The sequence below is a fragment of the Phaeobacter sp. BS52 genome (assembly GCF_045040595.1).
In the GTDB taxonomy this organism is placed as follows: domain Bacteria; phylum Pseudomonadota; class Alphaproteobacteria; order Rhodobacterales; family Rhodobacteraceae; genus Phaeobacter; species Phaeobacter piscinae.
The window spans coordinates 2,501-117,843 of the sequence record NZ_CP090662.1; the positions used below are offsets into that span (position 1 = coordinate 2,501).

A 115,343-nucleotide genomic window follows, 5' to 3' on the forward strand; every position below is an offset into this window, starting at 1 on the left:
GTGCTGAGGACCGCTTCGGTGGTCTGATGCGAGCCTTTGCATCCGCCCTTTTCCTCGGGCGCGCGAAGGTCTGCCGGATTGAAACCACAGTGTTGTCCAAGTCAAGTACACTAACCCGGTTCATATTCCGCAAGGTTTATGAACCAATGTTCACTTCTTAGGAAGTGAGCGGGAAAGTATGCTTTTGGTTCAGAATAAGGCCACAGTTTCTTACCAGCTTCTGTGGCGTGACAGTTCACTGTCTTTTTCTGGACCAGATCAAGCGCGAGAAGGGCGTTTGGTGGATGCCTTGGCAGTAAGAGGCGATGAAGGACGTGATACTCTGCGATAAGTCATGGGGAGCTGAGAATAGGCTTTGATCCATGAATTTCCGAATGGGGGAACCCACCTGACAGTTTGTTATTGTTAGCTTTGCTATCAATAATGAGCTTAATCAGGTACTTAAGACCTGAATACATAGGGTTTTAAGAGCAAACCCGGGGAACTGAAACATCTAAGTACCCGGAGGAAAGGACATCAATATGATACTCCCCTAGTAGCGGCGAGCGAACGGGGACCAGCCGAGCCTTGAGTGTGAATAGAATGTGTTGGGAAGCACAGCCAGAGTGGGTGATAGCCCCGTATATGAAGCATGATAGGACGTATTAAGTAGGGCGGGACACGTGAAATCCTGTCTGAAGATCGGAGGACCACCTTCGAAGGCTAAGTACTCCTTACTGACCGATAGCGAACCAGTACCGTGAGGGAAAGGTGAAAAGCACCCCGACGAGGGGAGTGAAACAGTACCTGAAACCGAACGCCTACAATCAGTTGGAGGCCCCTTGAGGGCTGACAGCGTACCTTTTGTATAATGGGTCATCGACTTGGTCTCACGAGCAAGCTTAAGCCGTTAGGTGTAGGCGCAGCGAAAGCGAGTCTTAATAGGGCGCATGAGTTCGTGGGATCAGACCCGAAACCGAGTGATCTAGGCATGGCCAGGTTGAAGGTGCAGTAACATGCACTGGAGGACCGAACCCACATCTGTTGAAAAAGATCGGGATGAGCTGTGCCTAGGGGTGAAAGGCCAATCAAACTCGGAGATAGCTGGTTCTCTGCGAAATCTATTTAGGTAGAGCGTCATCCGAATACCCCGGGGGGTAGAGCACTGGATGGGTAATGGGGCCCCACAGGCTTACTGATCCTAACCAAACTCCGAATACCCGGGAGTACTAGATGGCAGACACACTGCGGATGCTAACGTCCGTAGTGGAGAGGGAAACAACCCTGACCTACAGCTAAGGCCCCTAATTCATGGCTAAGTGGGAAAGCAGGTGGGATGTCCAAAACAACCAGGAGGTTGGCTTAGAAGCAGCCATCCTTTAAAGATAGCGTAACAGCTCACTGGTCTAATTAAGACGTCCTGCGGCGAAGATGTAACGGGGCTCAAGCCATGAGCCGAAGCTTAGGATGCACATAGTGCATGGTAGCAGAGCGTAGTGTGACATAGCTTCATGTCTCCTTAGTGTCCTCGGACACATCGGAGACACGAAGCTTTCGATGAAGCGGGCGCGTGAGCGATCCCGTGGAGAGATCACTAGCGAGAATGATGACATGAGTAGCGACAAAGAGTGTGAGAGACACTCTCGCCGAAAGTCCAAGGGTTCCTGCTTAAAGCTAATCTGAGCAGGGTAAGCTAGCCCCTAAGGCGAGGCCGAAAGGCGTAGCCGATGGGAACTAGGTTAATATTCCTAGGCCAGGAGGATGTGACGGATTGTGAAGGTAGTTCATCCTTATCGGATTGAATGGGCTGCTGATCAGTCCCTGGAAATAGCCCTCCATGAGACCGTACCCTAAACCGACACAGGTGGACTGGTAGAGAATACCAAGGCGCTTGAGAGAACGATGTTGAAGGAACTCGGCAAAATACCTCCGTAAGTTCGCGAGAAGGAGGCCCGGTTCCAAGGCAACTTGGAGCTGGGGGCACAAACCAGGGGGTGGCGACTGTTTATTAAAAACACAGGGCTCTGCGAAGTCGCAAGACGACGTATAGGGTCTGACGCCTGCCCGGTGCCTGAAGGTTAAAAGGAGGGGTGAGAGCTCCGAATTGAAGCCCAGGTAAACGGCGGCCGTAACTATAACGGTCCTAAGGTAGCGAAATTCCTTGTCGGGTAAGTTCCGACCTGCACGAATGGCGTAACGACTTCCCCGCTGTCTCCAACATCGACTCAGCGAAATTGAATTGCCTGTCAAGATGCAGGCTTCCCGCGGTTAGACGGAAAGACCCCGTGCACCTTTACTACAGCTTCGCACTGGCATCAGGATTGTGATGTGCAGGATAGGTGGTAGGCATCGAAACCGGAACGCTAGTTCCGGTGGAGCCTCCCTTGAGATACCACCCTTCGCACTCTTGATGTCTAACCGCGGTCCGTTATCCGGATCCGGGCCCTGCGTGGCGGGTAGTTTGACTGGGGCGGTCGCCTCCTAAAGCGTAACGGAGGCGCGCGAAGGTTGGCTCAGAGCGGTCGGAAATCGCTCGTTGAGTGCAATGGCAGAAGCCAGCCTGACTGCGAGACTGACAAGTCGAGCAGAGACGAAAGTCGGCCATAGTGATCCGGTGGTCCCAAGTGGGAGGGCCATCGCTCAACGGATAAAAGGTACGCCGGGGATAACAGGCTGATACTGCCCAAGAGTCCATATCGACGGCAGTGTTTGGCACCTCGATGTCGGCTCATCTCATCCTGGGGCTGGAGCAGGTCCCAAGGGTACGGCTGTTCGCCGTTTAAAGAGGTACGTGAGCTGGGTTTAGAACGTCGTGAGACAGTTCGGTCCCTATCTGCCGTGGGTGTAGGATACTTGAGAGGAGTTGCCCCTAGTACGAGAGGACCGGGGTGAACGATCCACTGGTGGACCTGTTGTTGCGCCAGCAGCAGTGCAGGGTAGCTATGATCGGACAGGATAACCGCTGAAGGCATCTAAGCGGGAAGCCCCCCTCAAAACAAGGTATCCCTGAGGGCCGAGGTAGACCACCTCGTCAATAGGCCGGAGATGTAAGTGCAGCAATGCATTCAGTTGACCGGTACTAATCGCCCGATAGGCTTGATCTGTTCCAGTAACAGTCAGTGACACAAGAACCAAAAGCAAAACACAAAACTTGGACTTCATGTCGATTGTATCTCCGCGACGTCTCAAAACCCAAACGTCGCGAATATGGATTTTCCTCGGTTTGGTGGTCATAGCGCAAGTGAAACACCCGGTCCCATCCCGAACCCGGAAGTTAAGCACTGTTGCGCCGATGGTACTGCGTCTTAAGGCGTGGGAGAGTAGGTCACCGCCAAACCTAGAAAAATCCATAAACACAAACGATACCAATAAAATATACCTTCAGACACAAACATCTGAAGACACAGACGCTCAGTCACAACACGCGTGATCAAGCAGCGGCAGCCTCAGGCAACAAAACGCAATGAGGAAAAACTATACTGTCGCGGGATGGAGCAGCCCGGTAGCTCGTCAGGCTCATAACCTGAAGGTCGTAGGTTCAAATCCTACTCCCGCAACCAATATTACCAAAACATAACACATACTTACAGCCGCCTCCGGGCGGCTTCCTGCGTTTGGGACAAGCCCGCTGAAAGCACTACGGATGTAAACAGAGCCAAGAGAGGCCCTATGCTGCACCAAATCCAACCCGCAGCGCGTCCAGCAAACCGCCTGCATCTGCTTCACTCATGACGAGCGGCGGGGACAGAATCACGTTTGCACCCGAAACCCGGATCAATGCACCGGCTTCATAGCAGGCCTCCTGAACGGCCAGAGCCCGGCGCCCGTCAAGCGGCGCCCGTGTCTGGCGGCATGGAGGTGTCGGGGGCCGCACGTCTGAAAGCGCTGGAGGATGAGAACGCCAAGCTGAAGCGGCTGCTGGCAGATAGATGCTCGATCGAGCCATTGGAACGCCATTGGTCTGAGAAACAATGGCGAGGGTGGTTCTGAAAGACCTGCTGGGAAAAAGCTGACGGCACCGAAGGAGCGGCGAGAGGCAGCGCTCAATGCGGTGCGGGATCATGGCATCTCGCAGCGCAGGGCCTGCCGGCTTGCCCACTGCCTGGCACTGGTTTGCCTGCAAACCATGAGAGGGGGTGTCGATCCCAAGACGGTCCGGCGCGAACGCCCGCCTGACCATCCTGAGATCCGCCAGGAGATGAAAGAGATCGCAGGCAAACGGCCGCCGGTTCGGCTACCCGCTGCCCGGCAGGCGATGCGAGCATCGCCGAGAGGGGAGGATCGGCGTGCTGCTTGAGCGCAAAGGCATGATCATGAACCACAAGAAACTGTACTGCCTCTACCGGGAAGAAGGCCTTGCGGTGAACCGGCGGCGGGGCCGCAAGCGCGCCCGAGGCTCACGCACGCCGGTGCCCGAAGCCACACGGCCGAACCAGCGCCCTCCTCTCGGCAGATTGCTCCGCAATCGCCTGCCGGGCAGCGGGATCCCTGGACTTTCTGGCGGACAGCTTCGGCGCCTCACAGAAGTTCCGCATTCTGGCCGTGAACGATGACTACTGCCGGGAAAACCTGTGCCTGGCTGCGGACACCAGCATTTCAGGCGAGCGCGTTGCCCGGGAGATGGACGCACTGGTCCGGATCTACGGAAAACCCGCTTGCATTGTCAGCGATCGAGCCGTTGGAACGCCATTGGTTCGAGAGACAATGGCGAGGGGGACGGAATTCACCAGCCGGGCAATCCTGAAATGGACCGACAGGACCGGCGTGGATTGGCATTATATCGACCCAGGAAAACCGCAGCAGAATGCCTTCATCGTGTCATTCAACGGCAGTCTGCGGGACGAACTCCTCAATGAAGAGCTGTTCGACACCCTGGACGATGCCCGCCGCAAACTGGCGCTGTGGCGCTACGATTATAACAACCCTCTCGGGATATTGCTCCGCTATGCCCTGCCGGGCAGTGGTCAGGCCGCACTCTTCGCTGGGGAACAGAACGCCGAAGCAAGTGCGGCAGGCGCTTGAGCAATTTGAAAGCATTGAAGAAGTCGGCGCGCAGTTTGGAAATGTCTTCGCAGGCACGGACGATTTCGGCCTCTGTGTCCGGGTGGACGGTCAGTGTGCCTGTGTTGGCGGCATTGCCCAAGCGCCGCCAGCGCAGCATGATCTTTGGACGGTTCTATCGACCGACGGCGATTTATTATTAAGATCACCCCCGAAAAGGACGGTACGGATATATGCGCCCAGGGGAACGCCGTTCGCAGCTACTTCCAGCCGCGAGCGCTCCTCAAAGGTTAGATGCAATGAGAAAGTCTTGGTCTTGCCACTAATGTTCGCAGTCATAACGTATCCTTTCGGACTCGGTATGACGGCGAAAACAACTCACCCTCCTGATTGATATTAATTTCAATCAGTTGGATGAGTATCGCCATGCCGAGATATCTTGTGCGAAGAGCAGTAGATACAGTTGTTCGCGTACTGCGAAATCAACGAAGAGCATATGCGCAAAGCCTTGGTTTTGTCTCAGGTCGAATTGAAAGATGATGTCAAAGAGATCTGCGACTTTGCCATATACCAAAAAATTAACGCGCGAAGAGGCGATTTTCGATACACTCTGAAGAACATCTTCACCACACTGGAACTGATTTACCTCAAGGATAGGGACGTTGAAAAAACGCCCAGCAAGAAAGACAAGATCTATAGGCGGATGGCAAAACATCTAGGAACCGTTGCGCCAGACGTACTCAAGGAATTAATCGAAGGTTTGTATAATCAACGAACAACGGCAAACCACACCGGTGATCTCAACGTAAGTTTTTCGGATAAAATCGTCGTTGATGGCGATGAGGTAGCCGTTGGTCGTCTAGTTGAACATCTTGAACTTCTCTGCACCGATGTGATTGAAAAGTTGATTTCAGATAATGACCTTACAACTTTAAACCAAATCATAGACGCAGACATAACCAATGACCCGAACCGACCGAAGAAGAAGTCGAAGCGCCTGTAGCTCGTATGGCGCCTAACGGCCTGTTAGGCAAGGTCGTGATTAGGTTGTCCGTCTCAGAATGGTTTGGTTTTAGTGAGCGGCAGTTTGGGCCGTTAGTCAAACTTTGTAATGGTCACTATCTGAGCAAAGGTGCCGCTAGCTGTGCGTCATCATGGGTTTAGATGATTGCGGAGAGGGCAGGTAGGATATGGCGATTACCTGCTCCAGAAACCAAATCCGGGCATGATTACAATAGTATAGCACCCAAGGGGTGCCTCTCGTGTTTGCACCCGCAACCTGACTGATATCTGCTGCACCGAACGCATCCAGTGTTATGACGGGGTGAGGGGGTCGATCCGGTTCCAAAGCTCGTCGGCGACGACCCCTATCACCTGGTCTCTGCGCCTCATTTTGAAGAGCGTGGTCCGACGGAGCGGGAAGCCCTCAAGATTGAGAGATCGCAAGACCCCGGAGCGCCGCTCATGGTGTGTCATGTGGTCGGGTAAGCCGCCCCAGCCAAGGCCTGCCAGGATCACCTTTTTCTTGGCGGCGAGATCGGACACGGTCCATTTCAGCCCGCCTGCCAGCAGGTCGCGACTTTGTTCATGCGCGGCACCACCGGAGTCGGCAGTGACCACCTGCACGTGGCCCTGCATCTCGCTGGCTGCCAGGGCGCGGCATGTGGCGGGCAGGTCTAGATCTGGGCTGGCCACCGGTCGGATCGTGACCTCGCCAACTGGTGTGGCCTCGACAGTGTCGAGGGGCACCCCGTCCAGAGACGCAACCGCGATATCAGCCTTGCCCTCCAGCAACCGTGCGATCGGGCCACCCATCATCTCCATCCGCAGCCGCAAATGGGTCGTAGGGTAACGCCGCCCGGTGTCAGCAAGGGTCGGCAGAAGAAGATCCAGATCCATCGTGGCGCTCACGGCGATGGTCAGCTCCGGCTCTTCGCGGGCGCGCAGCCGGGCCGCGGTGGTGCGCAGCCCTTGCATCTGACGCAGCACTCTGGAGGCCTCGCGGTAAAATACTTCCCCTGCCGGGGTGAGCACCGGGCGGTAAGCTTCGCGGCTGAACAACTCCAGCTCCAGTTGGTCTTCCAATTGGCGGATTGCGTGGCTGATGGCGGATTGTGATTTATGCAGACGCTCAGCGGCGCCGCGGAAGGTGCCGGTTGAGACGATTGCGTCGAGAGTGATGAGCTGGTCGTGTTTCATGGGTTTACAGACGATCTATTTTTTTAATCGTTATGATGAAAACACAATATTATCAATCAATCATCTCAGGCGGTAGCCAGGGGGCATCACACCACAGGAGACTGTCATGAAACTCTACTACAAACCCGGTGCCTGCTCGCTGGCCAGCCATATCGCCCTGCAGGAGGCTGGCCGCCCCTTTGATATTGAGGCTGTCGATACTGCTGCAGGTCGGACCGAAGGCGGTGCGGACTACCGTGCCATCAATCCCAAAGGATACGTTCCGGCCTTGCGTCTGGAAGACGACAGCATCCTCACCGAAGGGCCCGCTATCTTGCAGTATATCGCAGACAGCCACCCGGAGGCAGGTCTGGCACCGGTGCCGGGAACCTTGGCCCGTACCCGGATGCAGGAGCAGCTGAACTGGATCGGGACTGAGCTGCACAAGGCATTTGGTCCGCTGTTTCGTGAGGGCAGCACCGAGGCTGATAAGGCCAAAGCACGCATTGATGTCGCGGGCAAATTCGATCTGGTTGAGGAGCAGCTGGAAGATGGCCGCGCGTGGCTGGTTGCGGATCAGTTTTCGGTTGCGGACGCCTATTTGTTCGTGGTCGCGAACTGGGCGAATTTCACCGGCATCGACCTGGCTGAGCTGGCCCCGGCTGGCTGCCTTTGTAGACCGCAGTGCCGCGTACCCCTCCGCTCAGGCCGCGATGCGCGCAGAGGGGCTGATCCAATGACGCCTACGGATCGCAAACAGGTCCGCGCGCTGATGGAGGCCTATTTCGAGGGGCTTCATCAAGCCGACAGCGCCATGCTGCGTGATGTCTTCCACCCGCAGTTGGCCTATGTTTGCGCCACCCAAGGCGATGAGCTGTATCTGGACCTTGAGACTTACATGACCCGCGTGGATGGTCGTGAGCCGCCTGCCCGGCGCGGCGAGCCACGCGAGGAGGAGGTTCTGGAGGTTGCTTTTGTCAACGACCGGATGGCCCAGGTTAACGCCCGTATGACCATGATGGGACGTGATTTCTATGACCTTCTGACCCTTGTCCGCTACGGTGCCGAATGGCGTATCGTTACAAAAGTGTTCTCCTATGTGCCGAAAAAGGGGCTGAGCGATGCCTTATGTGAATATCAAAGTGACCCGCGAAGGTGGCCCCGACGGCACCGGCCCGAGCGCTGAGCAGAAGGCGCAGTTGATCCGCGGCGTCACTGATCTTTTGCAGAAGGTTCTGGGCAAATCCCCGGCGACCACATTTGTGGTAATCAATGAGATCCCGCTGGAGGATTGGGGCATCGGCGGCCTACCGGTGCAGGAGTATCGTATACAGGCACAATGAGGACGTCGCTGACAGAGACGTTGGGGCCGCTGGCGACCTGACGACGCTCAGCGACCCCGGTTCGGGCGATGGCGGGCGCAGGCGGCAAGAACTGCGCCTGTGCCCGCCTTTGCTTGTGTCAGCAGCTGGTATGGTCGAGGACCAGTTTGCCGGTATGTCCGGGGGCCTCCAGTCTGCGGTGCGCCTCTGATATTTGGTCAAGTGGCAAGATCTCTTCGATGTCCGGGAGCAGATCTCCCTGTGCCAGCCAATCGGCCAACGGGGCCAGAACGTCTCGATTGGCGGGGTTCTGAACCGTCACCGGGGTGATCCCGCGAGCGGGGGTAAAGACCCCTCCCGGCTTCCACCATTCTGGAACGACGGTCACATAGGCGCCGCCATCCTTGACAGCGGCGAATGCTTTTTGCGCGTGCTCGCGACCGCGCACATCAATAGCACCATCGACATCCCGCGCGTCTGGGGCCGCCAGTTCGAACCCCAGCATGGGGGCAATTTTCGCAGCCATTGCGCCAACTGCCCCTTTGGGGTTGTTGATCAGAACACGGGCGCCCGGTGCCAGGTCCAGCGCCTGAAGCGCGGCCAGGGCCGTGCTGCCGATCAGCGGCACCGCAGCGGCGGTGGTGAAGGAAACCGCATCCGCGATTTTCACAACCTGGCTGGCTGGCAGCGCGGCAAACTGCGCGTGGGTGCCGACCAGTGATCCCGGCTGCGGTGATATCGCCATCACCCGGTCGCCGGGCGCAAAACCGTCGGTTTCAGGACCAAGCGCCTCGACGGTGCCTGCCGCATCCCAGCCCAGGATCATTGGGAAATTTGCCGCCTCATCAGGCAGGATATTGCCCGCGCGGACACCGACATCCACCGGATTCACACTGGACGCTTGGATGCGGATCAACAGCTCCCCCGGCTTGGGCTCCTGGCGCGGCAGCTCTGCCATCCGGAAGTGATCAGGTCCGCCATAGGTTTCGATAATTGCAGCTTTCATCCGTGCCTCCAATATTTTGTAATGATCGTTAAATAACCTGTGGCTTGCCGGGTCAAGCATATTTCTGTAGTGATTGATAAATAAAATGGAGACGACCTTGGGACGACAGCGATCCTTTGACACTGATGACGCAATTGAACAGGCGATGCTGCTGTTTTGGGAGCGAGGCTACGAGGCGGCCTCCATGGCCGATCTCAGTGCTGCGATGGGGGTGAACCCTCCCAGCATCTATGCGGCCTTCGGCAACAAGCAGGCGCTATTCGAACGATGCGCCGCCCATTACGCGCAGAGCGTTGCCGCCTACGCCCCCCGCGCCCTTGGGGAGGCAGCAACCGCCGAGACGGCCCTGCGCCGTTTTGTTTCTGACGCCATTGAGGCTTTCTGTACACAAGACAGACCGAAGGGCTGTCTGCTCGTCAGTGCTGCAACCAACTGCGGCAAGGGGAGCGCGGGCGCTCAGGATTTGCTGACAGGATATCGGCAGGCCAGCGAGACGATGATTGCAGACCGCATTCGGCGCGGTATGGAAGCAGGGGACATGCCAGCATCCACCAAACCTGATCTGCTGGCGAAATACGTGGCGGTCCTGATCCAAGGACTGGCCGCGCAGGCCCGCGACGGCGCGTCAGCGGATGACTTGCATGAGGTGGCCGAACTCGCGCTCAGCCAGCTACCTGTGTCATCCTAGCATCCGGCCTGCGGCGCGTGTCCGCCTTGGACGGCGACCACAGGCCCGCGATCCCGGTCACAGTCCCGAAATATCAGCGTAGACATTGTATGTGGCGATCTTGTCGTCGCGAAGGCCAAGGCGCGTCGCGAAGGGCACCTTATGCTCGCTTTGGTCCTTGCGGGTATAGTGAACTTCCCCTTCGCAGAAGATCGCATCACCGCTTGTCCATATGCCGGTAATCGTGTGACCCATCGCCCGGATCGTGGTGAAGAAGGACGCGTTGGCGTCCTCAACCGCTTTGCGTCCTTTTATGGCGTCGAAATTGCCCAAGCGGAAGCTCACGTCATCGGTCAAAAAGCTGAGCGACTGCTTGCGCATTCAGCGCGTCGACTGCCGCGTATAGATCGCCGATCAAGGCTGTATGGGCAGCGGGCATATGAGTTGTGATTTGCATTGGTGGTTCTCCTATTGTGAGATTGAGAGGAGGGCGGGACACGCGCAGCATGCGGCTTCGATCCAAAACTGGAACATCTGGCAGCGGCAGAAACTGTCCGCTCGTATCGACAGGCTTGCCGTGAAAAATTCCATGGATGAGCATTCTGGACATTGTGGCCACCGGCAAGCTGAGGAATAGGACTGATCTAATTGACTTTTCTTCCTGCGATAATTCGCTATCAGGGAAACTTCAGGGTGAGAAAAAGTTGTCAATGGAAAGAGCAGCATGATTGAGATTGGCGCCATTCCGGTCTTTGTGGCGGTCGCGGAAACTGGCGGGTTTGCGGCTGCGGCCCGGCAACTGGGGATCACAAAATCCGCTGTCAGCAAGCGGATCGGGAACCTGGAAACGCATTTGGGCATGCAGCTGTTTCATCGTTCGACACGCAGCATATCTCTGACGGAAGCTGGCGAAATTTACCTGTCCCATGCGGTGCAGGCGCTTGGGGCCGCGAAGGAAGCGGAAGATGCGGTTACTGCCATGCTGGGGCAACCCATTGGTCGGCTTAGGGTCAACGCGCCGATGTCTTTCGGATGCCTGCATGTCGCGCCATTGATCAAGGATTTTCTGGAGCGCCATCCCGGGATCACACTGGATCTGACCATGGATGACAGGGTCACGGATCTGGTTGAAGCGGGGTTTGATATGGCAATTAGGGCGGGGACCTTGCCGGACTCCGCTCTGATTGCCCGCAGGCTGGCGCCGATTCACAGTGTCCTCGCCGCGGCACCGGAGTACCTGGCACAGACTGGGATGCCAAAGCACCCCGAAGACCTGCTTCAGCATAGCTGCCTGCACTACAGCTATTCGCGTGATCCGCGGGAGTGGGTGCTCTGCGGTGCAGAAGGGGAGGTACGTGTGCATCCAAAAGGCAGGATGTGTGTCAACAACAGCGAAGCCCTTTGCACCGCCTTGATTGACGGTCTGGGGATCGGGCGCCTGCCGACCTTTGTGGCGGGTGCCCATCTGGCAGAAGGGCGCCTGATGCGGGTACTTCCGACCTATTCGCTGCCTGCGCAATCCTTGTACGCAGTGTTCCCTGAGCGGCGTCATATGCCCGCAAAAGTTCGAGCTTTTGCTGACTACCTGGCCGACCGAATTGGTCGTGAAACGCCTTTCTGGGATGTTGAGGCGGGACTGGCTCGATGATGGGAAACATCAGTACCGGAAGGGATCATGATCCCGTCTAGATCTCGCAGCGCTGATCTGGTCGCGATCTTGCCTCCATGCAGAACGTCCTTGCCAGATTGCGCATTGGATCGAAGCAACAATCTGTCAGAGACTGCGACCAGTCACGTAAGACATGATATTGTGGTCGCGCGTTTCTAAGATTGGGCAGCTGTGCCTTCCCTTGCGTTGGCTATCGGGAGCCGTTTTGTGCGCAGACGTGCCTATGGGTCCGACCAAAGGGTAATCTATTATACTGTCGGTTTCGCGCTGAATAGGCGGGTGGTTTCGCGTCAGAATTTCCCAGCTCTTTGGTACATAATCGCGGGTTTGGCTTTAGGTGATAATCAGTCTCGCAAAGCCGAGGCAAGGGCCGCTGCGAGGTCGCTGGGGTGGACCGGTTTATGCAGCAGCGGGGCTGTAACGGGGCCCATCTCGTCGGGGGTGAAGGCGGTGTAGCCTGAGGTGTAGATTACAGGCATGGTCGGGTGGATTTGGCGGACACGGTTGGCCAATTCAAAGCCGCCGATGGAGCCTGGCATCACCACATCGGTCAGCAGCAGGTCAATGTGGGTGCTGTCCTGCACCAGCTCCAGCGCCTGTTGCGCCGAGCCGACCGGCAGCACGCGATACCCGAGCGTCACAAGCATGTCCTGGGTCATCCGGCGAAGATCTGGCTCATCTTCCGCCAGCAGAATGGTCTCACCGGCGCCTGTCTCAAGCGGCGCGTCAGCGGCGGCAGCTTTGGGCAGGCTCAGATCGGAGCCGCGCGGCAGCGTCAACTGCACTGTAGTGCCGCGGCCTGGTCTGGAATAGACCCGCAAATCGCCGCTTGAATGGCGGGCAAACCCATAGACCATCGACAGCCCCAGCCCGGTGCCTGAATTGCCGTCTTTGGTGGTAAAGAAAGGATCGGTACAGCGGGCCAGTGTGGCGTCGTTCATGCCGGGGCCATCATCGGTGACGGAGAGTTCGACATAGGGGTGGCTTGCGGCGGCATCAGACGCGTCCAACTTTTGATCGATCTGGCCAGGTTTTGCACCGGGGTGGCCTTGCGGGGTGGGGACCGGCCGGGCCTTCAGGGTAATGCAGGTGCCCTCACCGCTGCTCATAATGGCATCGCGACTGTTCAGAACCAGGTTCATCAGCGCGGTTTCCAGCTGCGCAGGATCGCAGTAAACCAACAAACCGGGGTCTGTTTCTTGTGCTTGTATCTCAATCCGCGTCTCGAGCACCGGGCGGATCAGGTCGAGGAACTCTGTCAGAACCTCCTCAACCGGTTTGGTCATCGCAAAACCCGGCTGGCGTTTGGCAAAAGCCAGTAGCCGCGTGGTCAGCTGGCGCCCTCGATTGATGGTTGTTGTTGCAATGCCAAGGAACCGGGACCGGTCATCGGGAGTGGCGGCGGTTCCCGCCAGATCCACCGCATAGAGCAACGACGCCAGCAGATTGTTGATGTCATGGGCAATACCGCCCGTCAGCTCACCCAGCGCATCCAGCCTGTTCTTGCGGTCGACAACCTGCCGGTTGCGCTCCTCGCCGGTGACATCATCCAGCACCAGCACCAAGGCAACACCATGTTGTTCATTGTCCGGAACTGCGCTTCGGACCCGGACGTAGCGATGGTCGTCGCTGCTGGCGCTGCGCCGCAGCAGATGGGTTTCTCCTGACAGCACATGGCCTGACCGGGCGCGTTGTAGCGGATCGGCGCTGGCGATCAGCGGGCTGAGGGTTGCTGTGTCGAGAAAGCTGATCGCCTGAGGCCAGAGAAATGGCGTTTCAGCGGATGTACCCCCAAGCATGTGGCGGGCACGATGGTTGATCCGGATGATCTGGCCCGCACGGTCAAAGGCGACAATTCCGCTGGTGGCTGCGTTCAGCACCACTTCCAGTTCATCGCGGATTTCGGCGATTTCTGCAGCGCGCCGGGCCTTGTCTGCGGCGATGCGGCGGCGGGTGCGCAGCTGGTTCATGCCGAGCACACCCAGCAGCGTCAGCACCCCGCCACCGATGGCATAGCCGAGCAGGCTCAGCCGCGCCGCATTCCAGAATATTGGTGGTTCGAAATACGTGCGGCGCAGCTCGGCGTATTCAGCGGAAACCAGATATTGCGGCAGCGCTAGATCCAGCTTGTCGCGCACTTCACCCAGACCAAATCGCAGGGCCGGTGCGCGTTCATACGTCAGCAACGCAGGCAGCACCTCGGTCAGAGCATCCCGCATCTGGAGGTTTTCGGCAGTCACCAGCAGTTTGTCCGGGTGATCGACCACCGCATCAACCTCTCCGGTTTGCAGCGCTGTCAGCAGGGCGGGCACTGTGCCCATCTGGATGACCTGCCAGTCCAGTGCAGCCCCCATCGCCTGCGCGGTGGCATTGTCAGCCCGCACCCCGACGCGGCGCTGCGTCAGATCCTCGGGGTGGGTGATGCGACCTGCCAGATCCAGCTGAGTGAAGACGGATTGATCCGCTGCCAGGATCGGATGCGCGAAATCCATCTGCGCCTGCCGGGCCTCGGTGACCTGCGCTGCGGGGAGAATGTCGTAAGTGTCCGATTGTGGACCACGTAACCAGGCCTCTTCGCTGATGGTCTGAAATTCCAGTTGCAGCCCGGTGCGCCGTGCAAGGCTGCGCAACACGTCAACCGCGAACCCCGACACCCGGCCGTCAGCAGTGATCACCTGATAGGGGGGAGAAGGGTATACACCCACCCGCAGCACGTCCGGTGCGGGCAGGGGAATATCCAGAAAGTGCTTTAGCAGCAGCGCGTCAAGGCGTTGGTCCTGCCTCATCCGGTCAAGCGCGCGTGTGATGTCCGGCATCAGATCGGCGCGGCTTTGATGCAGGGCGACGACACGGTCAAATCTGCGCAAAGGCGGATTAAGAAACCGGACCCGACCATCTACCCTGGCTGATTTCGTGATGTGGAAGGCCACAGGTTCCGGGATCAGAATCGCATCGACAGCCCCGGAAAGCAGCGCCATGACAGCCGCCTCGGGCGTGGTGAAATGCACGGTCGTATTGCGAGCGAGAAATGCTTTTTGCTCAGAACCGACTGCCGGTGGCACGATCCCCACGCGCATGCCGCTCAGCGTTGCGGTGGAGAGATCCTGCACCGCGTCACTTCGCACCATGGGGCGCAGGGATTCGCTGGAAATCGGCGCGGAGAACAGATTGCTGTCACGCAGCGCAGGCAGTTGGGCGATGCTCGGCAATCAGATCGGTACGGCCCTCGACCTGTGCCTGCACGAAATCGCGGCTCGACGTCACCGGCACCAATGTGATGCTGGTGCCCAGCTCGGTTGCGAGATGCTGCGCCAACTCCACCAGAAATCCGGTTTCCTCGCCCTCGCTGTCGCGCTGTGCAAAGGGGGGAACCGAGAGGAAACCGATCCGCAACGGGGCCGGGCGTTCCTGCGTCCAGCCCGGCAGGGCGAGGCCTCCCAGCACAAGGAGCAAGAACAGGAACCGAATTGGTTTCGCCATGTAGAAGGCTCCGTAACGTGCTGGCTCAGGGTGGGATCGCGGATCGTTGCCATGTTATAGGTGAGCGACCGGGAATGTCAGGCAAAACCGACCTCAGCTGCTGTTCAGTAACCGTTCTGGTCGCTCAGCAATTGATCACGCCCCGAACGCCGGGTAAAAGGTTTGCGGGAAAAATAGCAGCGCGTCCATGTCTGGTTAAGGGCAGTATCGCAATGCTGCGGAGGAGCGACGGATATGGCCAACATACTGGTTCTGGAGGATGATGAGATCTTTGCCAGCCTGTTGCAGGTCTCTCTGGAGCAGGCCGGTCATTTCCCCATCATCTGCGAGGACGCGACGGAGACGATTGCCCAGTACAAGGAATATGACTTTGACTTGGTCATCACCGATCTGATCGTAAAGAAAAACAACCGCGCCATACCGGATGGTGGTGTGATGGTTATTTCCTTCCTGCAAGGGCTTGCCCGCGACGGGCATAAAATTCCGCCGATTATTGCGATGTCCGGGGCCACGCAGCGCCGGGGGCTGGAGCAGCTGCTAGTCACGTCCAAGGATCTTGGCGCGACGGCGACGCTAACGAAACCATTTGAACCGGCAGAGCTGCTGATCCTTATCAATCAGCTGTTGGAGCGCCCGACCTGATCAATTTCCAGCGGCTGTTTTAGGGGGTAATCTGGATGCTGGGGGGATAAGAAAAGGCGCAGCCCGGATGCGGGATGCACCTCATTTTTTGGTAGATGATCGGGTATTAGCGCCGTTGCATGTCGCGCGGCATCTCCGACAGGATCTCGGCACCGGTTTCGCGCAGGATCACAATCTCTTCCAGCCGCACGCCAAACCGGTCTTTGAGGTAGATCCCCGGTTCGATCGAGAACACATTGCCTGCGCGCAGCTCAACATCAGAGGTGGCGGTGATATAAGGCGGTTCATGTACATCAATACCCAGCCCGTGGCCGGTGCGGTGCAGGAACTGCGGACCATATCCGGCGGCAGCAATTGTCTCACGTGCGGCACGGTCGACCTCGCTGGCGCGCACGCCGGGTTTCGCGGCTTGGACTGCGGCTTTTACTGCGGCTTCGACCACCTCAAACACCTGCTCATATTCGGCCTCCGGCGTGCCGAACCAGCCGCAGCGGGTCATGTCCGAGGGGTAGCCGTTCAACCGGCACCCGGTGTCGATCAACACCGCCATGTTGCGGGTCAGCTTGGTGTCGCCGGTGTGGTGATGCGGGAAGGCGCCATTGGCACCAAAACCGACGATGGTGAATTCCGCGCTGGCGCCGTGGGCCTTGTAATGGGCATGCAGGATCGCTTGCACATCCAGCTCGCTCATACCCTCTTCAAGGCGGGAAAACGCCTCGGTCACGGCGGCATCATTCAACAGATGTGCAGCCTTCAGCGCATCATATTCAGCGGTATCCTTCATCGCCCGCAACAGGCCTACGGTATCATCGGTAAAGCGCCGCTTTGGCGCGTCCATCGCGTCCAGAACCCGCAGCGCAAAATCAGCGCGCATGGTTTCATCCAGCACCACCGACAGGCCAGCAGCCGTGGCGCCGCAGTCATTGAGCAGCGCGGTAAGCGCGGCATCCGGCCCGTCATCATCCGACCAGCAGCAAAATGGCAGATCGGTGGATGTGCGCGCCGCATCGGCGTTCAACCCCGGCATCAGAAAGCCCGCGTGGCTCTGGCTGACCATCAGCAGCACGGGCCGCTCGTCGCCATGGGGGTTCACACCTGACAGCCACATCATATGGCTGGAGGGGCCAAGCACCACCAGATCGGTGGCGGTCTCAGTCATGCGGTGGCGCAGCCGGGTCAGCCGGTCTGCATAGGGGGGCGTGGTCATGGTCATATGTCCTGTAGCGCGGGCGGCCCCACCGGTGGCGGGAGATCGGTCCGGAAGATGAAAAGAAGGGCTTAGCTCATGTCAGCGCTAAGCCCCAGATGCCCGCCCCCGGATAAGGGGAGCAGGCGAAAGCGCCTAGTGGCGCCGGGGGATCAGTTCTTTTCCACCAGACGGTAGAAGACAAAATCGGAGGTCGCGCCATTCACATAGCCAGAGACATCCGCATCCATTGCCACCTGATAGGCGGCCTGGAACATGATCACGATGGGAGAGGTTTTCTGCACCTCGGCCTGCAATTCACGGTACATCTCCAGCCGTTTTTCAGGATCCGCCTCGGTGAGGGCAGCCTTGGTCTTGGCGTTCATCGCGTCCGGTACAGCCCAGGCATTGCGCCATGTGGTGGTGGCCGCATAGTTGTCGTCCGAGTTGTCGGAGTTATAGGCGAAAGCCTTGGCATTGGAATGCGGGTCCATGAAATCCGGGCCCCAATAGAGCAGCATCGCCTCATGGCTGCGCTCACGGTATTTGGTGATCACCTGGCTGCCGGTGCCGGGCAGGATTTCAAAGTTGATCCCCGCATCGGCAAAGCTGGCCTGCAAGGACTGCGCCATATCGGTGAAGGGGGCCGCATTGATCACATCCAGTGACACGGTGATCGGGGTCTCGATCCCGGCCTCGCTGAGGATGGATTTTGCGCGTTCCGGGTCATAGCGGAATGGTGTGTCGTCGTAGGAACCGGGGAAGCCTTTGGGCCAGAACGCCTGATGGATCTCCATCTGGCCGTTGATGATGGTGTCGGTCATGCCCTTGTAATCCACCAGATAGCGGGCAGCCTCCCAGACAGCGGGGTCGGTCAGGCTGTCGGTTTTCTGGTTGAAGGACAGGAAATGCACCGCCGCCTGCGGGTAGGTCTCCACCTTGATGGCGTCGCTGTCAAAGCCACGGATCTGATCGGGTGTCAGGTTGCGGGCCATGTCGATATCGCCGGATTCGAGCAGCAGCTCCTGCGTGGCGGCTTCGGCCACGTGGCGGATGATGACGCTTTCCATCTTGGGTGCGCCCTTGAAATAATCCGCATTGGCGGCCAACCGGACCATCTGCGCCGGACGATAGCCCTGCAGCTTGAACGGGCCGGAGTCGAGCGGCGTTTTCATTCAGCCAGCCATTGCCCATGTCGCCGTCCACGGCATTGGCCATCACCACCTCTTTATCCACCACCGAAGCGGGGCGGGCCGCCAGCACGTTCATCACAAAGGCGGGGGAAAACTCCCCTTCGTATTTGATAGTGACGTTGTTGCCATCGGTGGTGATCATCTGATCGACATTCTCGGCGGTCCAGCCCAGTTGCGCCAGGATGAAGGCCGGGGTCAGGTTCAATTTGATCACCCGCGCCAGTGAGAACACCACATCCTCACCGCGCACCGGGTTGCCGGAGTGGAACACCGCATCGTCGCGCAGAGCGAAGCGGATGGTCTTGGCCTCCGCGTCGACGTCCCAGGCGCTGGCAAGGCCCGGTGCCAGAACGGTGGGATCCTCGGCGTCATATTGCACCAGCCGGTCGTAGAGGTTGGTCACCAGCTCACCAGAGGTGAACTCATAGGCCTGAGCGGGGTCAATGGCGACGATATCGTCAATATTCTGCGCCACGATCAGCGCATTGGCGGGCGTGTCAGCGATAGCGCCGCTCGCCAGAGGCAGCGCGATCACGCTGGCCAGCAAGGCGGATTTCACGAGGTTCATGTCAGTCTCCCTGTTTGGTTCATTGGTATCCATCGGCCACGACCGCCCCCGCAGGACCGGCCTGCCGCAGCTGCCCGGTCAGGGCAGGTTGGGGGTGTTGGTGCTGTGCAAAACGCTGAGTGTGCCGGTCCACAACAACCGCGCTCAGCTGGTCGGTGGGATTGCTCCAGGAATGGGAGGTCAGGCCGCTGTAGTGCAGGCTGTCCCCAACCCGCAGACGGAACACCTGCCCATCCAGCGATTGATCAATCTCCCCCTCCAGCACATAGAGCATCTCTTCGCCCTCGTGGCTGACCTCCTCAGAGACATATCCGGGCGGCACATGCAGGATATAACTGGACAGCTCCGCGCCCGGAAACTGTGCGCCAAGCGCCTCATAGGTAATGGAGGAGCCCGCCAGCGAGAATTGCGTCCGCGTCATCGCCCGCGTCACCGCGTCCGAGGGTTTCGGCGTGGCGATGAAATACTCCAGCCCCACCTCCAGCGCTGACGCGATCTGTGCCAGCGTGCCCAGCGTTGGGGTGGCATTGTCGCGCTCCACCTGGCTCAGATAGCCCACTGAGACGCCGGACACATCACAAAGCGCCTGAAGCGTCAGCCCCATCTGCTTGCGCCGCTTGCGGATCAACGCGCCCAGCATCGGGCCTGCGCTGCTGCGGGTCTTCGCCGTTTTCTGGGGGGCGGTGGTCTGGGGCATCGGCGGCTCTCATTCTGGATGGCTTTTAATCAGCTTAGGAAAAAAATTATTGTGAAGCAAAAAAATTTTGCTTTTGCGGAAAAAAATATTTATGCCCGTAGGCAAGGTGCCGGTGTGTCTGCGGTCGTGAACCGTCGGCTTCGGCTATGTGAAAGGGCAGGGTATCTTGACCAGCACAGGAACAACGAGACGCGCAGTTCTGCGCTGGGGACGAGGGCTTGCGGGCTTTGCCATCGTGTCGACGCTGACCTTTCTCGGCCTTCTGGCAATCACGTTTTTTATTGGCCGTGTGGTGCCGATTGACCCGGTTCTGTCAGTGGTCGGAGATCGCGCCACGCAGGACCAATACGAGGCGGCGCGGGTTGCCATGGGATTGGATCGTCCGCTGGTGGTGCAGTTTTTCGCCTATGTGGCGGACGTCTTTCAGGGCGATTTGGGGCGTTCCGTTTCCACCAACCGGCCCGTCGTGTCCGATCTTGCGCGGGTGTTTCCCGCCACGCTGGAAATGGCCACGCTCGGCATCATCATTGGTGTGCTGATGGGGGTTCCCATGGGTGTCTGGGCTGCCGCGCGGCAGGGCACCTGGGTCGATCAGATCATCCGGGTCTTTGCGCTTCTGGGCTATTCGGTGCCCGCGTTTTGGCTGGGGCTGGTTGGTCTGGCGGTGTTCTACGCGGGTCTGGGCTGGGTCGCCGGGCCGGGGCGGGTCGACATCTTTTATGATGGGTTGATTGATCCGGTCACAGGCCTGTTGCTGGTCGACAGCCTGCTGGTTGGCGACACAGAGGTGTTCTGGAACGCGCTTTCGCATCTGGTGTTGCCTGCGGCCATCCTCGGCTTTTTCAGCCTCGCTTATATCGCCCGGATGACCCGCAGTTTCATGCTGGACCAGCTGAGCCAGGAATTCATCACCACTGCCCGCGTCAAAGGCGTGCCGGAATGGAAGGTGATCTGGGTGCATGGATTCAAACCAATTCGGGTGCCGTTGATCACGGTGATTGGCCTTTCCTATGCGGCGCTGCTGGAAGGTTCGGTGATGATTGAAACGGTGTTCAGCTGGCCCGGCATCGGCAATTACCTCACTGTGGCGCTGCTCAATGCGGATATGAATGCCGTCCTTGGCTCAACACTGGTGATCGGCGCGGTCTTCATCTTCATCAACAAGATCTCGGATGTGCTGTACCGGGTTCTCGACCCAAGGAGCCTGTGATGCTGAGCCGCGACTGGTTGCTGGACGACTCGCCCGCCACACGGACCCAGGCCACCGCAGGGCGCGCCTATCGCATGATCCTTGCGCTGATGCGCAACCCGCTGGCGGTGCTGGGGGCTGTGATCATCACCGTCCTTATCCTTGCAGCGGCTTTTGCGCCCTGGATCGCGCCGCAAAGCCCGGTGGGGCAGGACCTGACCTCCCGTCTGTTGCCGCCCTCCTGGGCCAATTGGATGGGCACGGATGAGCTGGGGCGCGATATCTTTTCCCGCGTGGTGTACGGCGCGCGCATCACGCTGATGATTGTCGCTCTGGTGGCGGTGATTTCGGCGCCGCTGGGGCTGATCATCGGGGCGGTTTCGGGCTACTTCGGGGGCTGGACCGACCGGATCCTGATGGGGATCACCGATGTGTTCCTGTCAATGCCCAAGCTTATTCTGGCGCTGGCCTTCGTTGCGGCGCTGGGGCCGGGGATCGAAAACGCGATCATTGCCATCGCCATCACCGCGTGGCCCGCCTATGCCCGCATTGCACGGGCCGAAACGCTGACCTTCCGAAACGCAGAATTCATTGCGGCCACCCGCCTACTGGGGGCCTCGCACAGCCGCGTTATCCTGCAGCATGTGCTGCCACTGTGTACGTCTTCGATGATTGTGCGGGTGACGCTGGACATGGCGGGAATCATTCTGACAGCGGCAGGGCTTGGCTTTCTGGGCCTCGGCGCGCAGCCGCCGCTGCCGGAATGGGGCGCGATGATTTCGCGCGGGCGGGTGTTTATTCTGGACCAGTGGTGGGTCGCGACCATGCCCGGTATCGCGATCATCGTGGTCAGCCTCGGCTTTTGTTTCCTTGGCGATGGCTTGCGTGATGTGCTGGACCCGAAACAGGGGGGCAAATCATGAGCGATGCGCGCGCGCCACTGCTGGAGCTGGAAAACCTCCGTGTCAGTTTTCCAACCCCCAAGGGCCGGGTTGAGGTGGTCAAGGGGTTAAGCCTGACCCTTGGCCGCGAACGCCTTGGTATCGTGGGCGAGAGTGGTTCCGGCAAATCCATGACCGGTCGCGCCATCCTGCGGCTGATCCGCAATCCGGGTCGGATGACGGCGGATCGGCTGACGCTGGAGGGGCAGGACCTGCAAACCCTGAGCGAGCGCCAGATGCGCGGCGTGCGCGGCGCACGGATTTCGATGATCATGCAGGACCCGAAATTCTCACTTAATCCGGTGATGACCATCGGTGCACAAATCGCTGAGGCGCTGGATGTTCACGAGCGGCTGAACCGCCGTGACACCCGCGCCCGCGTGCTGGAGATGCTGGAGGCGGTGCGCATCAATGACCCGGAGGCCGTCGCCCAGATGTATCCGCATCAGGTGTCCGGTGGCATGGGGCAGCGGGTGATGATCGCAATGATGCTGATCCCGCGCCCGGATCTGTTGATCGCGGATGAACCCACCTCGGCACTGGATGTGTCGGTGCAGGCGCAGGTGCTGGATCTGATTGATGATCTGGTGCGCGACAAGGGGATGGGCCTCATCCTGATCAGCCATGACCTCGATCTGGTGGCGCGCTATTGTGACCGGATCATGGTGATGAATGCCGGCCGCGTGGTGGAGAGCTGCGCCGCCGCGGACCTGCATAAGGCCAGCCACCCCTACACCCAAGGGCTGCTGGCGGCGGTGCCCCGGATGAAAGAGACCCGCGACACGCTGCCGGTGCTCGACCGACAAGGCTGGAGTGGCACATGACCGCGATCTCTCTGCGAAACCTCGATATTTCTTATGGCGACACCAAGGTGGTGCGGGACGTCAGTTTCGACGTCGCCGAAGGGGAAAGCTTTGCCCTGGTGGGGGAAAGCGGTTCCGGAAAATCCACCGTGCTGAAGGCCATCGCGGGGCTCGCCCCTGATTGGACAGGGGACATTTCGGTGCTGGGCCAGCCACGCAGCCACGGCATTGACCGCGCGTTTTCGCGAACCTGCCAGATGGTGTTTCAGGATCCCTATGGCTCATTGCACCCGCGCAAACCGGTCGACTGGGTGCTGCGGGAGCCCTTGCGGGTGCATGGGATCGGGGCGCGCGACGCCCGCGTCGCAGAGATGCTGGCGGCAGTTGGCCTCGATCAGCGGTTCCGGTTCCGCTATCCGCATCAGCTGTCTGGGGGGCAGCGTCAGCGGGTCGCCATCGCGCGCGCCCTGATGCTGGATCCCAAGGTGATGCTGCTGGATGAGCCGACCTCGGCGCTGGATGTCTCGGTACAGGCGGAAATCCTGAACCTGCTGAAGACGCTGCGCCGCGATCAGGGGCTGACCTATCTGATGGTCACGCACAACTTGCCGGTCGTCAGCTTCATGTGTGAGCGAATGGCTGTGATGAACAAGGGGCGTATTGTTGAGATCGCCCCGGCAGAGGCGCTGCATGACGGTGCCTTCAGCGATGCCTATACGCAGCAACTTTATGCCGCCAGCGGTGGCGCGGAGCCGTGCGCGTGACACCAACCCGAGAGAAGGGATCGACCCGAATGCCCGACGACAGACTGCCGGAAGATATTGCAGAGGCGCTGCGCCAGTTCACCGACACGCTCGCTGCTGCCACCGGCGCCGAGGCGGCCTATGACGCCCTCTGCGCGCTGACCAAGGCCACGGTTGGGGCCAAGCTGTTCACGGTGATGACGGTGGATATGGCAACCATGCTGGCCTGCCGCACCTATACCGATGATCCCGAGAACTATCCGACCTCCGGCACCAAGCCAATTGAGCTGAACGACTGGTTCGAGATCGTCCATGGCCAGCACCGCTGTTTTGTTGCCAATACGCTGGAAGAGATCGATCAGGTCTTCCCAGATGCGGAGCTGATCGGGGCACTGGGCTGTGGATCGGTGATCAACCTGCCGGTGCTGATCGGGGGCGAACTTGCCGCGACCATCAATATTCTGCATGAGCCGGGGTATTACACAGAAGCACGGGTGGAAGCGGCAAAGGCCCTGTTGACCCTGCCTGCAATGGCGACGCTGGCCTTGGCCCGGCAGCTGTAATCTCTCCCCCGCGCAGCAAACGAAAAAAGAGGCCGCGCGCCGACGGCCCCTCTATGGTCTGTTGTCCCATACGCGCGGTGTGCAGGAAGCGGATTCCCGGTCGGCGGGTCAGTCTTCCAGACTGTCTTCGCGTTTCTCGTCGATCAATCCGCGTTCCTCGTCCTTGCGCTGTTGGAAGCGGCTACCGTAGCCCTCAAGATCCTCGTCAGAAATCACCTCTTTGGCGCGGGTGAAGACCTCGTTTTCTTCCTCATCCATGTGATGCTCGTACTCATGCTTCAGCTGTTCGAATTTGCTCATCCAGAGGTCGGAGGACATCTTCATCACATTCAGCTCCTCCATCAGATCATCAAGCTGCTGATGCTCATGTACGGAATGGCGGGCCGCGTCCTGACCCCAGGTTTGGCTGATCAGTTTGGAATAGAACGTCTCTTCTTCAGCGGCCGCGTGGCTTTTGACGTCTTCGTAAAACCGTTTCCACAGGGCTCCACGCGCCTCGACCTTGCTGTCTTGAATGGAGGTCAGCAGTTTGCGGTGGGTGTCGTGGTCGTCCTTAATCGCATCGTAAATTGTCGGCATTGGAAGCTCCAGTCTGGCGGGATCAGTTGAACGGCGCGGCGGCCTTGCCGGGGCAAGGTCCGGCGGCTCTCTGATGAACAAACGCCGCAATCGGGCAGAGTGTTCCTGATGCGGTCAATCGCGCCGCAGGATTGCGCAGGTTCCGGGTCGCGCGCGCTGCAGGGTTTGCCCTATTTGGGGTCGGCAGGCTGGCAGAGGACCCACAAAGATGACACTGGATATGGTATTGGCGCTGTTGTTGTTTTTGTTCCCGCTCGCCTATAGCCCCGGACCGGGCAATCTGTTTTTTGCGGCCAATGGTGCGCGGTTTGGCTTTCGCGCGACCTTGCCTGCGACAACGGGTTACCATATCGCCACGGCTGCGGTGACGCTGCTGATTGGATCCGGCGCATTGGCGGCTCAGGCGGTGGCGCAGGAGGCGTTCACCTGGCTGAAGATGGCAGGCGCGGGGTATGTGCTGTGGATCGCATGGGGTCTTTGGCGCGCCGGTGGGCTGCAGGCGGAGCTTCAGGCCCGTCCGGCCCGCTTTCGAGATGGTGTCGTCCTGCTGCTGCTCAATCCCAAAGCCTATGTGATTATCACAGTGATGTTCAGCCAGTTTCTCACACCTCCGGGGGCGGTGAGCCTTGGTAGGGACGCGCTGGCGCCGGTGCTGGCCATCACGCTGATTTTCACTCTCAACAATCTGGTGGCATTCTCGATCTGGACCTGGATCGGCGACGGGCTGGCGCGACAGTTTTCCCGCGATCTGCGCGCACGGCAACTCAACCGGGGATTTGCGCTTTTGCTGGCCGGTGTTGCTTTGTGGATGTTGCTGCTGTGAGGTGGCGGCGCCGTCAGCCGTCCCGGTAGGGTCGCATAGGGAGACCGCGCCGGTCGGGGCACATGGCGCAATCCGGAACATTTTCAGAGCGGTGACGTTGAGCCAGAGAGCGACAACGGAGCCAAACATGGGTGAAAGCGAGTTGAAAGGCGGGGTGGGCTGTGCCGCTGGTGGCGCATCGGACGTGATCGCAGCCCCCCTGCCGCAGGAGCCGCAGGCGCGCGGATCTGCAGCGGCCCGCAAGGTGGGCGTCGAGATTGAGTTCGGCGGCCTGTCCGTTACGCACGCTCAAAAAATCGTGCAGCGTGAGCTTGGCGGCGAGATCCGAGCGCAGGATCGCGCGGACGGGCCAAACCCTCATGTCAAAGCTACGGCGCTGGGCAATGTAGAGGTCTATCTCGACAGCCGTTATCGCAGCAAACCGGGCCTCGGCAAAATGCTGGTCGCCATGGCGGAACCGTTGATCCCGGTCGAAATTGTCACCCCGCCGCTGAAACAGTCGCAGCTGTCGCAGCTGGATCAGCTGTGCGTCAGATTGGCAGAGGCCGGGGCCACGGGTACGCAGGACGGTGTGCTGAACGGCTTTGGCGTGCATCTCAACGTGGAAGTCGCCGATATGACGGCTGCGCATATCGGGCCGGTGCTGACGTCCTTTGCGCTGCTGGAGCCGCTGTTACGCCGAATGCCGGGGATCGACCTGTCGCGCCGTGTGCAGCCGTTCATCGCGCCCTATCCCAAGGCCTTGGTAGACGCGCTATGTGCGTCCCCTCCGCAGACCATGGACGACCTTCTCCGCCTCTATCTTGAACAAGCCGCCGATCGCAATCACGCGCTGGATTTGCTGCCGCTGCTTGCGGATTATGCCCCGGATCGCGTGCGTGCAGCCTTAGGAGAGGGAGACAAAACCGCCGCGCGGCCTGCCTACCATTACAGATTGCCTGATTGCCGTCTGGGGGATCCCGACTGGTCGATCACCCGTGAGTGGAACCGCTGGGCCGAGGTAGAACAGATCGCCCGCGATGGGCGGCTGAAAGCTCTGATTGAGGGCTGGCAGGCGCGACCGCGCAGCGAACAGTTGATGAGCCGGGAATGGGCCAAACACGCGGCAGATATCCTCGGCGTTGCCGACCGGGAGGGCATCGCATGAAACCGAGGATTGCCGTAACAGTCTCGCGCCGCAGCGGATGGCGGATTTTTCCGCTGATGGCTCTCAATATCTGGCTGTCAGGTGGCCGTGCGGTCCGCTGGCAAAGCAACCGTGAGGCGGATCTCTCCACGGTAGATGCCGTGGTCATTGGCGGAGGTGATGACATTGCGCCAACACTGTATGATGGTCAGATCATGCCTGAGGTCCGGCTGGATCCTGACCGCGACGCGCTGGAGGCAGCCATCGTGCGCGAGGCGACGCGCCAGGATGTACCCCTCTTGGGGATCTGTCGCGGCGCGCAGATGTTGAACGTGGCGCGTGGCGGGCGACTCTATCAGGACGCCTACGCCTTCTATGGTCAGCAGAATTACAAAACGGTTCTGCCTCGCAAAGAGGTCACCATTGCCAACAACAGCGTGTTGCGCCGGGTGTTGGGCGTGCCCAGGCTCAAAGTCAACGCATTGCACAGCCAGTCCGTCAGCGACCTGGGGCAGGGGCTGCGGGTCACCGGGCGCGATCAGTCCGGCATGGTGCAGGCGGTTGAGGATCCGGGGCGGCGTTTTGCGATTGGTGTGCAGTGGCACCCTGAGCATCTGTTCTACCGCGCGGCACATCTCAATTTGTTTCGCGCCTTGGTTGCTGCCGCCAGATCCAAACGGGATACACCCGAAGATCAGATGCGCTGCGCGGGCTGATGTCTGACACGGGCTTAACAACCTAGTCACAAAAGAAAACGCCCGGATCGCTCCGGGCGTTTTTTATGGTTTAGGGGCAGTATATCGCCCGGTCACGCAGCCGCGTGATCAGCCGATGATGCCGTTCAGCGTGGCGCTGGGGCGCATGACAGCGGCGGTTTTCACCGGATCGGTGTGGAAATAACCGCCCAGATCCGCAGCCTGACCTTGCACCTCTGCCAGTTCGGCAAGGATCGCCTCTTCCTTGGCGGCCAGTTCCGCGGCGATGGGCGCGAAATGCGCGGCCAGCTCGGCGTCATCCCCCTGTGCGGCCAGCGCCTCGGCCCAGTAACGGGCGAACCAGTAGTGGCTGGCGCGGTTGTCCGGCTCACCCACCTTGCGCGAGGGCGAGCGGTTGTGGTCCAGAATGCCCTGTGTCGCAGCCTCGGCGGCGGCACCCAGCACGCCCGCCTTGGCGTTGCCCTTGCTGTCGGCGAGGAAGTTCAGCGATTCACCCAAGGCGCAGAACTCACCCATGGAGTCCCAGCGCAGGTGGTTTTCTTCCACCAGCTGCTGCACGTGCTTGGGCGCAGAGCCACCAGCCCCGGTTTCAAACAACCCGCCACCGTTCATCAGTTTCACAATCGACAGCATCTTGGCCGAGGTGCCCAGTTCCAGGATCGGGAACAGGTCGGTCAGATAGTCGCGCAGCACATTGCCGGTGATGGCGATGCTGTCCTTGCCTGCGGTGATGGTCTTCAGCGACTGGGCGGTCGCCTCACGCGGGGCCATGATCTGGAACAGGTCGGATTTGCCAGCCGCATCCAGTGCGGGCTTCACATATTTGATCAGCTCAGCGTCATGGGCGCGGTTTTCGTCCAGCCAGAAGATCGCCTCGGAACCGGTCAGACGCTGACGGTCCATCGCCAGTTCGATCCAGTTCTCGATCGGGGCTTTCTTCACGGTGCAGGAGCGCCAGATATCGCCTTCCTCAACCTCGTGTGAATGCAGCGTCTCGCCGTTGGCCAGCACGATGCGGATGGTGCCATCGGCAGGTGCTTCAAAGGTGGTCGGGTGGGAGCCGTATTCCTCGGCCTTCTGCGCCATCAGGCCAACATTGGCGACGGAGCCTGCGGTGGTCACATCCAGCGCGCCATTGGCTTTGAAGAAGTTGATGCTCTCGTCGTAGACGGTGGAATAGCAGCGGTCGGGGATGACGCAGTTGGTGTCGCCCTTGTTGCCCGCTTCGTCCCAGCCCTTGCCGCTCGGCGCGGATCACCGCTGGCATGGAGGCGTCGATGATCACATCGGACGGCACATGCAGGTTGGTGATGCCCTTGTCACTGTCGACCATATACATGGACGGACGGTCCAATGCGGCGATCTCAGCCTTGATGGCATCCGCATTGGGCAGGCCATCAATGGTCGCCAGAACCGCGCCAAGGCCGGAATTGGCAGAGCCGCCTGCCGCTTCGATTTCAGCGCCGTATTTGTCCCAGACCGGACCCAGCCATGCCTTCACCGCGTGGCCGAAGATGATCGGGTCAGAGACCTTCATCATGGTGGCTTTCATGTGCAGCGAGAACATGGTGCCGTCGGCTTTGGTGTCTTCAATCGCGCCCTTCAGGAAGGAAGACAGCGCCTTGGCCGACATGAATGTGGCATCAGCAACGGTGCCTTCTTCCAGCGGCCAGCTGTCCTTCAGCACGGTGACCGCACCGTCCTTGCCGACGAATTCGATCTTCGCGGTACCCGCCTGTGCGGCAGAGATGGTGGCGGAGACTTCGTTGGCATAGAAATCATTGCCCGGCATCGACGACACTTTGGTCTTGCTGTCTGCGGACCATTTGCCCATCGAATGCGGGTTGTTCTGGGCGAAGTTTTTCACCGCTTTGGCGGCGCGACGGTCAGAGTTGCCTTCGCGCAGCACCGGGTTCACAGCCGACCCCTTGATGGTGTCATAGCGCGCGCGGATCTCTTTTTCCGCATCGGTTGCCGGATCTGCCGGGTAGTCGGGAATGCCAAACCCCTGCGCCTGCAATTCGGCAATCGCGGCGGTCAGCTGCGGTACAGAGGCCGAGATATTCGGCAGCTTGATGACATTGGCGTCAGGCGTTTTCACCAGTTGGCCCAGTTCGGCCAGATCATTGCTCTGGCGCTGGGTGTCGCTCAGCGCTTCGGGGAAGGTCGCAAGGATACGGCCTGCCAGCGAAATGTCCTTGGTCCCGACGGAGACGCCTGCCGCCGCGGCAAAGCTGCGGATGATCGGCAGCAGCGAGGCGCTGGCCAGCTCGGGGGCTTCGTCTACGATGGTATACAAAATGTCGGGGGTCGAATTTTCTGCCATATTCCACAACCTTTTTTCAGCGATATCGGAAACTTGGGTGAGCGGTTGGCGCTGCACCGGATGGACGGGGTGCTGCGGTCCAGCTTGGACGCGGGGGCGGTCATTCTGTGTCAGATCTGCTCTGACAGACCGGCGGCCCGCAAGGACAACAGCCATTCATATGGCCCCCCGTGTAAATCAGCTGGCGCGCGGGCGCAATTGCCAGCAGCGCCTTTGTAGGGTGCAGATTGCCGCGCTTTTGAGATTATTGGGGTGTTTTGCCGCCTATAGTGGCAGTTTTTCCGGTTTTAGAGCCGCAGCGGGGCCCGCCTGCTGCGACTCGAAAACGGGGACTCTGCTCAGCTGCGCCAGCGCAGCAGGCGGCGTTCGATCAGGCCGATCAGGCTGCTGACCACCACGCCGAGCACCGACAGGATCGCAACCCCGGCAAACAACCGTTCCAGATCATAGAGCGATCCGGCCTCCAGAATATACGCGCCGATGCCATGTTCCGCGCCCAGCATTTCAGCGGCCACCAGCAGGATAATGGCAATCGCCAGGCTGATGCGCAGTCCGGACAGGATACCCGGCATCGCACCCGGCAGCACGATCTTGCGCACAATCGACAGCCACGACAGGTTAAAACTCTGCCCCATGCGGATCAGCGACCGGTCCACATTGTCCACAGCGCCATAGGTTGCCACCACGGTGGGGGTGAACGTGCCAAAGGCGATCAGCGCATATTTTGACCCCTCATCAATGCCGAACCAGATCACAAACAGCGGCAGCAGTGCGATTTTCGGGATCGGGAACAGCGCAGCCACCAGTGGCACCAGCCCTGCGCGGACATAGGAAAACAGCCCGATCATCAACCCGACCCCAATGCCGACACTGGCCCCAAGGGCGGCGCCAACCACCAGCCGCGACAGCGAGACACTGACATGGGTCCATAGCAGGCCGGAGGCATAAAGCTCCCCCAATGTGGCCAGCACGTCACTTGGGCGCGGCAGGGTCAGCTTGGAGATCCAGCCCTGACGGGTGCCCAGTTCCGCCAGCACCAGCAACAGGACAAAGACGAGAGCGCCCACCCAGCGGGCGCCGCGCGGCGCAAAGCCGCCGCCGCGAAACTGCACTGGGCGCACCGGCGCATGCTGGTGGTGCGGTTCCGTGCTGGAGACAGGCGGGAGTGTGGCCATCCGGGTGTCAGACATTCATCAGCTCCGCATCTGCCGCCCGCGCCTCGTCACGCATCAGCTGCCACAGGTATTTCTGTTTCTGTTCAAGATCCGCATCGCCAAACGCGCGTTCGGCCAACGGTGTGTCCAGATGCACGATCTCGCGGATCTGGCCGGGGCGGCGGGACAGCACCACGATAGCATGGCCCAGCCGCACCGCTTCGGCCAGGTTATGGGTGACATAGACCGCAGTGAATGGCGTGCGTGTCCACAGCGCCACCAGATCATCCATCAGCAATTCACGGGTTTGACTGTCCAGTGCCGACAGCGGCTCATCCATCAGCATCACTGCCGGGTTCACCGCCAGCGCCCGCGCAATCGCCACCCGCTGCTTCATACCACCCGACAGCTGCTTGGGCAGCGCCCCGGCAAATTCGCTTAGCTTGGTGCGCGCCAGAACATCGTCGATGATCCGCGCCGCTGCCGTGCCGCGAATGCCGTGATCCTCCAGCACCAGACTGATATTGCCCCTGACCGTGCGCCAGGGCAGCAGGGCAAAGTCCTGAAAGACATATGTCAGCGGATTGAGACAGCCCTCCGGCGGTTGCCCCACCTGCAACACCTCGCCCGCCGCGGGCCGCTCCAGCCCGCCGATAAACCGCAAGAGGGTGGATTTGCCACAGCCCGAGGGGCCGACGATGCAGACAATTTTGCCACTGGGAATATCCAGCGTGATGTCGCTGAGCACTGCGACATTGTCATAGGCATGACCCACCGCTGACAGGCGAATATCCATGATGTTGCTCCGCAAGAGGATGCGCCGGGGCAGGGGCCCCGGCCGCAGGATTAGCCGATACTGTCGACGTAGCTGGGGTCGATGATTGTCTCCAGCGAGATATCGGCATCCACCAGCTTCTCCGCCTGGAACCAGGCCAGCTGATCCGCCAGCGATTTGGTGTTCATCGCGGCGCCTTCGTTCAGGCGCATGGTGCCGTTGATGATCGACTTGGCGGCTTTGTCGCGGGGGCGGTCGGCATAGACATATTTGTGGATCAGATCGACCATCTGATCGACGCCCGCATCACCGCTGGCCCGGTCGATCATGGTGGCGTTGTAGTCGGCCACCCCGCGGCTGTAGGCGCTCAGGAAATCGCGGGTCATCTGCTGTTCCCCGCTTGCGGCGTTCTGGGCCGAAGTAAACACCGTCGTCACCTGATAGTCGGGCAGATAGTCCGCCACATCGCCAATGATATGCACCGCACCCGATCCCGCCAGGGGTTTCGCAATATGCGGCACGATGGACCAGGCATCAATCTGGCCGGATTTCAGCGCGCCGATGATGGCCCCGACTTTTTGCAGCGGCTTGAAGGACAGCGACACGCCGTCCTTCTCCGCCATACGCGACCCCATGTAATGGAAGGATGATCCGGCCGTGGTCATGCCGAAGCTCTTGCCCTCCAGCGCCGCCGGGCTGGTGATGCCCGCCTGATAGGCCGCATCGGAGACCAGGATTTTCTGTCCGTCAATGCCCGGCTCTTCCGACAGGGCGCCGCCGATCACCTTGATCGCGCCGCGATTGGCAAGGGAGATCAGACCACCCGACATCGCTGTGATCGCATAGTCCACATCGCCAGAGGCAATTGCCACCGACATCGGTGAGGCCGCCTGGAAAAACCGCAGTTCCACATCCAGCCCGGCATCGGCGAAATAGCCACGTTCCTGCGCGATAAAGCTCGCCGAATGGCTGGTGAAGCGCAATGCCCCCAGTACGATTTTCCGCTTGCTCGCCAGCGCCGGTGTGGCCAGCCCCGCAACGGCGCCCGCACTGCCAAGGGCCGCAAGCGTGCGGCGGCGTGTCCAATGGGTCATGTCTTAATCCTCCCTCTTCGTGATTGTCGTTCCGGACCAATCCGGCCCGTAGCGTCCGCGGTTCCTTCGTGGCAGCGTCAGACGCCCCTCGTCCCTGTCATCATGTCACCCGTCACATAGGTCTCCAGCGCCGTCACGGCGGCCTCTGTATTGCGCGCCAGAACCGCCTCCACCAGCGCCTGTTGTTGCTCTGCGCGGGTGGCGAAATCCAACCGTCCCTCCCGCAGAAGCGCCAGACGGAACCGGCGCGACTGATCATAGAATTTCAGCTGTATATCCGACAGCCGGGGCGAGTGCGCGGCCTCCACCAGCACTGCGGCAAAGCTCCGGCAGGCCATATCCCAGTCCAGCGCCAGCGCATCATTGGCCTCGTTCAGCAGCGCTTCTTCGGTGCGGCGCAGCGCATGGTGGGCGGCCAGAACCCGGCCCTCCCATTGTACATCGCTGCGCGTCAGCCCCAACCGCAGGCCCAGCCGCTCCACCTCCAGCCGCATGAACAGAATATCCCGCAGATCATCCTCGGTGGCGGAGGTCACGCGAAAGCCGCGCTGGGCGGCTGCCTCCACCAGCCCCTCGGCGCTGAGCATCCGCAGAGTTTCGCGCATGGAGTGGTTGGAGCCGCCGTAACTCTGACGCAGCGCCTCAATCTTCAGCTTCTGATCCGGTCGCAGCACACCAAAGGAAATGTCCCGCCGCAGCGCTGCGGCCAGCACAGCAACAACCGTGTCTTCCTCCGACTGTGCGCGTCGACCAAACATGCTTTGATCCCTATTTTGCAAAATATCCAACATTTTTGCCGCGCCAGTCCCCCTCTGTCAATGGGGGCGCCCGCCCCTTTGCGCGCGCGCCTGCGACGCTTGCGCCGGGTCGGCGTTGACGCCCCGGCGCGGCTCTGTCACTCCTGCAATCCACCCAACTCAATCGACCGCTTCGAAGGATCTTGCCCCGCATGACCAGCCTGCGCCTGCTGCACACCTCTGATCTGCATCTGGGCAAGCGGTTTGGCCAGTTCGATGAGGAAACCCGCGCCGCGCTGCAACAGGCTCGGCAGGGCATCCTGTCCCGGCTGGCCGGGATCGCGACGGCAGAAGGCGCGGGCCATGTGCTGATCGCGGGGGATCTGTTTGATACCGAAACCCCGTCGGCGCGGGTGATCCGGCAGGCGCTGGCGGCAATGGCGGCAGCGGATCCGGTGCAATGGTGGATCATCCCCGGCAACCACGACAGCGGCGCGGCAGAGCCGCTTTGGGCGGAAATGGCGCGCCACGCGCCGCAGAACGTGCATCTGCTGATGCAGCCCACGCCGGTTGAGATCGCGCCCGGGGCCACGCTGCTGCCCGCGCCCTGCGAGCGCCGTTTCGCCGGACAGGATCGCACCATCTGGATGGACAGCGCCGAGACGCCGGAGGGACATCTGCGGATCGGTCTGGCCCATGGGGCCGTGCTGGATTTCGACCGTGATCAGAACGGGGCCGAGACAATTGCCACCAACCGCGCCAGTAGCGCTCGGCTGGATTATCTGGCGCTGGGGGATTGGCACGGTGATTTCACCCTGAATGGCCACAGCCGCTACCCCGGCACGCCGGAACGGGATCGGTTCAAACATCCGGGGCGCGGCAGCTGCTTGCTGGTGGACCTGCCGGGACCGGGCCAGCCGCCACAGCTGCGCCCGGTTGAGGTGGGACAATACCACTGGCAGGATCTCGCGCTTGAGTTGGCGCCGGGGCAGGATATCGGCACCCTCATCAGAGAGGCGTTGCCGGATGATCCGCAGGACTGGCCCAATTGTCTGATCCGCATTCGCGCGCGCGGCTGGGTCACCGCAGATCAACACATGCAGCTGTCGGGTTTTGTGGCAGAGCAGGCTCCGGCGTTTTGCCACCTCAGCCTCGACGGGGATGATTTGCGCATTGAACACCGGGCCGAGGATCTGGACCAGATTGCCACCACCGGCGCGCTGCGCGCTGCGGCTGAGCTCCTGATGGCTGAGAGTCAGAACAGCGCCCTCGGCGAGGAGGCCCGCGATGTGGCCGCCGCCGCGCTGAACCGGCTCTATGCCGCTGTGCGGGAGGGCGCGGAATGAAGCTCACCTCCATTCGTCTGACCAATGTGCGCCGCTTTGTCGATCCGGTGGAAATCACCGGCATCGGCCCCGGTCTCAACCTGCTGAGCGCGCCGAATGAGCAGGGCAAATCCACCATCTTTGACGCTCTGCATGCGCTGTTCTTCAAGGATGCGAAATCCTGGGACAAGGAGGTGCGCGCGCTGGCCCCGCATGCGGGTGGCGACCCTGAGATCGAGGTTGAGCTGACCCATCAGGGCAGTCATTTTCGCATCGCCAAAAGCTTTACCAAATCAGCAGGCAAAGGCACCGCGCGCATTTGGCGCGAGGGGGGCTCCTGCATCAGGCCGACGCGGCGGAAGCCTGGCTGCGCGACCTCATCGCGCCACCCAAGGACGGGCCGGTCGGCATGCTCTGGCTGCGGCAGGGGCTGACGGATTTTGCCGACGCCAAGGACACGCTGGAGGCGCGGCGCGATCTGATGTCCTCCCTCAGCGGTGAGGTCGAGGCCGTGACTGGCGGGCAGCAGATGGAACGCCTGCGCCGCCGCCTGCGCAGCGATCTGGATCGCATGGTCACCAGCCGTGGCGCGCGCAAGGGGGGCCCGCTCGCCGAGGTGGAGGCCCGCGTGGCCGCGCTCTCTGAGCAGCGCGATGCCTTGGCCGGGCAGGTCGCTGATTTGCGTCAGCTGCTGGACCAGCGGCACCTCCTGCGCCGCGAACAGGCGGAGCTTGCTGCGCCGGAGGAAACAGCGGCCCGCCAGTCCCGGCTGAACCAGGCCGAAACCGCGCTGGCCGCTGCTGAACGTCACCGCGAGAAATGTGAACAGGCCCGCCGCGCGCTTGATCTCGCTGTTTTGCAACGCGACGGGCAGGCGGCGCGGATCGAGACACAGGCCGAACGCCTTGCCGATCACGCCCGCGCCACCACCGCCCTGACGCAGGCAGCAAAGCGGCGCGACAGTGCCGCAGAGCAGGCCGCGCAGGCGGCCCAAGAGTTGAAAGAGGCGGAGAGTGGGGCAGGGCAGGCCCGTGAAAGCGTCGCCCAGGCGCGGAAATCCGTGGCCGCCGCCCTGCGGTCTGAGGCTGCAGAACAGGCGCAGTTGCGACGCACGGAGCTGAGCGAACGTCTGGCACAGTTTGATGCGCTTCAGGCACGTCTTGCCAAGGATCGCCAGCAAGCCGGGCAGGGCGTTGATGCGGATGCGCTCGCCCAATTGGAGGATCTGGCCCAGGCTGTCACCCTGGCGCAGCACGCCCGCACCGCCTCTGCGGCGGCACTCAGCGTCCGCTACCTGCCGGGCAGCGCCACAACGCTGCGCCTCAACGGTGAGACCTTCGATGAGGGGGGTGAGATTGCCTTGCCGGATGGTGGTGAGCTGGAGGTTCCGGGCCTTGCCACCGTCACGCTGCATCCTGCCCGCAGTGAGGCCGCCGGGGCGGTCTCCGAGGCCGAAACCGCGCTGGCAACGGCCCTTGGTCAGTTGGAATTTGAGACATTGGCACAGGCCCGCGCTGCTCATCAGGCGCGCCTTGCCGCCACCGCCCGGCTGAAGGAAGGCGAAGCCACCCAGCGCGCACTTGCCCCCGAGGGGCGCGAGGCGCTAGTTGCGGCGATTGCAGCCCTGCCCGGTGGCGCCGACCCGCAGCCCCCCTGTGATCCGCTACCGGATCGCACCACGCTGGAAGCGGCACTGGCGGAGGCGGAGGCCGGTCAGACACAGGCGGAGGCCGATCTCGCCAAAGCCCGCATCGAGGAGGGCGCCGCCCAGCAATCCGCACATGGCGCCCTGGCCGAGGCCAAAGCGGCGGAGGCCGATCTCGACCGTGCCACGCAGGCCCTCGGAGAGACGGAATCTGCCACAGCAGAGCTGGCCGCCCTGAGGGCCGAGATGCCTGCCTTGGATCAGACCGTTGCTGAGGCCCAGGCCGAAGATACCCGCCTGATCGCTGCCGCCCCGGATCTGGAACAGGCCCGCGCCGCCTGTCAGCGGGCCCGCTCGGTTGTGGAGGCCGCACAGACCCGATTGCAGGATTTGGCGCGCGATCTGGCCGTCTTGGATGCGCGCATCAGCGCCCATGCCAGCCACGCGGTTGAGGAAGAGCTGGCCGAGGTGACCGACCAGCTGGCCGTTGCGGAGGCCCGACAGCAGGCCCTGCAGTTCGAAGTGGCCACTCTGCGTCGTCTTGATCAGGCGCTGGAGGCCGCGCAGGCGGGCGCGCAGGCGCAATATCTGGGACCTCTGATGGCAGAGCTGACGCCGCTGCTGCGTCGCCTCTGGCCCGAGGCGCAGGTGCAGGTCGATGCCGACAGCGTGCTGCCCAGTCAGTTGGCGCGCGGCGCGGCAGAGGAACAGCTGACCCAGCTGTCAGGCGGCACGCAGGAACAATTGGCGCTGATGGTGCGGCTGGCCTTTGCCCGGTTGCTGGCCAAATCTGGCCAAGGCATCCCGGTCATACTGGATGACGCGCTTGTTTATACCGATGATGCCCGCATCGAGGCGCTGTTTGATGCGCTGACGCTTCAGGCCAATGATCTGCAAATTCTGGTGTTTTCCTGTCGGCAAAAGAGCTTTCGCGATCTTGGCGGCACCAGCCTTGCAATCCGCCCCGCCGATGATCGCGACTGACGGCCTGATGGCTCAGTCGCGCAGCTCCTCCGGGGCCACGCCCCAGAGCTTCTCCTTGGGCGCCCAGCCGCGATAGCCCCCGGCCGAAATCGAACACCAGCTTACCTCGCATTTGCCCAGTCGCGCGACCACGCCCAGTTCAAAGGCAGCCGTGACCGGCGCGCCGCTGTCGGGGCGGGCGTGCACCGTCAGCATGTCCTCTTCGATCAGCACGGTCCGGGCACCGGACAGCAGCGCATAATGCACCCAACCACCGGCGCCATCGCGATCACGCACCCGGCGCCAATGGCCATATTCAGCGGTGATCTCCAGCGGCATGCCGCGCCGTTTGAACACCCAGTCGATCTTGTGGGTCAGGGAAGGGCCACGGCGCACATTGCCCTCAGCGGCCTTCATCGACACGAAACGCGGCAGCGGCAGATTGGTCACCGGGCCGCGCTCATCTCGCGCGGCGCCTTCATGCGGGATCATCGCGCCGGTTGTTGCAATCAGGGTCATGGCGACCACGGCCAGCCGGGACCGCAGATAAGATGCCGAAATGTTCACTGCCTGCTCGCTTCTTCTTTTTGCTGCCTGTTACCTGCCTGACCAACCTGAATGCACTGCGTTTTTCGCCGACCCGCCCCTGATCTGATGTCCGGGTACCATGTGGTCTGAAAAAGAAAGCCGCGTCAGATGGGCTGAGGCGCGGGATGGTTCTTGTGCCTGCCCGCGTCCTGCGCCACGATGCCATGAGGCCAGAGAGATTGCAAAGCCGAGGGAGAGCAGCAGTGGCAAGAGAACGTCTGAGTGTTGTCGTAACGCGACGGTTGCCGGAGCCGGTGGAAACCCGGTTGAGCGAATTGTTCGATGTGCGCTTGCGCGAGGACGACACACCGATGAGCCGGACCGAGCTGGCCACCGCGCTAAAGGATGCCGATGTGCTGGTGCCGACGGTGACCGACAGTATTGATGCCGCCTTGCTGGCACAGGCCGGAGACCGGTTGAAACTGATTGCCAACTACGGTGCCGGGGTCGATCACATCGATGTGGCAACGGCGCGCCAGCGCGGCATTCTGGTGTCCAACACGCCGGGTGTCCTGACCGATGACACGGCGGATATGGCTATGGCCCTGATCATGGCCGTGGTGCGCCGCATCCCCGAAGGTCTGGCAATCATGCAGAAAGGGGACTGGCAGGGCTGGTCGCCCACCGCTCTTCTGGGCGGGCGTCTGGCCGGGCGGCGTCTGGGAATTCTCGGCATGGGCAGTATCGGGCAAGCGGTCGCCAAACGGGCCGGTGCCTTTGGCATGCAGGTCCATTATCACAATCGCCGACGCCTGCGCCCCGAGATTGAGGACCGGTTTGAGGCCACCTATTGGGAAAGCCTTGACCAGATGGTGGCGCGGATGGATGTGCTGTCCATCAATTGCCCCTCCACGCCCTCGACCTTCCATCTGATGAACGCCCGGCGGTTGAAGCTGATGAAACCCGATGCGGTCATCGTCAATACCTCGCGGGGCGAGGTGATCGACGAACATGCGCTGACGCGGATGCTGCGCGTCGGCGAGATCGCCGGGGCAGGTCTCGATGTTTATGAGCATGGCACCGACATCAACCCGCGCCTGCGCGAGTTGGAAAACGTCGTGCTGCTGCCGCATATGGGGTCTGCCACGCTCGAAGGTCGCCTGGAAATGGGCGAAAAAGTTCTTTTGAATATCAAGACATTCGAGGACGGCCACCGGCCACCGGATCAGGTCGTGCCGTCCATGCTCTAGGGTTGCTGACGCAGCCCGCCATTTTTGAGGGAGGCGACGTTATGAAACATCTGTTCTGGGCTCGGCATATTGCTGGCAGCAACACCCGCTTGGGCACAGGAGGCGGCAGACGCCGTGGCACCCGAGGGCGCGGCAGAAACCGCAGATGCCGGGTTCGCGGCGATCAGCGACGCGGTCGCCGCTGCGATTCAGGCCAAATCCGATGGCACCCCGGTCGAGGCTGAGAACTGGATGGTTGCCGCCGCCAATCCACATGCGGTTGCAGCCGGTGCCGAGGTTCTGCGCGCGGGCGGGACTGCGGCGGATGCCATGGTGGCAGTGCAAACCGTTCTGGGGCTGGTGGAGCCGCAATCCTCAGGCCTGGGCGGCGGGGCATTTCTGGTCTGGTATGACGCAGCCACGGGCGAGGTGACAACGCTGGATGGCCGTGAAACCGCGCCGCTGGCAGCCACGCCGACACTGTTTCAGGATGACGCAGGCGAGCCGCTCAAGTTCTACGATGCCGTCGTCGGTGGCCGCTCTGTCGGCACCCCCGGAACACCTGCCCTGCTAGAAGCGGCGCACCGGCGCTGGGGTCGCGCCGCCTGGCCCGGCCTGTTCACCGCAGCCATTGACCTGGCCGAAGATGGCTTTGCCGTCTCGCCACGGCTGGCCGGTCTGATCGAAAAAGATGCCGACCGCCTGTCGCGCTGGTCAGAGACCGCCGATTACTTCCTGCCCGATGGCACGCCGCTGGTGGTGGGCAGCACGCTGAAGAACCCCGCCTACGCCGACACCTTGCGCCGCCTCGCAGCAGAGGGGGCACGCGGGTTCTATGCCGGTCCCGTAGCGGAGGCGATCACCAGTGCGGTGCGCGAGGCCGAGGGCAACCCCGGCGTCCTATCCGCGATGGATCTGGCGCTTTATCAGGTGAAGGAACGCCCCGCCGTCTGCGTCACCTATCGCGCCTATGAGGCCTGCGGCATGGGACCGCCTTCCTCTGGTGCGCTGACGGTTGGGCAGATCCTCGGTATGCTGGGCAATTATGATCTGGCGGAACTGGGCGCAGAGAACCCCGATGCCTGGCGGCTGATAGGCGATGCCTCACGCCTCGCCTTTGCTGACCGGGGCCGATACATGGCTGATAGCGATTTTGTGCCGATGCCGACACAGGGGCTGGTGGCGCAGGATTATCTCGACACCCGCGCGACGCTGCTCAGCGGCGATGACGCGCTGCCGGAGGTGAACGCAGGCGCGCCGGAGTTCGACCATGCGTTGCTGCTGGCCGATGACGAGTCGATTGAGCTGCCCTCGACCTCGCATATCTCCATCGTCGATCAATATGGCAATGTGCTGTCGATGACGACCACCATCGAAAACGGCTTTGGCTCGCGGCTGATGGCGGCTGGGTTCCTTTTGAACAATGAGCTGACTGACTTCTCCTTCCGCACCCATCGCGACGGGGTGCCGATTGCCAACCGGCTGGAACCGGGCAAACGTCCCCGCTCCTCCATGGCGCCCACCATTGTGCTGAAGGATGGCAAACCGGCGCTGGCTGTTGGCTCACCGGGTGGCAGCCGCATCATCGGCTATGTCGCCAAGACCATCATCGCCTGGGCCGACTGGGGCATGGATGTGCAAGAGGCCGTGGCGCTGCCCCATGCGGTGAACCGCTTTGGCACCTATGATGTAGAGGCAGGCACAGGCGCCGAGGATATGACCCAGCCGCTCACTGATATGGGGTTTGAGGTCAATGCCCGCGACCTGACCTCCGGTCTGCATGTGATCGAGATCGGGGACGGGCTGAAAGGCGGCGCAGATCCCCGCCGCGAAGGCATCGCCCTGGGCGGGTAACATCATCTGCTGCTGCCTGGTCCGATGGCCGGGCAGCACCAGCGCTACGGGGTTCTGGGTATTGCTGACCTCAGGGCGTGATGCCTATGGTTGCCGGGTGAATTTTCCAGAGGGAGGCTGCCATGGTTCAGGCCACAACATTGCCGCGCAACGAGGCCGGTATCAACGCGGCGATTGACGTGTTGAAACAACGCTTTGGTGAACAGCTGCAAACGGGGCAGGCGATCCGCGAACAGCATGGCCACACCACCACCTGGATCACCAATCAGCCGCCGGATGCGGTGGTCTTTCCGACCTCCACCGAAGACGTGGCGGAAATCGTCAGAACCTGCGCCGACTACGGCGTTCCGGTGATACCCTATGGCACCGGCACCTCGCTGGAGGGCCATGTCAACGCCCCCGCCGGTGGCATTTGCGTGGATATGATGCGGATGGACAAGATCCTTGCCGTCCATGCCGAAGACCTTGATGTGGTGGTGCAGCCGGGGGTGACCCGCGAGCAGCTCAACACATTCCTGCGCGATCAGGGGCTGTTCTTCCCGATTGATCCTGGCGCCAATGCCTCGCTCGGCGGTATGGCCGCGACCCGCGCCTCCGGCACCAATGCGGTGCGCTATGGCACGATGAAGGACAATGTGCTGGCGCTTGAGGCGGTGATGGCGGACGGCGGTGTGATCCGCACCGCGCAGCGGGCGAAAAAATCCTCGGCTGGCTATGATATGACCCGCCTGCTGGTCGGCAGCGAAGGCACCCTTGGCCTGATCACCGAGCTGACCCTGCGCCTGCAGGGCATCCCGGAGGCGATCCGCTCCGCCCGCTGTGCCTTTCGCAGCGTGGATGACGCCTGCCGCGCGGTGATGATGACCATCCAATACGGTATCCCGGTGGCCCGGATCGAACTTCTGGATGCCATGAGCGTGCGCGCCGCCAACGCCTATTCCGGCCTCGATCTGCCGGAAATGCCGCTCCTGCTGCTGGAGTTCCACGGCTCGGATGCCGGCGTGGTGGAACAGACGGAGATCTTCGCCCAGATCGCGGAGGAGTTCGGTGGCTTTGATATCGCGGCGACCTCCACCGCAGAGGAGCGCAGCAAGCTCTGGCAGGCACGCCATGATATGTATTGGGCCAGCCTGCAGCTGCGCCCCGGCGCCAAGGGGATTTCCACCGACGTCTGTGTGCCGATCTCCAAACTGGCCGACTGTGTCAGCGCCGCGCGCGCGAAAGCCGAGGAGATGGGTCTCCTTGCGCCGATGGTCGGCCATGTCGGCGATGGCAATTTCCACGCGCTGTTGCTGATCGACATGGACAGCGACGCGGAACGGGAGGCCGCCGATGCCTACGTCGGCTGGCTGAATGAGTTGGCGATCTCCATGGAGGGCACCTGCACCGGGGAACATGGTATCGGTCAGGGCAAACGCCCCTATCTCAAGCAAGAGTTGGGCGAGACCACCCGCTATTTGGCCGCGATCAAGGCGGCACTGGACCCTGAGAATATCCTCAATCCCGGCAAGATCCTGGAGATTTGAGGTCTGCCTGCCGACAGCACAGCGCGCCAGTCTGACGTCGGAATTTGAGTATTTAGAGAAAGGTGACAGGACGGACCTCGCTCTGTCACCTTTCCTGAAATACTCACGGCGCTGCCCTTGCAGGAGCAGAAGGCGGCCCGTTGCGAAGCCGCCGCACGGTGGGCTTACCTTTGCCCAATCTGAAACTGTCATGATCTGAGCTGATCGCGATCACCGCCGGGACTGACATCCCCGGCACTTTGGAACAGGGCCCTTGGCAGGGGCACGCACAACCGACGATCAGCGTGCGGGGCAGATTGCCCCGTCCCACCTCCGCTTCCGGCGGCGCCGCCACTTCTTATTGTTCGTTATTCTGGCCGTATAGCAGCACCGATCAAACGGCCGCAGCAGGGTATAAGAGAACGATACTCCGGCAGGGCAGTGCCCCGACCGGACCAAAGCCATGCGCATCGCGGGCTGTGCAAACCCAAGCGGCAAATCGGGGCCATGACCACGAAAACCGACAGGGGGCGGGCAGAAACCTGCATTCCGGGCGACGCTAGGTCGGTTTTGTCATGTTTTGGGTCGGATGGATTTGGCGCAAAATCTGCAGGCGGGGCATAACTCCCTGCAAACGAGTCATCATTTTCCGGAGAGCGGGCCCATGAAAACCCAAGTCAAAGCATTGGTCGTCGGCGGCGGCGCTGTCGGCACCTCGATTGCCTATCACCTTGCCAAAGCAGGCTGGGACGACGTCATGCTGATTGAGCGTGACGAGCTGACCTCCGGTTCGACATGGCACGCGGCGGGTCTCCTGCCGCTGTTCAACATGTCTTATGCGACCACCCATATTCACAAATACTCGGTCGATTTCTACAAGACCCTTGAGGAAGAAACCGGCCTCAACGCAGGCTTTGCCGTGGTGGGTAACCTGCGGATGGCGCAGACTCAGGATCGCATGGATGAATATATGCTCTATGCCTCCACCGCGGAGACCTGCGATGTTGACTACGAATGGCTGACCCCGGATCAGATCAAGGAACGCTGGCCGCTCATTGAGACTGGCGACCTGAAAGGTGCGATCTACCATACCGAAGATGGCTATATTAACCCCGCCGATGTGACCCAGGCGATGGCCAAGGGCGCCCGTCAGCGCGGCGTTGAGATCCACCGCAAGCTGCAGGCTGACGACTTCCACTGGAATGGCACCCATTGGGAAGTCACCTGCACCAAGATGGTTGAGAAGGGCGGCAACCTGATTGAGAGCGACGAGAAAGTCGTGATCACCGCCGAGCATGTCGTCACCGCCTCTGGTAACCACGCGCAGCGCACCGCCAAGATGCTGGGCATCAAAATGCCAGCGATCCCGGTTGAGCACACCTTCATCGTCATGGACAAGGACCCCGAGCTGGTCAAATGGCGCGAAGCCGGTAACCCTGAACACCCGGTTATCCGCGACGCCGACAACGAATCCTATGCCCGTGAGGAGCGCGGCGGCTGGATCCTTGGCATCTATGAGCACGGCGCACCTGCACGCTTTGAGCATGGCGTGCCAGACAGCTTCCGCGCCGACCTGTTCCCGCTGGATCTGGACCGGATTGCCGATCAGTATATGGCGATGGCCGAGCGTGTGCCCTCCTGCGCCGAATCCGGCCTCAAGGACGACTTCAACGGCCCGATCTGCTACACCCCCGACGGCAACCCGCTGGTGGGTCCGGCCCCGGGCCTGCGCAATATGTGGCTGGCAGAGGGTTTCTCCTTCGGCATCACTGCCGCGGGCGGCACCGGCTACTACCTGGCGCAGATGATGGTGGACGGCGAGGCCGAGATCGACATGGCGTCGCTCGATCCGAAACGCTACTCCTCCAACTGGATGACCACCGAATTTGCGGCCCGCAAGAACGAAGAGTGCTATGAGCACGTCTACATCCTGCACCACCCGGATGAAGAGCGCCCGGCAGCCCGCCCGCTGCGCACAGCACCTGCGTTTGACCGCCAGAAAGCACGCGGCGCACAGTTTGGCTGGGTCAACGGCTGGGAACGCCCGAACTATTTCGGCCCTGTCGATGCCCCCGACAACTTCGACGAAGAGAGCCGTTCCTTCCGCCGCGGCGGCTGGTGGCAGCACGCTGTGGATGAGGCCAAGGCGATCCGCGAAGGTGTGGGTCTGGTGGATGCAACCGCCTTCACCAAACATGTCGTCAAAGGCCCCGGTGCGACCCAGTTCCTCGACTGGTTCACCTGCAACAAACTGCCGAAGGTTGGCCGCATCAACCTGACCTATGCGCTGACCGCCTTTGGCACCACCCGCACCGAATACACCATCGTGCGCAATGGCGAGAACAACTACTACCTCGTCTCCGCCGGTGCCTGGACCGAGTATGACGCCGACTTCCTGCGCAAGGCGGCCGAGGACAAGATGGAGGAATTCGGGTACATTGAGATCCAGGATGTCACCACCCAGTGGGGCGTTTTCGCCATCGCAGGGCCCAAATCCCGCGATGTGCTGAAAGAGGTGATCGTGGATGCCGACCCCGAAACCGCACTGTCCAACAAGCGCTTCCCCTGGCTGTCGGCCCGTCAGATCGAACTGGGCATGTGCCCGGTCAATGCGATCCGCGTGGCCTACACCGGTGAGCTGGGCTGGGAGCTCCATCACCCGATCGAGATGCAGAACTACCTGTTCGATCTGTTGGAAAAGGCGGGCGAGAAGCACGGCATGAAGCTGGTCGGCGCGCGCGCCCAGAACTGGCTGCGTCAGGAGAAATCCTACCGCGCCTTCGGCAACGAGCTGGGCCGCGACGCGACCCCGCTGGAAGCCGACCTGCCGCGCTTTGTCGATCTGGAGAAAGACTTCCACGGCAAGGACAAACTGGTTGAAACCGGCGTCCGCGTCAAATGCTGCACCCTGCTGATCGACGGTCCGTCGGACGCTGATCCCTGGGGCCACGAGGCGCTTTATGCTGAAGACGGCACCACCCGCGTTGGCCGCCTGACCTCTGGCGGTTATTCGGTGGCCTTCGAAAAATCCATCGGCATGGGCTATGTACAGCCCGACGTCGCGGTGGAAGGCACCAAGCTGAAGGTCAAGATGCAGGACAAGCTGTGGGATGCGGTCGTCACCTGCGACAGCCCCTACGATCCGAAGAACGAAACCATCCGCCAGAACGGGTGACCTCCCGGTTCTTTTGCGCAGACTAAAACAACAAAGCCCCGGCCAATGTGCCGGGGCTTTTTCATCAGAAAAAAATACGCGCCTTAGTCGGCGAGCGCGGCGCGCGCGCTGGCTTCCCAATCTGTGAGGAAGGCCATGATCTCTCGGCTGTCGCGATGCCGGGGAGAGGGTCGTGCGGCTTCGCGATCGCCACGGGAGACATGGTGTTCCACCAGTTTGGTCTGGTGATAAAACGCGTCATGGGGATCCTCGACGTGGATCAGTTCCGCGTCCCCGTCAAATGGCGACCACTTCAGCGTGCTGCGGCCTCCGACCGGCTGCCAGGGGTTGGTCTCAAAACTCAGGATGCCATTGTCACCAATCACTGTGAAACCATTGCCGGTCCCGTAGGAATCGGTTGAGTGCAAGGTGGCCAACACGCCGTTATCAAACCGCACCGTGCAGGCCGCATCGCAGATCGTGCCATCTTGATTGAGATTTCCGACCCCGTGCAGCTGGCGCTGTGCAAATGCGTCCTCGCCACACATCGTCTGCACTGTCAGCTGTAGCAACGAAGCTGGGTAGCAGCCCAGATTATAGAGCGTTCCCATGCCCTTGGGGTTCACGACCTGCCAGATATCGGCGCAGTAATACCCGTTGATACTACGCAATGCGCCAAGCCGACCATCGCGCAGAACCTCGACAAACCGCGCCAGCAACGGATGTGCCAGATACATCAGCCCCTCGACAAAAAACGTCCCCGCATCCGAGACCGCGCCCAGCAGTGCGTCGGCTTCGGCCATGGTTGTGGTCAGTGATTTCTCTGACAGCACCGCCAGTCCGGCCTGCGCCGCCTTCATGGTGACGACATGGTGCATATGGTTCGGCAACCCGATATAGATCGCGTCCAGCTCCGGGTCGGACAGCACCGCATCCAGATCGGTCTGACCGTGGGGAATATCGTGACGTGTCTGGAACTCTGCAACCAGATCTGGCTGTCGCCCAAACACGCTATGAAGCTGCGATCCATCGCTTGCCTTGATGCCGTCAATCGCCTTGTTGGAGATGAATCCGGTGCCGATAATTGCCCATTTCAGTGTCATTGTAACCTTCATGTCTTGGATCTGAGTGCGCGCGCGTCACAGGCGACCAGCGCGGGTTGCGTCGCGGCGAAGGGTCGACCCTAGTTCCATTGCAAGACAGCGGCAAGTTCCGGCCTCAAGAGATCACGCGCCTCGCCGTAGATGTCGCCCTCCCGGGGACGGGCCGTCTGGCCCTCGGCTAACCTATCGTCTGGCCACCAGCGCCAGATTGTTGGCGGGCATTTCGATGACCTCCGCCATTTCCAGACCGCTGGCCTGTAGCCAGTCCATCACATCGAAATCATCCTTGTAACCCACCTCCGGGTCATGGCTGCTCAGTTTGGCGTGAAAGGCGCGATCACCATCGCTGGTCAGCTCGCCTGCGCGCATGAACGGCCCATAGATCACGAAACGCCCGCCCAGTGCCAGATGATCGGCGGCCCCGCGGATCAGCGCTTTGGCTTCCGGCGTGCTGATCAGATGCAGCAGGTTGCACAGGACGATCAGATCAAAGGCAGCCATATCCTCGGGCCAGGGCCCTTCGGTTGCGTCCAGTTGGCGGGCCGGGGCGATGTTTGTGCACCCGCTCTCGGCGCTGTAGGCGGTGATGCTGGCCAATCGTGCCGGGTCCACGTCACTGGGGTGCCAGTCCAGGTGCGGGCAGCGGCGGGCGAAGCCGACAATATGCTGGCCGGTGCCGCTGGCGATTTCCAGTGCGCGCGGGCGAGGGGCCTCCGCCTTGCCTGGCTGGGGGGCGATCTGGGCCAGAAGATCTGCAATCGGCTCCAGATTGCGCGCGGCAGAGGGGGCAAACAGCTTCTCACCCGCCTCAGGCAGCGCGACGGAGGCCTCTCCGGGGACGCTCCGCACAGCCATCAGCGTACCCGTCCGGGGCTGAGAGCGGCCAGCGTGGCCGCATCGATTTCCGGGGGCTCACCGGTGATCAGATCGGCAATCAAGCGCCCGGCAGCGGGGCTGGACTGCACGCCGTATCCCCCCTGACCCGCACACCAGATAAAGCTGGGCTGATCCGGGTCGGGACCCATCACCGGCACACCGTCAGCGACAAAGCTGCGCAGACCCGCCCAGTTGTGCTCAACGCGGGTCACGGGCGTTGTCACCATTTCCTCATAGCGGGCCAGCCCCTCGGCCAGCACCATATCATCAGCATAGGCATCATGCGGCGCGACCGGATCGGCATCGGCGGGGGAGACGAGAAGCTTGCCTGCGTCCGGTTTTGCATACCAGCATTCGCCCACTCCCATGATCATCGGCCAGCGGGTGACATCGTGGCCACCGGGGGCAGGCAGCCGCGCCATGGAGCGACGTTTGGGTTGCAACCCGATTGGGGGGAGACCCGCCAGCGCGGCGATCTCATCGGCCCAGGCACCGGCGGCATTGACGATATGGCGGCTGCGCAGGGTTTCGGTGGTTCTGCCAGTCCCCGTGCCGATGGTGACCTCAACCTCCCAAAGATCATCCGCAGCGCTATGGCGGATCGCTGTCACCTGCGCATCGGTGCGGATCACCCCGCCGTGGCTGCGTGTGACCTTGGCGAAATCCTGCAACAGCCGGTCGGCATCCAGGTCTTCGGCGGTGTCGTGATAGGCGGCAAAGCCTACTGCGTCGGGGTTCAGCACCGGCACCATCTGCACCGCCTGTTCCACGGCAATCTCTGTCAGCGACAGGGCGGCGCAGTCAGCGGCAAATTCCTCTGCCTGATCGGGGCCTGCGACCAGCATCATGCCGCGCGGGCTGAGATAGCCATTGCTGCGGTGATGGGCCTCGCTGGCCTGTGTCAGCACCTGCACCGGGCCGGGGCCGTAATGGGCCTCAAACATCGCCGCAGAGCGACCGGAGGAATGATAGCCAAGTGCGCTTTCGCTCTCCAGCACGAGGGTGCTGCGTCGGGGGCTGAGCGCGGCTGCGGCGCTAAGGCCCGCAAGCCCGCCGCCAATGATCAGCACATCGGGGATCTGAGTGCTCATGCCTGTTCCTCCAGTCTGTCGGTGGCTAGGCGCCGGACGTGGCGACAGCGCGGAGATGCGGTCATAAAGCGCGGGCGTCATCTCGATATCCAGCGCCGCCAGCGAGGGGCGCAGCTGCGCAAGCGTGCGGGCGGAGATGATCGGCGTCACCTGCGCGCCATAGCCTGCCGCCCAGGCCACAGCGAGGCTCGCAGGCTCCACCCCCAGCTCCGCAGCCAGTTCAGCAAGGGCGCTGGCACTGTCCAGCATCCAGCGTTGGCCGTAACGTTCGCGGTAGCGGGGATCCTCATCCAGTCGGCCCCGGCTGCCGCCATCGGTTGTTTCATCCGCAAGACCCGCAGCGTATTTCCCGGTCAGCATCCCGCCGCCCAGAGGCGAATAGGGGGCAACGGCAATCCCCTGATCGGCGCACATCGGCAGGAGTTCCACTTCGGCCTGACGTTTGATCAGCGAATACATCGGCTGAAGGATCGCCGGGCGCAGATCAAATTCCTGCCCGATCATCATCGCTTTCATCACCTGCCAGGCGGCAAAGTTCGACAGGCCGAGATAGCGAAACCGCCCGGCGGCGCGCAGCTCCGCCAGTGAGGCAAGCGTCTCGCGCAGATCCGTTTCTTCGTCGTAGCGGTGCAGATATAGGATATCGACCATATCCTGCCCCAGACGCGCCCGTGACTGATCCAGCTGGCGGCGGATATTCTCGCGGCCTGCGCCACCGGTATAGGCGACCTTGGTGGCGATCAGCAGGCTGTCGCGGGCGTCCCGGATCAACTGGCCGAGGATCTCTTCGCTCTGGCCATCAGTATAGACCCAGGCGGTATCGAAATGGGTGATCCCGGCGGTGCGGCAGGCATCATACATCTCAGCTGATTGCGCGGCATTGGCACGGCCGCCAAACTGCATGGTGCCAAAGGCAAGGGCGCTGGCGGGGGTGCCGTCTAGGCTGATCAGATCGGTGCTCATGTGCCGCAGCGTGGCACGAGTGCGCCGCAACCAAAAGCGCAAAATGTTGGATATTGGCGCAAAGATATCTGCGAGAAATCCCGCATCCCGCCTATCATAATCGTGAGTGGCAAAGCTCCGGTGTGCGGGGTAGGGGAGAGTATGTTTGATTCAAAAATCCGTCCGCTGATTGATCCGATGCTGAACGCGCAGGGGCAGGTGATCGCCCGTGTCGGCATCAGCGCTAATCAAGTGACGTTGCTGGGGCTGGCGCTGGGGCTGCTGTCGGCGGGGATGATCGCTTGCGGTCTGTTTGCGCTTGCACTGCTGCCGCTGCTGTTGTCACGGTTGGCGGATGGTCTGGACGGTGCGGTGGCCCGCGCCAGTGGACCAAGTGATTTTGGCGGTTATCTCGATATCACCTGCGATTTCCTGTTCTACGGCGCGGTGCCGCTGGCCTTTGTGTTGGCGGATCCGGGCCAGAACGCGGTGGCGGGCGCGTTCCTATTGATGACGTTCTATGTGAACGGCACCAGTTTTCTGGGCTACGCGGTTCTGGCGGAAAAACACAAGATGAAGAGCACAGCGCGCGGGGTGAAGACGCTCTATTTCACCGGCGGGCTGTTGGAGGGGGCGGAGACCATCGGCTTCTTCGTGCTCCTGTGCCTGCTGCCTGCGTGGTTTGCCCCCATGGCCTGGGTGTTTGGCGCGCTGTGTCTGGTGACCGCCAGTTCCCGCGTGCTGCTGGCGCTGCGGGTGTTTCATCGCGACTGAGGTCCTGAGCCGCGCCCTAGGATTTTGAGTATTTTTGGAAAGGTGACAGGCGCAGGTCGTTTGTCCCGGAGAGGCTTCCTCTCGCAGATATCATTGGCGTCCGTTGCGACAAAAAAAGGCCCGCCGGATGAGGCGGGCCTTTCGTGTCATTACGTCGTTGAAGAGGTGGCACCGCTTACTGCGGGATATCGCCCTGAATGCCCTCGACGAAGAAGTTCATGCCCGCCAGCGTGCCGTCATCCGCGGTCTCACCTTCTGCCAGCCAGTCGGAGCCGTCCTGTTTTTTGATCGGACCGGTGAAGGCATGGTAGGAGCCATCGGCCAGCGAGGCCTTCAGCGCCAGCGCCTCTTCCTTCACGGCGGCAGGAACCGCATCGGTGATCTCGCCGATTTTCACCATGCTGGCGCCGATGCCGTCCCAGGTGTCGGTGCTTTCCCAGCTGCCATCCATCACCGCCTGGGTGCGGGCGATGTAATAGGGTGCCCAGTCATCAATGATGGAGGACACGCGGGGTTTCGGGCCGTATTCCGCCATGTCGGAGGCCTGCCCGAAGGTGTAGACATTGCCAGCGGCCTGCGCCGCGGCCTGCGGTGCGGTGGAGTCGGTGTGCTGCAGGATCACGTCGGCGCCCTGTTCGATCAGAACCTTGGCTGCGTCGGCTTCTTTTGCAGGATCAAACCAGGTGAAGGCCCAGACGATTTTGAACTCTACATCGGGGTTCACCTTCTTGGCGTGGAGATAGGCCGAGTTGATGCCGCGGATCACTTCGGGGATCGGATAGGAGCCGATGTAGCCGACGATATTGCTCTCGGTGAGATTGCCCGCGATGTGACCCTGCACCGCGCGGCCTTCGTAGAAACGGGCCGAGTAGGTGGAGACATTGTCGGCGCGCTTATAGCCGGTGGCGTGCTCGAACTTCACATTGGGGAATTTCTTGGCGACGTTGATGGTCGGATCCATGTAGCCAAAGGAAGTGGTGAAGATCAGATCCGCGCCTTCCAGCGCCATCTGGGTCATCACGCGTTCGGCATCGGGGCCTTCTGCCACGTTTTCGACGTAGACGGTTTCGACCTTGTCGCCGAATTCCGCAACCACGGCCTTGCGGCCCTGATCATGTTCGTAGGTCCAGCCACCATCACCCACCGGGCCAACATAGACAAATCCCACTTTGGTCTTGTCGTCTGCGGCCACGGCGCCGGTTGCCAGGCCAAGCGCCACTGCGGCGCTGGTCAGCAGTTTATTCAGTTTCATCTTTACGGACTCCCCGTTTTGGTTGTTGTGCCCAGGAGAGGACCCTGGACAGAGGTTCCGCCGCCCGCCAGATCAGCGGGAGGCGTGGAAATTGCGGCCAAGGGCGGCAGGTGCGCTGCTCTTGTCCGCGGAAAGAATAACAAGCACGATAATGGTGATCACGTAGGGCGACATTGCCAGATACTCGACCGGGATGGCAACGCCTGCGGCCTGCAGATTGAGCTGCACGACAGTGACCCCGCCGAAAAGATAGGCACCCAGCAGCGCGCGCCATGGTTTCCAGCTGGCAAAGACCACCAGCGCAAGTGCAATCCAGCCGACACCGGCGGTCATGCCTTCGGTCCATTGCGGCACCCGGATGAGGCTGATGTAGGCGCCTCCAACGCCCGCACAGGCCCCACCAAACAGGATCGCCATCAGGCGAATGCGGATCACCTTGTACCCCAGCGCATGGGCGGCATCGTGGTTTTCACCCACCGCCCGCAGGATCAGCCCGGCGCGGGAAAACTTCAGCAGCGCCCAGACAGCAGCGGTGAGCGCGATGCCGAAATAGAGAATGATATCGTGGCCAAAGAGGATTGGCCCCACCACCGGCAGATCGCTCAAGACGGGGATATGGATATCGCCCATTTGCGGCGGTTTCACCCCGACATAGGATTGCCCCATCAGCGCTGACAGCCCCAGACCAAACAGCGTCAGTGCCAGACCAGAGGCGACCTGATTGGCCTTGGCAAACTGGGTCAGGAAACCGAACAGCACCGACAGCGCCGCCCCGGCAAAGGCGGCAGCAAAGAAGCCCAGCAGGGGGAGCCGGTCTCCACTGCGGTGGCGAAACCGGCGATGGCGCCGGTGATCATCATCCCTTCGACGCCAAGGTTCAGAACGCCGGATTTCTCCACCACCAATTCGCCAATCGCAGCGATCAGGATCGGTGTGGCCGCCACCATCAGCGAGGCGATGAGCAGGACCGGGTTAATTGCAGAAAGATCCATATCAGGCGTTCCTCGTTTCACGCAGGGCAAAATAGAGCGGCAAGGCAAGGGAGAGGCCAACCGTGAAGGCCGCAGGCAGGGTCAGCCACCATAGGTCAACTCCTTCGCGTTTGGCGTCAAAGAAAGACCAGATCCAGAACATTGGGATCGACAGTAGGATATCCGTCGAAAACCCCGCAGCAGCCCTATTCTCAAACAGTGCCATTATGAACAACACAGGTGACAGGCCGTGCTGGGCAATGAATGACGCAAAGAACAGCCAGGGTAGAACGGTGCCCAATACCGCGAGGGTCCACCAGAATGCAGGCCTTGGCATCACGCCACCTCCCGCTTGCGCAGGGTGATGCGGAAATTGGTCAGGAGGTCGAAGGCCAGGAGGAAGAACAGCAGCATCCCCTGAAACACCTGGATCGCGGCGGAGGGCAGGCCCATGTTGGACTGCGCGATGTCACCGCCGATATAGGTCAGCGCCATCAACCCGCTTGACCAGCAGAATACCCACGGGATGCAACCGGCCAAGAAAAGCGACAATAATGGCGGTAAACCCGTAGCCCACATTGAAATCGATGGAGATCTGACCGGAGGGGCCGGAAACTTCAAACAGGCCCGCAAGACCTGCCAGAGCGCCGGAGGTGCCAAGGCAGAACAGCACCAGCCGGGTGGGGTTCACACCTGCAAAACGCGCCGCACGCGGGGCCTCGCCGCTCAGGCGGATGTGATATCCCAGCATGTGACGGTTCAGCAGCACATAGGCAAAGATCACGGCAATCAGCGCCGCCACAACACCCCAGTGCATGCCGGTGCCCGCGATCAGCTCGGCGTTATGGGCACTGTCCCAGGACTGCAGGTTGCGCGAGCCGGGAAAGCCGAAGCCCTCGGGGTTTTTCAACAGGCCAAGCGAGACCGAGGCGAGGAACTGTTCGGCCACATAGACCAGCATGAGCGAGACCAGGATCTCATTGGTGCCAAAGCGGGTCTTGAGCACGGCCGGGATCATCGCCCAGGCCCAGCCGCCAAGCGCACCAGCCACCACCATCAGTGGAAAGATCAGGACCGATTCTGATGGGTAAAAGGCAAGGCCCGCACCGGCGCCACAGATGGCACCCATGATGTATTGACCCTCGGCGCCGATGTTCCAGATCCCGGCGCGAAAGCCCAAGGACAGGCCGATGGCGATCAACACAAGGGGTGCACCCTTCACCAGCAGTTGCGGGCGGTAATAAAAGGCAAATTCGCCAAACAACGGGTCCCAAAAGATGGTGCGGATCGCCGCCACCGGATCTTTGCCGAGGGCGGCAAACAGCAGCCCGCCCGCAATCATCGTCGCCAGCACCGCCACCAGCGGCGTTGCCATCGACCAGACGCGCGATGGCTGTGGTCTCTTTTCTAGCCGGATCATTCCTATCGTTCCCCCCGGTCGCAGATCTGTGCCTGCGTGCCTGTCATCTTTCCAAAAATACTCACACTCCGAACCCGGCAGCCTGCGCTGCGGTTGGACTGCGTGCGCCCGGCCGCGAGGCTAGACATGCGCAACTTCCATGCCGTGGGCGCCCCCCATCATCAGGCCGATTTCATCGACACTGAGACCCGCAGTGGGGCGCGGCGCGCTCAATCGGCCCTCGTTCAGGGCGGCAAAACTGTCGGCGATCTCCATCAGCTCATCCAGATCCTGACTGATACAGATCACGGCGGTGCCCCCGGCGGCCAGATCCAGCAGCGACTGGCGGATCGCGGCGGCGGCGGCGGCATCGACGCCCCAGGTCGGCTGGTTCACCACCAGAACCTCAGGGCGTTGCAGGACCTCGCGGCCAATGACAAATTTCTGCAGGTTGCCGCCGGACAGAGAGCGCGCGGCATTTTCCGGACCCGGTGTGCGGACGTCGAAGTCCCTGATGACCTTCTCGGCGAACTCCTGCGCCAGCCCCCATTTGAGAAATCCCCGGCTCGCCAGCCCTTCGCGGGTGGCGGCGGTCAGCATGGCGTTTTCCGTCAGGCTCATATCCGGTGCAGCAGCATGGCCGAGGCGTTCCTCCGGGGCGGCCAGAATACCCAGTCGGCGGCGCGCCACGGGGCCAAGGTTGCCAATCGGGGCGCCATCCAGGGTGACCGCATCAGCAGCGGTTGTGGTCTCGCCCGATAGCACGCCCAGTAGTTCGTCCTGACCGTTGCCCGCAACCCCGCCCACGCCGAGGATCTCTCCCTTGCGCACGGTCATATGCACGTTCTTCAGCGCGGTACCAAAGGCAGAAGGCGCAGGCACCGACAGCCCGCTGATATCCAGCGCGACCTCGCCAAGCGCGCGGCCGGAGCGTTCCGGCGTTTGCAGCGCTGTGCCCACCATCATCTCCGCCATATCGCGGGCGGAGGTCTCAGCCGGTACACATTCCCCGACATTCTTGCCCAGCCGTAGAATGGTGGCGTGATCACACAGCGTGCGGATCTCTTCCAGCTTGTGGGAGATATAGAGGATCGACGTGCCCTCGGACCGCAGCTTCTGCAGGGTCTGAAACAGGATCTCCACCTCCTGCGGGGTGAGCACGGAGGTGGGTTCATCCATGATCAGCAGCTTTGGGTCCTGCAACAGGCAGCGGATGATCTCCACCCGCTGACGTTCGCCCGCAGAGAGGTCGCCCACTGTGCGGTAGGGATCCAGCGGCAGGCCATAGGTTTCCGAGACCCGGCGGATCTGGCTGGCCAGATCACGCATCGCAGGCGGGTTTTCCATGCCAAGGGCGATATTTTCCGCCACATTCAGCGCATCGAACAGCGAAAAATGCTGAAACACCATGGCAATGCCATCGGCGCGGGCCTGACGCGGCTCGCCGGGGGTATAGGGTTCCCCGCGCAGCAGCATGGTGCCGCTGTCGGGCTTCACCAGCCCATAGATCATCTTGACCAGCGTCGATTTCCCGGCGCCGTTTTCGCCGAGCAGGGCGTGAACCTCCCCTGCGCCGATATCAAAGGAGACCGTATCGTTGGCAACAACACCGGGATAGGCCTTTGTCAAACCTTGCAGGCTCAGGAGAGGTTGGGTCACGCGCGTCTGTCCTTCTTCAACTCGTCTGTGGCGCCCAGGCGCAAAAGCTCTGCCGCAACCCCCACCGCAATCATCTGCGGATGCTTGCCAAGGGCGGGATCGCCAATGGGGCAGGTCAGCCGGGCGATCTGATCCGGCCTGTGGCCCAGTTCCCTGAGCCGCGAGCGGAACCGCGCCCATTTGGTGGCAGATCCGATCACCCCGGCAAAGGCAAAGCCGCGCAGCAACAGGGCGTGGCATAGCGCCAGATCCAGCGCATGGGAATAGGTAAGCACCAAATGCTGTGCATTTTCAGGGGCATGGGGCACCAATGCCGCAGGCTCGGCTGCGGGCACGGTGGTGACAGCCGCAGGACTGTCAGAGGGGAAGCGCTCAGGCCCGGTATCGACCCAGGTGATATCCAGATCCGGCATCGGCGCAAGCACATCGACCAGGGCGCGGCCCACATGGCCCGCCCCCCAGATCCACAGCGGGGTTTCAGGGCGGTGCACAGGTTCCAGCAGCCAGCCATCGCTCAGCTGCGGATCGGGGCGTTGCCCCTGACTGCGGGCCAGCGCCAGTTTGCGCCGCAGGGCAAGCGGCGGTTCGCCCGTATCTGTCTGCAGCGCCCGCAGGATCACCTCGTCGTCCAGCTGCTCCAGATCCTCAGCGCGGTACAACTCGCTCCACAGCGTCACCGACCCGCCGCAGCATTGCCCCAGGTCGGGACCAAGTGCGCGGGTGGTCTGCTGCCGCATCCGTCCCGCCGCCAGCTGGGCACGAGCCGCCTCAGCCGCCTCATGCTCCAACGCGCCACCGCCGATGGTGCCGGACTGACCGTCTTTCCAGACCAGCATTGCCGTGCCCACCTCGCGGGGGGAGGAGCCGCGGATGGCGGCAATCACCACCCGCACCACCGGTCCATGCGCCGCAATCCTGCGGCTCAGATCCTGCAGATCAAACCCCATCGCTCAGACCTCCGGCGCGATGCGGCGCACCGCCCGCCAGAGTTCTTCCGCGGTTGCGGGCGCATTCAGCGCCGGATAGCCGCCACCGTAGGCGTCCACCGCATGGCTGAGCGCGAGCCAGGCCGAAATTCCCAGCATGAAGGGCGGCTCCCCCACCGCTTTGGAGCGATAGATGCTGTCCTCGCGGTTCTCGCCATTCCAAAGCGCGACATTGAACACATCCGGGCGGTCAGAACAGGCGGGGATCTTGTAGGTGGAGGGCGCGTGGGTGCGCAGGTTGCCGGTCTGGTCCCAGACCAGCTCCTCTGTCGTGAGCCAGCCTGCACCCTGCACATAGGCGCCTTCCACCTGGCCGATATCCAGTGCGGGGTTCAGCGAGGCGCCCGCATCATGCAGCACATCTGCGCGCAGAATGCGGTTTTCGCCGGTCAACCGGTCCACCACAACCTCGGTGATGGCTGCGCCATAGGCAAAATAGAAAAACGGGCGCCCCTTGCCTTGAATGCGGTCCCATTCCAGTTTCGGGGTCTTGTAATACCCGGTAGACGACAGGCTGATGCGGCCTGTGTAGCATTCCATCGCCGCCGCCTCGAAGCTCAGCTCTTCGCTGCCGATCATCACCCGATCGTCCTCAAACCGCACGGCTGCGACCGGCTGCTGGTAGCGCTCCGCGAGATAGGCCGCCATGCGGTCGCGGATGGTGTCACAGGCGGCCTTCACCGCCATGCCATTGAGGTCGGTGCCGGAGGAGGCTGCCGTGGCCGAGGTATTTGGCACTTTGGCGGTGTCGGTGGCCGTGATCTTTACCTTGTCCAGCGAGATGCCAAAGCGGCTGGCGGCGACCTGTGCCACCTTCTGAAACAGGCCCTGACCCATTTCGGTGCCGCCGTGGTTCAGATGGACCGACCCATCCTGATAGACATGCACCAGCGCACCCGCCTGATTGAGATGGGTCAGCGTGAAGGAGATGCCGAATTTCACCGGCGAAAACGCAATCCCGCGCTTGAGGCGGTCATTATCGGCATTCCACGCGGCGATCTCCGCCTTGCGGGTTGCATAGTCTGATGTGTCCAGAAGCTCTGCGGTCAGCTCGTGCAGAACGAAGTCCTCTACCGGCATGTGATAGGGGGTTGTCTGCACATCTGCGGCGGGCGTGGTGACATTGGCTGGATCTGCCGGGGCACCGCGGGTGGCAAGATCGCCTGCTGCATCCGGCGCGGGGACAGAGCTGTCGTGGGGGGCGCCCGCTGGCGCGGCGGCGGACTGCATCGGCGCATAATAGTTGCGTTGGCGCAGCGCGACCGGATCCAGACCCAGGGCATGGGCCGCGTGATCCATCAACCGTTCGATGCCCACCATGCCCTGTGGGCCGCCAAAGCCGCGATAGGCGGTGGCGCTTTGACGGTTGGTTTTCAACCGGTGGCTTTCGATACGAATTGCGGGGATCAGATAGGCGTTGTCGCTGTGCAGCATGGCGCGATCTGCCACCGGCAGCGACAGATCCTGTGCCCAGCCGCAATCAACCAGATGGGTGAATTCAACCCCCAGAATGCGCCCCTCTGCGTCAAAGCCCGCGCGATAGGAAATGCGGAAGGCGTGACGCTTGCCGGTGATGGTCATGTCGTCGTCGCGATCATAGCGCATCTTGCAGGTGCGACCGGTGGCGCGGGCGGCGATGGCGCAGGCCACGGCCAGCGCGTTGCCCTGGCTTTCCTTGCCGCCAAAGCCACCGCCCATGCGGCGGGTCTCGACCCGGACGGCGTGCATCGGCAGGCCGATCGCCTCGGCCACCTTGTGCTGGATTTCGGTGGGGTGCTGGGTTGAGGAGTTGACCAGCATGCCGCCGTCTTCCTGCGGCTGGGCCATGGCGGCCTGGCCTTCAAGGTAGAAATGCTCCTGCCCGCCGATGTCAAACGTGTCCTCAACAACATGCGCGGCGGTCTGGATGGCGCTGTCGGCGTCGCCTTTGGTGTAGATGCGGGGGCCGTCTTCAAACCGGCTGTCTGCGGCCAGCGCGTCTTCCAGCGTCAGGAGAGCCGGGCGTTCGGCGTAGCTGATCTCGCCCTTGCGCGCCGCAACCCGTGCCGCACGATGGGAGGTGGCGACCACCAGAAACACTGGCTGACCGATATGGTAAACGGACCCCTTGGCCAAGAGCGGCTCATCATGTGCCGAGGGAGACACATCATTGTCAAACGGCAGATCCTCAGCGGTCAGCACCGCAACCACGTCGTCGCTTTGGCGCACGGCCTCCAGTTCCATCGCGGTGATATCGCCATGGGCCACGGTGGAGAGGCCAAAGGCCAGATGCAACGTGTCACGCGGCGCCGGAATATCATCCACATAGCGCGCCTGACCGGTCACATGCAGCCGTGCCGCATCATGGGGAAGGGGTTTTGCAACAGCCATCACTTCACCTCCAGCACATGGGTGGGGGTGGTCGACTGGCCCAGATCGTCAAAGTAGCGTGCGAGCATATTTGCCGCCGCCTCCAGCCGATAGTCGGCAGAGGCGCGCATATCGCTCATCGGGGTGAAGTCGCGGGCGAATTCGCCCCGCGCGGTGGCGAGCGTGGCAGCCGACATGTCTTGGCCAATCAGCGCGGCCTCCACGTGGCTGGCGCACTTGGGCACACCTGCCATGCCGCCAAAGGCGATGCGGGCGGCGGTGATCTGGCCGTCCTCAACGGTCAGGTTGAAGGCGCCCAGAACGGCAGAGATATCCTGATCGAACCGTTTGGAGAGCTTATAGACACGCAGGGCATCAGTTTGGCCCTCCGGGAGTGCAGGCAGGGTGATCGCCTCAACAAATTCGCCGGGCTGGCGGTCCTGCTTGCCGTAGTCGATGAAGAATTCTTCAAGCGGCAGGCTGCGGCGGGTATCCCCACAACGCAGGTGCAGTGTCGCGCCAAGGGCGATCAGCGCAGGCGGATTGTCCCCGATGGGGGAGCCATTGGCGATATTGCCGCCAATGGTGGCGGCGGCGCGCACCTGCTGGCTGGCAAAGCGGCGCAGCATTTCGCCAAAAGACGGATGGCGCGCGGCAAGCGCGCTGCGCAGGCGGTTCATGTCGACCATCGCACCAATGCGCAGGCTGCCGTCGGGCTGCTTGGTGATCTGCTTCAGATCCTCGCAACCATCAAGGAAGATCACATCCGGCAGATCGCGCAGCTGTTTGGTCACCCAGAGGCCAACATCCGTGGCGCCGAGCAATCAGCGTCGCCTCGGGTCGCGCGGCATAGGCGGCGGCCAGCGCGTCGGCGGAGGTGGGGCGCAAGGACGTGACATCACCGCCTGTTTCGGAGAGGCTGATCGCGTCTTCGCTGTGGATCCAGTCGGGGATCGGCGCCTCAGCGGCGGCCTCAGCGGCGCGGATAATCGGGGCATAGCCAGTGCAGCGGCAGAGATTGCCTGCCAGTTGGTCATCGTGATCCTGCGCGCCATTCTTATGGGCGGTCACCATCGACATGATGAACCCCGGAGTACAAAAACCACACTGGCTGCCGTGATGGGTGATCATCGCCTCTTGTACGGGGTGCAGCTGGCCATCGGGGCCTGCGGCCCCTTCGACGGTGCGGATGGACTTGCCGTGCAGTTGCGGCAGGAACAGGATGCAGGCGTTGAGTGGCTTGGCGCCGTGGTCATCGGTGACCATCACAGTGCAGGCGCCGCAGTCGCCCTCGTTACAGCCTTCCTTGGTGCCGGTGAGGCCGCGATCCTCGCGCAGCCAGTCCAGCAGTGTCGCCGTCGGAGAGACCTCCGTCAGCGCGACCTCTTCACCGTTCAGCCGAAAGGTGATTGTCATGTCAGAAACCCGTCGCGTTACTTTGGTTTTCCCTTGGTGCCATCCCTTCGATGCGACGTAGAAGACATGGCGGGCCTTGGTAGATCTGTTGCCGATAGCCTAGAAAGCAGGCTGTTGTTCTGGCAAGGAAAAGTGACTCTGCCATGGAGCGGGGCGACGGCGCAAGATCCTTGCGGTGTGCCGGTGTATGCCGTTATTTTTGAAGGGTTTAATGCCGGATTGTCGCAGGGCTCCGGGCGGATCTTGATAAGACTTTCAAAGAAAGCGGAATAATAAGCGCCCAATTTTACGGCAATTGAAAAAGCCTGCCGTGTGCCAGAAGTTGGTCACCCGCGTGTGGAAGCGCTTTAACCTTGGCGGTGCTGGCGGTAGCTTGGCGGCATGACAAATGCTCCCCGATTCATTCATCTGCGCACCCATACCGAATATTCGCTCTTGGAAGGCGCGCTGCGGCTGAAGAAGCTGCCGGATCTCTGCAAAAAACACGAGATGCCCGCGATTGCGGTGACCGACACCAACAACCTGTTTGCCGCACTGGAGTTTTCGGTTGGGGCCAGCGGGGCCGGGGTGCAGCCAATCATGGGGTGTCAGGTGGATCTGCGGTTCACTGGTAAGCCCCCGGGGAGCGGCCAAAACCGCCCGCCCCGCTGGTGCTGCTGGCGCAGAGCGAGACCGGCTATGAGCATCTGATGAAGCTGAATTCCTGTCTGTACATGCGCGAAGGCAGTGAACTGGCGCATGTGACGCTGGAGGAGTTGGCGGCGCATTCTGAGGATGTGATCTGCCTCAGCGGCGGGCCGGATGGGCCGGTGGGGCGGCTCTTGCAGATGGGGCAGCGCCCGGCGGCTGAGGCATTGATGCAGCGGCTGAAGGCGATGTTCCCGGATCGTCTGTATGTGGAGCTGCAACGTCATCCCGGTGAGCATGGCCAACCAGAGGCGGAGCAGGCGACCGAGCGTGGCCATGTGGAAATGGCCTATGCGATGGATCTGCCGCTGGTTGCCACCAATGACGTCTATTTCCCGAATACAGAAATGTATGAGGCCCACGACGCGATGATCTGCATCGCCGAGGGCGCCTATGTCGATCAGGCCGAACCACGGCGGCGTCTGACCGCGCAGCATTACTTCAAGAGCCAGGAAGAGATGGTGGCGCTGTTTGCCGATCTGCCCGAAGCGATTGAGAACACGGTGGAGATCGCCAAGCGCTGCGCCTTCATGGCGTATCGGCGCGACCCGATCCTGCCGAAGTTTGCCGATGATGAGGTTGCAGAGTTGCGCCGCATCGCCAACGAAGGCCTGCAGCAGCGGCTGGCGGTGATCCCCCATGCGGTGAGCGTCGAGGAATACCAGGAGCGGCTTGATTTCGAGTTGGGCATCATCGAGGGGATGGGGTTCCCGGGCTACTTCCTGATTGTTGCTGACTTCATCCAATGGGCGAAGGATCACGATATTCCGGTGGGGCCGGGGCGGGGCTCCGGCGCGGGCTCCTTGGTGGCCTATGCGTTGACAATTACCGACCTTGATCCGCTGCGCTATTCGCTGCTGTTTGAACGCTTTCTGAACCCGGAACGGGTGTCGATGCCGGACTTCGACATCGACTTCTGCATGGATCGCCGCGAGGAGGTCATCAAATACGTGCAGGAGAAATATGGCCGCGATAAAGTTGGGCAGATCATCACCTTTGGCGCGCTTTTGTCCAAGGCGGCGGTGCGCGACATGGGGCGGGTTTTGCAGATGCCCTATGGCCAGGTCGACCGGCTGTCGAAGCTGATCCCGGTCGAGGGCGTGAAGCCGATGTCTATCGTGGACAGTCTGCGTGAAGAACCGCGGCTGCGCGAGGAGGCAGAGAATGAAGAGGTTGTCGACCGGCTGCTGAAATACGGCATGCAGGTGGAGGGGCTGTTGCGATCAGCTGGCACCCACGCGGCGGGTGTCGTGATTGGCGATCGGCCGCTGGATGCGCTGGTGCCGCTTTACCGCGATCCGCGTTCGGACATGCCCGCCACCCAGTTCAACATGAAATGGGTGGAACAGGCCGGTCTGGTAAAGTTCGACTTTCTCGGCCTGAAGACACTGACCGTCATTCAGAACGCGATGGACCTGATTTTTCAGTCGGGCCGTGACCTGCATATCGCCGCAGACGGCACCCAGCTCTATGACCCGCCTGAGGGGGCGGAGAACCAGATCAACGCCATTCCGCTGGATGACAAGGTTACATATGACCTCTACTCCCGCGCCAAGACGGTGGCGGTGTTCCAGGTGGAATCCACCGGCATGATGGACGCGCTGAAGCGCATGAAACCCACCTGTATCGAGGACATTGTGGCGCTGGTGGCGTTGTATCGTCCGGGCCCGATGGAGAACATCCCGGTCTATTGCGAGGTGAAGAACGGCCTGCGCAAGATCCAGTCGGTGCATCCGCTGATCGACCACATCCTTGAGGAAACCCAAGGCATCATCGTTTACCAGGAACAGGTGATGCAGATCGCCCAGGTGATGGCGAATTACACGCTGGGCGGCGCTGACCTGTTGCGCCGCGCCATGGGTAAGAAGATCAAGGAGGCGATGGACGCCGAGCGCCCGAAGTTTGAGAAAGGTGCGGCGGAAAACGGGGTGCCTGCCAAGAAGGCCTCCGAGGTTTTCGACCTGCTGGAGAAATTCGCCAACTACGGCTTCAACAAATCCCACGCGGCGGCCTATGCGGTGGTCAGCTACCAGACCGGCTGGCTGAAGGCGAACCACCCGGTGGAGTTCATGGCTAAGCGTCATGAACTGCGATATCCATCTGACGGACAAGCTGGCGATCTACTTCGAAGAGGTCAAAAAAGGCCTGCGCCTGCCTTATGTGCCGCCCTGTGTGAACCGCTCGGAGGCGACCTTCAATGTGGTCAAGGGAGAGCTGGTCTATGCGCTGGGCGCGTTGAAAAACGTGGGCGTTGAAGCGATGCGTCTGGTGACCGCGGCGCGGCGTGAGAGCGGTGAGGACAAACCTTTTGCGACGCTGTTTGATTTTGCCCGCCGGGTGGATCTGAAAAAGGTCGGCAAACGCCCGCTGGAGATGCTGGCGCGGGCCGGGGGCTTTGATCAGCTGGACCCCAATCGCCGTCGGGTGTTTGAAAGCCTCGGCGCGCTGGTGGATTATTCCTCCGCCGTCCATGACCAGCGCAATTCCAGTCAGGTGTCGTTGTTTGGTGAGGCAGGGGAGGATCTGCCAGAGCCGCGTCTGCCCGGCACCCCGGACTGGCTGCCTGCTGAGCGGCTGTCGGAGGAGTTCAAGGCGATTGGGTTCTACCTCTCGGGTCATCCGTTGGACGACTATATGCCTGCGTTGAAACGCAAGGATGTGATGACGCTGGACGAGGTGACGGCCAAGGCGGAGCGCGGGCCGTTCATGGCCAAGATGGCCGGTGTTGTCGCCGGTCGGCAGGAGCGCAAATCGGCCCGCGGCAACCGCTTTGCCTTTGCCCAGCTGTCGGACACCAGTGGTGGCTATGAGGTCACGCTGTTTTCTGAAGTGCTGGAGAAATCACGTGAATTTCTGGAAACCGGCGCCAAGGTGGTGATCACCGCAGAGGCCACGATGGAGAGCGATCAGCTGAAACTCTTGGTGCGCTCTGTCGGGCCGGTGGATGCGGCGATTGCCGATGCCGGACGCAGTTCGCTGCGGGTCTATATCTCGCAGGCGAGCGCTGTGGCGACGGTGGCACAGGTGCTGGAGGATGCCAAATCTGCCGCCCGCAACGCCGCACGCGGGGAGGTTTATATGTACCTGCAGGATCCCGGCCTGCCCGGTGATGTTGAGATGGATCTGGGCCAGCCCTTCCCCATCAATCCCCAGATCAAAGGCGCGCTGAAGTCACTGGACGGGGTGATGGATGTGGAGGAGATTTGAGGGTGAGGCGCGCAGGGTTGCCCGGCCTCACTCGCGGGGGCGCCGCTTGTTTCTACTCTGTTTTGGGAGACAAGAAGCGGTTTAGTTGCTCAGCTAGGTTTGAGGTGACGCTAATGATGTGTCGAAGCTCTGCAATACGTCTGTCGGTAACGTCTTCTAAGTTAGTCGAACTTTCGCTAAGCGTAAATTCGAATTTCACCATTAAGCCCCGCCAGTTCTTCCTTCCAAACGCTGATTTGTTTGGTCAGGCTTTCTATGTGATTAGAAATCGCAGCAGTTTTTTTCACCTCTTCACTGAGGTCAACAGCTATTAAATTTGGTCCTTGGCGTTCAAGTTTCATTATTTGGCAAACTTTCTTATCGATTATGAAAGCGGAGGTCTCTTGATGCACATATGTTCTTTTTTTGTTCGTTCAACTGAACCGACCTGATAATTCTGCGTTCTTCACCATTTGGCGGCATGATTCGAAGTATGAGGCGTTAGTTTGACACCTGCGCCCTCGAGGTCGGGCGCGCCCTTTTGTGGGCGTCCATGTTCACCAGCGCGCTGTCGTATTTGCAGACCAAGGATTAAGGCCATGACCGATCACCCGGATCTCACCCTGCGGGTGGCGGAATTGGCGGATGCGTCCAGCTTGGCGGCGTTGTCGGTTGAGGTCTGGGTGGCGACCTATTTGCGCGAGGGGGTGGGGGATGCGTTTGCGGACTATGTGCTGCAAGAATACACACCTGCGCGGATGCGGGCGGTGATTGCCGCGCCAACCAGTCATATCATCGTGTCGCAGAACCGCATGGGAATTGATGGCTATATCCGTGTCGATATGGGGGCTCCTGCGCCTGTTGTGGGTGGCCCGGATGTCGAGATCCGCACGCTTTATGTGCAGCCACGCCATCAGGGGCGGGGCATTGGGGCCGCACTGCTGCGCGCGGGCCTGGCCCATTGTGCGGAGGAGGGCGTGGCGCGGGTCTGGCTGGCCAGCAATGCCGAAAACACCCCGGCCAAAGCGTTCTACCTGTCGCAGGGTTTTGAGCGGGTTGGGGAGACACAGTTTATCATCAACGATCAATCGTATCTGAACGACGTTTTTGCGCGCAACTGTCCGGGGTGAGCAACCCCTTCACAGGGCGGCGTTGAAGACGGAATTGGTGTCCAGAAGATATTGGGAGATGATCGGGCCGCTGGCGGCGCCGATGGCGCGGGCGTTGGGGCCGATGGCGCCGCATTCGATGCGGGGCAGGATCAGGCCGCGGGCGTCGAGAGCCGCCAAAGCGGCGCGGGTGCGGTCGACCAGGGCCGCGCGGATGGTGTCGGGCAGGGCGCCGTCGATCAGCACCGCTTCGAAATCCATCACCGCGCAGGTCGCGAGGCTGGCGCGGGCGATGGCGTCTGCGGCCTGATCCAGCCAGGGGGTGACCTCGGCGTCAAATCCGGACCAATGCATCGGCAGCTGCCAGAGCTGGCCGGGATCCTTGCCCGCATCGCGCAGGCGCTGTTCGAGGAGGTGGATGGAGGCAAGGTCCAGGAGCTTTGCCTCCTGTCCGTCGGGGCCAAGCATCGACAGGGAGCCAAGCGCGCCGGCGTTGCCTTGATTGCCCTCCAGCACCCGGTGGTTCAGCACCACGCCGCCACCGATGAAGGCGCCGACGAAAAAATAGGCGTAATCGCGATAGGCCTTGCCCCGGCCATACATATGTTCGGCGCGGCAGGCGGCGGTGGCATCATTGACCACATGCACGGGCAGGGCGCTGAAGCGCGCAATTTCAGATGTGAAATCAACCGTCTGCCAGTCGGCCAGCGCCTCTGCGGGGGCGTTGATCTGGGCATGCCAGGTCCAGAGCTGGAAGGGGGCAGCAACGCCGATGCCGCAGATGCGCGGGTGCAGCTCTGGCGGCAGTGCCGCCTCGATCTGGCGCATGCTGTCGCGCAGGAAGTCAAAGACCACCGCGGGCGTGGGGTAGGGGTAGCGCAGCCGCAGCTGTTGGCGCACCGCACCGCAGACATCCATCAACAGCACCTCGACGCTGCGGCGGCCGATCTTCAGCCCGTAGGAGAAGAGGCCGTCAGGATTGAGACCCATGGGCACCGACGGCTTGCCAACCCGGCCGCGCTGGGTCTCGCCACGCCTGAGCAGCCCATCGGTTTCCAGCTTACGCAGGATGACGGAGACAGTCTGTGGCGACAGGCCGGTCCCCCGGGCCAACGCGCTGCCGGGCATCGCCCCGTTGCGCTGCAAGAGAGACAGGATCAGTCGTTCGTTGAACACGCGGACACCGGTCTGATTGACACCGCCGGTCAGGGATCTGGCTTGTTCTTGTTTCATGCGGCGGACCCTAATCACGCTTTGAGATCTTAGGAAAGTGCGGATATCGATTTAATAAGTCAAGTTGATTTACTTATTGACAGGGAGGTCAGAATCACGGCCCTCTATGGGCGACACGACGGCTGGCCCGTCCTGTGTTTGTTTGTGCGTTATGATGCTGAGGGAGGACATCATGAAGAAATTGCTATTGGGAACTGCGCTTGGATTTGCGGCCATGTCTGGCAGCGCCTTTGCGGCGGAGGGCGTGACGGCCTGCCTGATCACCAAGACCGACACCAATCCGTTTTTCGTCAAGATGAAAGAGGGCGCCGAGGCCAAGGCGGCAGAGCTGGGCATGACGCTCAAAAGCTTTGCCGGGAAGGTGGATGGCGACCATGAAACCCAGGTGGCGGCGATTGAGACCTGTATCGCCGATGGGGCGAAGGGGATCCTGCTGACCGCCTCTGATACCTCGTCGATCGTGCCAGCGGTGCAGCAGGCGCGCGATGCGGGGCTGGTGGTGATTGCGCTGGATACCCCGCTGGAGCCGATTGATTCCGCCGATGCCACATTTGCCACCGACAATTTTCTGGCGGGTGAGCTGATCGGCAAATGGGCGGCAGCAAGCCTGGGCGATGAGGCGGCCAATGCAAAGATTGCCATGCTGGATCTGGCTGTCAGCCAGCCCACGGTGGGCGTGCTGCGCGATCAGGGATTTCTGCAGGGGTTTGGCATTGATCTGGGCGATCCCAACAAATGGGGCGACGAGACCGATCCGCGCATTGTCGGCAATGATATCACCGCAGGCAATGAAGAAGGTGGTCGCCGCGCGATGGAGAACCTGCTGGCGAAGGATCCTATGATCAATGTGGTCTATACGATCAACGAGCCAGCGGCTGCGGGTGCCTATGAGGCGCTGAAGGCGATCGGGCGTGAAAATGACGTGCTGATTGTATCCGTGGACGGTGGGTGCCCGGGCGTGCAGAATATCAAGGACGGTGTGATCGGGGCCACATCGCAGCAATATCCGCTGTTGATGGCCTCCAAAGGGATCGAGGCGATCAGCGCCTGGGCCACCACTGGAGAGAAACCCGCGCCGACACCGGGTAAGGCGTTTTTTGACACCGGCGTGGCGCTGGTGACGGATCAGCCTGCTGAGGGCGTCGAGAGCATCAACACCGAAGAGGGCACCAACCTCTGCTGGGGCTAAGTCCGGGCATCCGGTTCGGCCTGACCTCTTGACGACAGATTGGCAGCGCCACCGGATACGCAGGCATATCTCGCAGGCGATCATACCAGCCCATCGAGCAGATCATGGGTGCTGAAATAGACAGGGGCGGTGGCAACATCGCCCCCTCTGCACCGCTGCGGATCTGATCCGCAGTTCAATCCCCGGATCGGGACCATGCGACCCGCCCGGATGCCGGATGTTACGGAGACAGATATGACCACGCCCCAAAGCTATGAAGCGGCGGCCAGCGGCAGCCCCGAGGCCGTTGCGGATTTTGACCAGGGAGAGGCCTCCTTTATCAGCCGATTGCAGCATCTTCTGCATGTGACGCCATCGCTGGTGCCGCTGATTGTGCTGGTGTTGTCGGTGATCGTGTTTGGCCTGCTGCTGGGGAGTAAGTTCTTCTCCCCCTTTGCACTGACGCTGATCCTGCAGCAGGTGGGTATTGTCGGCATCGTGGCTTGTGCACAGTCGCTGGTGATCCTGACGGCAGGGATCGACCTGTCGGTGGGCGCCATCATGGTGCTGAGTTCGGTGGTGATGGGTCAATTCACCTTTCGCTACGGGTTGCCGGTTGAGGTGGCGGTGGCCTCGGGCCTGATCTGCGGCACGCTTTGCGGATTTATCAACGGCTGGTTGGTGGCGCGGATGAAGCTGCCGCCGTTCATCGTGACGCTGGGCATGTGGCAGATCGTGCTGGCGACGAATTTCCTCTATTCCGCCAATGAGACCATTCGCAGCCAGACCATCGCCGCCGAGGCGCCGCTGTTGCAGCTGTTCGGCGAGAAGATCAAAATCGGCGGCGCGGTGTTCACCTATGGGGTGATCTTCATGGTGGTTCTGGTGCTGTTGTTGGCCTATGTGCTGCGCCACACAGCCTGGGGCCGACATGTATATGCGGTTGGCGACGACCCGGAGGCAGCGGAGCTGTCGGGGGTCAAGGTCACGCGAGTGCTGATCTCGGTCTATATGCTGTCGGGTCTGATCTGCGCCTTTGCCGGTTGGGCGATGATCGGGCGGATCGGATCGGTGTCGCCGACTTCGGGCCAGCTGGCGAACATCGAGAGCATCACGGCTGTGGTGATCGGCGGGATCTCACTGTTTGGCGGGCGCGGGTCGATCCTTGGGACGTTTTTCGGGGCGCTGATTGTCGGGGTCTTTACCTTGGGGCTGCGCCTGCTGGGGGCGGATGCACAGTGGACTTATCTGCTGATTGGCCTTCTCATCATTGCGGCGGTGGCCGTGGATCAATGGATCAGAAAGGTGTCTGTCTGATGGAACCCATTTTGAAAGCCCGCGGTCTGGTGAAGCGTTACGGGCGTGTGACGGCGCTGGACCATTGCGATTTTGATCTGATGCCGGGAGAGATCCTTGCGGTGATCGGTGACAATGGGGCCGGGAAATCCTCGCTGATCAAGGCGATTTCCGGCGCGGTGATCCCGGATGCGGGGGAGGTCTGGTTGGAGGGGCGCAAGGTGGCGTTCCAATCGCCGATTGATGCGCGTGAAGAGGGGATCGAGACGGTTTATCAGACGCTTGCAATGTCGCCTGCGCTGTCGATTGCCGACAATATGTTCATGGGGCGTGAGCTGCGCAAACCCGGCTGGCGCGGCAATCTGCTGCGGCAGCTGGATCGCGCCCGCATGGAGCAGGTCGCCCGTGACAAGCTGAACGAGCTGGGCTTGGCGACGATTCAGAATATCAATCAGGCGGTGGAAACCCTGTCGGGCGGTCAGCGTCAGGGCGTGGCCGTTGCGCGGGCGGCGGCCTTTGGCTCCAAGGTGATCATTCTGGATGAGCCAACGGCGGCGCTGGGCGTCAAGGAGAGCCGCCGGGTGTTGGAGTTAATTCAGGACGTAAAATCACGCGGCATTCCGATCATCCTGATCAGCCACAATATGCCCCATGTGTTTGAGGTTGCGGATCGCATCCATGTGCACCGGCTGGGCAAGCGGCTCTGCGTGATTGATCCCAAACAGCACAGCATGTCGGATGCGGTGGCGTATATGACCGGCGCGCAGGTGCCGTCCGAGGATCTGACGGCGGCATGACGCGGGAGGTGACATCACTGGCGGATCTGGTCACTGCCATTGAGGCGCTGCCATGTCGGCCCGGTCGGGCGCGGCGACTGGTGGCGCTGGCAGGCGCGCCGGGCAGTGGCAAATCCACCCTCGCAGAGCTGCTGGTGCGGGCGCTCTGTGCGCAGGGGACGTCAGCCGCGGTGGTGCCGATGGACGGGTTTCATCTGGACAACCGGCTGTTGTCGGAGATGGATCTGCTGGCACGGAAAGGCACGCCGGAGAGCTTTGATCAGGCGGGGTTTCGGCGGCTGATAGCGGCCATGGCGGTAGACGAAGAAGTGATTTACCCTGAATTTGACCGCGCGCAGGACATTGCCATCGCAGGTGCCGCACGGGTGGATGCAGGTGTTGAGGTCGCCGTGGTGGAAGGCAATTATCTGATGTTTGACGCGCCGGGCTGGCGCGATCTGGCGGCATTGTGGGATGTATCGGTGCGGGTCGATGTCCCGCGTGAGACGCTGCGTGAGCGCCTTGTGGCGCGCTGGCAGGCCCATGGCCTGAACGACGCTGAGGCAGAAGCGCGGGCGGAGGGCAATGACCTGGCCAATGCAGATCGTGTGGCCGCCGCCTCCCTGCCTGTGGATGTGATCTGGAGAGGTAAGACAGAATGATCCTGTGTTGTGGAGAAGCGCTGATCGATATGATCCCGGCGCCGGTCGCGGGGGGCGTGGCCACCATGGATGGCGCCGAGGCGCAGACCGGGTTTGTGCCCCATTGCGGCGGCGCGGTGTTCAATACGGCGATTGCGCTGGGGCGGCTTGGGCAGGAAACCGGCCTGTTCACCGGCCTGTCGCGCGACCTGTTCGGCCAGCAACTGGCGGCGGCCCTGACGGCGTCACATGTGGATCACGGGTTTGCCGAACGGTCAGATCAGCCCTCTACTCTGGCTTTTGTGCATCTGCGTGACGGTCATGCGGAGTATCATTTCTTTGATGAGAATTCTGCCGGGGCCAGCCTGCGTCCTGACCGGTTGCCGGAGTTGTCTGAGGATGTGGAGACGTTGTTCTTTGGCGGGATTTCCCTGTGCAATGGCGCTGCGGCAGAGACCTATGCAACGCTGGCGGCCCGCGAGCGGGGACGCCGGATCATCATGATCGACCCCAATGTGCGGGCCGGGTTTGCCAAGGATGAGACGGCCTATCGCAGCCGCTTGGCGGCGATGGTGGCGGGGGCCGGGATTGTCAAAGTCTCGGATGAGGATCTGCACTGGATCTATCCCGGTGATGCACCGATTGAGGAGAAAATCCGTCAGGTTCTGACCGGGGAGACCGAGAGCGGGCCAGGGTTGGTGATCCTGACGCTGGGCAGCAAGGGCGCGAAGGGGTTCCTGCGATCCGGCCCCACGGTCGAGGTTCCCGCACAGATGGCGGTGGTTGCGGATACGGTCGGGGCTGGCGATACGTTTAATGCAGGCTTTCTGGCCGCGGCGAGCGAGGCAGGCGTGCTGGCGGATGCGGCCCGCGGTGAGATGGATCCCGAACAGCTGCGCGCCTGTCTGGGATACGGTGCGCGGGCGGCGGCTGTCACGGTGTCCCGTCCCGGTGCCAATCCGCCCTGGCGGGGCGAGCTGGAGGGCTAGCACGCTCGATCCAATCCCCATCAATGCCAGATTTGTTGAGGTGCCGCCCCGCTGAGACCGCCGGTGTCGCGCGTCGCGTTTGGGATTGCCCGATCTCGAATGTTCATGTATTGTTCCTATGAATTGTGCAGCGAAGGATTGATGTGATGATTGACGGGAGCTGTTGCTGTGGAGCGGTCAAATTCCGACTGAAGGCGGAGCCAAGCATGATGGGCACGTGCCATTGTTCGCGCTGCCGAAAGGCGGGGGCGAGCACCATCGTTTTTGTGAAACGGGAAGATCTGACCTGGGTCGCGGGCAGGGATCAGGTGGCCCTCTACCAGCCGGGTACGCCGTATAAATACGGAAGATGTTTCTGTAGGATCTGCGGCAGCTCGCTTGGTGAAATCCTATCCGAGGAGGATAGTTTCCCGATTGCCGCAAATGCGCTGGACAGCGAGATCTCGACCAGAAACCGGTTCCATGAATTCGTGTCGGAGAAGCCCGGCTGGTATGAGATTTGCGACGATGCGCCGAAATCCAGCGGTCATCCGGCCTGATCCACCTGCTTTGAGCGGCGTATAGCCGTGGCCGTCCCGCAGCGCCGTTTGCACAGGGCTGCGGGCTTGTCTCTGTCAGAGCTCTGGGTCAGCGTGGCAGTTGGCTGGCGGCGCGGGCGAGGTCGCGGATGCCGTCCCAGTCACCTGCCTCAATCAGTTTCGCCGGGGCCACCCAGCTGCCGCCGACGCAGACCACGTTGGACAGCGACAGGTAGCTGTTTGCATTGTCAGGGCTGACGCCGCCGGTGGGGCAGAAGCTGATCTGTGGCAGCGGGGCGCCAATGGCCTTGAGCGCGGGCGCGCCGCCCGAGGCCTCAGCCGGGAAGAATTTCAGCATGTCATAGCCGCGGTCCAGCAGGCGCATCGCTTCGGAGGCGGTGGCAGCACCGGGCAGCATCGGTAGGCCTGCGGCTTCCGCCGCGTCCAGCAGCGTGTCGGTGGCACCGGGGGAGACGCCGAACTGTGCCCCGGCAGCGACGGCGCGGGTGACATCCTCTGGCGTGATCAGCGTACCGGCACCAACAACGCCGCCTTTCACCGTCGCCATTTCGGCGATCACATCCAGTGCGGCGGGGGTGCGCAGGGTGACTTCCAGCGCGGGTAGGCCACCGGCGACCAGCGCCTCTGCCAGCGGGCGGGCGTGGGCGACGTCATGGACAACCAGAACCGGCACGATGGGGGCCAGTTGGCAGATCTCGCGGGCACGGGTGCTGGCGTCTTGTGGGGTGATGGCCATGGGTCAGTCTCCGATCAAGGTCGAGAATACGGTGGCGCCGGTGTCGGCAGAGGTGACGGCATTGCGGAACAGCGCGAACATCTCGCGGCCGGTGCCATGCTGATAGGCGGAGAGATCGGCGACCACCGGGTCACGGTCGTCAAAGCCCTCGGCCATGACCTCTAGCGTCCCGGTGAGGGCATCAACCCGCACCATGTCACCGTCGCGTAGTTTGGCAATCGGGCCAGCATCCAGCGCTTCCGGCACCACATGGATGGCGGAGGGGATCTTACCCGAGGCGCCGGACATGCGGCCATCGGTGACCAGCGCAACCTTCTGACCGCGCCCCTGCATGATGCCGAGGAAGGGCGTCATCGAATGCAGCTCCGGCATGCCGTTGGCCTTCGGCCCCTGGAAGCGAACCACGATGACAACGTCGCCTTTGTCCAGTTCCCCGGCCTTGAAGGCGGCTTTTGCTTCCTCCTGATCGTGGAACACACGGGCCGGGGCTTCGACCACGCGATGTTCGGGCGCGACAGCGGAGATTTTCATCACCCCGGTGCCGAGATTGCCAGACAGGCGGGAAAGCCCGCCGGTGGGCTGGAAGGGGTCGCTTGCCGGACGAATGATCTTGTCGTTGAGGGTCTCAGCCGCGCCGGGTTTCCAGACCAGACCATCATCACCAAGGAAGGGTTCGGCGGTGTAGCTCTCCAATCCGCTGCCCGCGACCGTGCGGGTGTCGGCGTGAAGGTGACCTGAGTTCAGCAACTGACCGATCACGTAGCCCAGCCCACCTGCGGCATGGAAGTGGTTCACATCGGCAAGACCGTTTGGATAGACCCGCGCCAAGAGCGGCACCACGTCGGAGAGGTCAGAGAAATCCTGCCAGTCGAGAATGATGCCACCAGCACGGGCCATCGCGATCAGGTGGATCAGCAGGTTGGTGGAGCCGCCGGTGGTCATCAGCCCGACGATGCCGTTCACATAGGCACGCTCATCCAGAATATCGCAGACCGGCGTGTAATCATTGCCAAGCGCGCTGAGCGCCAAGGCACGGCGGGCGCCTTCTTCCGTGAGAGCGGCACGCATATCGGTGCCGGGATTGACGAAGGAGGAGCCGGGCAGGTGCAGGCCCATGAACTCCATTAGCATCTGGTTGGTATTGGCGGTGCCATAAAAGGTGCAGGTGCCGGGACCGTGATAGGCGGCCATTTCGGACTTGAGCAGCTCGTCACGCCCGATTTCACCAGCGGCGAATTTCTGACGGACCTTGGCCTTGTCGTCGTTGGAAATGCCGGAGGTCATCGGACCGGCGGGCAGGAACACTGCTGGCAGATGGCCAAAGACCTGCGCGCCGATGACCAGACCCGGCACGATCTTGTCGCAGACGCCGAGGTAGACGGTGGCGTCAAAGACATTGTGGCTGAGGGCGATGCCGGTGGCCATGGCGATGGTGTCGCGGGAGAACAGGCTCAGCTCCATTCCCGCCTCGCCCTGGGTGACGCCATCGCACATGGCAGGCACGCCACCGGCTACCTGTGCGGTGCCGCCGACGCGGCGCACGGCGTCGCGGATCCGCTGCGGGTAGGTTTCAAACGGCTGATGCGCCGAGAGCATATCGTTATAGGCGGTCACAATGCCGAGGTGCCCGGCGGTGCCTTCGGCGAGGGGCATCTGATCCTCACCGGTGGCGGCATAGGCGTGCGCCTGACCGCTGCACGAGAGATGGGCGCGGGCAGGGCCTTTGCCCTTGGCGGCGCGCATCCGGGCCAGATAGGCAGCGCGGGGTTTGGCGCTGCGGGCGATAATTCGGTCTGTGACGTCGCGGACTGTTTGGTTCAAACGCATCAGGTGCCTCTTTCAGTCAGTCAGGTGCCGGTTGGTCGGATCGTGTCGGGAGCGAGAACAAGCAGGTTCAGGAGCCGATGCCGCGCCAGCGTCGGTTGTCGCGGTGCATCAGGAGCAGCGCATCCTCTGGCCCGGAGCTGCCGGGATCATAGGGCTGTGGGCTGTCATTGCTGTTGTCGGCCCAGCCCGCGATGATTGGATCGGCCCAAGCCCAGGCGGCCTCGACCTCATCACCGCGCATGAACAGGGTCTGGTTGCCCCGGATCACATCCATGATCAGCCGTTCATAGGCGTCCTGCGGGCGTCCGGCCTCTGGCAGGCTGTCGGCGAAGGTCATGTCGAGATTGGCGCCGGTGAGGCGCATGCCGCCGGGGCCGGGATCCTTGATGGTGGTGCGCAGGGTGATGCCCTCGTCCGGTTGCAGGCGGATCACCAGCACATTGCCCTTGATTCCGCCGGTGCCGGTGTCCTCGGCAAAGATGTTGTGCGGCGGGTCGCGGAAGAACACGGCGATTTCCGACTCGCGGGCGCGCAGGCATTTGCCGGTGCGCAGGTAAAACGGCGTGCTTAGCCCATCGCCAATTGGCGACCTCCACCTTCATCGCGATGAAGCTTTCGGTGGTGCTGGCAGGATTGCCTGCATGGTCGCGGTAGGAGTCCCCTTCCGGGCCGCGATATTGGCCGCGGGCAATCTGATCCGGGGCGACGGGGTTCAGCGCCTCGATCACCTTGACCTTCTCGTCGCGCACGGCGTTGGGGGTGAAGCGGGCGGGAGGTTCCATCGCGGTGAGGCATAAGAGCTGCATCAGGTGGTTCTGGACCATATCGCGCATGGCACCGGATTTGTCATAATATTCGCCGCGCCCTTTGACGCCGATGCTCTCGGCGACGGTGATCTGCACATGGTCGATGTGTGAGGAATTCCACAGGGGTTCGAAGAGAGAATTGGCAAAGCGCAGGGCCATCAGGTTCTGGACGGTCTCTTTGCCCAGATAATGGTCGATCCTGTAGATCTGGTGCTCTTCGAAATTGGCGCGTAGGGCGGCATTCAGCGCCTGGGCTGAGGCCAGATCATGGCCGAAGGGTTTTTCCAACACGATACGGCTGTCGGGGGTGGCGATCCCGGTGGAGCGCAGACGGCCCGCGATATCGGGGAACAGGCTGGGCCCGACGGAGAGGTAGAAGGCGCGGATGGCATCATCGCGCAGCAGATCACCAAGCGCCTGCCAGCCGTTGTCGCCGCGCGCGTCTACAGCGGTGTAGTGCAGCAGATCCACGAAGGCTGCGATTTCGTCGTCGCTGGTCTCGCCCGGCTGGCCATAGGTGCGGATGGCGTCGGCGACCATCTCCTGAAACCCCTTGCGGTCCATTTCGCTGCGCGAGGTGCCGATGATGCGGCAATCGTCAGAGAACTGTCCGATCTGGAAACGGTGGAACAGGCTGGGCAGTATCTTGCGGCGGGCGAGGTCCCCGGTCGCACCAAACAGCACGAGATCAAAGGACTGGACGGGAATGACGCGGGATACCATGGCTTTTTCTCTGTGAGCTGAAGGGGGCGGAAGGGCGGCAGGCGGATCAGGTGAGTTTGGACAGCAGGCCCCGGGTGGAGCCATCTTTGGCCTCATAAGCTTCGGGCGGGGCGGAGCCATCGACCAGCGGCAGCAGGCTGACGGCCAGTTCTTTGCCCAGCTCCACGCCCCATTGGTCAAAGGAGTTCAGCCCCCAGATCACCCCTTCGACAAAGACGCGGTGTTCATAAAGTGCGATCAGCTGGCCAAGCACAAAGGGCGTCAGTTTCGGATAGGCGAGGGTCACAGAGGGACGATTGCCAGCAAAGGACAGGTGCCCGGCCATCTGCTCCAATGCCTCACCGGTGAAGCCGCGTTTGGCGGCGATGGCGCGGGCGTCCGCGTGCGAGCGGCCCAGCATCAGAGCTTCGGACTGGGCGAGGCAGTTGGAGACCAGAAGCTGGTGGTGGTGGGTCAGATCCCCCTCATGCGCCTCGGCCGCGATAAGGAATTCAGCAGGCACCACGCGGGTGCCCTGATGCAGCAGTTGATAGAAGGCGTGCTGACCGTTGGTGCCGGGTTCGCCCCAGACAATCGGGCCAGAGTCGCGCGGCAGTGGGTTACCATCCAATGCGACGCTCTTGCCGTTGCTTTCCATATCCAGCTGCTGGAGATAGGCGGGGAAGCGGGCCAGACGCTGGTCATAGGGCAGGATCGCGCGGCTGTCGTAGCCGCAGATATTGTGGTGCCAGATGCCGGTCATCGCGAGCATCACCGGCAGGTTCTCGCGGAACGGTGCGGTGCGAAAATGCGCATCCATCGCAGCGGCACCGGACAGGAACTGGCGGAAATCCTCCGCCCCGATGGCGATCATGATCGGCAGACCCACCGGTCCCCAGAGCGAGTAGCGCCCGCCCACCCAATCGGCAAAACCGAAGACCCGTTCGGGGGTAATGCCAAAGGCGGCGGTTTTGTCCTGCGCGGTGGAGACGGCGGCCAGATGGGCGGAGGTGTCCTCTCCCAGCGTGGCGCGCAGCCAGTCCAGCACGGTGCGGGCGTTGGTCATGGTTTCAATGGTGGTGAAGGTCTTGGACGCGATGATGACCAATGTGGTCTGCGGATCCAGCCCCTTCAGCGTGTCGGCGATATGGGCGCCATCCACATTGGACACAAAGTGGCAGCGGGGGCCATTATGATAAGGCGCCAGCGCCAGGGTCGCCATGGCGGGACCAAGGTCAGAGCCACCAATGCCAATGTTGATCACATCGGTGAATTTGGCACCGGTACTGGAGCGTAGGGTGCCATCGCGCAGCGCCTCGGCGAAGCTCTCCATCTGTTGCAGGGTCTGGCGGATGGCAGGCAGGACATCGTCACCATCGACCTTGATCGCGGTATCGGTCTGCGCCCGCAGGGCAGTGTGCAGCACGGCGCGGTCTTCGGTGGTGTTGATTTTCTCACCGCGGAACATCTGGCTGATGCGATCCGCGAGGCCCGCCTCAGCGGTGAGACGCTCGAGCAGCGAGAGCGCGGTGGTGTCCAGCGCGGTTTTGGAATAATCCAGAAGCAGGCCGTCGGTTTCGGCAGAGAAAGTCTGAAACCGGTCGGGCGCGTCAAACAGCGACAGCAGCGCGGTATCGGCAGTCTGTGCGTGGTGCTCTGCCAGAAGTTGCCAGGTCTGCGTCATCGTCGGTCTCCCTCGGTTGGTCTTGCCCTGTTGTGATCCATCCAGTTGCAAATCACTCCGGGGCACCGCTGCCGTATAGTTAGCGCTAACATGTGCATTTGTAACGCCCTAATATAGCAGGCCGCCGGAATAGGCCCAATAGATCGGTCCGGTGAGATGTGCCTGAAACAAGAGCACGCGCAGCGGGGTGCGATCAGATACGTTGTCCCGCAGCGTCGAAGGTAAGGCAGTTGGCAGGGTCGAAATCGAATTGCAGCGTTTCGCCCACATCGGTGTCATGCTGGCCAAAGAGCCGCGCGGTGAAGGTGAGGTCCTCGCCCATGTCGACGAGGATATTGGTATCTCCGCCCAGCTTCTCCACGTGAATCACCTCTCCCGCGAGGGGGCCGTCAGGGCTGATGCGGGCGTATTCCGGGCGGATGCCGATGAACTGACCGGCGGTGCCGCCCAGGCGAAGGGCGGGCACAAAATTCATCGCAGGCGCGCCGATGAATTCGGCCACAAAGCGATTGGCGGGGTTGTTGTAAAGCTCCATCGGCGTGCCGACCTGTTCAATACGGCCATCGCGCAGCACCACGATCTTGTCGGCAAGTGTCATCGCCTCAATCTGGTCATGGGTGACGTAGATCATGCTGGCCGACAGCTGCCGGTGCAGCCGGGCGATTTCCAGCCGTGTGTTCATGCGCAGGGCCGCATCAAGGTTGGAGAGCGGTTCATCAAAGAGAAACAGTTTCGGTTCGCGCACCACGGCGCGGCCAATGGCGACCCGCTGGCGTTGGCCGCCGGAGAGTTCGGAGGGGCGGCGGTCCAGATAGTCTTCCAGCGACAACATGCGGCTGGCTTCGGCGACGCGCGCGGTGATTTCCTCCTTGGGCTGGCGTTCCTGTTTCAGCGCCAATGCCATGTTTTCACGCACGGAAAGATGCGGGTAAAGCGCGTAGGACTGGAACACCATGGCAATGCCGCGTTTGGCGGGTGGCGTGGTGGTGACAGTCTGGCCGCCGATGGAAATTTCGCCTGCGGTGGCATCCTCCAGCCCGGAGATAACCCGCAGGAGGGTGGATTTCCCACATCCTGAGGGGCCGACAAAGACCACGAATTCGCCGTCTTCGACGGTGAGGTTGATGTCTTTCAGCACCTCAACCGGGCCGAAGGATTTGCAGACATTGGTGAGCTGTAGGGCAGTCATGGCGGTAATCCTTCAGGTCTTCGGGGTCAGAGATGGAGAGGCGGGCGCTGTGGCCTCGGCCTCTGTCAGGTCAGATGTCAGATCGACAGGCGCGCCGCTGCGGATGCTTTGGTCGGCGGCCAGACAGATCGCCAGCGAGGCAACGGCGTCCTGCATATGCCGCTCCATGTCGAGGTCGTCGGCAATGACGCGCAGCATATGGGCCTGTTCAGCCGAGCAGAGAGCGTCATGGTCGGGTTCGTCGGGCAGGTCTATCTGGCGGTCGGGGATGCCTTGCGCGCTGCGATGTACGATCAGGCTGCCGACGGCGGTATGGCCATCCACATCGTCCGAGCCGCCCTTGTCTGTTTCGGTGATCGAGACGGAGCCATTCGGCGAAATCACGTCTTTCACGAAATAGGCGGTCTCCGACATCATCGGACCCCAACCGGCCTCGTACCAGCCGACGGAACCGTCAGAGAAACTCACCTGAAACTGGCCGTAGTTATACATATCCTCGGCGATTTCGTCGGACAGGCGCAGGCCGATGCCGTGAACGCGCTGGGGCGTGGCATCGGTGATCTGGCACATGACATCGACGTAATGCACGCCGCAATCCACGATCGGAGAGGTGGTCTGCATCAGCGCCTTATGGGTGTCCCATGTCGGCCCATCGGACTGCTGGTTGAGGTTCATGCGGAACACATAAGGCGGGCCGAGATCGCGGGCCTCAGCAATCAGACGCTGCCAGCTGGGGTGATGGCGCAGGATATAGCCCACCATCAGTTTGCGCCCCAGACGACGGGCGGCGTTGGTCACAGCGCGGGCGTCAGCAACCGTGGTGGCCAGCGGTTTTTCGACAAACACATGCGCGCCGAGCCTCCATCGCCGCAATGGCATAGGCGGCGTGACTGTCGGAATAGGTGGCAATGACCACCAGATCGGGTTTGCTCTGCGCCAGCGCCTGATGGAAATCGCTAAAAACCGGATAGTCCTGCAAGGGAGCCTGCGCGGCCGTGCCAGAGCGGTTGACGAGGCCGACGATCTGCGCGGTGTCATCGTGGTGGTGAGCCAGAGCATGGGAAAACCCCATGTTGCCGAGGCCAGCAATCAGAACACGGGTCATTGGCTGTCTCCTGAATGGCGGTTCAGCTGCACAGCGGTTGAGTGCGCCGGACCAGGAGATGACAGAGGTCTGCCATCTTGGGGGGCTGGTCCGGCGCGGCCCGGCATCGCAGCCGGGCAGGGGGATGGTTTGCGCGGCAGCGTCATTTGACCGCCCCGGAAGTGATGCCGCGGATGAGCTGGCGTGAGAAAATCACGTAGAGCACCATCACCGGCAGAATGGCCATCGACAGGGCGGATAGCACCGCGTTCCAGTCGGTGACGAACTGCCCGATGAAGACCTGGCTGCCCAATGTCAGCGTCTTGGTCTCCTCGGCCGGGGCCAGGATCAGCGGGAACCAGAGATCGTTCCAGATCGGGATCATGTTGAAAACCGCGACGGTGGCCATGGCTGGGCGCACCAGCGGCAGGACCAGTCGGAAGAAGATGGTGTATTCCGACAGCCCGTCGATGCGGCCGGCGTTTTTCAGATCGTCGCTCACCTGTTTCATGAATTCCGACAGGATGAACACCGCCAGCGGCAGCCCTTGCGCGGTATAGACAAGGATCAGCGCAGTCAGCGTGTTCACGAGGCCAGTGTCCACCATCAGCTCCAAGATGGCGACGGTGCCGATGCGGATCGGGATCATGATGCCTAGGGCGAGGTACAGGCCGAGCAACATATTGCCCTTGAACCGATATTCCGCGAGGGCGAAGGCGGCCATGGCGCCAAACAGCAGCACCAGTGCGAGGGAGACCACGGTAACAATCATCGAGTTCTGGAAATAGAGGAAGAAATCCCCCTGCTTCAGGACGGTCTGGTAGCCGACCATCGAAAACGTGTCTGATGTGGGCAGACCCAGCGGGTCGCGAAAGATCGCTTTGCGGGTTTTGAAGCTGTTCACCAGAATGACGAAGACCGGAAACAGGGCGATCAGCGTGTAGGTGATCAGCGCGCCATGCGCGAGGATGCTGTTGAACGGGTTTGAGCGGGCTTTGTTCATCGTCCGATCCTCAGAACTGGTAGCGGCGCAGACGGGTCTGGATGCCGAAGAGATAGATACAGACACCGATCAGGATGATCGCGAACATGGCGGTGGCAATGGCGGATCCCATATGTGGATCGCCCAATTGCAGCTGAAAACCGAAGAAGGTGCGATACATGAAGGTGCCGAGGATATCGGTCGAGAAGTCCGGCCCCGCGAGAGCGCCTTGGGTGGTGTAGATCAGGTCGAACGCGTTGAAGTTGCCGACAAATGTCAGGATTGAAATGATCCCGATGGAGGGCAGGATCAGCGGCAGTTTGATCTTCCAGAAGGCGGCCATTCCGGTAATGCCGTCAACCTCGCCCGCCTCGATCACCTCTTCCGGGATCGACAGGAGGGCTGCGTAAATCAGCATCATCGGGATGCCGACAAACTGCCAGACGGAGATCAGCGCCAGCGTGGTCAGGGCGTAGTCTTCCTTGCCGAGCCAGGGTGCGAACAGCCATTTCAGGCCGATGGCGTCCAAGAGATCCGGTGTGATGCCCCAGATCGGCGAGAGGATCAGTTTCCAGGCAAAGCCGACGATGACAAAGCTGAGGATTGTGGGCACAAAGATCGCCGTACGATAGAGCGCTGCGAAGCGCAGCCGGGGATGGCTGAGGATCGCCGCCAATGCCACCCCGATCGGGTTCTGCACCAGCATGTGAACAAAGAAAAACCAGAAGTTATTGCCAAGCGCGTTCCAGAACTGTTCAGACCAGTTGGGATTGGAAAACAGGGTCTCGAAGTTGGCAAGGCCGACGAACTGGCGGATCTGGTCGCTTTCGCTGTAGAGCGCGAGCCGCAGAGTATTGAACAGCGGGAAAATCATGATGGCGGTGTAGACCAGCACAGCGGGCGCAAGGAAAACGGCGATATGCCAGCGTCTGCGCGGTTTATGAGAGGTATTTTGCATGATGTGTCCCATCTGTCGGCGGGTCCGGGCCGCATGGGGCCGCCCGGACGCCTGAGTGTCAGGTCAGTCAGGTGGTGGCGCGCTTACTTCTGCGGTTCGTACCAGCTGGCCAGACCCTCTTGCAGCTCTGCGCCCAGATCAGCAGGAGCTTTGGTGCCCTTGATCGCAGCAACGGAGGCGCCCCATGTCTCATTTTCGAGGTTGGGCGTGCCACGCGACAGGATCTGATAAGTGGAGCGGATGGTGCTCTCACACTCGCCACGCCAGGAGACGAACTCCTGCGCCAGCGGATCCTCCATTGCGACCTCATGGTTCGACAGCGAGAAGAAGCCCGGTAGCGCATTTGCGTAGATGCTGGCGAATTCAGCCGAGCCGACCCAGTTCAGGAAGGTCTTGGCAGCCTCGGCATTGGGGGAGGCGGCGTTCAGGCCCACGGCAATGTCCGTGTGATCCGAGATGTAGCAGGTGTCGCCTGCGGCGGTGACCGGCGGTTTGAAGGCGCCCATTTCAAAATCAGCCTGAGTGTTGAATCCGGAGATTTCCCAGCTGCCCGCCGGATAGATTGCGGCCCGGCCCAGGGTGAAGATGTTCTGGCTGTCAGGATAGGTCTGCGCCTCATAGCCGTCGCCCATGTACGCGCCCCATTTTGACAGGGTCTCATAGGGGGCAACCCACTGATCATCTGTCAGTTTCTGCTCGCCTGCGATCAGGGCAAGACGGCCTTCCTCACCCTTCCAGTAGTTCGGGCCAATGTTGTTGTAGCCCATGGTTGCGGCTTCCCACTGGTCGTTGGTGCCCATCGCCAGAGGCACGTAGTTGCCGTCCTGTTTGATCTTTTCCAGCGCCGCAAAGAACTCATCTTCGGTTTCGGGTACATTCACACCCAGCTCGGCAAAGGCGTCTTTGTTGTAGATGAAGCCGTGGATCACCGAAGCAATCGGCACGCAGAAGGTGGCGGAGCCGTCATCGGTCTGCCAGGCGGATTTGGCGACGTCGGAGAAGCTGCCCATGGCGTCCAGATCAGAGAGGTCCGCCAACTGGCCCTTGTCATAAAGACCAAGCGAGGCGTCAAAGGGGCGGCAGGTGATCAGGTCACCGGCGCTGCTCGGCATCCAGTTTGGAATTCAGCACCGCATTGTATTCTGCCGGGGCAGAGGGGGTGAACTTCAGCTTGATGCCGGGGTTGGCCGCTTCAAAGGCGGGGATGATCTTGTCCTGCCAAAGGGCGAGGTCGTCATTGCGCCAGCTCTCAATGGTCAGCGTCACGTCTTCAGCAGCTGCGGCGCCGCCGATCACGGTCGAGCCGAGCAGCGCGAGGGTAAAGAGTTTCCGTGTCATTCAGTATCTCCCAGTTTGCATGTTGGTATTTGTAATCAGGGTCTTGGTGACCTCTTGGGTGGCGCGTGGCCGACCGTTACACCTGTGCGAGCGCGGCTCGCAGGTTGTTCTTGTGATGGCGCAGCAGTGTTTCTGCAGCGGTGGGTGAGGCGGCCCCCTGCAGCAGCAGAATGGCGGGCTTTACCGCGCCGCCGGTCTGATCCAGCGCCCGGGCTGCGGCCTCGGCGTCCTGACGGGTGAGGGTGCTGACAATGCGGATGGCGCGCTGGCGCAGCTTGGCATTGTCGGCGATGAGGTTGACCATCATGCCGTCCATCACATGCCCCAGCCGGATGCCGACCAGCGTGGACATCATATTGAGCGCAGCCTTCTGTGCGGTGCCAGCCCCCATGCGGGTCGATCCTGCGATGACCTCTGGCGGGGTGGGCAGGCAGATCGCCACATCCGCCAGGTTCAGCAGCGGCGTGTCGGCGTTGTTGGCGATGGCGATCACCTTGGCCCCGGCGGCCTGCGCCGTGCGGGCAAAGCTCATCGGGAATGGGGTGCTGCCGCTGGCCGAAAGGGCGACAACCACATCATTTGCGGTCACGGGGGCGGCGGCTTTGGCGCCGGCCTCAGCGTCGTCTTCGGTGTGGCCGGGCATGCGCCCGTCCGCAGGGATGCCCCCCGCCATGTGAATGGAAATCTGATCGGCGCTGATGCCGAATGTTCCGGGCAGTTCTGCACCATCGGCCAACGCCATCAGGGCGGAGGAGCCTGCGGCTGCGTAATGCAGATGGCCGCCATTGTGCAGGCCGCTTGTCAGCAGGGCCGCACCGGCTGAGATCGCAGTGTGGGCGCTGGCTACAGCTTCCAATGCGCGCAGCTGACCGTCCAGCAGGGTGTCGAGGATCTCCGCATCGGCGCGCAGATCCAGCCCCTGCGCATCGGGGTGCAGCGTCTCTGTCTGCGCCTCGGCCTGCGCCGGTTTACGGGCTATGGAGTGTTGATCGCTCCTCGATCCCATGTGATTCCTCCCCCTCAGGTGAATGAGAAGTATTTAATACCTATACAATACCACTTGTCTACCATTTAATTTATGGGGAGGTTTTTCGCGGTAAATTCAGCTAATTACCCGGTCGCATGGTAATCTTGCTGTTAGAGAGGTCTTTATTTTGCGTGAAAGGTATCTTATAGGTATTGCATGACCGACTCACGCTTTCCATATCTGATCGCCGTGGATGGAGGGGGAACCTCCTGCCGCTTTGCCCTGCTGAAATCAGGAGCGACACCGCCGCAGCAGCTGGTGGTGACTGGCGGCAGCGCCAATGTTTATACGGCGCCCGATCAGGCGGTTGTTACCCTGAGTGCCGGATTGGCGGATTTGCAGCGGCAGTCGGGTCTGACTGATGAGGTGTTTTCCCAGATACCGGTCTATGCCGGACTGGCCGGTGTCATTGATCGCGAGTCTGCCGCGCGTGTCGCGGAGGCCCTGCCACAGGCGCATGTCCGGGTGGAAGATGATCGCATGCCCGCTGTGGTGGGCGCATTGGGGGAGGAGACCGCCAGCCTCATCGGGGTTGGCACCGGGTCGTTCCTCGGGCGTCAGGTGGCGGGTCAGGTTACGCTTATTGGTGGCCATGGTACGGTCCTGGGGGATGAGGCCTCGGGCGGCTGGCTGGGGCGGCGTGTGTTGCAGTTGACCTTGCAGGCTGCTGAAGGGGTCGAGCCGATGACGCCGCTTCTGCGCAGTTGTTTGCGCGATTATTCCAATGAGACAGCCAAGATCGTCCGATTTGCCCAGACCGCGCGGCCGGTGGCCTTTGGCGCCTATGCGCCGCGCGTGGCCAAGGCTGCGGCTGAGGGTGATGCGGCGGGCCGACGGCTGATGGCGGAGGGCGCAGAGTATCTGTGCAACGGGCTGCAGGCGCTGGGGCGTCGGCCTGAGGAACCGGTTTACCATATCGGAGGTGTCGCCGCGCAATACGCCGCTTATCTGCCTGCGGATGTGGCGGATTATCTGCGGGGGGCAGAAGGCTCACCGCTGGATGGCGCGCTGGAGCTGTCGCGCCGATTTGCCCGCGAGATCGCGCAGGAGGCAGTATGACGGTTGAGGAATTCCTGACGCCTAGCCGCCTGGTTGGACGATGCGGCCGGTCCTCGCTATGTGCGGCTGCGCCAGCGCATTGAAGATGGCGTTGAAACCGGGCTCCTCCCCAAAAGCGCGCCACTGCCTGCGGAGCGGGAGATTGCAACACTCACCGGCCTGTCGCGGGTCACCGTACGCCGGGCGATGCAGGATCTGGTCGATCGCGGCATTATCGTGCAGCGGCAGGGTTCTGGCAGTTTTGTGGCGGATGGCACGCCCAAGGTGGAGCAATCGCTGTCGCAGCTGACCTCCTTTACCGAGGATATGGAGCGGCGCGGGTATGACACCAGCGTTGAATGGTTGGAACGCGGCATTCACACCCCGTCACCGGAAGAGGTGATGGCGCTGGCGCTGACCTCTGGCGAGGCGGTCGCCCGGATCGCGCGTCTACGGCGGGCCAATGGGCGCCCGATGGCGATTGAACGCGCATCGCTGCCGGTGGATATCCTGCCCAATCCGCAGGCGGTTCAAGGCTCGCTTTATGAGGTTCTGGAGCAATCCGGCAGCCGTCCGGTGCGGGCGTTGCAGCGGATCTCGGCGATCAACCTGCCCGAACAAGAGGCGCAGATGCTGGGGGTGGAGCCTGGGATGGCGGGGCTGAGCATCGTGCGGACATCCTATTTGCGCAACCGGCGCGTGGTCGAATTCACCCGCTCGATCTATCGCGGCGATGCCTATGATTTTGTCGCCGAGCTGCGGCTCGGGACGACCTAACCTGGCGACCCTGAGGAGGGGACCATGACAGATATCACCAAAATGCGTCGCGAGATCGACGAGATCCCGACAGCTGTGGACCGGCTGCTGAGCCATGGCCGGGCTGAGATTGAGGCCGTTGCAAACGCGGCGCGTGCCCTTGATCCCAATGTCATGGTAACCGTGGCGCGCGGCTCCTCCGACCATGTCTGCACCTATCTGAAATACGCCAGCGAGATCATGCTGGGGGTGCCTGTTGCGTCGGTCGGGCCGTCGGTGGCCTCAATCTACAAGGCGCCGCTGCGCCTGAAGGGCGCGCTGAGCCTCGCGGTGTCGCAGTCCGGCAAAAGCCCGGACATCGTGTCGATGGTGGACAGTGCGCGCAATGATGGCGCGCTGTCGGTTGCGCTGACCAATGACGCGGCCTCGCCGCTGGCGGCGGCGGCGGATCACACCTTGGATATCCATGCGGGGCCTGAGCTGAGCGTCGCGGCGACCAAGACCTTTGTGACCTCGGCTGTGGCGGGGTTGTGGCTGCTGGCGCAATGGGATCGCAATCAGTCGGTTCTAGCGGCGTTGCACGCGTTGCCGGAGCAGTTGGACCGCGCCTGCCGGATCGACTGGCCCGAGGTGCGTGACGCGATTGGCGCGCGGTCCTCCCTGTTCACATTGGGCCGGGGACAGGCGTTGGCGGTCTCCAATGAGGCAGCGCTGAAGTTCAAGGAAACCTGCCAGCTGCATGCGGAGAGCTATTCCTCAGCAGAGGTTTTGCATGGGCCAGTGTCCATTGTGGAAGAGGGGTTCCCGGTGTTGGGCTTTGCAGCGGCAGATGCGGCCGAGGGCGCGCTGGCGGGCATCGCCGATCAGATCGCGGCCAAGGGCGCGCAGGTCTTTGCCACCACGGATAAGGTCACGGCAGCGCAGCGGGTGGACCATGTCCGCACCGATCATGCACTGACAGACCCGATTAGTCTGATCGTGTCTTTCTATGCGATGGTCGAAGCCTTCGCCGCCTCGCGCGGGATCGACCCGGATGCACCGCGCCACCTGAAGAAAGTGACGGAAACGGTATGACTGGGGATCGGCATTTGCTGCGTGCCCTGACGGGCGCGCGGATCCTGACCCCGGTGGGCTGGGAAGACGACAGCGCGCTGGTGCTGCGCGGCGATCAGATCGCGGCGGTTCTGCCGATGGGCAAACTGCCTGAGGGGGCCGAGGTCACAGCACTTGATGGCGGGATCCTGACGGCCGGGTTTGTCGACCTGCAGGTCAACGGCGGCGGCGGGGTCATGTTCAACGACGCCCCCGATCTGGAGCAATTGCAGATCATCGCTGCCGCACATGCGCGGATTGGTGCGACCTCGATCCTGCCGACGCTGATCACTGATACGCCGAATTTCGTGGCCCGCGCGATTGAGGCGACCGTGGAGGCGATTGCCGCCGGTGTTCCGGGCATCGTCGGATTGCATCTGGAGGGGCCACATCTGGCGGTCTCACGCAAGGGTGCGCATGATGCGTCGCTGATCCGCCCGATGAGCGAGGAGGATCTGGAGGGCCTATGTGCCGCAGCGGCCCGGTTGCCGCTGCTGAAGGTGACGCTGGCCTACGAGGCGGTCACTCCGGCGCAGATCCGGCGATTGAGCGAGGCGGGTGTTCTGGTGTCGCTCGGTCACACCGATGCCAGCCATGCTGATTGCGTGGCGGCGGTTGCGGCGGGCGCGCGCTGCGTCACCCATCTGTTCAACGCCCAGAGCCAGCTTGGCAATCGCGAACCCGGTGTTGTCGGCGCGGCCCTTGATCTTGGCGGGCTGTCCGCCGGGTTGATTGCTGATGGCGTCCATGTGCACCGGGCGTCGATCCGGGCGGCGCTGGCAGCCAAGACCGGACCGGGGCAGGTGTTTCTGGTCAGCGATTCCATGGCCACCGGAGGTTCCGACATTGACCGGTTTACCCTGAATGGCCGCGAAATCCGTCGCGATAACAACCGTCTGACCCTGGCTGATGGCACCCTTGCGGGCGCGCATCTGGAGCTGGCAACAGCGGTGCAGATCCTGGTTGAGGGGTGTGATGTCCCGCTGGAGACGGCACTGGAGATGGCCGCAACACGGCCTGCGGACTTGATTGGGCGATCCGACCTGGGACGGCTGCAACCCGGCGCGCGCGCTGACGTGCTGCATCTGAACAACGCGCTGGAACTGCAGCAAGTCTGGCAGCGCGGGCTGGCGCTGTAGCTGCTGGTAGAGGTAGGTCATGAGATGCCAGACAGGGTGAACCTCAGCGCCAAGTGTTGCGCTGGGGGTGCGAGCTGTGTCGGTCCGTTCTGGAGGCTATTTTCATCAATACTGCGTATTGCGCGAATGTCAGCTGTAAGCTGCAAAGCCAATAACCTTCAATAACCGCCTGGGTTTCGAGTGGCGCTTTTGAATGCGCCAATCAGTGTCGTTTACATTTACTCCAAAAACGAGCGTGTGTTTAACGGCTCTCAAAACCGGACATTTAGGCCCTCTCAGCTCAGGTCAGCAAGGTTCTGCATAGCCGCCCTGTCCACAGATGTCTTCATGTATTTGATCAAATTATTTGCCCGCAGGGGAAGGGATAGGCTAAGTCTCTGTCAGAACGCTCTGCCGTGCCTTGGTGGGGGGATGTCCCGTTGATTGCGGGCGCACTGACAGGAGAGCCCATGACACCGCTTGCAGGTCTGAAGGTGGTCGAACTGGCCCGTATTCTCGCAGGGCCATGGATTGGCCAGTCGCTTGCCGATCTGGGTGCGGAGGTCATCAAGGTCGAGAGCCCCGAGGGAGATGATACCCGTCGCTGGGGACCGCCCTTCATTGAGCGGGAGGGTGATAAAACGGCGGCTTATTACTATGCGGCGAACCGGGGTAAGTCCTGCGTCACCGCAGATTTTCGCACCGAGAAGGGCAGGCAGACGGTGCTGGAGCTGATCCGGGGTGCCGACATTCTGATCGAGAATTTCAAAGTCGGTGGGCTGGCGAAATACGGGCTGGACTATGACAGTTTGAAAGCGGTCAATCCGCGCCTGATCTATTGCTCGGTCACGGGCTTTGGTCAGGATGGCCCCTATGCGGCGCGGGCGGGCTATGATTTCCTGTTGCAGGGCATGTCCGGGCTGATGTCGATCACCGGCGCGCCGGAAGGGGAGCCGCAGAAGGTGGGTGTGGCGATCACCGATATTGTCACCGGTCTTTACGGCACCATCGGCATTCTGGCGGCGGTGGAGCAGCGTCATACCACCGGGCGCGGGCAGCATATCGATATGTCGCTCTTGGACTGTGCAACGGCTGTGCTGGCCAATCAGAACATGAACTATCTGGCCACCGGCACCAGTCCGACGCGGATGGGCAATGAGCATCCCAATATCGCGCCTTATCAGGTGATGGCAGTGCGCGATGGGCATGTGATCCTTGCGGTGGGGAATGATGGTCAGTTTGCGCGGCTCTGTGCGGTGCTGAATATGGCGGGGCTGGCGGATGATCCGCGATTTGCCTCCAATCAGCTGCGGGTGGCCAACCGGGGCGATCTGACGCCGATGCTGGCGGCGGCGCTGGCGCAGTGGGGGCAGGCGGATCTTTTGGCGGCGCTGGAGGCTGCAACTGTACCTGCGGGACCAATCAATACCATCGGGCAGGCCTTTGACGACCCGCAGATCAAGCATCGCCAGATGCAGATCGCGCCGGAAGATGTGCCCGGTGTGCGGGGCCCTTGGGTGTTTTCCGATGCGGAGCTGGCCTTGGAGAAATCGGCACCGATCTTGCCGGTGGCGCAGGAGATGTCGCAGGGAGACTAGACCTCCGGATCGCCGACCGTTTGGGTGGGCGGCAACAGCTTGATATAAAACCAAACAGGAAGAGAGCGCGCCATGGCGATGGAGATCACCGGAGTTGAGCATCTGTGGATTCCGTTGCCGGATGGGCGTCGTCTGGCGGCGCGGATGTGGCGGCCTGCGGCAGAGGGGCGTTATCCTGCGATCCTGGAATATCTGCCCTATCGCAAACGCGACGGCACCGCGCCGCGTGATGCCACCACACATCCGGTTTTTGCGGCTGAGGGCTATGTCTGTCTGCGGGTCGATATCGCCGGCACGGGCGACAGTGAGGGGCAGTTTGATGATGAGTATTCCGAACAGGAGCTGAGCGACGGCGAGGAAGTGCTGGCCTGGCTTGCGGCGCAGGCCTATTGCGACGGCAATATCGGCATGGTCGGGATTTCTTGGGGCGGCTTCAACGGCTTGCAGTTGGCCGCACGTCAGCCCGAAGCGCTGAAGGCGGTGGTCAGCGTGGCCTCAACCGTGGATCGCTATGCCGATGATATCCATTTCATGGGGGGCTGCCTGCTCAGCGATAATGCCAATTGGGCGTCGCAGATGTTTGCCTATCAGACCCGCCCGCTGGATCCCGAGCTGCGCCCGGATTGGCGCGCGGCCTGGGTGGAGCGGATCAAGACGCTGCCGTTTATGGCCGCGGATTGGCTGTCCCACGCGCAGCGGGATGATTTCTGGAAACACGGGTCGGTCTGCGAGGATTGGTCTGCAATCCAGGCACCGGTGCTGGCGATCACCGGCTGGGCGGATGCCTATGTGAATGCACCGCCTGCATTGGCAGCCAATATGCAGGCCCCGGCGAAGGCGCTGATCGGTCCCTGGGAGCACCGTTATGCGCATATTTCCAAGCTGGAGGCGCATGATTTTCACGGAGAGGTGCTGCGCTGGTTTGATCGCTGGCTGAAGGGCGAAGACAGCGGGGCAGAGGCTCTGCCGGATTATCGCACTTATATGCAGGAGCATTTCAACCCGACCAAGGAGAACAAACCCCGGCAGGGCCGCTGGGTTACTGAGGCCGCCTGGCCGTCCCCAAATGTGCAGGAGGTGACGCATCATCTTGGGCCGCAGGGCATGTTGCAGGCCACCCCGGAGGAGGGGGAGGCTGTTGTGTCCAATCCGGCAACCCTTGGTGCGGCCGGTGGCTATTTCTGCGCTGGCATGCGGATTGACAATGAACTGCCGGGCGATCAGGCGGGCGATGATGCGCTGTCCACCTGTTTTGAGACGCAGCCACTGGATGTGCCGCTGGAGCTGCTGGGGCGGGCGCGGGTGCGGCTGGCGTTTTCCGTCGACAAGCCCGTGGCGCAGGTGATGGCGCGGCTGTGTGATGTGGCGCCGGATGGCGTGTCACAGCGCATCACCTATCGCGGGCGTAACCTGTGCCATGATGACAGCCATGAACGCGCGGAGGCGTTGGTACCGGGCAAGCGCTATGAGGTGGAGTTTGCGCTTAATGAATGTGCCCATCACCTGCGGGTGGGCCATAAGCTGCGGCTGGCGCTGTCGACGTCTTACTGGCCGATTGTCTGGCCCTCGCCAGAGCCTGTGGCGCTGACCCTGCATCTGGGCGGCTGTGCGCTGATCCTGCCGGAACGTCAGGGCGCGGCAGAGAGCGACCCGCAGGCGCCAAGCGCCGCGCGGGAGTATCCGACTTATGAGGCGGAGATGACCCGCGCGCCATCCGGCACTTCCAACACCTATCAGGAGGCCGACGGCACGCTGGTGCTGGAAACATTTGATGACTATGGCGCGGCGATTGATCCGGTGCATGGGATGGAGGTCGGCAGCCATGTGTCCATGCGCTATGCAATCCATCCAGATGATCCGGCAAGTGCGACATTCTCCAGCCAGTGGCGGTTCACATTCGCGCGCGAAGACTGGCAGGTGCAGGTCGACACCGACAATCTGATGCGCGGGGACCGCGAAAATTTCCACCTCTGGCGCAGGGTTGTGGCCACCGAAGGTGCCGACCAGACAGAAGTTTGTGTTAAGGAATGGAGCAAGAGCTTGCCGCGCGATTGTTTGTGATTTCGCATCAAATCCTGTTAAAAATCGCTGTTTTTCCCCGGATTGACCCCCAGTTCGCCACGGTTTGGCCATGTTCTGTGACCAAAAACAGAACTGCGCGTTAACCATTTCGGGTGAGAATACCCCCCTTGAGATGTTTTCACCGCGCTGGACTGTCGGGCGGATGGCCCCCGGCTTGGAGCAGACGACAAACAGAATTGGGGCGAGAAGGTGCATCTATCCGTTGTTGTACCCTGCTATAATGAGGAAGAGTCCATCCCCCTGTTGGTGGATCGATTGGTGCAGGCAATCGAACCCTGGGCGGACCGGGCCGAGATCATTCTGGTCGATGATGGCTCCAGCGATGAGACTTGGGCCGCGATGGAGGCCGCGCATAAGCAGCATCCGGTGGTGCGGGGCATTCGCCTGTCGGCCAATCGCGGCCATCAGGTTGCGTTGACCGCCGGGCTGGAGGCCGCGACAGGCGCGCGCATCTTCATGCTGGATGCTGACCTTCAGGATCCGCCGGAAATTCTGCCTGACATGATGATGATGATGGATCGCGGCTATGACGTGGTCTACGGCCGCCGTGCCGAACGTCATGGCGAAACCCTGTTCAAGAAGGTGACGGCCTATCTGTTTTACCGCTTTCTCAATACGCTGTCCGATGTGGATATCCCCAAAGATACCGGCGATTTCCGTCTGGTGAGCCGTCGCTCGCTGGATGCGGTGCTGAAAATGCCGGAGCGGGCGCGGTTCATCCGTGGCATGTTCGCCTGGGCCGGTTTCCACCAGATCGGGTTGGAATATGTCCGCGAGGCACGGGTGGCGGGCGAGACAAAATATCCCTTTAAGGCGATGCTGCGCTTTGCCACCGATGCGCTGACCGGATTTTCCACCAAACCGCTGAAAATGGCCACGAGGCTGGCTTTTGTCAGCTTGCTGGTGACGGTGCTGATGGCGATCTATGTCTTTGGCTCGCTGATCCTGTTCAACACGGTTGCTGGTTGGGCCTCGGTCCTTTTGGCGATTTCCTTCTTCTCCGCCATCCAGCTGCTGACGCTGGGGATCCTCGGCGAATATGTCGGGCGGCTCTATATGGAGAGCAAGCAGCGGCCGCTTTACTTCCTGTCGCAGGAGACCGGGCATCCTTCGGCCCATGCCGTTGACTTCACCGGTGACAGCCGTTCGACCACAGCATCGCCCAAGGCTCCCGCCCAAAAAGAAGCGTCATGATCCGCGCTGTCGTTCAGAAGGACCTCGGCCAGTTGATCCGCTTTGCCATTGTGGGTGTCTCGGTTGCGGCGATTTATGTCTTGCTGTTCCTGGGGTTCCTGCAGCTTGGGTTTGTGGCGGGGCTCGCCAATGCGCTGGCCTTTGCCCTGGCGGTATTGGTGCAATATGTCGGTCAGACCGTCTGGACCTTCCGTCAGACGCTTGGCCAGCCGGATCAGGCGCTGCGGTTTGGATGTACTATCGGGCTGGGGTTTGTGACTTCGGGGCTGCTGACGGGCGGTATCGGTCCGATGCTTGGCTGGCCTGACTGGCTGGCGGCCAGTGTCGTGGCGGTTTGGTTGCCGGTACAAAACTATCTGTTCTTCAAAATCTGGGTCTATGCCGGAAACGGCGCGTAAAGAGGAGACACCCGCGATGTCGCATGTCTATTCCAATGAATTCTATGACTATATCGACCTTGGCGCACGCAGCTCGGCGCAGGCGTTGATCGCTGCTGTACAGCCTTGGTTGGGTGCAGAGAGCGTGCTGGATCTGGGCAGTGGTCGTGGCGTCTGGCTCAGTGAATGGGCCAAGGCAGGGGTTGAGGAGGTCGCCGGTGTAGACGGCGACTATGTAGATCGTGACCGGTTGGCGATCCCGGCGACGTGTTACCATGCGGCGGATCTGACGGGTGACGTCGATCTAGGGCGCCGTTTCGATCTGGCGCAAAGCCTGGAAGTGGGGGAGCATCTGCCGAAGGCTGCGTCCGCGACATTGGTCAACGGGCTGACCCGCCATGCGGATCGGGTGTTGTTTTCAGCCGCCGTACCGGGGCAGGGCGGGGAGTTTCATATCAATGAACAGCCGCTGTCGTTCTGGCAGGGCCTCTTTGCCGCACAGGGGTACCGCGCCTTTGACTGCGTGCGCCCGGCCCTGAAAGAGGCGGAGGGGGTAGAGCCCTGGTATCGTTACAACACGGTTCTTTATGTGAATGAGGCGGGGCGTGAGGGCCTGCCTGAGGAGGTCCTCGCAACCGAAATCCCAGCAGGCCAGAAAGTGCAGCCTGCAGGCAGTATTGGCTGGCGGTTGCGTCGCAGTGTTGTCTCTGTGATGCCCGAGGCGATGGTGACCAAGATCGCCCAGGCGCGCGCGGCGATCATTGCGCGACAGGCGCGGGCTGCGGGTCTGGTGGGTGCTGGTTCAGCAAAAGGAACGATCTGATGACACTGGTGATGGACGGCCCCGTGGTGGCGCCACGACAGGGCGTCTGGCCCTTGGCGGCGACGATCGCGGTGGCCTTTGTCGGGTTGCTGATTGCGGCGGTGTTTCAACTGCCGGACCCGCTGATCCGTCACGACGACTACCCGGCCTTGTTTGGCGATGCGGAAACCTACTACGTTAAAACCCTGATGGAAGGGCGCTGGGTCAACTACTTGTGGCACCTGCGCGAAACTCTGCTGCCAAGCTGGGTCAACTACCTGATTTACAATGCACTTTGGGCTGTGGTGTTGGGGTGCCTTGCGCACAATGCGCTGGGCGCCGGGGCGGCGCTGTGGCGCAAGGGGGCGGTGGCACTGATTGCGGGCCTGTCTGCGCTTAGGCGCTGCTGATTTCACTGTGGTTCAATACCCTGATCCCCGGCATGGCGATCCTTGCCATCTATGCCCTGGCAACCACACAGCTGTCGGATCGGACCTGTCGCTGGCTGCTGGTGCCATTTGTACCGCTGGCGCTGACGGCCTATACCACCTACCCGTTTTTCCTGCTGGCCCTCTGTCTGACTCGCGCGGATACGCAGCGCTCGGCCAAGGATCTGGCGGCGTTACTGGGGCTGTTCATCCTGTGCTTTGCACTGGCGATGGCGTCAATCTATACGCTGAACTATCTGTTTCACGGCGTTTTTGGTATTCCGATGGCCGAATGGCGGATGCCAAGCCCGGCCCATGATCTGGCGTCTGTAGTGGAGAACATTGGCCTGATTGGGAGTTTTCTGACCAGCTCTGCATCGCTGATGTCATTCCACTTCCTGCCTTTGACCGTGTTTCAGCTGGCGCTGTTTGGCTGGGCTATATGGGCCGTCGGACACTCCGATCCTTGGCGCGTGATCTATCCGCTTGCGGGCATCTGTCTTGGGATGGGGCTGATTTTTGTACAGACGGTCAAGACCGGCATCACCCTGCCGCCGCGTGTTTCTGGGTTTGTCTGGCTTTATTATGCGGTGCTATTGGGTCTGCTGTCGCAGGAGCTGGCGGCGCGGGGCGCGGGCTGGGACCGCATCGGGCGCAACCTTCTGGCCTTTGTTGCGCTGATCTATCTGGCGTTCAACATGTTGCAACATCGCGATATTACTGCTTGGCAGGCAGACAGCCGCGAGATGGTGGCGCAGATCACACCGGTGGATGGCCCGATCTATGTCAGCGGTACATATCTGTCGCTGCCGTCGGGGGAGAAGTCAGGCCTGCAGCATGACCTGTCGGTGGCGTTCCGCCTGACGCAATTGACGGGGCGTGATGTGGTGATCTGTGAGATGACGCCAGATGTCTGTGCCCATCTGCCGGAAGATGTGCAGGCGGGGGCCAGCGGTGCACAATATGACGTGCGCAATCTGGACGTGGGCAGCGTGATCATGCTGTCATCCACCCCAATCCGCGAGGCGGCACACAACATCCCCGATGGCGGGTGAGCTGATATATCAGATGAAACGAGAACGGGGGCCTCAGGGCCCCCGTTTGCCTGTCAGCTCCGTTGGGTAGGCTCAGAAATCGAGGCCAAGATCCAGCGTCTGCGCTGAATGGGTCAGCGCACCAGAGGAGATGTAGTCAACACCCGTAGCCGAGACCTCGGCAATACGGTCGCGGCGCATATTTCCGGAGGCTTCGGTCAGCAGATGGCCCTGAGCCATCGCCACAGCCTGCGCCAGCGTGTCGGTGTCCATATTGTCGAGCAGCACCACATCGGCGCCACCGGTCTCCAGTACTACTTCCAGCTGAGAGAGCGTATCGACTTCGATTTCGACCTTCATCATATGGCTGACATTGGCTCTGGCTGCGTGCAGGACGGCGGCCACGCCACCGGCGGCGGCGATGTGATTGTCTTTGATCAGGATCGCGTCAGACAGCCCGTAGCGGTGATTGTAGCCGCCGCCATGTAGCACCGCCTGTTTCTCCACCATGCGCAGACCGGGGGTGGTCTTGCGGGTGCAGGTGATCCGGGTCGCGGTGCCCCTGGTTTCGGCCACGAATGAGGCCGTCAGACTGGCGATGCCGGACAGGCGCCCGGCAAAGTTCAGGGCCACACGTTCACCGGATAGGATCGACGCGGCAGAGCCTGCGATGGTCATCAACGTCTGGCCGGGGGCGCAGGGTTGGCCGTCCTGCACCAGTGTGTCGATCTTGAGCGTCGGGTCGACAAGGTGAAAGGCGATGCGGGCAATCTGCATGCCGGACGCCACGCCGGTGTCGCGCGCATTGAGCCGCGCCTGGTAGGTGGTCTCTGCCGGGATCACGGCGCGGGTGGTGACATCACCGCTTTGGCCAAGATCTTCCAGCAGGGCTGCGCGGATCAGAGGCTCCAGGATCAGGTCGGGCAGGGTGGCAAAGGACGGGGTCATGTCAGATCCTTGACGGCGGCGGCGCGGATAGTACGGGCCTCGGTGAGGGTGATGTGAGTGCGATGGGCCTGTGCTGGGTCGGCGTCGGGATAGTCATCGCGGAAATGCCCGCCCCGGCTCTCACGACGGGCCAATGCGGCGGCGGCGATCAGCGTGGCGGTGGCACACATATTGGCAAAGCTCTCGTCATCGCCGTGCTCTGTCAGCAGCTGGTCGATTGTTGCAAGCGCGGTTTTCAGCCCGGCTTCGTCCCGGCGCACGCCAACATGGGCGGTCATCGTCTCACGCAGGCGGGCAATTGCGCTGGCGGGGGCGGCAGGCGTGGTGGCGGGGGCAAAGGTCAGCGACAGGGTCGGTGACTGGCGCCCGTGATCGGGCAGCGGCCCCAGGGTTTCGGCGATATCCTGTGCGGCGGTACGGGCGTAGACCAGCGCCTCCAAAAGACCGTTGGAGGCGAGGCGATTGGCGCCGTGCAGTCCGGTTGAAGAGGCTTCGCCACAGACCCAAAGATGGGCGAGACTGGCGCGGCCCTGCATGTCGGTGTCGATGCCGCCCATGTGGTAATGCGCGGCCACTGCGACCGGAATTGGGGTCGCAACGGGGTCGATACCGGCACGGGCGCAGGTTTCCGCGACGGTGGGAAAACGGGTCAGCACCTCGGCGCCCAAGGCGTCGCGCGTGTCGAGCATCGGGCGGCGGCCTGCCTGCGTTTCTGCAAAGATCGCGCGGGCGACGATATCGCGCGGTGCCAATTCGGCATCCGGATGCGCGGCCAGCATGAAACGGGCGCCTTCAGCATTGATGAGGGTTGCGCCGTCCCCACGCAGCGCTTCGGTCGCCAGCGGCGCCGGATCCTCACCAATGTCAAAGGCGGTAGGGTGGAACTGCACGAACTCAGGATCGGCAATGCAGGCGCTGGCGCGGGCGGCAAAGCCGATAACCTGGCCGCGAATACGGGGCGGATTGGTGGTATGTGCAAACAGCCCGCCAGAGCCGCCCCCGGCCAGTAGAATGGCGGGCGCGCGGATCAAAAGCGGTACGGAGGTGCCGCTCGCATCGCTGACCCAGACCCCGGTGACGCGGCTGTCACTGACGTCCAGCCGGACGGCCTGGGTGCCCTCATGGACCTGAATGGACGGCGTGGCGCGCACCGCTGCAATCAGCGTTTCCATGATCTGCCGACCAGCCTGATCACCTTTCACCCGCACCACACGGGCCATGGAATGGGCGGCCTCGCGGCTCATGACAAAGCCGCCATCGGCGGTGCGGTCAAAGGGCGTGCCCAGCTCGGTCAGGTCCAGAATATGGTCCTGTGCCACCTTGGTGACCATGGCGGCGACCTCGGCATCAACAGTTCCGGCACCCGCGCGCAGAGTATCGCTGGCATGGGCGGCTGGGCTGTCGGCCTGATCCATCGCGGCGGCGACTCCCCCTGTGCCCAGGCGGAACTTGCCCCCTCACCAAGGGTTTCGGGCGAAATCATCAGCACAGGGCGCGGCGCCAGTTCAAGCGCGGCATAGAGTGCGGCCATGCCGGCGCCGACGATCACCACGCGATCGGTGTCACAGGCGGCGGTGGCCTCGGCCCGGGCCTGCACATCCAGTTGGGGGCGGGTCTTGTCACGGGGGGCCTCGCGGACCTGATCCTCAGAGGTGACCTTCGCGCCGGGGGTGTCCAAGGATCAGATCCCCAGTTTCTGGCTGAGATCAATCATCCGCTGCACCGCAACGCGGGCCTGTTCGGCCACCTCGGCGTTGACCTCAACCGGTTCGGACATGGTGTGCAGCGACCACAGGATTTTCTCCAGAGTGATTTTCTTCATGTAGGGGCACATGTTACAGGGGCCGACAAAATCCACCTCGGGCAGTTGATCGGCAATATTCGAAGCCATCGAACATTCGGTGATCAGCATTGCCTTTTCGGGCTTTTCGTCGGTCACATATTTGATGATGCCGCTGGTGGAGCCGGAGAAATCCGCCTCATTCACCACATCCGGCGGGCATTCAGGGTGGGCAATCAGCCGGGTACCGGGGTTCCATTCGCGGAAATCGCGCAGATCCTTGGCGGTGTATTGCTCATGCACAATGCAGGAGCCCTCCCACCAGACGATGTTTTTCTGCGGCACCTGTTGGGCGATGTTCTGCGCCAGATATTGGTCTGGCGTCATGATCACGGTGTCGCTCTCCTGTGCGGCCACAATCTGGGCGGCGTTTGATGAGGTGCAGCAGATATCGGAGGCAGCTTTGACCTCGGCTGTGGTGTTTACATAGGTGACCACCGGCGCGCCGGGATATTTCTCGCGCATCTGGGCGATGCCATCGGCGGTGATCGATTCCGCGAGCGAACAACCGGCCTCCATATCGGGGATCAGCACGGTTTTGTCGGGGCTGAGGATTTTCGAGGTTTCGGCCATGAAGTGCACGCCGCATTGCACGATCACATCTGCCTCGACCTTGGCGGCCTCAATCGCGAGCTGGAGGCTGTCGCCGACCACATCGGCAACGCCATGGTAGATTTCCGGCGTCATGTAGTTATGCGCCAGAATGACGGCGTTCCGCTCTTTCTTGAGGGCCAGAATGGCCGCAACATAAGGCGCGTAGGTGGCCCAGTCGATCGGGTTCACCACGCGGCCCATATTGGCGTAAACCCCGGACATCTCTTCGGCCAGAGCCGGATTTGGCGCAAGGTCATAGTGGTTGGCGAGCTGATCGCGCATGGTTTGCAGATCGAACATGGCATTTCCTCAAAGCTGCGCCGGAGATGGCACTTTGGGGAATTCTTGTTTCATGTTCACATTTAGCACGCAAGCAAGTGAACGGGGTTTATTGCCCGAAAAGCGGGAATTCCTGCTGCAAATCGGCGCCAATCCGTCAACATCGGCAACCGACTGGATCCAGAGGTCGTGACGACCTTCTGACCATCGGGTAATGTCAGCGCAAACGGGGCGGGGTCAATTTGTCCAAAATGCGCGATGGGTGACGTTTTTGTCTATTGGGCAGTCCGATATTGTGGTTTGCACAGAACCAACACGCAGTAGAGGGAAGCGGTAAGACCGGTCCCATAGGGAGAAAACCCGCCTCCATGTCTGATCTCTGGGAAGGATTGGTCCAGGCCTTTTGGCTGGTGGTCACGCTGGATAGCGATCTGGTGGAGATTACGCTGCGCTCGCTTCGGGTCACTTTGACCGCGTTGCTGGTGGCTGCGTTGATTGCGCTGCCGTTGGCGGCCTTGTTGGCGGTGCGCCGGTTTCGCCTGCGCCGGATCACCATTGCGGTGCTCAATGCGCTGATGGGGCTGCCGCCTGTTGTGGTGGGGCTTGTGGTCTATGTGATGCTGTCGCGGGCCGGACCGTTCGGGGTGCTTGGGCTGCTGTTCACCCCGACCGCGATGATCATCGCGCAGGTGATTATTATTGTGCCTCTCGTGGCCTCCATCGCGCATCAGTCGCTGCGGGATCTGTGGAGCGATTACCACGACCTGCTGATTTCCCTGAACGCCAGTCAATTCCAACGGATCTGCACGCTGCTCTGGGATGGGCGGCGGGCCTTGCTGACGGCGGCGCTGGCCGGGTTTGGCCGCGCAATTGGCGAGGTCGGCGCGATCATGATTGTGGGCGGCAATATCGACCATGCCACGCGGGTGTTGACGACGGCAATTGCGCTGGAAACCGGCAAGGGGGATTTCGCCATGGCGCTGGGGCTTGGCTTTGTGCTGATCGCGCTGGCCGTTGCGGTGAACCTGACCATTCACTGGCTGGGCAAGACCGAAAGTGAGGGGCGTTGGTGAGCGAGGCGAACACTCTCTTCCCGCTGGTGGTCAACGGGGCGCAGGTGCGTCGGCGTGGCAAGACGCTGATCGGGCCGGTGGATTTGCGGCTGGACGGGCAGGGGACGACCATTGTGATCGGACCAAATGGATCGGGCAAAACGTCCCTGTTGAAGATGCTGCATGGTATTCTGCGGCTGGGACAGGGGCAGATCAGCTGGGGCTGTCCTATGGCGGAGGCGCAGCGGCGTCAGGCCTTTGTCTTCCAGACGCCAGTTATGATGCGCCGCTCGGTGGTGGAGAATATCGCCTATCCGCTGCGGCTGAACCGCGTGTCGCGCAAGGTCGCGCTGGCGGAGGCTGAGGTCTGGGCTGAGCGGATCGGATTGGGCGGGGATGCGTTGCAGCGGCCTGCGGTTTTGCTGTCCGGCGGGGAGCGGCAGAAACTGGCACTGGCCCGCGCGCTTATTCGCAAGCCGCAGCTGTTGTTTCTGGATGAACCCTGTGCCTCGCTCGATGGGCGGGCCACCCGCGAGATTGAAGAAATCCTGAGCGAGGCAGCGGCGGCGGGTACGAGGTTGATCATGTCGACCCACAATATGGGACAGGCCCAGCGTCTGGCGGACGAGGTGCTGTTTGTGCTGCATGGCCAGATTTCCGAGTTTTCAGCGGCGGAGGCGTTTTTTGCCCGCCCGCACACCGAACAGGGACGCGCATTTCTAAGAGGAGATATTGTCGAATGAAACGGATTATGCTGGGGGCTTTGGCCGCGCTGGCGATGGGAACGGCTGCGCTGGCGGAGGAGATGAAGCTGGCGGTGACCACATCCTTCCACAACTCCGGTCTGGCGGAGGTACTGCTGCCTGAGATCAAGGCCGATCTGGGATTGGAGGTGCAGCTGTTGGTGGTGGGCACCGGTCAGGCGATCCGCCTTGGTGAAGCGGGTGATGTGGATGCCATTCTGGTCCACTCCAAAAAGGCGGAAGAGGCGTTTCTGGCCGGGGGCAATGGCACCCATCGCCGGGAGATCATGTATAATGATTTCGTCTTTGTTGGCCCCAAGGCGGACCCGGCGGGCGTTGCCAAGGCAGGCTCTGCGGCAGAGGCGCTGCAGAAGGTGGCAGCTTCTGAAGCGGCCTTTGTCAGCCGGGGGGATGACAGCGGCACCCACAAGAAAGAGCTGAGCCTGTGGAACTCTGCCGATCTGTCCCCGGAAGGGTTTGGCGATTGGTACAATGCGGTAGGGGCAGGTATGGGCGCTGCGCTCAACACAGCGGCAGGGATGAACGGCTATATCATGTCCGACCGTGCCAGCTGGCTTAATTTCGCCAATAAGGGCGATTTGGCGCTGCTTTATTCCGGCGATCCCGTGCTGTTCAATCAATACGCCTATCTGCCGGTGAACCCGGAAAAGCACCCGCATGTGAAAACGGAATTGGTGGCCGAGCTGGAGACTTGGCTGGTGTCGGACAAGGCAAAGGATCTGATCAACAGCTATCAGATCAATGACGAAGCATTGTTTGTGTTCAACGCCGAGCAGTGATGCGTGCCCATTGGTGCATGAATTGGAAAACGCCGCGCGGAGTCTGCGCGGCGTTTTTCGTGGGTCGTAGGCGTTCAGTCGTCCGTTACATGGATGGCGAATTGCTCCAGCCCGGCGTCCTGTGCCTCAATCGCGCGATAGCTTTCCTTGACAGCCGGCATCTGTCAGCTCGCGCATGACGGTCAGCAGAGTGTTGGGCGCGTGATCGGCGCAGAGGTCGGCCATATGGGCCAGCTCTTCCTCCGCCACGGGGCGGGCGGTATCGGCATTCGGGGCGCCATAGTAGCTGACAAAATGTTGTGCCAGCAAATCGGTGAGGGTGGCCAATTCACCCTCTTCGATCTTGGTCACCGCGACAAAGGTGGAGCGCCCGCCGGTTTCCAGCCCCATCCAGCCATTGGCAAAGGCCTGGCGCTGTTTGCCGATCAGATCCGCCTCTTCCCAGTTGGAAAATTCAAACCCGCCGGAAATGCACCACTCCCCGGTGCGGGCGGGGCTGGCAAAGACGTTCTGATCGCTTTCGTCGAAGTGAATGGCGCGGGCAAGCTGCATCATGGAGTCTCCAGTAGCGTGGTGAGCGGGATCAGATGGGTGGTGGTCTTGTCCCGCAAAAGCAGGCCGAAGTCCTCATCCACCCCGAGAAATGTACCGGTCCGGCCGTCGTGGGTTATGGTCTCGCCGATGTCCTGCGCCAACCCGCGCCAGGTGCTGTGAACCGGTTCGGTGCCTGCGTCTTCCCAGCGATTGATCCAGTGCAGCGCGTGGCGCGCCCAGCTTTCCAGCAATTGACCGGCATCCACATCGGCGCAGCCCTCAGCATAAAGCGCGGTATCTTCGGGGCGGTCGCCGGTTTCGCCATCTCTCGGCGGCCAGAGTGCCAGGTCGAGGCCAATGACCAGCCAGTCTGGCACCTCTGACGGTGCGGTGGTGCTGGCGGCGGCACGCAGGCGGCCGCAGCGCCCGCCATTGATGCGCAGCCCGCCATCCCATTGCAGGTGCACCGCCACCTCTGGCGGGGCCAGCGCGCCCAGTGCGTTTTGCAGCGCGATAGCGCAGACCGGCAGCATGGTCATCGCTTGCTGCAACGCCACCTCCGGCGCAAACACAAGAGCTGCCAGCAAGCGATCATGCGCAAGATTATGCACCACTAGGCCCGCATCACAGCCCAGCACCGCCTTCTGACAGGCCAGGGCAAAGGGATCCTCGGCCCCGTTGAGGGCCAGCCCCGCCATCAGAGGCGGGAAGCTGAGTTCGCTCATGTCCGCCACCGGATCAGGCCTGACCCTTGGCGACCAGATCGGCGGCCAGATCGTGGAACGCCTTGGCCTGCGCGCTGTCGGGTTTGCTGACCGCAATCGGCGCACCGCCGTCAGCCGCCACCCGTACGTCCAGATGCAGCGGGATTTCTGCCAGCAGCGGCACGTTCAGCTTATCAGCCTCAGCTGCGACGCCACCATGGCCGAAGACATGTTCCTCATGCCCGCAGTTGGAGCAGATATGCGTGGACATATTTTCCACCATACCGAGGATTGGCACATTCAGCTTCTGGAACATGTCGATGCCTTTGCGCGCATCGATCAGGGCGACATCCTGCGGGGTAGACACCACGATGGCGCCGTCCACATGGGCCTTTTGCGCCAGCGTCATCTGCACATCACCGGTGCCCGGTGGCAGGTCAACGATCAGCACATCCAGCGCGCCCCATTGCACCTGCATCATCATCTGCTGCAAGGCGCCCATCAGCATCGGACCACGCCAGACAACCGCCTGATCTTCGTTGGTCATCAGGCCGATCGACATCATGGTGACACCATGGTTGCGCATTGGCAGAATGGTCTTGCCATCCGGGCTGGCCGGGCGGCCAGAGACACCCAGCATCCGTGGCTGCGAGGGGCCATAGACATCGGCATCCAGCAGGCCAACACGGCGGCCCTGCGCGGCAAGCGCGCAGGCGATATTCGCCGAAACCGTCGATTTGCCAACACCGCCTTTGCCCGAGGCAACTGCGATGATCCGGTCAACGCCGGGGATCTTCTGCGGACCTTGAGGCTGCGCCGGTTTGTTCGGCTTCAGATCCGGCGGCGCCTTGGTGGAATGGGCGGTCAGCATGGCAGAGACCTTGCCCGCGCCGGGCAACGCTGTCACCCTGGCGTCGGCCTCATCGCGCACAGGCGCGTAGACGTCGGATTTCGCCGGGTCGATCTCCAGAACAAAGCGGACAGTGTCCTCTTCAATATTAAGCGCGCGGACGATGCCTGCGGCGACGATATCGCTGCCGGACACCGGGTCTTTGATGGTCTTGAGCGCCTCTAGGACAGTTTCACGAGTGAGGGACACGCCGGGGTTGCTCCTTCTTGGTGCGAGCTTGGGTCAAGCTGGCTTGATTGCTATTGATGATCTGCCGGGGTCGTCGCCTCGGCTGCAACAGTTCTTGACGGGGATGTAGATGGTTTCCTAGCATTTCATATGGTCTGGGTATGTAGTCTTTTGCGCAAATATACGGGGATACTGGTCGTGCTGGTATTTGCCGTTTCGATGCAGCCCATGGTCGCTCTGGCACAGGGTGATCCGCGCACGGTTCGGCTGATTGCGCCCCAGGCGCTCATGGACACCGGGGTGCTGGGATTCATGCTGCCGCGATTTTCGCTGAAAACACAGGTGCGGGTGGAGGTGGTCGAGCCGGGCGGAGACGCAGAGATCGCTTTGGGACCGCGGGGGGCACCGGTGATGGAGGGTGGCGGGATCATCTGGCATCTGGAGCTGATCACCCCGGATCACACGGGCGCGCAGCGGTTTGCGGATTGGCTGACCTCTGAGGTGGGCGGGCGCACGATTGCTGCCTTCGCCCCGGAGGGGACCCAGATGTTTCGCGTGCCCGCGCAACCGGATGCGCAGGAGGCTGTTGCCACATGGGATGGTGACGCCGGGAACGGGTATCATCTGTCGAAGGTCCATTGCGGACGCTGCCATGCGGTAGAGGAAGCCGGGCGGATCAATAGCATCGGCTCGACACCGTCGTTTTATGTTCTGCGCAGCCTTGCGGATTGGGAACAGCGGTTTCAGGCGTTCTATGCCTTGAATCCGCACCCCGCCTTTACCCAGGTCGCCGAGGTCACGCCGCCGTTTGATGAGGCGCGACCCTCGCCCATCGTCCCGGTGGAGATCACACTGGATGACCTGGAGAACATCCTGGCCTATGTGGCGGTACTCAGCCCCGCGGATCTGGGCGCACCGCTGGAGCATAAATAGGGGCGTCATCGTCTCTCGGTCCCTCAGGATCAATGATCCTTGCGTTTGCTGAGGTAGTCCTCGGTGGTTCGAACCTTGGGCCGCTCCGCGCCCGCGAAGGGAGAATTCTGCTGGTGAAACTGTGCGTTGACGCGGCAGTCGTCACACATCTGAATCATTCGGGCAGCATCCGGGTTGGCAAACATTGAGTGTTTCCCAGCCAGCTTCTCGGTGATCTTGTCGATGGTCGACTTCACACCGAACAGCGATCCGCATTCGACACAGGCAAAAGGCTCTTCCTCGTGCAGGACCACCTGTGACAACGCCGCTGACGTCAGGTTGAGGCGCGGTTCATAAGTGATCGCATCCTCCGGGCAGACATTGGCGCAGAGGCCACATTGCAGGCAGGCGTCCTCCTGAAAGCGCAGCTGCGGCAGGTCCGGATTGTCGCCAAGCGCGCCGGAGGGGCAGAGAGAGACACAAGAGAGGCAAAGCGTACAGTTGTCCGATGACACCAGCACCGCACCATAGGGCGCGCCCTCTGGCAGCGGCAGGGTCTCAGCCTCGGGCAGCAGTGCCTTGGCGGCCTGGCGGGTGATCTGGCGGCGGGTGCCCATGGGGCGTTGAGGTGTTTCGACCTGAGCCAAGGTGCCGTCGCGAGCAAACAGAACATCGCTGAGTTGATCCGGGTCACTGAGGTCGAGCAGATGCATGTGCGGACCGGCAATGGCCGCGGCGAGCGCGCTTTCGCGCTCCTGCACGTCGCGCTCACTCTTGGGAGAGAGCAGCACCGACACCTCAGTGAAACCGGCGGCGAGGGCGGCCAGACCCTCGGCATGACCAAAGCTGTTGAGCGCGTCCACTGCCAGCGGGATCACATCTGCAGGCAGGCCACGACCGTGGCGGGCCGCCAGTTCGATCATCTCGCTGCCGTGCTGGTCGACCACGAGAAGCCGGGGGGCGGGGCCGCCTGCGTCGAGATAAGCCTTCGCCAGTGTCTGGATCCGACGCATCAGCGCATCGGTTGGAGGTGCGTCATAGGTGATCGCACCGGAAGGGCAGAGCGAAGCACAGGATCCGCAGCCGCCACAGATCATCGGGTCAATGCTGACATGGTCGCCAGCAGGGCTGATGGCGCCGGTTGGGCAGACATCCAGACAGCGGGTGCAGCCAGTCTGGCCCGCGCGGGAATGGGCGCAAAGCAGTGGTTCACTGCGCACGTAGAGCGGCTTTTCAAAGGTGCCGATCAGTTGGCTTGCAGCAAGGGTGGCCTCAGCAACTGCCGGAGCGGATTTGGGATCGGCCCGCAGATAGCCGTCGCGTTTTTCGGGAGCCGGAAACAAGGCCTGACCGCCGCGCAGATCCAGAATGAGATCGCAGATCGACTGGCCGCCATTCCGGGCCTCGCCCCACGTCCAGTTGCGCCCGGTGACATCCAGCTGTTGCAACTGATCGATGGTGACGGCGAATTGCCCCAGCGCGCCCTTGGCGTGACGCAATTGTCCGGCAATCACGTCATAGGCACGGCTGTGAGGCGGGTCGCTTGGTGTGTCGAGCAGGACGGTCACTGCAAGGCTGTCCTGCAAACGCGCAGCCGCCGCATAGGCCACATCTGGTGCGCCGAGGATCAGGCACACCCCGTCGGACTGCAGGTCTATCGTCTTCGCAGGGGGCGGCGCCAACGTCGCTTCGGCGATCAGGGCGGTCATTTTGGGCAGCGTGTCGGCGGTATCTGCGGTCCAACCAGCCCGGTCGCGCAGGTCGATGAACCCTGGTGCAGGGGCGTCGATTTCTTCTGCCAGAGCCTCGAAAATGCGGTGCTCCTGAGCGCAGCAAATAATTGCATCCTCTTGCGTCAAGGCAGCGGCGGCCTGCTCGATCTCATCTGTGCAAAGCGCTGAATGCAGCTTGGAGCAGGGCAGACCGGTGCGGCGCGACAATGCCTCGGAATCGATGGATTGTGTTCCCGCACAATCACATAAAATCAACGTATTAGGCATGGGTTCTCCGCGTATTCTATGGTCTATCAGAGCAGCGTAATTCCGCCGCCTCGCGCTCAGACTAGGCATGTTTGCGCAAGCAGGTAAACCGCAATTCGCATCGTGAGTGTGCCGCCATCCCCGGCAAATCAAGCCGGTGATTCGCGCCACAGGCAGGCCGGGTTGCCCCAGCGTTAAGCCTGAGTGAATTAGTCAAAATAGACTTTTCGTCCGGGCGGTTCTGCGGGGTCATATCGGACTGGTCAATTTGACCATTGATGTTGATTTAATGCGCCATCAGCAAAAGTTATCTTTCGGCACAGCTGGGGAATGCGGCACTGTTGGGGCAGTCGAATTCATGAGCAGGGCATTGACGTGGCCGAACCCGCAGATCGCAGTGCAAAGACGGATATGATCCCGCTGGGCGTCGTATTGCGGCGCCAGCCGGGCGTGACGCGATGGGCGCGCTGGTCCTGGAAGGCGACCTCGGTCCTGCCAGGGGCGGCACCGGCGGACTGGCAGTTGCTGCGCGAAGCGGGGGAGACCCGTGAATTTCATGCCTCCACCCTGCCGCTGGAACTGCACCGCAGTGAGGCGGAGGCGTATCTGCATGGCCTCACGGCTGAGCCGCCCTGCATCTATGTGGTGCTGCGGGAGGGCGCGTCGGAGGATCGCCCACTGGAAGTGCTCTTGGTGACGGCTTCGCCCTATGAGGCGCAGGACTATGCCGACAACGGTGAGGATCTGGTGGAGAAAGTACCGATGCCAGATGGGCTGGTGGCCTGGATCCGGGATTTCGCACAGCTGCATTTCCATGATGAACCGTTCAAGAAACGTCGCCGGGATCGCGTAAAAACCGATGCGACTGAGGATGGTATCGGGGATCCGCGCATCTCCCAGCTGACCGATGTTTACCGGTCGCCCACGATGAAAAAGGCGCGCCTGTCATGAGCGGGGATGATTTCTGGTCCCGCCGCCGCGCCAAGGTTGCGGCTGAGCAGCAGGCGGAGGCCGAGGCGACCGCAGCCGCCGCGCGCGTTGCCGAAGAGCAAGCGCTTGAGGCGAAGAGCGATGCCGAACTTCTGGAAGAGCTGAACCTTCCGGATCCGGATCAGATGCAGCAGGGTGATGACTTCAGCGTTTTCCTGAAAGAGACCATTCCGGCCCGACTGCGGACCCGCGCGCTGCGACGTCTGTGGGCCAGCAATCCGGTGCTGGCGAATGTCGACGGGCTTTTGGACTACGGTGAGGATTTCACTGACAGCGCCATGGTGATCGAAAATCTGCAGACCGCCTATCAGGTGGGCAAGGGCATGACCGCCCATGTCGAAGAACTGGCGCGGCAGGCGGAAGAGGCAGCAGGCCGTGCAACGGGGATCGTCGCCGAGGTAGAAGATGAGGACCCTGCAGGAGAGAAGGCCGCGTCTGTGGATGAGGAAACCACCGCAACGGCCAGGCCCGTTGATCCGGTGCGCCGTCCGACCATGCCGCTGCTGTCGCCTGCGGATGCGGATGACGCGGAGGTGCCCATGCAGGAGGCCGCTGCGCCTGCCATCCCGACCGATGCGCCGCCATCTGCACCAGTCGCATCTGACCCAGTGATACCAGACCCGGTGGCGGCTGCGCCGCGGCGGATGCGCTTTACCTTCGCCGACGACACGGATGCGCCCGCGGCTTGACCATCGACCCGATCCAAAGACCAAGATGCCCCTCAAGGAGACACATATGACCGCCAAGGAAGCCCAGTCAGAGACCATCGCACAGGAGGTCAGCCCTGCCATCCCGCAGGATGAGGATCGTCTGCGCGCGGATCTCTATAACTTTCTGGGCCTGATGCTGTCCGGTCCGCCGGATGAGATGCTGCTCGCGCAGGTATCGGGGCTGGCTGGGGATGACACGGATCTGGGTACGGCAATCAATGCGCTGGCGAAACTGGCCAAGCTGACCAAACCGGCAGCTGCCGAGCGTGAGTTCAACAAGCTGTTCATCGGTCTCGGGCGCGGTGAGCTGCTGCCCTACGCAAGCTATTACCTCACCGGGTTCCTGAATGAAAAACCGCTGGCGGCCCTGCGGCAGGACATGGCCGCGCGCGGCATGACGCGGGCGCAGAATGTCTATGAGCCGGAGGATAATATCGCCTCGCTGATGGAAATGATGGGCGCGCTTATCGCGGGGCGCTTTGGCGCGGTGGCACCACTGAGCGACCAGAAACAGTTCTTCAACAAACACATCGGTCCTTGGGCCGGGCATTTCTATTCCGATCTTGAGGCGGCGAAGAACTCGGTGCTCTACGCCGCTGTCGGCGCCGTGGGCCGTGTCTTCATGGAGATTGAGTCCGAAGGATTTCGGATGAGCGCGGAGCAATCCGCCTGAGCCGGGCCGGTGCGCTAGCCCATAACCCTGTGAACCAACCATTTGAGGAGGAGGATCATATGACCAGAAAGACCGAGGAGGCCACCAGCCGCCGCGACTTTCTCAAGCTGGCAGCGACCACAACGCCAATTGCGGCAGTGGCGGTTGCAACGACCGGCGGCACGGCCGAGGCGGCCGAGCCAGACCTGACATCAGAGGTGATGCAGGACACCGCGCATACCCGCGCCTACTACGACAGCCTCCGGTTCTGACGCACCGGTGATGTTATGAACGCCCCCGGCGACTGGTTGCGTGACGCCCGACTGCCAAAGGCCCCCAATAACCCAGCGAACCCGTAAGGGAAGCAAGGGAGGAACACATGCTTAGGAAAAAGACCAACGGGGTTGCGCGACGCCCCCAGCGGACCAGTATCCTGTCCAAGGTTGCGGAAAGCTCCGTTGACCGCCGCGCGTTTCTGCGCGGATCCGGCCTGGCCATTGGTGGCCTTGCCGCCATCAGCGCCACAGGTGGATCTGTCACCAAGGCGAATGCCGCAACCGCTGCGGCAGGCGCGGTGGAAACCGTCAAATCTGTCTGCACCCACTGTTCGGTCGGCTGTACCGTCGTGGCAGAGGTGCAAAACGGCGTCTGGACCGGTCAGGAACCCGGTTGGGACAGCCCCTTCAACCTTGGTGCCCATTGCGCCAAAGGGGCCTCCGTGCGCGAACACGCCCATGGCGAACGCCGCCTGAAGTACCCGATGAAGAAAGAAGGCGGAGAGTGGAAGCGCATCAGCTGGGAACAGGCGATCAACGAGATCGGCGACGGCATGATGCAGATCCGCGAAGAAAGCGGGCCGGACTCCGTCTACTGGCTGGGGTCAGCCAAGCACAACAACGAACAGGCCTATCTGTTCCGCAAATTCGCCGCCTATTGGGGCACCAATAACGTCGACCATCAGGCGCGGATCTGTCACTCGACCACCGTTGCAGGTGTTGCAAATACATGGGGCTACGGCGCCATGACCAACAGCTACAATGACATCCATAACTCCAAGGCCATCTTCATCATCGGTGGCAACCCGGCAGAGGCGCATCCCGTCTCGCTGTTGCACGTGCTGAAGGCCAAGGAGCAGAACAACGCGCCGCTGATCGTATGTGATCCGCGCTTTACCCGCACGGCGGCTCATGCCGACGAATATGTGCGCTTCCGTCCCGGCACCGATGTGGCGCTGGTCTGGGGCATCCTGTGGCACATCTTTGACAACAGCTGGGAAGACAAGGAATTCATCCGCACCCGTGTCTGGGGGATGGATCAGATCCGCGAAGAAGTGGCCAAATGGACGCCTGAGGAAGTCGAACGTGTGACCGGCACCCCCGGTAGCCAGCTGAAGCGCGTGGCGCGGACATTGGCCAACAACCGTCCCGGCACTGTGATCTGGTGTATGGGTGGCACCCAGCACACTACCGGTAACAACAACACCCGCGCCTATTGCATCCTTCAGCTTGCGCTGGGGAACATGGGCACCTCGGGTGGCGGCACCAATATCTTCCGTGGCCATGACAACGTGCAGGGCGCAACCGATCTTGGCGTTCTGAGCCACACGTTGCCGGGTTACTATGGCCTTTCCAAAGGCGCCTGGGCCCATTGGGGCCGTGTCTGGGGCGAGGATGGTGAGTGGCTGTCGGCGCAGTTTGACTCCGTCAAAGGGGCCGACGGCAAGGATAAATCGCTGCAGAACCTGACGGGCATCCCGGTCAGCCGCTGGATCGACGGTATCCTTGAAGACAAGGACAACATGGATCAGCCGAACAACGTGCGGGCCATGGTTCTGTGGGGCCACGCGCCGAACTCTCAGACCCGTATGACGGAGATGAAGACGGCGATGGAGAAGCTGGACATGCTGGTCGTTGTTGACCCGTATCCCACCGTCTCTGCCGTGCTGCATGATCGCACCGATGGTGTTTACCTGCTGCCCGCCTGTACCCAGTTCGAGACCCGTGGATCGGTCACCGCGTCGAACCGGTCTTTGCAGTGGCGTGACAAGATCGTCGATCCGCTGTTCGAGAGCCTGCCAGATCACGTGATCATCGCCAAGTTCGCGAACAAGTTCGGCTGGGGCGACCGGTTCTTCCGCAATATTGAGATGGAAGATGCCGAAACCCCGAATGTCGAAAGCATCACGCGCGAATTCAACAAGGGTATGTGGACCATCGGCTACACCGGTCAATCACCGGAGCGGATGAAGTTGCATATGGCCAATCAGCACACCTTTGACCGCACCACGCTGCGGGCCGTGGGTGGTCCTGCTGACGGGGACTACTACGGTATGCCTTGGCCCTGCTGGGGCACCGCCGAAATGGGGCATCCGGGGACGCCGAACCTTTATGATATGTCCAAACCGGTGTCCGAAGGAGGCCTGACCTTCCGCGCGCGCTTCGGCGTGGAGCGGGATGGCGACAACCTTCTGGCCGAGGGTGTCTATTCTGCAGGGTCGGATATTCAGGATGGCTATCCCGAATTCACCTATCAGATGCTGAAGGATCTGGGCTGGCACACCGAACTGACCCCAAGTGAGCGGGCGTTCATCGCCAAGGCAGCTGGAGTGGACGGCTTTGCCGACTACACCCATGAAGTTGGGGAACAAAGCATGTCGCCCTTCCCGTCGGACTACGACGACAAGGTCGCCAAGGTGAACTGGAAGACGGATTTGTCCGGTGGCATCCAGCGGGTAGCGATTGCCCATGAGTGTGCGCCCTTCGGCAATGCCAAGGCGCGGGCCGTGGTCTGGACCTTCCCTGATCCGGTGCCCATCCACCGCGAACCGCTTTACACCAACCGCCGGGATCTGGTCGAAGACTACCCGACATATGAGGACCGTCATTCCTACCGTCTGCCGACCCTCTATGCGTCGATCCAGAAAAACGACGTCTCCAAGGAATATCCGATCATCCTGACCTCTGGTCGTCTGGTCGAATACGAAGGCGGCGGCGAGGAAACCCGGTCCAATCCGTGGCTGGCAGAACTGCAGCAGGACATGTTTGTCGAAATCCACCCGCGCGATGCCAACAATATCGGCATTCGGGATGGATCGCAGGTCTGGGTCGAAGGTCCGGAGGGCGGCAAGGTCAAGGTCATGGCAATGGTCACAGAGCGGGTCGGAGAGGGCGTTGCCTTCATGCCGTTCCACTTTGGCGGTCACTACCAGGGCGAAGATCTGCGCGACAAATACCCCGATGGAGCTGACCCCTATGTCTTGGGCGAAAGTGCCAATACCGCGCAGACCTATGGCTATGACAGCGTGACCCAGATGCAGGAGAGCAAGTGTACTCTCTGCAAGATCAGCGCAGCATAAGGAGAAAGAGATATGGCAAGAGCGAAGTTTCTCTGTGACGCCGAACGCTGCATTGAATGCAACGCCTGTGTCACGGCCTGTAAGAACGAGCATGAGGTGCCTTGGGGTATCAACCGGCGCCGGGTGGTGACCATCAATGATGGCAAGCCCGGCGAGCGGTCGATCTCGGTCGCCTGTATGCATTGCTCGGACGCGCCCTGCATGGCGGTGTGCCCGGTCGACTGTTTCTACCAGAACGAGGAAGGCGTGGTCCTGCACTCCAAGGATCTCTGCATTGGCTGCGGCTACTGCTTCTACGCGTGCCCCTTTGGCGCGCCGCAATATCCGCAGGCAGGCAACTTTGGCAGCCGTGGCAAGATGGACAAATGCACCTTCTGCGCCGGTGGCCCTGAGGAGACGCATTCCAATGCGGAATTCTCCAAATACGGTCGCAACCGGATTGCAGAGGGCAAGCTGCCCATCTGCGCCGAAATGTGCTCGACCAAGGCGCTGCTGGCGGGTGACGGTGATGTCGTCTCAGCCGTTTACCGCGAACGTGTGGTGGCCCGTGGCTTTGGCTCCGGCGCCTGGGGCTGGGGTACAGCCTATGACCAGAAGGGCGGCTGATCAGCCTCCTTTAACATGATGGGATGGCCCGCGAGCGCGGGCCGTCCCGTTTCCTTATTCAGTTTTCAAGACAACCCATGAAGGAGTGTGGCCCATGCTGCGCATCGCCTTTGCAATTCTGATGCAGCTGACGTTGATAGCTGGGATCGCTGCGGCGCAGGACGCACCAGATGCCCCTGCGGCGGGTGCTGTGCCAGATCGCAGTGCCACAGGCGGCGCGCAGACGCTTGAGGATATTCTGGCGCGGCAGCGCGGGGAAAAAATTGACGACAGCTTTCGCAGTGATGACACGGGCGCGGCGGCCCTGGGGGCTGGGTTGACGGAACAGCTGGGCACGCTTGGCGGCGCGTCTGACCCTGAGTTGTGGCGCGCAATCCGTTACAACGCTGCTGACCTGCGCGTGTCGGCAGGCGGCGATGTGGCCACCGTACTGGTGCAGGATGGTGGCATGCGCTGGCTGACCTTCCGCGAGGGGCCGTTGCGTACCTACGGTGGCTGGCTGCTGCTGGGCACTATTGCGGCGCTGGCCCTGTTTTATCTGCTGCGCGGTCGCATCCGCATTGACGAGCCCGCAACCGGGCGCAGCGTGACGCGGTTTCAGTTTATCGAACGGTTTGCCCATTGGATGCTGGCGGGGTCGTTTATCCTGCTTGGCCTTACTGGGTTGGCCAGCCTGTTTGGTCGTCTGGTGATTGCGCCTTATCTCGGCAAGGAGATCAATGCAGGCCTGTTGATCTGGAGCAAATGGGTGCACAACAACGTCTCTTGGGCATTCATGCTGGCGCTGGTCATGGTGTTTGTCATGTGGGTCGCCCATAATATTCCGAACCGGACAGATCTGGTGTGGATCCGCCAGATGGGCGGTATCGTCGGTAAATCGCACCCGTGCAGCGAAAAAATTCAACTTTGGTCAGAAATTGATCTTCTGGTCGGTGATCGTTTTCGGTGTTTCCATTTCTGTCTCGGGATTGTCGCTGTTGTTTCCGTTTGAAATCCAGCTTTTTGCCAAGACCTTTGCCATTCTGAACGATTTGGGGCTGCCACAGCTTGTGGGATATGGCTCGCTGCCGGTTGAACTGGCACCGCAGGAGGAAATGCAGCTGGCGCAGAGCTGGCACGCAATCCTCAGCTTTGTGCTGATGGCGATCATTCTGGCACATATCTACATCGGGTCACTTGGCATGGAAGGCGCCTTTGACGCCATGGGCAGCGGCGATGTGGATGAGGCTTGGGCGCATCAACACCACTCTCTCTGGTTGGACGAGATGCGTGAAAAGGGTGAAGTCACCCCCGATAGCACGGGTAGTGGTGGCGCCAAGGGCGCAACACCGGCGGAGTGATCGGCGGTGGTCCGCCGCATGTCAGCACGCGCCGGTATGTCCCGCAAAATCTGCGCTATTTTGGGGGCGGCAGCGCTGTTGTGGATGGGTGTCGGCGGTTACGCGGACGCAGATGAATTCGCCACATTAAAGGGTCATGGCGGCCCGGTCATGGCACTGGCGGTGTCGCCGGAGGGGCAGGTGGCCACCGGCAGTTTCGACAATGCGGTGGGGCTGTGGCATGATCGCAGCCCGCGCTGGCTTGAGGCTCATGACGCGGCTGTGACCGCACTTGCATTCATTGATGCCGGGCGACTGGTCACCGCAGGAGATGATTTTGCGCTCTACCTCTGGCCTCAGGGCAGCGGTAAGGCAGAGCTGATCGGGCGGCATCAGGGCAAGATCCGGGCACTGGCCGTGACCCCGGACCATGAAACCCTTGTGTCAGCGAGCTGGGATGGGGAGATTGGCCTTTGGCCGCTTGATGATGGCTCCGAGCGGCGGATCACGGTTGGCAGCGGGATCAACGATGTTGCGGTCGGATCGGACGGATCTATCTATGCGGCTACCATGAGCGGGCAGATCCTAGTCTAC

84 protein-coding genes, 1 tRNA gene, 2 rRNA genes and 16 pseudogenes (1 of these 103 cut by a window edge) are annotated in these 115,343 nt (G+C 61.6%); 57 read left to right on the forward strand and 46 right to left on the reverse strand.

Annotated features, from left to right (window positions below; genetic code table 11):
• Positions 1–256 precede the first annotated feature (256 nt).
• The 5 genes and pseudogenes from L0Z65_RS00020 to L0Z65_RS00040 all read left to right on the forward strand — a co-directional run bounded on the left by L0Z65_RS00020 (position 257) and on the right by L0Z65_RS00040 (position 5,983).
• A 23S ribosomal RNA gene (locus L0Z65_RS00020) occupies positions 257–3,083 on the forward strand.
• Between the two features lie 118 nt (positions 3,084–3,201).
• Positions 3,202–3,316: ribosomal RNA gene (gene rrf / locus L0Z65_RS00025) — 5S ribosomal RNA — on the forward strand.
• 146 nt (positions 3,317–3,462) lie between these two features.
• A tRNA-Met gene (locus L0Z65_RS00030) sits at positions 3,463–3,539 on the forward strand.
• Positions 3,540–3,825: 286 nt separating this feature from the next.
• Positions 3,826–5,011 (forward strand): annotated as a pseudogene (locus tag L0Z65_RS00035) (integrase core domain-containing protein); the annotation flags it as partial.
• A 465-nt stretch (positions 5,012–5,476) separates the two neighbouring features.
• Positions 5,477–5,983 (forward strand): hypothetical protein, encoded by a 507-nt coding sequence (locus tag L0Z65_RS00040; protein ID WP_405109566.1) that lies wholly within the window; start codon positions 5,477–5,479, stop codon positions 5,981–5,983.
• Positions 5,984–6,294: 311 nt separating this feature from the next.
• Here L0Z65_RS00040 and L0Z65_RS00045 read toward each other — a convergent pair whose 3' ends face one another.
• Complete coding sequence (locus L0Z65_RS00045; protein ID WP_405109569.1) at positions 6,295–7,179, reverse strand: LysR family transcriptional regulator; 885 nt, start codon at positions 7,177–7,179, stop codon at positions 6,295–6,297.
• A 106-nt stretch (positions 7,180–7,285) separates the two neighbouring features.
• On the opposite strand from L0Z65_RS00045, the gene gstA reads away from it, so the two are divergent.
• The gene (gstA, locus tag L0Z65_RS00050; RefSeq protein ID WP_405109572.1) at positions 7,286–8,344 is read left to right on the forward strand and encodes a glutathione transferase GstA; all 1,059 of its coding nucleotides are present in this window, start codon (positions 7,286–7,288) and stop codon (positions 8,342–8,344) included.
• A complete protein-coding gene (locus tag L0Z65_RS00055; protein ID WP_096872471.1) occupies positions 8,280–8,501 on the forward strand; it encodes a 4-oxalocrotonate tautomerase family protein in 222 nt (73 codons plus the stop codon). Before gstA ends, L0Z65_RS00055 begins: the two co-directional genes overlap by 65 nt.
• A 118-nt stretch (positions 8,502–8,619) precedes the next feature.
• Here the strand turns inward: L0Z65_RS00055 and L0Z65_RS00060 are convergent, their stop codons facing one another.
• The gene (locus L0Z65_RS00060) at positions 8,620–9,486 is read right to left on the reverse strand and encodes an NADP-dependent oxidoreductase (protein ID WP_405109575.1); all 867 of its coding nucleotides are present in this window, start codon (positions 9,484–9,486) and stop codon (positions 8,620–8,622) included.
• An 85-nt stretch (positions 9,487–9,571) separates the two neighbouring features.
• On the opposite strand from L0Z65_RS00060, the gene L0Z65_RS00065 reads away from it, so the two are divergent.
• Positions 9,572–10,174 carry a TetR/AcrR family transcriptional regulator gene (locus tag L0Z65_RS00065; RefSeq protein ID WP_405109578.1) on the forward strand — a complete coding sequence of 201 codons (603 nt, stop codon included), beginning with the start codon at positions 9,572–9,574 and terminating at the stop codon, positions 10,172–10,174.
• Between the two features lie 57 nt (positions 10,175–10,231).
• Here the strand turns inward: L0Z65_RS00065 and L0Z65_RS00070 are convergent, their stop codons facing one another.
• Positions 10,232–10,510 (reverse strand): nuclear transport factor 2 family protein, encoded by a 279-nt coding sequence (locus L0Z65_RS00070; RefSeq protein WP_405109581.1) that lies wholly within the window; start codon positions 10,508–10,510, stop codon positions 10,232–10,234.
• A gap of 367 nt (positions 10,511–10,877) precedes the next feature.
• Here L0Z65_RS00070 and L0Z65_RS00075 point away from each other — a divergent pair, with 367 nt between their 5' ends.
• Entirely contained in the window at positions 10,878–11,801 is a 924-nt protein-coding gene (locus L0Z65_RS00075) for a LysR substrate-binding domain-containing protein (RefSeq protein ID WP_405109584.1), read from the forward strand.
• A gap of 365 nt (positions 11,802–12,166) precedes the next feature.
• Here L0Z65_RS00075 and L0Z65_RS00080 read toward each other — a convergent pair whose 3' ends face one another.
• On the reverse strand, positions 12,167–15,031 hold the full coding sequence (locus L0Z65_RS00080; protein ID WP_405109587.1) for a transporter substrate-binding domain-containing protein: 2,865 nt from the start codon (positions 15,029–15,031) through the stop codon (positions 12,167–12,169).
• The gene (locus L0Z65_RS00085) at positions 14,997–15,302 is read right to left on the reverse strand and encodes a transporter substrate-binding domain-containing protein (protein ID WP_405109590.1); all 306 of its coding nucleotides are present in this window, start codon (positions 15,300–15,302) and stop codon (positions 14,997–14,999) included. Before L0Z65_RS00085 ends, L0Z65_RS00080 begins: the two co-directional genes overlap by 35 nt.
• A gap of 234 nt (positions 15,303–15,536) precedes the next feature.
• On the opposite strand from L0Z65_RS00085, the gene L0Z65_RS00090 reads away from it, so the two are divergent.
• Positions 15,537–15,944, forward strand: coding sequence for a response regulator transcription factor (locus L0Z65_RS00090; protein ID WP_096872460.1), 408 nt, complete (start codon positions 15,537–15,539; stop codon positions 15,942–15,944).
• A 106-nt stretch (positions 15,945–16,050) separates the two neighbouring features.
• On the opposite strand, the gene L0Z65_RS00095 is transcribed toward L0Z65_RS00090, so the two are convergent.
• The 3 genes and pseudogenes from L0Z65_RS00095 to L0Z65_RS00105 form a co-directional block, all read right to left on the reverse strand.
• Entirely contained in the window at positions 16,051–17,151 is a 1,101-nt protein-coding gene (locus tag L0Z65_RS00095) for a M24 family metallopeptidase (RefSeq protein WP_405109594.1), read from the reverse strand.
• A 152-nt stretch (positions 17,152–17,303) separates the two neighbouring features.
• Positions 17,304–18,891: pseudogene (locus L0Z65_RS00100) on the reverse strand (ABC transporter substrate-binding protein).
• A 78-nt stretch (positions 18,892–18,969) separates the two neighbouring features.
• Positions 18,970–19,588 (reverse strand): annotated as a pseudogene (locus L0Z65_RS00105) (helix-turn-helix domain-containing protein).
• A 166-nt stretch (positions 19,589–19,754) separates the two neighbouring features.
• Between L0Z65_RS00105 and L0Z65_RS00110 the strand changes: the two are divergent.
• The 5 genes from L0Z65_RS00110 to L0Z65_RS00130 are packed head-to-tail and all read left to right on the forward strand — an operon-like array spanning position 19,755 to position 23,827.
• Entirely contained in the window at positions 19,755–20,798 is a 1,044-nt protein-coding gene (locus L0Z65_RS00110) for an ABC transporter permease (protein ID WP_102898159.1), read from the forward strand.
• The gene (locus tag L0Z65_RS00115) at positions 20,798–21,700 is read left to right on the forward strand and encodes an ABC transporter permease (RefSeq protein ID WP_405109598.1); all 903 of its coding nucleotides are present in this window, start codon (positions 20,798–20,800) and stop codon (positions 21,698–21,700) included. The genes L0Z65_RS00110 and L0Z65_RS00115 overlap by 1 nt, the downstream gene beginning before the upstream one ends.
• Positions 21,697–22,542 carry an ABC transporter ATP-binding protein gene (locus L0Z65_RS00120; protein ID WP_405109601.1) on the forward strand — a complete coding sequence of 282 codons (846 nt, stop codon included), beginning with the start codon at positions 21,697–21,699 and terminating at the stop codon, positions 22,540–22,542. Before L0Z65_RS00115 ends, L0Z65_RS00120 begins: the two co-directional genes overlap by 4 nt.
• The gene (locus L0Z65_RS00125; RefSeq protein WP_405109604.1) at positions 22,539–23,285 is read left to right on the forward strand and encodes an ABC transporter ATP-binding protein; all 747 of its coding nucleotides are present in this window, start codon (positions 22,539–22,541) and stop codon (positions 23,283–23,285) included. The genes L0Z65_RS00120 and L0Z65_RS00125 overlap by 4 nt, the downstream gene beginning before the upstream one ends.
• A gap of 29 nt (positions 23,286–23,314) precedes the next feature.
• A complete protein-coding gene (locus L0Z65_RS00130) occupies positions 23,315–23,827 on the forward strand; it encodes a GAF domain-containing protein (protein ID WP_405109607.1) in 513 nt (170 codons plus the stop codon).
• A 108-nt stretch (positions 23,828–23,935) separates the two neighbouring features.
• On the opposite strand, the gene L0Z65_RS00135 is transcribed toward L0Z65_RS00130, so the two are convergent.
• A complete protein-coding gene (locus L0Z65_RS00135) occupies positions 23,936–24,406 on the reverse strand; it encodes a hemerythrin domain-containing protein (protein WP_405109610.1) in 471 nt (156 codons plus the stop codon).
• 208 nt (positions 24,407–24,614) lie between these two features.
• Here L0Z65_RS00135 and L0Z65_RS00140 point away from each other — a divergent pair, with 208 nt between their 5' ends.
• From L0Z65_RS00140 to L0Z65_RS00150, 3 genes are all read left to right on the forward strand, one after another.
• Entirely contained in the window at positions 24,615–25,229 is a 615-nt protein-coding gene (locus L0Z65_RS00140) for a LysE family translocator (RefSeq protein ID WP_040182718.1), read from the forward strand.
• 127 nt (positions 25,230–25,356) lie between these two features.
• Positions 25,357–26,376: an amidoligase family protein gene (locus L0Z65_RS00145; protein WP_405109613.1), complete on the forward strand. Its 1,020-nt coding sequence runs from the start codon at positions 25,357–25,359 to the stop codon at positions 26,374–26,376.
• Positions 26,373–27,071 carry a gamma-glutamyl-gamma-aminobutyrate hydrolase family protein gene (locus L0Z65_RS00150; RefSeq protein ID WP_405109616.1) on the forward strand — a complete coding sequence of 233 codons (699 nt, stop codon included), beginning with the start codon at positions 26,373–26,375 and terminating at the stop codon, positions 27,069–27,071. The genes L0Z65_RS00145 and L0Z65_RS00150 overlap by 4 nt, the downstream gene beginning before the upstream one ends.
• 108 nt (positions 27,072–27,179) lie before the next feature.
• Here the strand turns inward: L0Z65_RS00150 and L0Z65_RS00155 are convergent.
• From L0Z65_RS00155 to L0Z65_RS00175, 5 genes and pseudogenes are all read right to left on the reverse strand, one after another.
• A pseudogene (locus L0Z65_RS00155) lies at positions 27,180–29,397 on the reverse strand (NADP-dependent isocitrate dehydrogenase).
• 338 nt (positions 29,398–29,735) lie between these two features.
• Positions 29,736–30,587: an ABC transporter permease gene (locus L0Z65_RS00160; protein ID WP_405109619.1), complete on the reverse strand. Its 852-nt coding sequence runs from the start codon at positions 30,585–30,587 to the stop codon at positions 29,736–29,738.
• Positions 30,580–31,347 carry an ABC transporter ATP-binding protein gene (locus tag L0Z65_RS00165; protein WP_096789770.1) on the reverse strand — a complete coding sequence of 256 codons (768 nt, stop codon included), beginning with the start codon at positions 31,345–31,347 and terminating at the stop codon, positions 30,580–30,582. Before L0Z65_RS00165 ends, L0Z65_RS00160 begins: the two co-directional genes overlap by 8 nt.
• 50 nt (positions 31,348–31,397) lie before the next feature.
• The gene (locus L0Z65_RS00170; RefSeq protein WP_405109622.1) at positions 31,398–32,420 is read right to left on the reverse strand and encodes an ABC transporter substrate-binding protein; all 1,023 of its coding nucleotides are present in this window, start codon (positions 32,418–32,420) and stop codon (positions 31,398–31,400) included.
• Positions 32,421–32,497: 77 nt separating this feature from the next.
• Positions 32,498–33,178 (reverse strand): GntR family transcriptional regulator, encoded by a 681-nt coding sequence (locus L0Z65_RS00175; RefSeq protein ID WP_405109625.1) that lies wholly within the window; start codon positions 33,176–33,178, stop codon positions 32,498–32,500.
• A 191-nt stretch (positions 33,179–33,369) separates the two neighbouring features.
• Between L0Z65_RS00175 and L0Z65_RS00180 the strand changes: the two genes are divergently transcribed.
• The 3 genes from L0Z65_RS00180 to L0Z65_RS00190 are packed head-to-tail and all read left to right on the forward strand — an operon-like array spanning position 33,370 to position 37,111.
• Positions 33,370–34,503, forward strand: coding sequence for an exonuclease SbcCD subunit D (locus L0Z65_RS00180; RefSeq protein ID WP_405109628.1), 1,134 nt, complete (start codon positions 33,370–33,372; stop codon positions 34,501–34,503).
• Entirely contained in the window at positions 34,500–34,916 is a 417-nt protein-coding gene (locus L0Z65_RS00185; RefSeq protein ID WP_405109631.1) for an AAA family ATPase, read from the forward strand. Before L0Z65_RS00180 ends, L0Z65_RS00185 begins: the two co-directional genes overlap by 4 nt.
• Positions 34,892–37,111 (forward strand): ATP-binding protein, encoded by a 2,220-nt coding sequence (locus L0Z65_RS00190; RefSeq protein WP_405109634.1) that lies wholly within the window; start codon positions 34,892–34,894, stop codon positions 37,109–37,111. The genes L0Z65_RS00185 and L0Z65_RS00190 overlap by 25 nt, the downstream gene beginning before the upstream one ends.
• A gap of 12 nt (positions 37,112–37,123) precedes the next feature.
• Here the strand turns inward: L0Z65_RS00190 and L0Z65_RS00195 are convergent, their stop codons facing one another.
• The gene (locus L0Z65_RS00195) at positions 37,124–37,609 is read right to left on the reverse strand and encodes an SH3 domain-containing protein (protein ID WP_254683533.1); all 486 of its coding nucleotides are present in this window, start codon (positions 37,607–37,609) and stop codon (positions 37,124–37,126) included.
• A gap of 272 nt (positions 37,610–37,881) precedes the next feature.
• Here L0Z65_RS00195 and L0Z65_RS00200 point away from each other — a divergent pair, with 272 nt between their 5' ends.
• The 4 genes from L0Z65_RS00200 (at position 37,882) to L0Z65_RS00215 (ending at position 45,381) form a co-directional block, all read left to right on the forward strand.
• The gene (locus tag L0Z65_RS00200; protein ID WP_405109637.1) at positions 37,882–38,868 is read left to right on the forward strand and encodes a 2-hydroxyacid dehydrogenase; all 987 of its coding nucleotides are present in this window, start codon (positions 37,882–37,884) and stop codon (positions 38,866–38,868) included.
• A gap of 69 nt (positions 38,869–38,937) precedes the next feature.
• On the forward strand, positions 38,938–40,701 hold the full coding sequence (ggt, locus tag L0Z65_RS00205) for a gamma-glutamyltransferase (RefSeq protein WP_405109640.1): 1,764 nt from the start codon (positions 38,938–38,940) through the stop codon (positions 40,699–40,701).
• Positions 40,702–40,823: 122 nt separating this feature from the next.
• Positions 40,824–42,227 carry an FAD-binding oxidoreductase gene (locus tag L0Z65_RS00210; RefSeq protein WP_405109643.1) on the forward strand — a complete coding sequence of 468 codons (1,404 nt, stop codon included), beginning with the start codon at positions 40,824–40,826 and terminating at the stop codon, positions 42,225–42,227.
• Between the two features lie 643 nt (positions 42,228–42,870).
• A complete protein-coding gene (locus L0Z65_RS00215) occupies positions 42,871–45,381 on the forward strand; it encodes an FAD-dependent oxidoreductase (protein WP_405109646.1) in 2,511 nt (836 codons plus the stop codon).
• Between the two features lie 83 nt (positions 45,382–45,464).
• Here L0Z65_RS00215 and L0Z65_RS00220 read toward each other — a convergent pair whose 3' ends face one another.
• The 4 genes and pseudogenes from L0Z65_RS00220 to L0Z65_RS00235 form a co-directional block, all read right to left on the reverse strand.
• A complete protein-coding gene (locus tag L0Z65_RS00220) occupies positions 45,465–46,463 on the reverse strand; it encodes a Gfo/Idh/MocA family protein (protein ID WP_405109649.1) in 999 nt (332 codons plus the stop codon).
• A 183-nt stretch (positions 46,464–46,646) separates the two neighbouring features.
• Positions 46,647–47,318 (reverse strand): DUF938 domain-containing protein, encoded by a 672-nt coding sequence (locus L0Z65_RS00225; protein WP_405109652.1) that lies wholly within the window; start codon positions 47,316–47,318, stop codon positions 46,647–46,649.
• A complete protein-coding gene (locus tag L0Z65_RS00230; RefSeq protein WP_405109655.1) occupies positions 47,318–48,430 on the reverse strand; it encodes an NAD(P)/FAD-dependent oxidoreductase in 1,113 nt (370 codons plus the stop codon). Before L0Z65_RS00230 ends, L0Z65_RS00225 begins: the two co-directional genes overlap by 1 nt.
• Positions 48,427–49,393: pseudogene (locus L0Z65_RS00235) on the reverse strand (aldo/keto reductase). The gene L0Z65_RS00230 and the pseudogene L0Z65_RS00235 overlap by 4 nt, the downstream one beginning before the upstream one ends.
• Before the next feature lie 141 nt (positions 49,394–49,534).
• Here L0Z65_RS00235 and L0Z65_RS00240 point away from each other — a divergent pair.
• Complete coding sequence (locus L0Z65_RS00240; protein ID WP_405109658.1) at positions 49,535–50,146, forward strand: CDP-alcohol phosphatidyltransferase family protein; 612 nt, start codon at positions 49,535–49,537, stop codon at positions 50,144–50,146.
• A gap of 175 nt (positions 50,147–50,321) precedes the next feature.
• On the opposite strand, the gene L0Z65_RS00245 is transcribed toward L0Z65_RS00240, so the two are convergent.
• The 8 genes and pseudogenes from L0Z65_RS00245 to xdhA form a co-directional block, all read right to left on the reverse strand.
• Complete coding sequence (locus tag L0Z65_RS00245; protein WP_405109661.1) at positions 50,322–51,398, reverse strand: BMP family ABC transporter substrate-binding protein; 1,077 nt, start codon at positions 51,396–51,398, stop codon at positions 50,322–50,324.
• Between the two features lie 72 nt (positions 51,399–51,470).
• Positions 51,471–52,390 (reverse strand): annotated as a pseudogene (locus L0Z65_RS00250) (ABC transporter permease).
• A gap of 1 nt (position 52,391) precedes the next feature.
• Complete coding sequence (locus tag L0Z65_RS00255) at positions 52,392–52,706, reverse strand: DUF2834 domain-containing protein (protein ID WP_405109664.1); 315 nt, start codon at positions 52,704–52,706, stop codon at positions 52,392–52,394.
• A pseudogene (locus L0Z65_RS00260) lies at positions 52,706–53,789 on the reverse strand (ABC transporter permease). Before L0Z65_RS00260 ends, L0Z65_RS00255 begins: the two are co-directional and overlap by 1 nt.
• A 120-nt stretch (positions 53,790–53,909) precedes the next feature.
• Positions 53,910–55,427: an ABC transporter ATP-binding protein gene (locus L0Z65_RS00265; protein ID WP_405109667.1), complete on the reverse strand. Its 1,518-nt coding sequence runs from the start codon at positions 55,425–55,427 to the stop codon at positions 53,910–53,912.
• Complete coding sequence (xdhC, locus tag L0Z65_RS00270; protein ID WP_405109670.1) at positions 55,424–56,374, reverse strand: xanthine dehydrogenase accessory protein XdhC; 951 nt, start codon at positions 56,372–56,374, stop codon at positions 55,424–55,426. Before xdhC ends, L0Z65_RS00265 begins: the two co-directional genes overlap by 4 nt.
• A gap of 3 nt (positions 56,375–56,377) precedes the next feature.
• Positions 56,378–58,783, reverse strand: a complete 2,406-nt coding sequence (gene xdhB, locus L0Z65_RS00275; RefSeq protein WP_405109673.1) for a xanthine dehydrogenase molybdopterin binding subunit — start codon at positions 58,781–58,783, stop codon at positions 56,378–56,380.
• A pseudogene (gene xdhA / locus L0Z65_RS00280) lies at positions 58,783–60,178 on the reverse strand (xanthine dehydrogenase small subunit). The gene xdhB and the pseudogene xdhA overlap by 1 nt, the downstream one beginning before the upstream one ends.
• A 381-nt stretch (positions 60,179–60,559) precedes the next feature.
• On the opposite strand from xdhA, the pseudogene dnaE reads away from it, so the two are divergent.
• Positions 60,560–64,072 (forward strand): annotated as a pseudogene (gene dnaE / locus L0Z65_RS00285) (DNA polymerase III subunit alpha).
• Between the two features lie 176 nt (positions 64,073–64,248).
• Here dnaE and L0Z65_RS00290 read toward each other — a convergent pair.
• Complete coding sequence (locus L0Z65_RS00290; protein WP_405109676.1) at positions 64,249–64,413, reverse strand: hypothetical protein; 165 nt, start codon at positions 64,411–64,413, stop codon at positions 64,249–64,251.
• A 237-nt stretch (positions 64,414–64,650) separates the two neighbouring features.
• On the opposite strand from L0Z65_RS00290, the gene L0Z65_RS00295 reads away from it, so the two are divergent.
• On the forward strand, positions 64,651–65,181 hold the full coding sequence (locus tag L0Z65_RS00295; protein ID WP_405109679.1) for a GNAT family N-acetyltransferase: 531 nt from the start codon (positions 64,651–64,653) through the stop codon (positions 65,179–65,181).
• A gap of 9 nt (positions 65,182–65,190) precedes the next feature.
• Here the strand turns inward: L0Z65_RS00295 and L0Z65_RS00300 are convergent, their stop codons facing one another.
• The gene (locus L0Z65_RS00300) at positions 65,191–66,393 is read right to left on the reverse strand and encodes an ROK family protein (RefSeq protein WP_405109682.1); all 1,203 of its coding nucleotides are present in this window, start codon (positions 66,391–66,393) and stop codon (positions 65,191–65,193) included.
• A 172-nt stretch (positions 66,394–66,565) separates the two neighbouring features.
• Here L0Z65_RS00300 and L0Z65_RS00305 point away from each other — a divergent pair, with 172 nt between their 5' ends.
• From L0Z65_RS00305 to L0Z65_RS00330, 6 genes are all read left to right on the forward strand, one after another.
• On the forward strand, positions 66,566–67,582 hold the full coding sequence (locus L0Z65_RS00305; RefSeq protein WP_405109685.1) for a sugar ABC transporter substrate-binding protein: 1,017 nt from the start codon (positions 66,566–66,568) through the stop codon (positions 67,580–67,582).
• A 234-nt stretch (positions 67,583–67,816) separates the two neighbouring features.
• Positions 67,817–68,878: an ABC transporter permease gene (locus tag L0Z65_RS00310; protein WP_405109688.1), complete on the forward strand. Its 1,062-nt coding sequence runs from the start codon at positions 67,817–67,819 to the stop codon at positions 68,876–68,878.
• Positions 68,878–69,654: an ATP-binding cassette domain-containing protein gene (locus L0Z65_RS00315; protein WP_040175555.1), complete on the forward strand. Its 777-nt coding sequence runs from the start codon at positions 68,878–68,880 to the stop codon at positions 69,652–69,654. Before L0Z65_RS00310 ends, L0Z65_RS00315 begins: the two co-directional genes overlap by 1 nt.
• Entirely contained in the window at positions 69,651–70,295 is a 645-nt protein-coding gene (locus L0Z65_RS00320; protein ID WP_405109692.1) for an AAA family ATPase, read from the forward strand. The genes L0Z65_RS00315 and L0Z65_RS00320 overlap by 4 nt, the downstream gene beginning before the upstream one ends.
• The gene (locus L0Z65_RS00325) at positions 70,292–71,263 is read left to right on the forward strand and encodes a carbohydrate kinase (protein ID WP_405109695.1); all 972 of its coding nucleotides are present in this window, start codon (positions 70,292–70,294) and stop codon (positions 71,261–71,263) included. Before L0Z65_RS00320 ends, L0Z65_RS00325 begins: the two co-directional genes overlap by 4 nt.
• Before the next feature lie 146 nt (positions 71,264–71,409).
• Positions 71,410–71,802 carry a GFA family protein gene (locus L0Z65_RS00330; RefSeq protein WP_405109698.1) on the forward strand — a complete coding sequence of 131 codons (393 nt, stop codon included), beginning with the start codon at positions 71,410–71,412 and terminating at the stop codon, positions 71,800–71,802.
• A gap of 88 nt (positions 71,803–71,890) precedes the next feature.
• Here L0Z65_RS00330 and eda read toward each other — a convergent pair whose 3' ends face one another.
• From eda to L0Z65_RS00380, 10 genes and pseudogenes are all read right to left on the reverse strand, one after another.
• Complete coding sequence (gene eda, locus L0Z65_RS00335; RefSeq protein ID WP_405109701.1) at positions 71,891–72,538, reverse strand: bifunctional 4-hydroxy-2-oxoglutarate aldolase/2-dehydro-3-deoxy-phosphogluconate aldolase; 648 nt, start codon at positions 72,536–72,538, stop codon at positions 71,891–71,893.
• A 3-nt stretch (positions 72,539–72,541) separates the two neighbouring features.
• Positions 72,542–74,365, reverse strand: a complete 1,824-nt coding sequence (gene edd / locus L0Z65_RS00340) for a phosphogluconate dehydratase (RefSeq protein WP_405109704.1) — start codon at positions 74,363–74,365, stop codon at positions 72,542–72,544.
• Between the two features lie 67 nt (positions 74,366–74,432).
• Positions 74,433–75,894: pseudogene (zwf, locus tag L0Z65_RS00345) on the reverse strand (glucose-6-phosphate dehydrogenase).
• Between the two features lie 46 nt (positions 75,895–75,940).
• Positions 75,941–77,557, reverse strand: a complete 1,617-nt coding sequence (pgi, locus tag L0Z65_RS00350; protein ID WP_405109707.1) for a glucose-6-phosphate isomerase — start codon at positions 77,555–77,557, stop codon at positions 75,941–75,943.
• A 193-nt stretch (positions 77,558–77,750) separates the two neighbouring features.
• Positions 77,751–78,746, reverse strand: coding sequence for an ABC transporter ATP-binding protein (locus L0Z65_RS00355; protein WP_102896380.1), 996 nt, complete (start codon positions 78,744–78,746; stop codon positions 77,751–77,753).
• A 12-nt stretch (positions 78,747–78,758) separates the two neighbouring features.
• Positions 78,759–79,851, reverse strand: a pseudogene (locus tag L0Z65_RS00360) (Gfo/Idh/MocA family protein).
• A gap of 142 nt (positions 79,852–79,993) precedes the next feature.
• Positions 79,994–80,833 (reverse strand): carbohydrate ABC transporter permease, encoded by an 840-nt coding sequence (locus L0Z65_RS00365; RefSeq protein ID WP_040179514.1) that lies wholly within the window; start codon positions 80,831–80,833, stop codon positions 79,994–79,996.
• A gap of 10 nt (positions 80,834–80,843) precedes the next feature.
• Entirely contained in the window at positions 80,844–81,770 is a 927-nt protein-coding gene (locus tag L0Z65_RS00370; RefSeq protein WP_040175537.1) for a carbohydrate ABC transporter permease, read from the reverse strand.
• Between the two features lie 83 nt (positions 81,771–81,853).
• Positions 81,854–83,108: pseudogene (locus L0Z65_RS00375) on the reverse strand (ABC transporter substrate-binding protein).
• 76 nt (positions 83,109–83,184) lie between these two features.
• Entirely contained in the window at positions 83,185–84,114 is a 930-nt protein-coding gene (locus L0Z65_RS00380) for an N-acetylmuramic acid 6-phosphate etherase (protein WP_405109712.1), read from the reverse strand.
• 177 nt (positions 84,115–84,291) lie between these two features.
• Between L0Z65_RS00380 and L0Z65_RS00385 the strand changes: the two genes are divergently transcribed.
• The 11 genes and pseudogenes from L0Z65_RS00385 to L0Z65_RS00435 all read left to right on the forward strand — a co-directional run bounded on the left by L0Z65_RS00385 (position 84,292) and on the right by L0Z65_RS00435 (position 95,675).
• On the forward strand, positions 84,292–85,194 hold the full coding sequence (locus L0Z65_RS00385) for a BadF/BadG/BcrA/BcrD ATPase family protein (RefSeq protein ID WP_405109715.1): 903 nt from the start codon (positions 84,292–84,294) through the stop codon (positions 85,192–85,194).
• A pseudogene (locus L0Z65_RS00390) lies at positions 85,191–85,950 on the forward strand (GntR family transcriptional regulator). Before L0Z65_RS00385 ends, L0Z65_RS00390 begins: the two are co-directional and overlap by 4 nt.
• A 24-nt stretch (positions 85,951–85,974) precedes the next feature.
• Entirely contained in the window at positions 85,975–87,003 is a 1,029-nt protein-coding gene (locus L0Z65_RS00395) for an SIS domain-containing protein (protein ID WP_405109718.1), read from the forward strand.
• Complete coding sequence (gene nagA, locus L0Z65_RS00400) at positions 87,000–88,160, forward strand: N-acetylglucosamine-6-phosphate deacetylase (protein WP_405109721.1); 1,161 nt, start codon at positions 87,000–87,002, stop codon at positions 88,158–88,160. Before L0Z65_RS00395 ends, nagA begins: the two co-directional genes overlap by 4 nt.
• 449 nt (positions 88,161–88,609) lie before the next feature.
• Entirely contained in the window at positions 88,610–89,737 is a 1,128-nt protein-coding gene (locus L0Z65_RS00405; protein WP_405109724.1) for a CaiB/BaiF CoA transferase family protein, read from the forward strand.
• A 72-nt stretch (positions 89,738–89,809) separates the two neighbouring features.
• The gene (locus L0Z65_RS00410; protein WP_405109727.1) at positions 89,810–91,798 is read left to right on the forward strand and encodes a CocE/NonD family hydrolase; all 1,989 of its coding nucleotides are present in this window, start codon (positions 89,810–89,812) and stop codon (positions 91,796–91,798) included.
• A gap of 210 nt (positions 91,799–92,008) precedes the next feature.
• Positions 92,009–93,013, forward strand: a complete 1,005-nt coding sequence (locus L0Z65_RS00415) for a glycosyltransferase family 2 protein (protein ID WP_405109730.1) — start codon at positions 92,009–92,011, stop codon at positions 93,011–93,013.
• The gene (locus L0Z65_RS00420) at positions 93,010–93,411 is read left to right on the forward strand and encodes a GtrA family protein (protein ID WP_405109733.1); all 402 of its coding nucleotides are present in this window, start codon (positions 93,010–93,012) and stop codon (positions 93,409–93,411) included. Before L0Z65_RS00415 ends, L0Z65_RS00420 begins: the two co-directional genes overlap by 4 nt.
• 16 nt (positions 93,412–93,427) lie before the next feature.
• Complete coding sequence (locus L0Z65_RS00425; protein ID WP_405109736.1) at positions 93,428–94,213, forward strand: methyltransferase domain-containing protein; 786 nt, start codon at positions 93,428–93,430, stop codon at positions 94,211–94,213.
• Positions 94,213–94,602 carry a hypothetical protein gene (locus tag L0Z65_RS00430; RefSeq protein ID WP_405109739.1) on the forward strand — a complete coding sequence of 130 codons (390 nt, stop codon included), beginning with the start codon at positions 94,213–94,215 and terminating at the stop codon, positions 94,600–94,602. Before L0Z65_RS00425 ends, L0Z65_RS00430 begins: the two co-directional genes overlap by 1 nt.
• 32 nt (positions 94,603–94,634) lie before the next feature.
• Positions 94,635–95,675 (forward strand): hypothetical protein, encoded by a 1,041-nt coding sequence (locus tag L0Z65_RS00435; RefSeq protein ID WP_405109742.1) that lies wholly within the window; start codon positions 94,635–94,637, stop codon positions 95,673–95,675.
• Positions 95,676–95,747: 72 nt separating this feature from the next.
• Here the strand turns inward: L0Z65_RS00435 and nadC are convergent, their stop codons facing one another.
• From nadC to nadA, 3 genes and pseudogenes are all read right to left on the reverse strand, one after another.
• Positions 95,748–96,602 (reverse strand): carboxylating nicotinate-nucleotide diphosphorylase, encoded by an 855-nt coding sequence (nadC, locus tag L0Z65_RS00440; RefSeq protein ID WP_405109745.1) that lies wholly within the window; start codon positions 96,600–96,602, stop codon positions 95,748–95,750.
• Positions 96,599–98,280 (reverse strand): annotated as a pseudogene (locus tag L0Z65_RS00445) (L-aspartate oxidase). The gene nadC and the pseudogene L0Z65_RS00445 overlap by 4 nt, the downstream one beginning before the upstream one ends.
• Positions 98,281–98,283: 3 nt before the next feature.
• Positions 98,284–99,336: a quinolinate synthase NadA gene (gene nadA, locus L0Z65_RS00450; RefSeq protein WP_405109748.1), complete on the reverse strand. Its 1,053-nt coding sequence runs from the start codon at positions 99,334–99,336 to the stop codon at positions 98,284–98,286.
• Between the two features lie 347 nt (positions 99,337–99,683).
• Between nadA and L0Z65_RS00455 the strand changes: the two genes are divergently transcribed.
• From L0Z65_RS00455 to L0Z65_RS00465, 3 genes are read left to right on the forward strand one after another with little or no spacing between them, the layout of a single operon-like run.
• On the forward strand, positions 99,684–100,388 hold the full coding sequence (locus tag L0Z65_RS00455) for an ABC transporter permease (protein ID WP_040175495.1): 705 nt from the start codon (positions 99,684–99,686) through the stop codon (positions 100,386–100,388).
• Positions 100,385–101,110 (forward strand): ATP-binding cassette domain-containing protein, encoded by a 726-nt coding sequence (locus L0Z65_RS00460; protein ID WP_096872351.1) that lies wholly within the window; start codon positions 100,385–100,387, stop codon positions 101,108–101,110. Before L0Z65_RS00455 ends, L0Z65_RS00460 begins: the two co-directional genes overlap by 4 nt.
• The gene (locus L0Z65_RS00465) at positions 101,107–101,910 is read left to right on the forward strand and encodes a substrate-binding domain-containing protein (protein ID WP_405109752.1); all 804 of its coding nucleotides are present in this window, start codon (positions 101,107–101,109) and stop codon (positions 101,908–101,910) included. Before L0Z65_RS00460 ends, L0Z65_RS00465 begins: the two co-directional genes overlap by 4 nt.
• A gap of 74 nt (positions 101,911–101,984) precedes the next feature.
• On the opposite strand, the pseudogene L0Z65_RS00470 reads toward L0Z65_RS00465, so the two are convergent.
• The 3 genes and pseudogenes from L0Z65_RS00470 to apbC form a co-directional block, all read right to left on the reverse strand.
• A pseudogene (locus L0Z65_RS00470) lies at positions 101,985–102,462 on the reverse strand (DUF6505 family protein).
• Positions 102,462–103,169: a DUF4444 domain-containing protein gene (locus tag L0Z65_RS00475; RefSeq protein ID WP_405109755.1), complete on the reverse strand. Its 708-nt coding sequence runs from the start codon at positions 103,167–103,169 to the stop codon at positions 102,462–102,464. The pseudogene L0Z65_RS00470 and the gene L0Z65_RS00475 overlap by 1 nt, the downstream one beginning before the upstream one ends.
• A 13-nt stretch (positions 103,170–103,182) precedes the next feature.
• Positions 103,183–104,247 carry an iron-sulfur cluster carrier protein ApbC gene (gene apbC, locus L0Z65_RS00480; protein WP_096872345.1) on the reverse strand — a complete coding sequence of 355 codons (1,065 nt, stop codon included), beginning with the start codon at positions 104,245–104,247 and terminating at the stop codon, positions 103,183–103,185.
• A 177-nt stretch (positions 104,248–104,424) separates the two neighbouring features.
• Here apbC and L0Z65_RS00485 point away from each other — a divergent pair, with 177 nt between their 5' ends.
• The gene (locus L0Z65_RS00485; protein ID WP_405109758.1) at positions 104,425–105,159 is read left to right on the forward strand and encodes a hypothetical protein; all 735 of its coding nucleotides are present in this window, start codon (positions 104,425–104,427) and stop codon (positions 105,157–105,159) included.
• A 29-nt stretch (positions 105,160–105,188) separates the two neighbouring features.
• Here L0Z65_RS00485 and L0Z65_RS00490 read toward each other — a convergent pair whose 3' ends face one another.
• Positions 105,189–107,138, reverse strand: coding sequence for a 4Fe-4S binding protein (locus tag L0Z65_RS00490; protein ID WP_405109761.1), 1,950 nt, complete (start codon positions 107,136–107,138; stop codon positions 105,189–105,191).
• A 390-nt stretch (positions 107,139–107,528) separates the two neighbouring features.
• On the opposite strand from L0Z65_RS00490, the gene L0Z65_RS00495 reads away from it, so the two are divergent.
• The 8 genes and pseudogenes from L0Z65_RS00495 to L0Z65_RS00530 form a co-directional block, all read left to right on the forward strand.
• Positions 107,529–108,068: a DUF3305 domain-containing protein gene (locus L0Z65_RS00495; protein ID WP_405112412.1), complete on the forward strand. Its 540-nt coding sequence runs from the start codon at positions 107,529–107,531 to the stop codon at positions 108,066–108,068.
• Positions 108,065–108,796, forward strand: a complete 732-nt coding sequence (locus L0Z65_RS00500) for a DUF3306 domain-containing protein (protein ID WP_405109764.1) — start codon at positions 108,065–108,067, stop codon at positions 108,794–108,796. Before L0Z65_RS00495 ends, L0Z65_RS00500 begins: the two co-directional genes overlap by 4 nt.
• A gap of 46 nt (positions 108,797–108,842) precedes the next feature.
• Positions 108,843–109,490: a molecular chaperone gene (locus L0Z65_RS00505; RefSeq protein ID WP_040175636.1), complete on the forward strand. Its 648-nt coding sequence runs from the start codon at positions 108,843–108,845 to the stop codon at positions 109,488–109,490.
• A 59-nt stretch (positions 109,491–109,549) separates the two neighbouring features.
• Positions 109,550–109,741, forward strand: a complete 192-nt coding sequence (locus L0Z65_RS00510; RefSeq protein ID WP_014875663.1) for a twin-arginine translocation pathway signal protein — start codon at positions 109,550–109,552, stop codon at positions 109,739–109,741.
• A 107-nt stretch (positions 109,742–109,848) separates the two neighbouring features.
• On the forward strand, positions 109,849–112,824 hold the full coding sequence (locus L0Z65_RS00515; protein WP_405109770.1) for a formate dehydrogenase subunit alpha: 2,976 nt from the start codon (positions 109,849–109,851) through the stop codon (positions 112,822–112,824).
• 12 nt (positions 112,825–112,836) lie between these two features.
• On the forward strand, positions 112,837–113,430 hold the full coding sequence (gene fdh3B / locus L0Z65_RS00520) for a formate dehydrogenase FDH3 subunit beta (protein WP_014875661.1): 594 nt from the start codon (positions 112,837–112,839) through the stop codon (positions 113,428–113,430).
• Between the two features lie 94 nt (positions 113,431–113,524).
• Positions 113,525–114,770: pseudogene (locus L0Z65_RS00525) on the forward strand (formate dehydrogenase subunit gamma).
• 18 nt (positions 114,771–114,788) lie between these two features.
• Positions 114,789–115,343, forward strand: the start of a protein-coding gene (locus tag L0Z65_RS00530) for a c-type cytochrome (RefSeq protein WP_405109773.1). Its footprint extends 768 nt past the window's final position; 555 of the gene's 1,323 nt are visible here — the first part of the coding sequence; its start codon is at positions 114,789–114,791; its stop codon lies off the right edge, out of view.

Bases quoted from the DNA above. Each gene is read 5' to 3' on its own strand.
- L0Z65_RS00185 (WP_405109631.1), top strand. From the start codon at position 34,500: ATGAAGCTCACCTCCATTCGTCTGACCAATGTGCGCCGCTTTGTCGAT.
- L0Z65_RS00425 (WP_405109736.1), top strand. From the start codon at position 93,428: ATGTCGCATGTCTATTCCAATGAATTCTATGACTATATCGACCTTGGC.
- L0Z65_RS00085 (WP_405109590.1), bottom strand. From the start codon at position 15,302: ATGGCGAAACCAATTCGGTTCCTGTTCTTGCTCCTTGTGCTGGGAGGC.
- nagA (WP_405109721.1), top strand. From the start codon at position 87,000: ATGACTGGGGATCGGCATTTGCTGCGTGCCCTGACGGGCGCGCGGATC.
- L0Z65_RS00365 (WP_040179514.1), bottom strand. From the start codon at position 80,833: ATGAACAAAGCCCGCTCAAACCCGTTCAACAGCATCCTCGCGCATGGC.
- L0Z65_RS00395 (WP_405109718.1), top strand. From the start codon at position 85,975: ATGACAGATATCACCAAAATGCGTCGCGAGATCGACGAGATCCCGACA.
- eda (WP_405109701.1), bottom strand. From the start codon at position 72,538: ATGGCCATCACCCCACAAGACGCCAGCACCCGTGCCCGCGAGATCTGC.
- xdhB (WP_405109673.1), bottom strand. From the start codon at position 58,783: ATGGCTGTTGCAAAACCCCTTCCCCATGATGCGGCACGGCTGCATGTG.
- L0Z65_RS00405 (WP_405109724.1), top strand. From the start codon at position 88,610: ATGACACCGCTTGCAGGTCTGAAGGTGGTCGAACTGGCCCGTATTCTC.
- L0Z65_RS00310 (WP_405109688.1), top strand. From the start codon at position 67,817: ATGACCACGCCCCAAAGCTATGAAGCGGCGGCCAGCGGCAGCCCCGAG.
- L0Z65_RS00190 (WP_405109634.1), top strand. From the start codon at position 34,892: ATGCTCTGGCTGCGGCAGGGGCTGACGGATTTTGCCGACGCCAAGGAC.
- L0Z65_RS00135 (WP_405109610.1), bottom strand. From the start codon at position 24,406: ATGCCGACAATTTACGATGCGATTAAGGACGACCACGACACCCACCGC.
- xdhC (WP_405109670.1), bottom strand. From the start codon at position 56,374: ATGGGGTTTGATCTGCAGGATCTGAGCCGCAGGATTGCGGCGCATGGA.
- fdh3B (WP_014875661.1), top strand. From the start codon at position 112,837: ATGGCAAGAGCGAAGTTTCTCTGTGACGCCGAACGCTGCATTGAATGC.
- L0Z65_RS00420 (WP_405109733.1), top strand. From the start codon at position 93,010: ATGATCCGCGCTGTCGTTCAGAAGGACCTCGGCCAGTTGATCCGCTTT.
- L0Z65_RS00505 (WP_040175636.1), top strand. From the start codon at position 108,843: ATGACCGCCAAGGAAGCCCAGTCAGAGACCATCGCACAGGAGGTCAGC.
- L0Z65_RS00430 (WP_405109739.1), top strand. From the start codon at position 94,213: ATGACACTGGTGATGGACGGCCCCGTGGTGGCGCCACGACAGGGCGTC.
- L0Z65_RS00490 (WP_405109761.1), bottom strand. From the start codon at position 107,138: ATGCCTAATACGTTGATTTTATGTGATTGTGCGGGAACACAATCCATC.
- L0Z65_RS00120 (WP_405109601.1), top strand. From the start codon at position 21,697: ATGAGCGATGCGCGCGCGCCACTGCTGGAGCTGGAAAACCTCCGTGTC.
- L0Z65_RS00095 (WP_405109594.1), bottom strand. From the start codon at position 17,151: ATGACCACGCCCCCCTATGCAGACCGGCTGACCCGGCTGCGCCACCGC.
- L0Z65_RS00160 (WP_405109619.1), bottom strand. From the start codon at position 30,587: ATGTCTGACACCCGGATGGCCACACTCCCGCCTGTCTCCAGCACGGAA.
- L0Z65_RS00210 (WP_405109643.1), top strand. From the start codon at position 40,824: ATGGTTCAGGCCACAACATTGCCGCGCAACGAGGCCGGTATCAACGCG.
- L0Z65_RS00320 (WP_405109692.1), top strand. From the start codon at position 69,651: ATGACGCGGGAGGTGACATCACTGGCGGATCTGGTCACTGCCATTGAG.
- L0Z65_RS00060 (WP_405109575.1), bottom strand. From the start codon at position 9,486: ATGAAAGCTGCAATTATCGAAACCTATGGCGGACCTGATCACTTCCGG.
- L0Z65_RS00045 (WP_405109569.1), bottom strand. From the start codon at position 7,179: ATGAAACACGACCAGCTCATCACTCTCGACGCAATCGTCTCAACCGGC.
- L0Z65_RS00455 (WP_040175495.1), top strand. From the start codon at position 99,684: ATGTCTGATCTCTGGGAAGGATTGGTCCAGGCCTTTTGGCTGGTGGTC.
- L0Z65_RS00315 (WP_040175555.1), top strand. From the start codon at position 68,878: ATGGAACCCATTTTGAAAGCCCGCGGTCTGGTGAAGCGTTACGGGCGT.
- L0Z65_RS00090 (WP_096872460.1), top strand. From the start codon at position 15,537: ATGGCCAACATACTGGTTCTGGAGGATGATGAGATCTTTGCCAGCCTG.
- L0Z65_RS00240 (WP_405109658.1), top strand. From the start codon at position 49,535: ATGTTTGATTCAAAAATCCGTCCGCTGATTGATCCGATGCTGAACGCG.
- pgi (WP_405109707.1), bottom strand. From the start codon at position 77,557: ATGACGCAGACCTGGCAACTTCTGGCAGAGCACCACGCACAGACTGCC.
- L0Z65_RS00295 (WP_405109679.1), top strand. From the start codon at position 64,651: ATGACCGATCACCCGGATCTCACCCTGCGGGTGGCGGAATTGGCGGAT.
- L0Z65_RS00065 (WP_405109578.1), top strand. From the start codon at position 9,572: ATGGAGACGACCTTGGGACGACAGCGATCCTTTGACACTGATGACGCA.
- L0Z65_RS00220 (WP_405109649.1), bottom strand. From the start codon at position 46,463: ATGACACTGAAATGGGCAATTATCGGCACCGGATTCATCTCCAACAAG.
- L0Z65_RS00300 (WP_405109682.1), bottom strand. From the start codon at position 66,393: ATGAAACAAGAACAAGCCAGATCCCTGACCGGCGGTGTCAATCAGACC.
- L0Z65_RS00125 (WP_405109604.1), top strand. From the start codon at position 22,539: ATGACCGCGATCTCTCTGCGAAACCTCGATATTTCTTATGGCGACACC.
- L0Z65_RS00140 (WP_040182718.1), top strand. From the start codon at position 24,615: ATGACACTGGATATGGTATTGGCGCTGTTGTTGTTTTTGTTCCCGCTC.
- L0Z65_RS00230 (WP_405109655.1), bottom strand. From the start codon at position 48,430: ATGAGCACTCAGATCCCCGATGTGCTGATCATTGGCGGCGGGCTTGCG.
- nadA (WP_405109748.1), bottom strand. From the start codon at position 99,336: ATGTTCGATCTGCAAACCATGCGCGATCAGCTCGCCAACCACTATGAC.
- L0Z65_RS00255 (WP_405109664.1), bottom strand. From the start codon at position 52,706: ATGCCAAGGCCTGCATTCTGGTGGACCCTCGCGGTATTGGGCACCGTT.
- L0Z65_RS00385 (WP_405109715.1), top strand. From the start codon at position 84,292: ATGACCGACTCACGCTTTCCATATCTGATCGCCGTGGATGGAGGGGGA.
- L0Z65_RS00115 (WP_405109598.1), top strand. From the start codon at position 20,798: ATGCTGAGCCGCGACTGGTTGCTGGACGACTCGCCCGCCACACGGACC.
- L0Z65_RS00180 (WP_405109628.1), top strand. From the start codon at position 33,370: ATGACCAGCCTGCGCCTGCTGCACACCTCTGATCTGCATCTGGGCAAG.
- L0Z65_RS00465 (WP_405109752.1), top strand. From the start codon at position 101,107: ATGAAACGGATTATGCTGGGGGCTTTGGCCGCGCTGGCGATGGGAACG.
- L0Z65_RS00370 (WP_040175537.1), bottom strand. From the start codon at position 81,770: ATGCAAAATACCTCTCATAAACCGCGCAGACGCTGGCATATCGCCGTT.
- L0Z65_RS00130 (WP_405109607.1), top strand. From the start codon at position 23,315: ATGCCCGACGACAGACTGCCGGAAGATATTGCAGAGGCGCTGCGCCAG.
- nadC (WP_405109745.1), bottom strand. From the start codon at position 96,602: ATGACCCCGTCCTTTGCCACCCTGCCCGACCTGATCCTGGAGCCTCTG.
- edd (WP_405109704.1), bottom strand. From the start codon at position 74,365: ATGCGTTTGAACCAAACAGTCCGCGACGTCACAGACCGAATTATCGCC.
- L0Z65_RS00325 (WP_405109695.1), top strand. From the start codon at position 70,292: ATGATCCTGTGTTGTGGAGAAGCGCTGATCGATATGATCCCGGCGCCG.
- L0Z65_RS00515 (WP_405109770.1), top strand. From the start codon at position 109,849: ATGCTTAGGAAAAAGACCAACGGGGTTGCGCGACGCCCCCAGCGGACC.
- L0Z65_RS00495 (WP_405112412.1), top strand. From the start codon at position 107,529: ATGATCCCGCTGGGCGTCGTATTGCGGCGCCAGCCGGGCGTGACGCGA.
- L0Z65_RS00245 (WP_405109661.1), bottom strand. From the start codon at position 51,398: ATGAAACTGAATAAACTGCTGACCAGCGCCGCAGTGGCGCTTGGCCTG.
- L0Z65_RS00355 (WP_102896380.1), bottom strand. From the start codon at position 78,746: ATGACTGCCCTACAGCTCACCAATGTCTGCAAATCCTTCGGCCCGGTT.
- L0Z65_RS00165 (WP_096789770.1), bottom strand. From the start codon at position 31,347: ATGGATATTCGCCTGTCAGCGGTGGGTCATGCCTATGACAATGTCGCA.
- L0Z65_RS00435 (WP_405109742.1), top strand. From the start codon at position 94,635: ATGGCGATCCTTGCCATCTATGCCCTGGCAACCACACAGCTGTCGGAT.
- L0Z65_RS00040 (WP_405109566.1), top strand. From the start codon at position 5,477: ATGCGCAAAGCCTTGGTTTTGTCTCAGGTCGAATTGAAAGATGATGTC.
- L0Z65_RS00215 (WP_405109646.1), top strand. From the start codon at position 42,871: ATGAAAACCCAAGTCAAAGCATTGGTCGTCGGCGGCGGCGCTGTCGGC.
- L0Z65_RS00290 (WP_405109676.1), bottom strand. From the start codon at position 64,413: ATGAAACTTGAACGCCAAGGACCAAATTTAATAGCTGTTGACCTCAGT.
- L0Z65_RS00305 (WP_405109685.1), top strand. From the start codon at position 66,566: ATGAAGAAATTGCTATTGGGAACTGCGCTTGGATTTGCGGCCATGTCT.
- L0Z65_RS00145 (WP_405109613.1), top strand. From the start codon at position 25,357: ATGGGTGAAAGCGAGTTGAAAGGCGGGGTGGGCTGTGCCGCTGGTGGC.
- L0Z65_RS00225 (WP_405109652.1), bottom strand. From the start codon at position 47,318: ATGGCTGTGCGGAGCGTCCCCGGAGAGGCCTCCGTCGCGCTGCCTGAG.
- L0Z65_RS00475 (WP_405109755.1), bottom strand. From the start codon at position 103,169: ATGAGCGAACTCAGCTTCCCGCCTCTGATGGCGGGGCTGGCCCTCAAC.
- L0Z65_RS00175 (WP_405109625.1), bottom strand. From the start codon at position 33,178: ATGTTTGGTCGACGCGCACAGTCGGAGGAAGACACGGTTGTTGCTGTG.
- L0Z65_RS00055 (WP_096872471.1), top strand. From the start codon at position 8,280: ATGCCTTATGTGAATATCAAAGTGACCCGCGAAGGTGGCCCCGACGGC.
- gstA (WP_405109572.1), top strand. From the start codon at position 7,286: ATGAAACTCTACTACAAACCCGGTGCCTGCTCGCTGGCCAGCCATATC.
- L0Z65_RS00380 (WP_405109712.1), bottom strand. From the start codon at position 84,114: ATGGGATCGAGGAGCGATCAACACTCCATAGCCCGTAAACCGGCGCAG.
- L0Z65_RS00510 (WP_014875663.1), top strand. From the start codon at position 109,550: ATGACCAGAAAGACCGAGGAGGCCACCAGCCGCCGCGACTTTCTCAAG.
- L0Z65_RS00410 (WP_405109727.1), top strand. From the start codon at position 89,810: ATGGCGATGGAGATCACCGGAGTTGAGCATCTGTGGATTCCGTTGCCG.
- L0Z65_RS00075 (WP_405109584.1), top strand. From the start codon at position 10,878: ATGATTGAGATTGGCGCCATTCCGGTCTTTGTGGCGGTCGCGGAAACT.
- L0Z65_RS00170 (WP_405109622.1), bottom strand. From the start codon at position 32,420: ATGACCCATTGGACACGCCGCCGCACGCTTGCGGCCCTTGGCAGTGCG.
- L0Z65_RS00330 (WP_405109698.1), top strand. From the start codon at position 71,410: ATGATTGACGGGAGCTGTTGCTGTGGAGCGGTCAAATTCCGACTGAAG.
- L0Z65_RS00150 (WP_405109616.1), top strand. From the start codon at position 26,373: ATGAAACCGAGGATTGCCGTAACAGTCTCGCGCCGCAGCGGATGGCGG.
- L0Z65_RS00500 (WP_405109764.1), top strand. From the start codon at position 108,065: ATGAGCGGGGATGATTTCTGGTCCCGCCGCCGCGCCAAGGTTGCGGCT.
- L0Z65_RS00195 (WP_254683533.1), bottom strand. From the start codon at position 37,609: ATGACCCTGATTGCAACAACCGGCGCGATGATCCCGCATGAAGGCGCC.